This is a genomic window from Herbidospora sakaeratensis (assembly GCF_001570525.1).
Lineage (GTDB): Bacteria > Actinomycetota > Actinomycetes > Streptosporangiales > Streptosporangiaceae > Herbidospora > Herbidospora sakaeratensis.
This window is the reverse complement of sequence record NZ_BBXC01000011.1, coordinates 229,009-340,716: the sequence shown is the minus strand read 5'-3', so window position 1 is coordinate 340,716 and position 111,708 is coordinate 229,009. Positions and strand designations below refer to the sequence as shown.

Below are 111,708 nucleotides of genomic sequence, written 5' to 3'. Positions count from 1 at the left end.
TGGCGCTGGGGGCGCTGCAGGAGGCGGCCCGGCACCGGCTGGCCGTGCCCGAGGCGCTCTCGCTGATCGCCTGGGACGACTCCGCCCTCTGCCAGCTGGCCGAGCCGCCGCTCAGCGCGGTGAGCCATGACGTGCAGGCGCTGGGCGAACTGGTGGGGGAGACGCTCCGGGAGATCCTGGCCGGAGCCCCGGCGAAGGTGATCAGGGCGGTGCCGGCGGCGCTGGTGACTCGCGGTTCGAGCATTTAATAGATTACTAATCTTTCTTATTGACCCCAGGGTGTCCGGTCCTGTTTGCTGTGGTGCAGCACACCCCAGCAGCAAAGGAAGCCCCATGCGTCGCATCGCCTTCGCGGCCGGAGCTCTTGTTCTCGCCCTCACCTCGTGCGGCACGTCCGCGGAGGAGGCCCCCGGCGGCGCCGGCGGCGGCTCGATAGACGTCGTCACCCGCTGGACGGCCGGAAACTCCGCCGCCGCGGCCCAGAAGCGCGTCTTCGACAGGTTCACGGCCGAGACCGGGATCACGATCAACCTGACCGAGGGCCTGGAGGCCATCGACGACCAGGTGGAGACCGCCGTCGCGGCCGGCAAGTCGCCCGACCTCGTGATCGTCAACCTCTTCGACAAGACCGTCGGCTGGCTCGACGCCGGGGTCACCGTCCCGGTCGACCAGTACGTCAAGGACTGGGGCCTCGAAGGGAAGATCAAGCCCGAGGCGCTGAACGAGTGGAAGGCCGCCGGCGGGATCCAGGGCCTGCCCTACTCCGGGTTCGGCTGGCCGCTCTGGTACAACACCGAGCTGCTCGCCAAGGCCGGGGTCGCCGCCCCGCCGAAGACCACCGACGAGCTCAAGGACGCCGCCAAGAAGCTGCGCGCGGCCGGCATCGGCCCCATCACCGTCGGCGGCAACGACTGGACCGGCCAGAAGCTCTTCTACCAGATCGTCCAGTCGTTCACCGACCCCGCGACCATGCAGAAGGTGATGCGGGAGGGCGGCTACTGCGCCACCCCCGCGGTGCTGAAGGGCATCGAGTTGTTCACCGACCTGCGTGACGCCGAGGTCTTCGTCGACAACGTCGCGGGCCTGTCGGCCGACGACATGTACGCGTCCTACTACTCCGGCAAGGCCGCCATCATGTCGGCCGGGTCGTGGGCGTACACGGAGTCGAAGGCGGCCGGCACCGGCATCGAGACCCGCACCACCCTCGGCGGGTTCCCCGTGCCGAGCGGTTCGACCTTCACCAAGCCGACCGCCTACCAGGGCTTCACCGGCGTCGGCTTCATGATCACCAAGCAGGGCGCCTCGCCCGAGAAGATCGACCTGGTCAAGCAGCTCGTCACCCGCTTCTACGAGGACGCCACGGTCGGCGACTTCGTGAAGGACAGCAGCATCCTGCCGCCCACCACCGGCGACTTCGCCTCCTACGCGACCGACCCGCTGCTGAAGGCGTCACTTGGCCTCGACGGGGCCGTCGACTACGCGGTCCTGCCGGACGTCTGGATCGGGTCGGCCTCCGACCCGATCACGACCGTCCTGGCCGGAGCCTATGGCGAGGCCACGCCGCAGGAGATCTGCGCGGGCCTCGACACCGCCACGCAGGGCTGAGCGACCACCCGCCGAGTAGGGGCCGCCGTGCGCCGCGGCGGCCCCACCCCGCTTCAAGGATTCACATGCCCAGGTCCCGCCTGCTGTGGCTGACCGTTCCCTCGCTCCTCTGGTTCGCCGTCTTCTCCGTCGGCCCGCTCGCCGCGATGTTCGTCATCGCCACGCTGAAGTGGAAGGGGCTGCTGTACGAGCCGACGTACATCGGCCTCGACAACGTCACCAAGGTCTTCCAGGACCCGACCTTCCACGCTGCCGTCCGCAACAGCCTCATCCAGGTCGCCGTCGCGATCCCGGTGATGATCCCGCTGGCCTTCATGCTCGGCTACCACCTGAACACCCGGCCGCGCGGCTACCGGCTCCTGTCGGTGCTCTACTTCTCGCCCGGCCTCATCTCGATCTCCACCACCGGCATGATCTTCTACGGCGTGTTGTCGCCCAACGGCGGCGTCAACGGCCTGCTCGGCGCGGTCGGGCTCGACTCGCTGGCCACCGCGTGGCTGGCCGACCCGGCCACCGCGCTCCCGGCCCTCATCGCCGTCGACCTGTGGCGCGGCGTCGGCTGGACCGCCGTGCTGTTCGCGGCCCGGCTGGCCAGCCTCGACGGCGAGGTGCTGGAGGCCGCGCAGATCGACGGCGCGGGCCGCTTCCGCACCATGTGGCGGGTCGCGTTCCCGATGGTGAAGGACTACGTCCGCACGCTGACGATGCTCCAGTTCCTCTGGACGCTGTTCACGTCGGCCGCGCTGATCCTGCTGCTCACCAAGGGCGGGCCGGGCACCTCGTCGACGACGTTGTCCTACCTCGTCTACGCCAAGGCCTTCTCACAGCGCGACCTCGGCTACAGCCAGGTCGTCGGCGTGGTGCTGCTGCTGGTCGGCGTCGCCGGGATGGTGCTGATCAGGGCCCTGTTCCGGACGAAGGAGGAGAGCCGGTGAAGCCCCGCTTCGCGACCGTCCTGTCGTGGCTCTACGCGCTGATCCTGGCGGTGCCGCTCTACTACCTGGCGATCAGCGCGTTCAAGACCAACATCGAGATCTTCACCAAGCCGTTCGCGCTGCCGTCCCGGTGGCTCTGGCAGAACCTGGCAGAAGCGTGGGAGACCGCGCGGCTCGGCCCGGCGCTGCTCAACTCGGTGCTGGTGTCGGGCGTGGCGATCGTGTTGACGCTGGTGCTGGCCGTGCCCGCCGCCTACGCGCTGGCCCGGACCGGCAACCGGCTCGCGAGAGTCGTCACCGGCACGTTCTCGGCCGGGTTCCTCATCCCGCCGTTCGCGGCGCTGATCCCGACCGTGGTGCTGGCCATCGAACTGGGCCTGTACGGCACCCGCGAGTTCCAGATGCTCTTCCTCCCGGCCAGCGCGCTGCCGTTGTCGGTGCTGCTGCTGACGCAGTTCATGCTGACCGTGCCGCCCGCCCTGGCGGAGTCGGCCGCGATGGAGGGCGCCGGCCACTGGACGCTGCTGACCAGGGTCTACGTGCCGATCGCGATGCCCGGGGTGGTCAGCGTGGCCATCCTCCAACTCCTCACCTTCTGGAACGAGTACCTGTTCGCCCTGACGATCACCGGCACCGCGCCGGACGTCCGGACCGTGCAGGTCGCTCTGCCGACTCTGCTCTCCGACGCGACCGACCTCGGCGTGCTCGCCGCGGGCACCGTGCTCACCGTGTCGCCGGTGTACGTCGCGTACGCGCTGCTCAACCGTCGTATGCAGGAAGCACTCACCGCGGGGGCGGTCAAGGGATGACACAGACAACCGAAACGTCGACCGCCGTCCGCCGCGACCTCGGCGGCGTGTGGGAACTGACCTGGGCCGGCGGCCCGGGTCCCGAACGCTCGATCACGATCCCGGCCACCGTGCCGGGCGAGGTGCACACCGCCCTGATGGCGGCCGGGCTGCTCGACGACCCTGCCGTGGGCCTCAACGAACTGGCGCAACACTGGGTCGGCCATTCGCAGTGGGTCTACCGCCGCACCTTCCGGCACGTGAAGGGCGGCCGCACCGACCTGGTGGCCGACGGCCTCGACACCATCGCCGACGTCCACGTGAACGGGCTGAAGGTCGGCAGCGCGCGCGACCAGCACCTCGCCTACCGCTGGCGGGTCGACGACGTGCTCGTCGACGGCGAGAACACGATCGAGATCCGGTTCGCCTCCGCCTGGGAGGCGGCGCTCGCGCACGAACACGAGCACGGCCCGCTGCCCAGCCCCTACGACGAGCCCTACGCCCACGTCCGCAAGGCGGCGGCGAACTTCGGCTGGGACTGGGGTCCCCACTTCGTCACGGCCGGGATCTGGCGGGACATCCGGCTGGAGACGTACCCGGCCCGCATCGACCACGTCCGGCCCCTGGTCACGCTGACGGGCGGGACGGCCCTGGTCGACGTGCGGGTGCGGGTCGACGCGCCGGAGGGCGCCGAGGTCCGGGCCGAGCTGACCGATCCGTCCGGGCGGGTGCGGGCGGCGATCGGCTTCGTCGAGGGCGACGAGGCCCGGCTGCTCGTGGAGGTCGACGACCCCCAGCTCTGGTGGCCCGTCGGGCTGGGCGCCCAGCCGCTCTACCGCCTGGACGTGACGCTCGGCGACGTCGACGCCGTGTCGACCCGCCTCGGGCTGCGCAGCGTCGAGGTCGACGAGAGCCCCGACGAGCTCGGCACCCGCTGGGCGCTGGTCGTGAACGGGACGAAGGTCAAGATCCGGGGCTACAACTGGATCCCCGACGACACCTTCGCCAGCCGGGCCACCCCCGAGCGGACCGCGCGGCGCATCGACCAGGCCGTCGCCGGGAACGCGAACCTGCTGCGGGTCTGGGGCGGGGGTCACTTCGTCTCGGAGGAGTTCCTCGACGCGTGCGACGAGCGTGGCGTCCTGGTGTGGCACGACTTCCTCTTCGCGTGCGCCGCGTACTGCGAGGACGACGAGATGGTCGAGCTGGTCACCGCCGAGGCCGAGCAGGCCGTCGCCCGGATGGCCGCGCACCCCAGCATGGTGATCTGGTGCGGCGGCAACGAGACCGTGCTCGGCTGGCACCACTGGGGCTGGGCCGATCAGGTCGGGGTCAGGGGGTGGGGCGCCCGCTACTACCTCGACCTGCTGCCGAAGGTGCTCGAACGGCTCGACCCGACCCGTCCCTACGTGGCGAACTCGCCCTGGTCGGGCTCGATCGACCGCGACCCCGCCGCCGACACCCACGGCATCAGCCATCTGTGGGACGCCTGGAACGAGCGCGACTACGTCCACTACCGCTACCACGACCCGTCGTTCGTGTCGGAGATGGGCTGGTGCGGCCCGCCCGCCTGGACCACGCTCCAGCGGGTGGTGCCGGGGGAGACCCCGGGTCCCGGCTCGCCGCTGACCAGGCACCACCTGCGCGCCATCGACGGCCTGCACAAGCTGACCCGCGGTCTCCAGCCCCACGTGCCCGCGCCGCGCAGCGACGCCGACTGGCACTTCGCGACGCAGATCGTGCAGGCCCGCGCGGTCGCGGCCGGGGTCGAGTGGTTGCGGTCGCGGGAACGGTGCGCGGGCGCGGTGGTCTGGCAGCTCAACGACTGCTGGCCGGTGATCAGCTGGTCGGCCGTCGACGGCGCGGGCATCGAGAAGCCGCTCTGGTACGCCCTCCGCCACGCCTTCGCCCCCCGGCTGGTGACCGTGCAGCCGGTGAATCCGGGCCCGACCCACGACCCGACCGGGGACGCCGGCCTGGAACTCGTGCTGGTCAACGACACGGCCGCCGACTGGGAGACCGAGGTCGTCGTCAGGCGGGTGCGTCTCGACGGCCGGGAGCTCGCCTCCGTGGCGATCCCCATGAGGTGCCCCGCCGGAGACCTGGTGAAGCACGCCCTCGACCTGACCCCCGACGACCCCGCCGCCGAGATCCTGCTGATCGAGGCCGACGGGACGCGTACCACCTGGGCTTTCCGGCCCGACCGCGAGCAGACCGCTCCGCGGCCCGAACGGACCGTCGGCGTCACCGTCGCCGACGGCGAACTGCACGTCACGGTCACCGCCGTGACCACGCTGCGCGACGTGTGCGTGGCCGCCGACCGGCTCGCCGGTCACCTCGGCCTCGAACCGCACACGCTCCACGTGGACACCGCTCTCGTCACCCTGCTGCCCGGCGAGAGCCACACCTTCAGAGTCACCCGCCGAGACGGTCATGAAATCGGCCATGCCGTTCTCCCTCACCCCCTGCTCGACGCATCGGTCCGGTCCTTCGGAGAGGTCACCGGGCCGCATCGCAAAGGAAACCGATGAAACTCAAGGCCATACTCGGCGGCCTGATAAGCGCCGTCCTGGTCGCGACGACGGTCACGCCGACGCACGCGGCCGCCGCGCGCCAGCTGCACGTGGCGAAGACCGGCGACGACACCAACGCGGGCACCGCCCAGGCGCCCTACCTCACCATCAACAAGGCCGCCCAGGAGGCCCAGCCCGGCGACACCGTCGTCGTGCACGCCGGTCTCTACCGCGAGTGGGTGCGCCCGGCGCGCGGCGGCACCGGCGAGGACGCCCGCATCACGTACACCAGCGCCGGTGACGGCGAGGTGACGATCAAGGGTTCGGAGGAGATCGACACCTGGACGCGGCAGAGCGGCGACGTCTGGAAGGTCACCCTCCCCGACTCCTACTTCGGCGCGTTCAACCCCTACACCGCCAAGCAGTGGCAGGGCGGCGAGGGCGGCTCGTTCCCCGGCTACAGCGCCGGTGACGTCTACCTCAACGAGCAGGCGTACTACCAGAAGCCCTCGCTGAGCGCGGTCACGTCGGCGGGGAACACCTGGTTCGCCGAGGCCGGCGGCGGCAGCACCACGATCTACGCCAACTTCGACGGCGCCGACCCGAACGCCAAGCTGGCCGAGATCAACGTGCGCCGCCAGGTCTTCGCGCCGGAGGCGTGGGGGCTGGGCTACGTCACCGTCCACGGCTTCACGGTCAAGCACGCGGCCGGCACCTACTCCGACTTCCCGAGCAGCCCCGAACGCCGCCAGGCCGGCGCGATCAGCGTCAACGGCGGCCTGCGCTGGATCATCGAGCAGAACAAGGTGATCAACGCCCGCACGATCGCCATCGACATCGGCCTCGGCTGCGACGAGTGGGCCGGCAACCGGCCCGGCACGACCCGCACGAACTTCCGCGACACCGCGAAGTACGGCTCGCACATCGTCCGCAACAACTACATCGGCAAGGCCGGGCAGTCGGGCATCGCGGGCGTGTTCTCGTGGAACTCCGAGCTCCTCTACAACCTGATCGAGGACACCAACTACCGGGGCGAGTTCAGCGGCGCCGAGACGGCCCCGATCAAGGTCCACTACATGAACGAGGGCCTGATCAAGGGGAACTACGTCCGCAACTCCAAGGGCGGCAACTCGGCCGGCATCTGGACCGACTGGGGCAACCAGAACGTCCGGGTCACCGGCAACGTCGTGATGAACGCGCCGTGGGGCTACTACGCCGAGGCGGTGCACGGCCCGATCCTCGTCGACAACAACGTCTTCATCGGCGACAACGACATCCGCATGCTCGACGCGACCGGCGTCGTCTACGCCAACAACCTCTTCCTCGACAGCGGGCGCTTCGCGGTCGACGGCGGCGGCCGGGACAACTACTACTTCCAGCCCGGCACGATGAACGAGACCAGCGCGCCCAACCCGGTCCAGAAGTTCTTCTGGTTCAACAACCTGGTCCAGGGCATGACGCTGCCCGCCGACGCGACGAACAAGACGCACGTGAAGGAGGGCAACGCCACCGGCGCGCTCTCGAACGTCGCGGTCGCGGCGACCAACACCGGCGTCAAGCTCGACTTCACGCTGACCGGCGGCACCGGGGCCACCCCGGCGACCCGCGCCCGGGTCGGCGTCATCCCGCTCGCCAACGAGTCGATCGCGGCCGACGTGACCACCGACTTCTTCGGCAAGCCGTTCAGCGGGGTCGCCGGGCCGTTCGCCGAGGCCAAGCAGGGCGCCAACTCCTTCGTGTTGTGGCCCCCAGCGGGCCAGACCGTGCCGGAGCCGCCCGCGCCGCCGACCGACGTGCCGACGAACCTGTCGCGGGGCGCCGACGCGAAGGCGACCGCCTCCTACGAGGACGGCACGTACGTCGCCAAGAACGCCATCGACGGCAACGGCTCCTCACGCTGGTCGAGCGACCACAGCAACGACCCGAACGCGTGGGTGCAGGTCGACCTCGGCGACGTCTACGACGTCTCGCGCGTGGTGCTCCAGTGGGAGGCGGCCTACGGGAGGTCGTACAAGCTCCAGATCTCGGACGACGGCGAGCACTTCACCGACGCCTTCTCCACCACCACCGGGGCCGGCGGCGTGGAGACGGTCCAGGTGCGCGAGCAGGCGCGGTACGTGCGCATGCAGGGTGTGCTCCCGCAGACCCAGTACGGATATTCGATCTACGAGTTCGAGGTCTACGGCACCCCTGTGCAGCCGGAGGTCCCGGTCAACCTCGCGCTGAACCTGGCGCCCTCGTCCTACACGGCCTCCTCGCAGTCGAACGACGGCAGCGGGCCGGTGAACAGCCAGCCGCAGAACGACCGCTCGGCGTTCCGCGCCTTCGACGGCAACGACGCGACCCGGTGGGGTTCCGACGGCGGCGACACGCAGTGGCTCCAGGTCGACACCGGCACGTCGCAGCTCGTCGACCGGGTGGTCCTGAAGTGGGAGGCGGCTTACGCGTCCCAGTACAAGATCCAGACCTCCGCCGACGGCACGCAGTGGACCGACGTGTCCACGCAGACCGGCGACGGGGGAACCGACGAGATCACCTTCGCCCAGCCGGTCGAGGGCCGCTTCTTCCGGGTCCAGGGCGTCAAGGCCGCCACCCAGTGGGGCCTGTCGCTCTTCGAGTTCGAGGTGTACGGAAAGGCGAAGCCCGCCGACCCCGGCCCTGCCTGGCCCTCCTCGGCGCAGATCTCGATCTCGAACCTGACGGGCACCGCGGGCACCGCCACCTGGCCCGCCGCGTCCGGCACGGTGACGGGTTACGCGGTCTACCTCGGGGCGGCGCTCAAGGCGACGCTGGGCGCGGACGCCCGTTCCGTGGACCTGACGGGACTGTCGCCGGGCCAGACCTACACGATCAAGGTCGTCCCGGTCGGCGGCACCGCCTTGAGCAGGACCTTCACGACCCCGGGCAACCCGGCCACGCGGGCTCTGTCGACGACCTACCCGAAGACCTACGCCGACTGGGAGGAGGGGCTGCTCGCCGGTGACGGCAAGCAGGGGCTCATCGTCTTCGGCGACCCGCGAGACGAGACGACGGTCTTCACCGACCGCGACTTCTTCATGGCCCGGACCGAGGCCCGCCCCCACCGGACCTTCAACACCGTCAGCCAGGGCAACCTGCAGCGTATCCGCGACCTGCTGATCGGCGGCCAGTACCAGCAGGCCAACCAGCTCGCGGCCGACGTCCAGGGTTACCAGGGCGGCGGCGAGGGGTCCAAGCACCCCGGCTTCAAGATGACCCTGCGGACGGCCGGTTCGGGCGAGGTCGCCAACTACGTCCGTTCGACCGACTACTCGGCCGGCGTCGTGTCGGTGAACTGGACCGACGACAAGGGCGACTGGCGGCGCGACGCGTTCGTGTCGCAGACCGACCACGTGGCCGTGCAGTACCTGCCCGCGCCGTCGGGACAGCGGCTCGACGTGCGGCTCGGCCTGTCGATCGACCCCGGGATGAACCTGCTCAACAAGGGCCTGGTGGCGACTCAAAACAGCTCGACCGACTTCCTCAACCTGCGGGTGAAGTACCCGAACGGCAGCTACAACGCCGGATACGAGGGCGTCACGCGCATCGTCACCGACGGCGTGCGGTCGAAGGTCGGCGACGAGGTGCAGGTGAGCGGGGCGACCTACGTCCTGCTGCTCACCCTGACCCAGCGCTACGACGGCACCTACGAAGGCGGCGTGCCCGCCGAGCAGGACTGGAACAAGAACCTGCTCCAGGCCCGACTGGCCGCGCTGCCGGGTGACTACGCGGTGCTGCGCGACCGGCACGTCGCCAAGCACAGCGAGATGTTCGACCGTGTCGCCGTCGACTTCAACGCCTCGGCGGCCGACCGCTCGAAGTCGAACGAGGACCTGCTCGCCGAGCAGAAGACCTCGGTCACGCCCAACCTGGCCCTGTTCGAGCGCATGTTCAACTCGGGCCGCTACCACCTGATCGGATCGAGCAGCGCGACCGCGCCGCCCGACCTGCTCGGCAACTGGACCGGCGACAGCAACGTCGGCTGGGACGGCTACTACCACCTCGACGCCAACCTCAACCTGCAGATCTCCGGCGGCAACATCGGCGACCTGCCCGAGGTCATGCGGGGCTACTGGGCGATCAACAAGGCCTGGCAGAAAGACTTCCGGGTGAACGCTCAGAAGCTGCTCGGCACTCGCGGCATGCTGACGGGCGGCAACACGCCCAACGGCGAGGGCCTGATCTCCAACATCAACTTCGACTACCCGTACCAGTACGTCACGGGCGGCGAGTCGTGGCTGCTCTACCCGTTCTGGGAGTACTACCAGATCAGCGGCGACCGCACCTTCCTGGAGCAGCAGTACTACCCGCTGATCAGGGACATGGGCGACTTCTACGAGGACTTCCTGGTCTCCAAAGATCAAAATGGCAAGTACGTCTTCGCCGGGTCGATCTCCCCCGAGAACCGTCCGGCGGGCGGGGTCCCGCTGAGCGTCAACTCCGTGTACGACATCTCCGGCGCCCGGTTCGCACTGGAAACCCTGATCGCCACCAGCAAGACGCTGGGCAGGGACGCCGACAAGATCCCGGTCTGGCAGGAGAAGCTCGACCACCTTCCGCCCTACCTGGTCAACAACGACGGCGCGCTGGCCGAGTGGGCCTGGCCCGACCTGGCGAACAAGAACGCCTACCAGCACCGCCACTCCAGCGGCCTGATGCCGGTCTGGCCCTACGGCGAGGTCACCCCCGAGAAGAGCAAGCCCCTGTACGACGCGGCCAAGGTCTTCCTGCAGAAGAAGGACGGCGGCACCTACGAGAACGCCGGCCACGGCCTGCTGCACGGCGCCCTGATCGCCGCCAACCTCAACGACGCCGCCTCGGTCAACGCGAAGCTGATGCGCTTCGCGAAGGACGACTACTACTACAGCAGCCTCGCGACCAGCCACTACAACAACAAGGGCGTCTTCGCGACCGACGTGGTCAACTCGGTGCCCACGATCATGATGGAGATGCTGGCGCTCAGCGACCCGGGTTCGCTGGAACTGCTCCCGGCCCTTCCGAAGGGTCTGAAGAAGGGCAGCATCTCGGGCCTGAAGGGCAAGAGCCGCTTCACGATCGACCAGCTCTCCTGGGACCTCGACGCGCATAAGGCGCGCGTGACCATCACCTCCGACGTCGACCAGAACCTCACCCTGATCCAGCGGGCCGGCATCGAGCAGATCACCGGCGCGACCGTGCAGGACTCGCCGCTGGGCGGCATCGCGAGGGTGGTGCCCCTGAAGGCGGGCCAGCCGGTCACGCTCGACCTGACGCTGCGCGACGTCAGCCGGGTGAACCTGGCCCTGAACAAGACGGCCACGGCGTCGTCGCAGTCGAACGCCGACCAGGCCTCCGCCAAGGCGTTCGACGGCGACCCGGTCTCCCGCTGGGCCGCCGGGGAGGACCCGGCCAACTGGGTGCAGGTCGACCTGGGCGGCGTCTACGCCCTCACCGAGGTCGACCTCTTCTGGGAGGCGGCGTACGCGAAGAAGTACAAACTCCAGGTGTCGATGGACGGCCAGGGCTGGACCGACGTGTTCACCCAGAACGCCGGAGCCGGCGGCACCGAGAAGATCCCGGTCAACGCCCAGGCCCGGTACGTCCGGATGCAGGGCGTCGAGAAGGCCACGCAGTGGGGCTACTCGCTCTACGAGTTCGAGGTCTACGGCCAGGAGGCGCCGAACATCGCGCTCGGCAAGACGGCGCTCGCGTCGTCGGCCTCCAACGCCTCGCAGACCGCCGCCGCGGCCTTCGACGGCGACGGCTCCAGCAGGTGGAGCGCCAGCGAGGCGGCCGACAACTGGCTCCAGGTGGACCTCGGGGAGACCTACCGGGTCTACCGCGTGGCCATCGACTGGGAGGACTCCTACGCCAGGGGCTACAAGATCCAGACCTCACCCGACGGCCAGGCGTGGACCGACGCGTTCACCGAGACCGCGAGCAACGGCGGCTCCGACGTCATCGACCTGAACACCGACACCCGGTTCCTCCGGATGCAGGGCGTCACGAAGTCGGGCCAGTGGGGCTACTCGATCTACGAGATGAAGGTGTACGGCTCGATCCCGCAGACCGGCAACACCATCCTCATCTCGGGCGTCGAGGACGGCGCGTCGTACGGCGACAGCCAGGACCTCACCATCGGCTGGGACGTGACCGGAAACGGCGTGAAGACCGTGACCGGCACCCTCGACGGCCGGCCGCTGACCAGTGGCGCGATCCAGCCCCTCTACAAGCTGGGCCTGGGCGAGCACCTGCTGACCGTGCGGGCCGAGACGACGGCGGGCGCGACGTTCGAGCAGTCGCTGACGTTCACGACGGTCACCACGACCGACGAGATCGCGGCCCTGATCGTGCGCTTCAAGACCGAGGGCGCCCTGTCGGCCACCGGCGCGCTGAAGCTGGCGGACGACATCTCCAAGGTCATGGTCTCGGAGGACAAGGGCCGCGAACGCGACCAGAAGAAGATCGTCAAGAAGCTGACCCGCTTCGCCGAGGCGGTCGACGACCCCAAGCTCGTCACCGACCCGGTGGTGAAGGCGACCTTCCTCCGCGACGCCGCCAGCCTGATCGAGGCCAACCGGCCTGACTAGAAGTCCGGCGCGGCGGGCCGCCGCCGCACCGGATGCCGGGTTCCGTCACCGAGACCCGGCGGTCGGCGCGTCCCCGCCGCTGAGCGATCAGCGGCGGGGACGTTTTCTGTCGGTACGGTCTGCTTCGATGATCTTCATGCTCTACCAGCGGCTCATGACCTACGACGACAGTTGGCATCGGGAGGCTTACCTCCGTTTCGACGAGGGGCACCTTCCCGAGGACGAACGCGACTGGCCGCTCTACGGGCACTGGGCGCAGCTCCAGCTGTGCCGTGGATTCGTCGACGAACGGGTGCTGGACCGGGTGCGTTCGGTGGCCGAGCGCGACATCGACTGGAGCCTCGACGATTTTCGCCGACTCGTCCGGCGGGCCGGATGGTTCTGCGACGCGGGCTTGATCCGATACGAGGAGTTCTTCCGCATCCCCTTCGCGGCGGCCGCCCGCTTCGACCACCAGGAGCGCCGCGACGTCTTCGACTGGCTCGACCCGGAGTTCCGCTCGCGGTACAGGCCGCCGTGGGATGCCCATCTGGAGAAGATCCGCGGCGCCATCGGCGACCAGGTCGACGCGCTGATCACCGAACCGGCCGAGCACGGCCCGGCCGGAGTGGTCAGGAACGAGATCTGGGCGAGCGACCCCTTCGCCCGGCTCATGGCGGAGGACTACGGCCACCGCCTGGTCGAGGTGCTGCCGCTGCTGCGCCACTGGAAGACCGCACGCTCGACCAAACCGAGCGCCCGATGGCTGAAGACCGCCGCCTCGATGCTCACCCCCGACGCGACCGCGCTGGTCCGTGACCTGCTGACGCGCCTGGCGGCCCACCGCGAGCGCAACGACGAGGGCGGTTTCCTCAAGGAACGCACGATCATCCCGGTACGCGGCCTCATCTGGACCTGCCAGGTGATCGAGGACCGCTGGGTGAACTCGCTGCTCACGAACGTCGGCCTGACCTGCGCCACCGGCAGCAACGGCATGGGCTCGACCTGCCGCTGCGAACCGCTGGCCAACGCGGTCGTCGGCGTGCTGAGCCGGCGGGGCGGCCTGGGCGTGATCGTGCCGCTGGCCCGGATCCAGTCGAAGGCGCGGTCGAGATCCGTACAGAACAATCTCACCAAGGCGCTCGCCGCGGTGGCCGACGAGACCGGACTGTCGCACGACCAGCTGCTCGACCGCACGGTGCCGACCTTCGGCCTCGACGCCCACGGCCTCCGCGAGGAGCGGATCGACGGCCACCTCGTGCGCCTGAACGTCGACGGCCCCACTTTGAGCTACGTGAACGCCGCCGGAAAGCCGGTGAAGTCGGCCCCGCAGGCGATCAGGAAAGACCCCGTCCTGGCCGACCTGAAGATCGTCCTCAAGGAGATCCGGCAGGCCCAGGCGGCCGAACGGCTCCGACTGGAACAGGCCCTCGTCCACGAACGCGAATGGCCGTGGCACGAGGTCGTCGAACACCTCCTCGACCACCCCCTCACCGGCAACTACGCCCGCACCCTGGTCTGGCAGACGGCGGACGGCGTCACGGGCCTGCCGGTCAGAACGGAGACCGGCTGGGCCCTCACCACCCTTGACGGTGAGCACCATGCGCCGACCGAGCCGGTCAGGTTGTGGCATCCGGTCAACGCGACCGCCGACGAGGTGCGGACCTGGCGCGACCACCTCCTGGAGACCGGCGTGCGCCAGCCGTTCAAGCAGGTCTTCCGCGAGCTCTACCTGCTGACCCCGGCCGAGGAGGCGACCGCCACCTACTCCAACCGGTTCGCCGGCCACGTCCTGCGTTACGGCCAGACCAAGACCCTGCTGCTCGACCGAGGCTGGACCGGCCTGACCCTCGGCCACTTCGGCTCCTCGGGCGACGGCGAGCGGTGCACCGTGACCAGAGACCTGAAGGGCTGGCGGGCAGGGTGGGACATGCACCTGGCGTCGAGCCACCACGACGACGACGGAGGCCAGGCGTCGCTCTGCTCCACCGACCGCATCACCTTCTCGGCCGACGTGCGCGACATCCCGCCGCTGATCTTCTCGGAGCTCCTGCGCGAATGCGACCTGGCCGTAGGGGTGGCCTCGGTCGGCCGTGACGCCCAGGCGATGGGCGGCCACGAGGCCTACTGGCACTCCTACGGCTTCGGCGAACTGACCGAGAGCGCCACGACGAGGCGCGACGTCCTGACCCGCCTCCTGCCGAAACTGCACATCGCCGACCGCGCCGAACTGACCGACCGCTTCCTGCGGGTACGGGGCGACCTGCGGACCTACAAGATCCACCTTGGCTCGGGCAACATCCTGATGGAACCCAACGATGCCTACCTGTGCATCGTCCCTGGCGTCGACCGGAACCAGGTCTTCCTGCCCTTCGAGGAGGACGGCGGCATGTTGTCGGTCATCCTGTCGAAGGCCCTGCTGCTGGCCGCCGACACCGCCATCACCGACCCGACCATCACCCGCCAGATCAACGCCGCCTGAAGGTGCCCACGGTGACTCCCGATCTCTCCGCGCTCGACCGGCTGACCGCGCTGGTCCCCCCACCGGCGACGCCGCGCCACCGCGACGCCCTTTCGTGGGACGAGTTCTTCGCCGTCCTCGGCATCCGTCTCCCGGCCGACTACGTCGCCTTCATGGACCGCTACGGAGAATGCCAGTTCGCCAACTGGCTCGGCATCGCCGACCCGAGACGCGACACGCCTGAGGAGTGCGACTTCCTCGCGAGACGAATGAAGGGGTGATCGTCAATATGCCAGGGCATCGGGCGGCACGAGGCCGTGGTCCGCAAGGGCTTTGAGGGCCTTCTCCAGGCATTCGTCGGACGAGAAGGCGTCGACGCGGACGAACCATTCGCCGTTGGTCGCGTGAAACGTCCACGGGCGGACGCCGCCGCGGTCGGCGTCCACTCTCAACAGGGCGTTGACCTCGTGCTCCAGCAGCCAGTCGAGCAGGGCGATCGCATCCATCACGGCACGGTACAGCACCTCTTGACGATCAGGCCGATACGCGGTCTTCTTGGGGAAGCGTTCTTCACAAGATCTTGACTCGGTGAGTGAGTCGTGTTGTCATCGGAATACCCTCCATTACCTGTCGGTTAGATAGGAAATTCCGCATGCGCATACTCCGCCGAGCGGCGATCACCACGGCACTCCTCTTAGCCACGGCCGGCCTGCACGTCGTCCAGAGCGGTGCGGCGCAAGCCGCGCTTCCGACCGCGGCCGTCGCGCTCGGCGACAGCTTCGTCAGCGGTGAAGGCGCGGGCGACTACCAGCCCGTCGTCGACGCCAACGGCGCCGCGCAGGGCTTCCCCGGCTGGTCGGCGGCCAACAACAACGCCTACTTCTGCCACCGCTCGGCCAACGCCTCGTTGTTCAAGGCCAACCTTCCCGGCATCCAGGACCGCTTCAACCTGGCCTGCTCCGGCGGGCAGCCCCACGACGTCGCCAACGCCTCCAGCGCCCGGCCCAACGGCCGCACCGTGAAGTCGCAGCTCGACCAGTTGCGCGCCGTCGCGCAGACGCACGACATCGACGTCGTCCTCATCGGGCTCGGGTCCAACAACAGCCAGTTCACCTTCGGCGACGTCGCCACGTTGTGCGCCAACCGGTTCATCGCCGACGCCTGGACCGGCTGGTGGGAGTTCTGGGCCTACCTCGGGGGAGACGTCCCGCAGGAGCCGTGCACGGTGTCCGACCTCGGCAGCCCGGCGGAGGTCGTGACGGCCACCAACGAGACCACCGCGGCGCTGCGGCAGATCCTCGACACCCTCGCCCAGGTCGACGCCGACGGCGTGCACCAGGTGGTGCTCCAGACGTACACGAACCCCCTGCCTCTGGACGTCGCCACGCAGTACCGCGACGAAGACGGCCGCACCGACACGCGTGACAAGTTCCGCGACCTGGGCGCGGAACGGTACGCCGCCGGTTGCCCCATCCACCGCGCCAGCCTCGCCCCCGGCCACGTCTTCTCTTCCAACCTCGGCGACCTGGTCAAGAACGCGTACACGACCCTGGCCGCCGAGCGCCCGGCCGCCAACCTGCGTGTGCTCGACGTGCAGCGGGCCTTCGACGGCGCCCGCCTGTGCGAGAACCCGGGCAGCCCGTCGGGCACGCTCGCCACGCCGGTCAGGGTGATGGAGGGGCCGACCGGGAACCACGTCACGAGCCTGTCGGGCTGGGACAAGATCCGCATCCAGCGCGCGGCCAACGCCTGCGTGACCTACTTCCAGACCTGCCAGGAGTCGTGGCACCCGAACGCCGCCGGCCACACCGTCCTCGGTCAGTGCCTCTCGGGCGCGCTGACCGCCGCTACCCGGACGGTCGTGACGTGCGCACGGAACTCCAACGGGAGTCTGACCATCTCCTGACCCCGATGGCGACGGCGAGCAGCACGACGCTCGCCACCAGGTCGAGCACGTAGTGGTTGCCCGTGACGACGACCACCACCGCCATCCCGACGGGAAACGCCCACGCCAGGACCGCCAGGCGTGGGCGTGCGGCCCAGACGGCGCAGGCGGCCCAGAGCGACCAGCCGAAATGGAGGCTGGGAAAGGCGGAATAGAGGTTCGCGCCTCTCGACCCGACGATGTCGACGATTCCCGGCAGGGCGAATCGCGGCGGCGACATCGGGATCGTGAAGAACACGACGAGGGCGGGCGCGGCCATCAGCAACAGGGTGGTGCGGGCTTTGAAGTAGACGTCCCGGTGGCGAACGAAAAGCCAGACCAGAACGCCGGCCAGGACGACGTAGTAGCCGCGGTAATAGACCACGGCCGGCTGGATGAGCGCCGGGTGATGGACGAGCCACTGGTTGGCGGGCGATTCGATGTCCAGCCCGAGGGCGCGTTCCCATGATTGAAGGGTGAGCGCGTTCGCGGTCGCCCGGACGGCGACGCCTCGTCCGGCCGCGGCGTGCAGAAACGAGAAGAGGAGGAACGCGCCGACCAACAAGGCCGGTTCGGCGACGATCCGCAGCGGGCGGGGGAGTCCGCGCATGCGGAGACCCTAAATGCTCGCATCCGTACGTGGGAGGCCGAGTTCTTCGGCGGCCCATTCCATGACCGAACGTGTGTATTCGTCGTCGTGGGGCCCGGCGAGATAACGGCGGACGACGTGTTCCGCCCGCCGGTCGCCCCGTCTGGCCAGGCCGTACGCCGCCTCCGCGGCCACGACCACGCTTGTGTCGTCGAGCCGGGCCACAAGGGCCTCGCGGATGGTGGTGTCATCCGCGTCGAGCCCCGCGAGACCGGTCGTCGCGCAGTCCCGGTTCTCGTCATCGTCCAATTCGCGGCTTATCCGGATCAGCGCCGCGACGGCGTCGGCATCGTCGCCCATCACATTCGGCAGGCTCCACGCGGCGGCGTAGCGAACCCTGGTGTGGTCATGGCCGGCCGCGTTCAGCACCTCGGGAAGAGCGCGCCCGTCCCCGAGGTGCCCCAGGGCGAACAGCACCGAACGGAGCACCAGAGGATCGTGTTCCCGCCGTGCCATGTCCCGCAGGATCGGCAGGCTCCGGTCGAGGAACGGCTTGACGTCGTCTCGGTGCCCGAGCTGGGCCAGTAGGTCGGCGCCGAGTTCACGCTCTCGGGCCAGCTCACCGGTGCACAGCCGGGCCGCCGCCTCGAAGGTCTCGGCGTCGCCGCGCCGGTGCAGTGTCGCGACGATCTGCCACCGTTCGTCGTCGGTGTCCGAGAGGCGGAGGGCTTCTGTTATCAGTTCTCCGGATGACCGCTCGTCCGCGTTCATGCTGGTAAGTGTGAAAAGGGCGCAGGGTCATGTAAAGCCATTTGTGTCCACTGAGGCTAGGGCCGCGCGTCGGCCAGCAACCGGTCGAGGCAACGTTTTCCCAGCTGCGCCATGACCGGATTGCTCCGCACGTAGTACCAGACACACCCGATCGCCTGCACGAACGCCCACGCCTTGCCCCGCTCCCATTCGAGGTCGTCCACCCCGAGCAGTTCGCGGAAGACCTGACGGGGCCCGCTTTCCAGCAGATTCCATCCGCTCAGCAGATCGAGCGCCGGATCGGCCGCCCCGAACCCGCCGACGTCGAGGATCCCCGTCAACCGCCCGCCCGCCACCAGCACGTTCCCGGGCAGCAGATCGCCATGGGTCATCACGTCGCCCGACCGGCGCGGCAGCACCCGGAAGTCGGCCCACATCTTGCGCAACCGCGGCACGTCGAGCAGCGCCTCGCTCTGCCGCAGGCAGGTCTCCACCCATTCCTCGTGTACGTCGATCGCCCCGCCCCGCCCGCCCCCGGAGAAGGTCCGGCCCCGGGTGTCGATCGCCCGCAGGTCGGTGACCAGATCGGCCAGGTCGTGCGCGAACCCGGCCGACTCCCCGGGATGGTCGTCGGTGGCGACGACCCCGGGCAACCACGTCTGCACCGACCACGGCACCGGATAGCCGGCCCCCGGCTCGCCGATCGCGACCGGTTCCGGCGTGGGGAACCGCGTCAGCCCGGCCAGCTCGCCCGCCGCCTCGGCTTCGGCTTCCAGCCAGCGGCGGGTCGGCTCGACCCCGCCGGGCGGTCGCAGGGGGAAGCGGGCGGTGTAGCGGTCGCCGATGCGGAAGATGGCGTTGACGGTGCCATGGGAGACGACACCGGTGACGGGCAGGTCGCGCCACTGGGGGAACTGCTCGTCGACCAACGCCCGCACCATGCGGGGCGACACCGTCAGCTGGTTGGCATGCATCCCCACGACCCTTCCGGCCGCCGGGCCGATCGTGCAACGTGTTTTCCACTACGGTCGCTGGCATGAGGATCCTGGTCGTTGGCGGCACCGGCTTCCTGGGCGCCGAACTCGTGCGGCAGGCGACAACCCATGGCCACCTCGTGGCCGCCACCTGCTTCACCCGTCCGGGAGCGGCCCCCGAAGTCGACTGGCGGGCGCTCGACATCCGTGACCGCGCCGCCGTGGCCCGCCTGGTCGACGACGTCGCCCCCGACGTCGTCGTCAACGCCGCCTACCGCCAGTCCGACTGGACCACCACGGCCGTGGGCGCCGCCAACGTCGCCCTCGCGACAGCGCCGGGAATCCGGCTGGTGCAGGTGTCCAGCGACGCCGTCTTCTCCGGTGCGGCGGTCACCTACGCCGAGGACGCCGTCCCCGACCCCGACAGCCCCTACGGCGCGGCGAAGGCGGCGGCCGAGGTGACCATCCAGGCGACCAACCCCACCGCCGTGATCGCCCGGACCTCCCTGATCATCGGCGACGGCGGCTCGCCCCATGAGGCCCTGGTCCACACCCTGGCCTCGGGCGATCGGCCGGGCATCCTGTTCACCGACGACGTGCGCTGCCCCGTCCACGTCACCGACCTGGCGGCGGCGCTGCTCGAACTCGCCGGCTCCGGCCGCGCGGGCGTCCACCACCTGGCCGGCACCGATGTGCTGAGCCGCTACGAACTCGGCCTGCTGATCGCCGCGCGAGACGGCCTCGACCCGGCCCGGCTGCCGTCCGGCACGCGGGCCGACGTGGGGCTGCCGGGGCGGCGCGACGTGCGGCTCGACTGCGCGCAGACCCAACGTCACCTGAAGACGCGGCTGCGCGGCGCCCGGGAGTTCCTGTCGTGACTCAGGAAGAGTGCGTGTTCTGCGCGATCGTGCGCGGCGAGGCCGAGGCGAGCGTCCCCTACGCCGACGACCAGGTGATGGTCGTCATGGACATCGCGCCCGTCACCCCAGGCCACCTGCTGGTGATCCCGCGCGTGCACGCCGTCGGACTGGAAGACCTCGACGAGGACACCGGCGCGCACGTCTGGCGGATCGGCCACCGCATGGCCCGCGCGCTGCGCCGTTCCGGGCTGCGCTGCGAGGGCGTGAACGTCTTCCTCGCCGACGGCGCCGCCGCCTTCCAGGAGGTCTTCCACCTCCACCTGCACGTCTTCCCCCGCTACGAGGGTGACGGCTTCCGGATCGAGGCCGAGTGGGCCCCGCGGGAGCGCAGCCTGCTCGACCGGGAGGCCGAGGCGATCAGGCGCGCCTAGATCTTCTGCGGGAACGCGTCGAGCTCGGCCGGCAGCTCGGGGCCGTGCTTCGGGTCGTTGAACATCTCGCCCGCGTGCAGCAATCCGGGGTGGACGCGCAGCTCGCTGCCGCCGGTGGCCTCGTACAGGTCCTCGGGCTTCGCGGCCGCGGCCAGCGCGACCGCGCCGCCGACCGAGCCGCCCGCGTACACGATCTTCTGGGCCCCGGGCCCGCCTGAGCTCGGCGGCGACGGCCGTCATCTCCCCGGCCCCGCGTTCGCGCGGGGCGCGAAGCCGTATTCGAAGACGGCGACCCGGAACCCGCCCTTGACCAGATGGTCGGCCCAGACGAGCCAGTCGCAGGGGTACCCCTGCATCGTGTCGGCGATCACCACCCCACTGGCATGCGGCCACTATCCGCCGCCCCTTCGGGACCGTCGACGACGAGCGCTACCGTGACTTCGCATGACCGACACCACCGTCGAGATCACCGCAGACCTGGTCCGCGATCTGCTGCGGGAGCAGCATCCCGACCTCGCGGGCCTGGCCATCCGCGAGGTGCCCGGCGGCTGGGGCAACCAGATGTGGCGTCTCGGGGACGAACTGGTCGTCCGCATGCAGCGTATGGACCCCACCCCCGAGCTTCAGCTCAAGGAGCGGCGGTGGCTCCCCGTGCTGGCCCCGCGCCTGCCGCTTCCGGTGCCGATCCCGGTACGGTCCGGCGCACCGTCCGAGCGCTTCCCCAAGCACTGGACCGTGATGACCTGGGTTCCCGGCGAGCCGCTGGACCACGGCTCGATCACGCGCGGCGTCCACGCGGCCGACACGCTGGCGACCTTTCTCCGGGCCCTCCACGTCGAGGCGCCGATCGCCATGGACCGTGGCGCCCATCCGGGGAACCGCACGGACGGCTTCGAGACCTTCCTCCGGGCCGTCGACCCCGATGACGCCGCCGCCCTCCGGGACGTCTGGGACGACGCGATCGCGGCCCCCGCGTGGGAGGGCCCGCCCGTGTGGGTGCACGGCGATCTTCATCCCGCCAACGTCGTCGTCTCGGACGGCACGCTCGCGGGCGTCGTCGACTTCGGCGACATGTTCGCCGGCGACCCGGCGTGGGACCTCGCCGCCGCATGGGTGCTGCTCCCGGCGGGCACGGCCGCACGGTTCTTCGACGCCTACGCCCACGCCGACGAGGCCGCGATCCGGCGGGCCCGCGGCCTGGCCGCCATGAAGAGCCTGTTCCTGGTGCTCATGGGGCAGAACGGAGACCGGGGCCTGCCCGGCGGGAAGCCGCACTGGGGACCGCTGGGCCGGGCGGCGCTTGATCGCGTCCTCAGCCCGTCGGGTCCTCCATCGCGTTGAGCAGGCGGTCGACCGACCCGGCGCGCGTGTTGCCGATGCCCTCGGCGTAGGCGCGCGCCTGGGTGCCCGCGGCGGCGTCCAGCCAGGCAGCGCGCGACGTCGAGGCTCATGCCACCGCGGTCTCCGGGATCGCCGGGTCACCGCTGGGCGGCGTCCACCTTCGCCTGGACGGCGGCGGCGCCCGTCGGCACCCCCGGCGACTCCCAGAAGTTCTCCGTGTCCCCGGCGTAGAGGCCGCCGTAGGCGGGGGTCCCCGGCTGGTAGCGCCAGCCGTCGGCGAGCGTCCCGGCGTCCACGGCGTCGTAGCCGATGGCGTCGAGGAACGCGGCGACCTGCGCCTTCGCGTCGGCGTCGCCGGCGATGGCGAGCGCGCTGCGGTCTGCCGCGCCCGCCGGGCGCGGCAGCGCGCGCAGGTGCACGTAGAAGATGTTGTTGAAGACCTTCACGACCCTGGACGACGGCAGGTGCTCCTGCAGCAGCTCACTCGACGTGGTCGAGCCGGCCTCCAGCTCCGGGAAGACCCCGTCGCGGTCGGGGTAGTAGTTGTTCGTGTCGAGCACGACCTTGCCGGCGAGCGGCTCCACCGGGACCTTGCGGTAGGCGCCGAGCGGAACGCTGACGATCACGAAGTCACCCGCCGCGGCGGCCTCGGCGGCGGTCGCCGCCCTGGCCTTGGGCCCGAGCTCGTCGACCAGCTCCTGCAGCGTCTCCGGCCCGCGCGAGTTGCTCAGGACGACGTCGTAACCGGCCGCGACCGCGAGCCGGGCGACGGTGCCGCCGATGTGCCCGCTGCCGATGAATGCAACTGTTGTCATACGAGGCGTCAACTTCCGGGTCCCGCCCCGCATTCCACCCCGACTGGTAGTTTCCCGGCGTGTTCACGTTGTCCGAACCACCGGTCTTCACCCGGTTGAAGCAGGCCCGGCGCATTCTGATCGCCGGAGCCGGCGGCGGATTCGACGTCTTCGCCGGGCTCCCGCTCGCCGTGGAACTGTGGGCGGCGGGAAAACAGGTCCATTTGGCCAACCTGTCGTTCAGCCGTCTCCACGGACTGGATCTCGACGTCTGGCTCGACGAGAACGTGGCCGAGGTCGGCCCCGAGACGGTCAGCCGGGACACCTACTTCCCCGAACGTTCCCTGGCCCGCTGCCTGCGGCAGCACGGCCTGCCCTCGACCGTGTACGCCTTCCCCAAGGTCGGCGTCACCCCGCTCCGGGCGGCCTACCAGGTGCTGAGAGACCGCCTCGACCTCGACGCCGTCGTGCTCGTCGACGGCGGCACCGACATCCTGATGCGGGGGGACGAGGCCGGCCTGGGCACCCCCGAGGAGGACATGGCCAGCCTGGCCGCCGTCCACGGGCTCGACGTGGCCGAGAAGATCGTGGTCTGCCTGGGCTTCGGCGTCGACGCCTACCACGGCGTCAACCACGTCCAGGTACTGGAGAACCTGGCGGCGCTCGACCGCGAGGGCGCGTACCTGGGCGCCTTCTCCATCCCGCGGGCCAGCAGAGCGGGGGAGCTCTATCTGGACGCCGTCGCTCGCGCCCAGGCCGACACGCCGGAGCACCCGAGCATCGTCAACGGCTCGATCGCGGCCGCCCTGACCGGCGGCTTCGGCGACGCCCAGTTCACCACGCGCACCAGGGGCAGCGAGCTGTTCGTCAACCCCCTGATGACTCTCTACTGGGCCGTGGACGCCGACGCGCTGGCCCGCCGCTCCCTCTACCTGGACCGCCTGGGGGACACCGTCCTGATGCGCCAGATCAGCTCGATCATCGAGGGCTATCGCCGGCAGGTCACCCCGCGCCCGCCCCGGATGTTCCCGCACTGACGAACGCCGCCGACGCCTCCTCCGACGGATGGCCCCGGCCCGCCGACCCGCCACTCCCGGAGGCAGATCGGCGGCGTCGAACACGATCACCTGGCGCACCCGGGCGACGGCTCAGCAGGTGACGGACAGCACCTTGGCGGTCTCGTTGGAGCTGACCTTCACCCAGCCGCCGTAGGCGAAGTACTGCGACCCCGCGCGCACGGAGTAGGTGGTGCGGCATCCCTGCACGCTGTAGAAGTAGTCGATGTCCCGGCGGGGGCTGTAGGTGTAACCGCCCATCCCGGTTCCGGGGGCGAGGCTCGCGGTCGACCACGGGTCGCTGTCGTTGTTCTTCCAGCGCACCCCGATGTAGGTGGTGGTCTTGTTCTCGACCCGGCCGCACGGGGGAAGTGTGCAGGCACTGGCCGACGCGGGCCCGGCCGTGATGACGCTGAGCCCCGAGGCGATGAGCATCGCGGTCGCTAATCCGGCGGTCCGCCGCTTGACGCGAGATTCCATGCCGATCATCCTTTTCGAGATTGTCGGTACTGGCGAGTAACCACTGTATTCACGTGGGTTACCAGCTCTCCCAATCCCGAACATCTTGGATGATTAATGGCATAAATGGATAAACCATCACGCGCGGGACCGCAGAATCCCCTCGACCCCCTGAAGGAACGTCTCACAGACAGCGGCGGTGTCGGCCAGGCAGCCCGCCGCCATCGCACCGTCGCGCAGCATGACGAGATGCCGCCCCGCGAGCCCCGGCGGCGTCTCGCCGACCTGTGAGAGCAACTCGGTGACGGTGGTCAGAAACCACTCCCGATGCGCCATGACGGCTCTGTGCACGGGATGCTCAGGGTCCGGATACTCCGCCACGGCGTTGAGGAACGCGCACCCGCGAAACCCGGGTGACCCGATGTCGTCGGCGATGGCCCTGGCCACGATCCGGACGATCTCCTCCGCCGGCCTCCCGCTGCCGAGAGCCTCGCCGACACGATCGCGAATGGCCTGGTCGGCCTCCCGCAGGTAGGCGACGACGAGTTCGTCCTTGCCGGTGAAGTGCCGGTACAGCGTCGCCCGGGTCACCTTCGCCTCCGCGACGATGCGATCGACCCCCACGGAGTGCAGCCCTTCCGTGTAGAAGAGCCGGGTGGCGGTCCCGAGCAGCCGCGCCCGCGCCTCGGACACCTGACCTCGCGTGTTCGTCACCCTGGCGAGATTAGCAGACAGAACGTTCGGTCTTGACGAGCGGTCAACGATGGTGCCACCCTTACAGCGATACCGAACGTTCTACCTCATCCCAGAGGATCTCCCATGACCACCGTCACCACCCCCGCCGCAGCGACCAGCCTCCGCCGCCTGTACTTCACCCGATTCGCCTTCGCCCTCATCTGGGCCGCGCTGCTGGCCACCACCGCCTCCACCGTGGGCCCGGTCAGCGTCGCCCTGCTGGTGCTCTACCCCGCCTTCGACGCCGTCGCCGCCGTCATCGACGCCCGCTCGTCGAAGGACAAGGGCCCAACCCTGAGCCTGTACGCCAACATCGCCGTCAGCTCGCTCACCGCCATCGGCCTGGCCGTCGCCGCCTCATCGGGCATCCCGGCGGTGCTGCGCGTCTGGGGCGCCTGGGCCATCGTCTCGGGCCTCACCCAGCTGGCCGTGGGCATCATCCGCCGCCACCTCGACGGCCACTGGCCCATGATCCTGAGCGGCGGCATCTCGACGCTGGCCGGAACGACGTTCATCCTGCAGGCGGCCCAGGAGGGTGCGTCGCTGGTCAACCTCGCCGGCTACGCGACGATCGGCGGCCTGTTCTTCCTCGCCTCCGCCCTCCGCCTCGGCCGGGCCGCCCGGAAGCACTAGCCGACGCGCGGTGATCACCACGTGACCCGGAACTGGGACGCTTCCCCGATGGAGTTCACCGCAGTGAAGCAGCAGGTGATGAGCGCGTCGTTCCCGAGCTCCGGCGATGACCTGGCCGGCATGGCGATCGACTTCGACGCGTACCTGTGGCGATCGCCGCTTCTCGACGAGGTGTCGGTTCGCCGCACCGGCGACCCGGGCAACCTGATCGCCGCCACCTGCCGGTCGGTGCCTGGCTGTTCGATCGCGGATCTCGCAGATGAGCTCAGGCAAATCTGGTCGCGTGACCTCAGATACTCCTACTTCGAGGCCCACGTGATCACCACGGGTGAGCGCACAGTTCGCCTTGATGCCGTGACCCAGATCGCCCCAGACGACTTCTATGTGACGGCCTCCATCGTCGCCCAGGACGGAAATGGCTCCCTTCGATCGTGATGCGCGTATCTCCGATCCGCTGGACTTTCACCTCGCGGAGAATCGCGTGACGCTCTTCTGGCGTCAGAACGTGCTGGAAGAGGCGATCGACTGGCTGCTCGCTCACGGCTACGAGGTTGTCCGGCTGAACGCGTCGAACTGGATGACAGAGGCCGATCTCCACCGTGATTTCGCGCAAGCCCTGAGTTTCCCCGACTACTACGGCGGCAACTTGGCCGCACTGAACGACTGCCTGAGCGACATCGGGACAGGCCCGTCAGACGCGACCGGCCTGGTGCTGGTCCTCATCGGCTATGACGGTTTTGCGACGCGGCACCGTGAGGTCGCTCAGGCGGCCCTCGACATAATCGCCAGGAATGCACTGTCGGCGATGATGTTCGGGCACCGCATGTTCTGCCTGGTCCAGTCCGCTGACCCGAACGTCGAATTCGAGCCGATGGCGGCGATCGACGTCGGCTGGAACCGCGCAGAGTGGCTGACAGATACTCGCGATGGGGCGTGATCGCCGTATGAGCAGGGACGATGCACTGGTTCGCACATTGGCCGAGCTGGTCGTAGACATGACCTGGTTCTTCGATTCGGGTGACGACTCGGTTGTCGACCTCGATGCGGCCGTGAAGCAAATGGAGTGGATGAGCCACAAGCTCAGCACCTTGCCGGCTGAAGATCGGTCCAGGCTGATCGCCCTTGTCGATGAGAGGGCGGAGTCCGAGTCCGACCCCGAGTTCCGAGAGTTCCTGTCGTCCTTCGCCGAGACCAGCGGGCTGCTCGACGAGGACGGCTAAGTGCCGGAGAGCGGCGTGACCTCGCCCGACCTGGAAACGTCGTAACCCCCCAATGAGGAGATCCGCTCGCGCAGCGCCGCCGTCTGCAGTGCGGCGATGAGCTGAGCCGCCGGGCCGAGAGCGTCGCCGGCCAGCGCGATGTCGAATTCCTCCCAGGCCAGCGGGACGAACTCGAGACCCATGTCGACCGCCGCCGAACGAACCCCGAGCCCCGCGTCCACGGTGCCGGTGGCGACCGCCAGAGCTACCTCGAGATGCGACCCGGCCTCCGGCCCGCGAAGACCATCCGGGTCGTGCCCGGCGGCGAGCAGCAGCCGATCCAGCAGCAGCCGAGTGCCGGTGCCAGGACGTCGGACAGAGATCCGCCGCCCCGCGAGATCGGCGATGCCGGTGAGACCCCCAGGATTGCCCGGCCGGACGATCAGCCCCTGCTCCCGCCGCCAGAGATGAACCAGATGCGGCTCCAGCCCCCGCAACATCCCCAGCGCGAACGGCGCGTTGTACACCCCGGTGTGGTGCAGCAGATGAACGGCGGCCCCGTCGGCGCGCCCCTGGCGCACCGCACCGAGCCCGGCCACGCTGCCCTCCCCGGCGACCACTCTCAACGCGCCGTCCAGCGCGTCGACGACCAGACCGAGAGCCGGGTCGTCGCTGCCGGTGAGGGTGAACACCGAGTCGGCGTGCAGGAAGCGCCGGGCCGCGAGCGCCGCGCCGGGGGCCACCCGCGCACGCCGGCGGTCGGCCAGTTCGAGCACCCCCGCGTCGGCCAGCCGGCGCTGCGCCCGGCTGACCGTCGAGGTGGTCGTCCGCCACTGCTGGGCCAGATCACGTACCCCCGGCAGTTCGTCACCTGCCTGCAGGCTCCCCGCACTGATGCGATGCGCCAGGTCCGCGCAGATCTCCCGGTATCGAGTCACGCTTGCATACTGCATACTTAATCTTTGCACTGCTCTGTAGTACTTCAGAAGGGGCCACAGCGATGCGAAGAGCGCTGACCGTCGTTTCCGCGTGGATCGCCGCGATCGTGCTGGCAGGATGCGGAACCGCCGCCACCTCCGGCGGAGCGGCGTCGCAGGCCCCGGCCGAGAAATCCCTGATCCTGGCCACCACGACCAGCACCCAAGACAGCGGCCTCCTCGACGAACTGCTGCCCGCCTTCACCCGCGACAGCGGCTGGCAGGTCAAGACCCTGGCGGTCGGCAGCGGCCAGGCCATCGAACTGGGCCGGCGCGGCGAGGCCGACGCGCTCCTGGTGCATTCCCCGGCCGCCGAGCTGGAGTTCGTCGCCGAGGGCACCACCGGTTCGCGGCGCCTGGTCATGCACAACGACTTCGTCCTGCTGGGCCCCAAGGACGACCCGGCCGACATCAAGGGCGCGAGCGCCACCGAGGCGATGAAGAAGATCGCGACAGCTGAGGCCGTGTTCGTCTCCCGAGGTGACGAATCCGGTACGCATGCCAAGGAGAAAGGCCTGTGGCCCAAGGCCGGCGTGACTCCTGGCGGATCCTGGTACCAGTCGACCGGCCAGGGCATGGGCGAGACCTTGCGCGTCGCCAGCGAGAAGGCCGGCTACACCCTGTCCGACCGGGCCACCTATCTGGCTCAGCGCGGCAGCCTCGCGCTCGACGTGCTCAGCGAGGGCGACCCCGGCCTGCTGAACGTCTACCACGTCATCGAGATGACCAAGAAGGCCGGGCAGCTGGTGCAGCCCGAAGGGGCGAAGGCGTTCGCCGACTGGATCGTCGCCGCGCCGGCGCAGCAGATCATCGGCGAGTTCGGCCGCGCGAAGTTCGGCCAGCCGTTGTTCACCCCCGACGCCGGCAAGGACGAGTCGACCCTGGGCCAGTGACATGGACGTCCTGCTCGACGGCCTCGTCGACGCGGTCAGGCTGCTCCTCACCGGAGACCAGGACAGCTGGTCGATCACCGCGCTGACTCTGCGCGTCTCGTTGACCGCGACCGCGATCGCCCTGCTGCTGGGCCTGCCGCTGGGCGCGACCATCGCCCTGGCGCGCTTCCCCGGCCGCCGGATCGCGTTGGCCGCGGCGAACACCGGCATGGGCATGCCGCCGGTGGTGGTCGGCCTGTTCGTCACCGTGCTGCTGTGGCGCAGCGGCCCGATCGGCGGCCTGGGCCTGCTCTACACCCCGACCGCGATGGTCATCGCCCAGGCCGCCATCGCGACCCCGATCGTGGTCGCCCTGGTCGCCGCCGCCCTGCAGCAGGTCGACCCCGACTTCCGCGTACAGATGCAGGCTCTGGGCGCGACCCCGATCCGGGCCTTCGCGGCGCTGCTGGGCGAAGCCCGGTTGCCGCTGCTGGCCGCGGCGATGGCCGCGTTCGGCGCGGTGGTGAGCGAGGTGGGAGCCGCGCAGATGGTCGGCGGCAACCTGGCCGGCCAGACCCGCGTGCTCACCACGGCGGCCGTCCTGGCCACCAGCAGAGGCCAGTTCTCGCTGGCGATCGCGTTCGGCCTGATCCTGCTGCTGATCGCGTTCTGCGTGAACCTGTCGCTGACCCTGATCCAGCAACGGCAGACAGCGCTGAGATGAGCACCGGAATCGGCTGCCGCAACCTCCGCGTGTACGCCGGCCGCCGGGAACTGCTCAGCGTGCCGGACCTGCACGTGGCCTCCGGACGCACCCTGGCGGTGCTGGGCCCCAACGGCGCCGGCAAATCGACGCTGCTGCGCGCCCTGGGCCACCTCAGCAACCACCGCGTCACCGGAGAAGTCCTCCTCGACGGCCGCCCCGCACCGCGCTCAGTGATGCGCGACGCGGTGGTGGCCGTGCTGCAACGACCGATCATGCGCCGCGGCACGGTGGCCGCCAACGTGATCACCGGCCTGCGATTCCGCGGCATGAACCACCGCGAGGCACGTACCCGCGCATGGCCTTGGATCGAGGCGCTCGGCCTGGAGCCCCTCGTCGACCGGGACGCCCGCAGCCTGTCGATCGGCGAGGCCCAGCGGGTCAGCATCACCCGCGCGCTGGCGGTCGGCCCTCGGGTGCTGCTGCTCGACGAGCCGTTCAGCGGCCTCGACAGCACCACCCGCGCTGACCTGCTCGCCGACCTACGCGCCGCGCTGACCGGCCGGCCGACTGCCACGATCCTGGTCACCCACGACCGCCATGAGGCCCTCGCCCTGGCCGAGGACACCGCGCTCCTGATCGACGGCCAGATCCGCCAGCACGGCCCGACCGCCGAGGTGCTCGACAACCCCGGCGACGTCGACACGGCCCGGTTGCTCGGCTACACCAACCTTCTGTCACCGGCTCTCACCGGCGGAACGCAGACGCTCGTCGCGCGGCCCGAACACACCCACCTCGCCCTGGGCGACGAAAGCGATGACGCGTGGGTGGTGAGCGGAACCCTCCGCCGGACGGTCGCACTCGGCGTCGCCACCCGCATCGACGTGGATACGCCTGCCGGGCCGCTGACCTGCCTGCATCCCGGCGACGTACTCGGAACCGAGCTTCCCCCGATCGGCAGCGACGTCCGAGTCAGGATCTGGCAGGCACGCTCATTGACATGACGATCAGGCATCCCCGTTTCATGGTTCGCCACGCAGGGGAATGGGCGACCTGGAGATCGTCGCTCCGGGTGTCAACCGAGTCCCCTGCGGTGTGGGAGGGGCGAACTCGGCCGGCGCGTCGACGGGTTGGGTGGCGATCAGTCGCTGGCGGAATCCGCGCCCGTCCATCCAGACCTCGACCATCGTGCGCAAGCTCAGCGCTGCGGCCGCGGCCGGCGCCCACCGCTCCCGGTCCAGCAGGGAATCGAAGAAGCCCAACAAGGGCACACCGTGCTCGTCAGTCACGTGGGGTTGATCGTCTACCACGGTGAAGCGCAGGTCGCCGGCGATCTCGACGCTGACGTTCCAGGGTTCCCCGTTGTGAAGGGCGTCCATGACCACGGCACGCAGCACCTCGGTCGGCAGGTCAGGGCTCTGCTGACCGACTCCGAAATACATGGCAGGGCGCTTCCGGACCGCATCTTCGAAGCGCAGCACCGTGATGTGCTCGGCTGAGTACAGCGGCTTCTCCCCTTGCATGGTCGTCTCCACGTCCCATCACGTGCTGTCCTCATGAGGAGTTCCCGCATGACCCGCCCGCCACGAGGCGCGACAGGGTTCCGAGACCACAGGACGGAGCCACCACAGTTGACCGACCCGCGACTCTTCGCCTCAGTCTGCTACGAGGCTGCTCGGCGCGTGCGCGGCAGAGTCCTGGAGATCAGACCACCCGGCGTGACGCCCAACTTTCACACAGCCATCATGACGTGCGGAGATCTGACTGTCGGCGTGCTCGGCCACATGCACCTACCGCTCATTGCGGTCGCCGAGGTGTCGGCAGGTGATGTGGTCTTCATCGACGGCCGTGACGACCTTCGGGAAGCGTTGCAGGCGTCGGGTTCCTTCCGGCTGATGACCAGAAGCGAGCTGGAGACCCCCATCGACTCGACCGACCCATCGGAGCCCGATATCGCATATTGGAAACCCGCGACCCTCGGTGAGTTGCTGTTCAATTACTGGGATTAGGCGGCACCGAGCTGATCGCCAGACTGCTGTCCGACATGGTGGAGAGCAGCCTGGTTGGATAACCGCCATGACGGATTGGTCCCGGCTCGCGCATGCCTACGGCTCCGCGGAGGACATTCCCGATCTACTCGATCAGCTCGTACCGGATCCCGGCGCGGACGTATGGGGCGAGCTGTGGTCGTGCACCTGCCACCAGCTGACGGCGCGAGCTTCGCCGCGCTTCCTCATCTGACGGACATCGCCCGAAGCTGGGCTCCCGCCGACCGCACGATGATCCTCTCCCTCGGCGGCTCGATCGTGGCCGGGGCGACAGCCACACGGAGTCGGCGACGTACGGTCCATGCTCCGGAGATCGAAGAACTGCTGCGCCTGACCAATGAGACCCTGCGCGCCGCCATTGACGAGGATTCGTTCACCTACCTGCTCCCTCTTCGGAGACGCGACCTGCTCCGACTGCAAAACCACATTCCACGTGGCCGACCAAGTCATCAAGGAGTACAGCCACGGCTGGAATTGAGCTTGGGCTGCGAACACTCGACGGCCGGCTGGGTGGAGCAGTGGTCAGGGCCAACCCGCTGGCCCCGGTCTTGTTCCGAGTGGACGTGAACGAGATGATCAGGATCACGCCTCAGCCACCCCGGGATCCTTCTCATGATCAATTCCAAGCACTAAGACGATTCGGGGTATTGCGATGGTGGCGTATCTCCATCAGCCGCCGTTGATCGTGTGGCGCTATTCCTCGCCGGGCGACCATCTTCGGGAGTTGATTCACGACACCGTCTCAAGTGTGCCGAGCTCTGTCGAGTGGCATGTCGACACGTCTGGAAAGAACTGGGTGATATTGCCGTCGAGACTGCACCAGGAGTACGCGCGCCAAAGCAGGGGACTCGTATACCGGGAGTATTAGGCGATCTGAAGCGTTCGGATCAGCTTTTCTGCGTAAACTCAACGACTGAGGCCAAGCTGTCGTGGTGCGGCGTCAGCTCGTGAGTAGGAACACGAGGTATGTGCTTGGGCACAGCGTCCATCCGCACCAGAACGAGAGAGTCTCCGGTGACCGCGTGGTTGTGAATACGACGATGACTCTGACCACGCCGACAACCAGGAACACGAACGGCGTATAGAGCATGAGGATCGGTAGCAGGGCGAGGCTGAACGTCAGCACAGCGACAATGAAGCCAACAGCCACGTAGATACTAAGAGCCGAGACCGCACCGAGCAGGCCCCGTAACAGATACGTCGCCGACCAATCCACGATCGGATCATCCTCAGGGCGAGCGGGTAATGGCAAGAGCATTTGGACGTTGCTTCGTCCTCGGCGGTCGGTCGAGATGCGGGCCCCGCGAAGGCGCCGAGAGCGGGTGAGGGCAATCGAAACCACGTTGTCAGCTGACAGCCCGTTTGGGCGTAAGGCCGATCCTGATCGACCCCTGGTCTTCCGGTCTCAAAGCTCGCTGATCTCAGCTGGTCGAGCCGCCAGTCCACGGTTCGGGCGGCATGAGAGCCAGAGCGTTCCGAGCGACGCCCCTCACCTGCTCCCACGTCGGATGGCTCCGCAACCCTTCAGCACTCCAAGGGGCTGAACCCTCCTCAGTGAGAGCGGTGGTGTGCTGATCAATCGCGTCGAGATACGCGGACAGCTCCTCACTGATCCAGCCGGCCTCCCTCGACAACCACGACGCCTGATACGCGGCGTCGAAATCAAGAGCCAACTCATCCGGGCACATCACCGAGCCAAGCCAGTCGATCTGATCCGAGGCGGACCAACTGAGATGGCCCAATGCCTCGCGCATGAGCTTCCAGTTACCCACGGCCAGCACGCGTTCATCGTGCCGCATGCCGCGCCGCCCGATCACCCCGTCTGCCGTCGATCGGTCCTGGGCTGGTCGGTGTGTCCCGGGTCGATGGGGGTCGAGATGATCAAGCTTCCACCTCCCGCTCCCCACGGGGCTGCGCGTGTGCCTCAGCGATCACCCCGGAGCCGGAACGATGGGGCTGGTCGAGCCAGGTCATGTACCACTCGGAGAAGTCGCGTTCTCGGACTATGCCACCGTCGGCGCAGCGGTCGTCGAACCAGACCTCGCCGTTCAACGCCAGACGATGGAACGCCCCGCAGCCGAACTCGGCTCGCACCATGGAGCCGGTGATCCAGTGACCGTCGCCGTAGTTCTCAGGCTGCGTTTCGAGCGGGGGATTCCAGTCGGCCGTGTGAGGGAACGGGGTCGTATAGAAGTTTAGCGGCCCTTCACGGCTTTCCATCGCGTCCAGGCGGAACGCCTTCTCGACGTCGTACAGCCCGTAAGAGGGTCCTGCTCCACCGTTCCCCACCTCCATGAGGAATGCCCGGAAGGACTCGGGCAACTCAACGCCGATTTTCCTTTCGAACGCAGTGACCTCCCGCGCCGTGAGTCGCGGCCCAAGGCGATGGCGCCTAGCGCCGAAAATCTTGTGCTCCGGATCCCGTTGCTGGATTTCCGCAAGTCGGCGATGGATGCGCTCAACGTTCCACACGGTCTGCTCCAGCTGGGCTGTTGAGGAAGGACAAGAACGTACACTGTCTGACCGCCGCGCGAGCCGCCGGCCCCTGATACCCAATGGTGAATTCGGTCCCAAAAGGTTAGCGACTGGCTTGGGCGCTCCGGCGGTGGTCACGCTCGAAGCCAATTCGATGTCCGCGACAGCCCGGTCAGGGATTTTTGCGCCGTGGGCAGGCTCGCCGCCTCCCGCGCATGTGCTTCGCCAGGATGTCGGCCACCTCGTCGCTGGGGGGCGGCTGTAGAGAAAGTGGCGGATGTCCTCCCGCGTGCCTGGGCCGCCACCCGCTGAACCTGCACACGCCACGGCCCGGAGTCCACGCTGGCTGGTACAAATACGGCATGAGCGGACTCGCGGACCATTCCCCACAGCCGAAGGTGCAACTGGCCCGGCCGGTCTACAGCCGGAGGTACCGCGTGTGGGCCCGCGTGCTCCTGTGGACGCCGATCGCGATCACGGTGGCCGGTGTCATTCTCGGACTGGGGCTGTTCGCAGCCGCTGATGCCGACCCGACGCACGGTTCGTCCGCGCTCGGCTATTTGGGCATCGTCGTGTGGGGCGGTCTCGTGGTTCTGTCGCCGGTCCTGCTCGGGTCGTTCGTCGCCGGGCTGGTCATGCTGATCCGCGCGCGCCACTGAGGTCGCGACGCCGCCGCGTCGGCCGACATACTGACCGGCTCGAAGACCTGATCCGTGAAGGCGGGCAGCTCATCCTGCCCTGAGGTCCGGCCGCGGCCGGCCGTTGTGACGCAGCCGGAGCCGTCGCCGGGGGTGCGAGCGCAGCACCGGATGGAGGTTCCAGCCCTGTTCCGAGGCGACGCGCAGGGCGTAACCGGCGCCGGCGCCGCGGAAGTAGTGCGCACCGAGTTCCAGGTCGCGGTAGTACTCGCGACGGTGTTGGGAGGTCTCCACACGTCGGGTCTGCTTCTCGACACGCCGGTCCACGCGCGCTCGGTAGTACGCCGTGTCGCCCTCCCGCACCAGCGCCACCGGCGTCACGCACCAGAGCGGGACGAACGGCAGCTGACCCAATGTGGCGTCCAGCATTCGTATCGCGCCCTTCTCGGCACGAGGCACCATGTAGACGATCAACTGAACTACCGCCGCCAAGCAGTAGAAGAAGATCGCGAGGACGATCCACACCACCCACCACAGCGGCAGGAACACCAGCGTTAAGGGGAGAAGCAGCAGCCAGCGCAGTGCCGCCGGGCGGATGGGAAGCGGCCCCCAGGTCGGGTCGTCGTAGTCAGGCACGGACGGTGTTTCCTCTCGGGGTCGCCATCGCTCGACAGTGCGCCGGTGAGCCTACGCGGAGAGACGACCGACCCGCACGAAGCAGCGGGCCGAGCCGACCCTGGTACCAGCGAGGGTCCTCTCAACCGACCGGACCCCAAGATCAAAGGCCGGTATGGCAGTGACGCTCCACTGGTTTGAGCAGCCGGACTTCTCCCGCATAGAACGGGGAGAGCCCGTTGTGGCTGTCATCCCAGCGTGCTCACTGGACCGCCGGATACGACGGCACGCCGGTGACTGAGGCGGTGCTTGCTCGGCTTATCCATGCTGATAATCGCGCCACTCCCATTAGCGCTGGCCGCAATGGCACCGTTGAGGCGGCAGAACTGGCTGATCGCATTCCTGCGCCAGAGCACGATCTGGACTGTGCCGGCAGCGGGAAGGGAATCGCTTGCATGGTTGATCCAGCACGCGGCCGGTGAGATTGGAGCGGGTGAGGGGAATCGAACCCGCGCTGTCAGCTTGGGAATAGGTTACTGATCTTGACGTGCTGAGCTGGGAAAACACCGGTACAGGTCAGAGTCGGCCGATTGACCGTGAGTCCTCACGATTCACCGCTGATCGCAGCTCGTTCTGGCCGCACGGATCTGGCAAGCGAACGGTGCTTCTGTGTTGGGGGCTTTGTCGGTCGAAGCTGGCAGCATGCAGCCTTGTGGACGTGGGCAACTTCTGGCTCTTCCTCCAGTGGTCCTCGCATGCGGAGTGCCGATCATGACGGAGGATGAGATCTTCGAAGCTATACGGTCAAACCCTGGGCGTGATGTGTTACCGGTGGCCTCCTCCGAGGCGGTCGCTGAGGCTGAAGAGGCCATCGGTTACCCGCTTCCTTCACTGCTGCGGCGGCTGTATCTGGAGGTGGGGAACGGAGGTTTCGGTCCTCGCGGTGGCATCATCGGTGTACGGGGATATGACTTTTGGAAGAGCGACAGCTTCCCGGACATCACTGACTCTGCTCTGGGATTTCGGGCCGAGTCCGACGGACGATGCGCGGGCATGATCCAGTTGCTGGAGTGGGGGTGCGGACTCGCCTCCCTGCTGGATTGCCGCGATCCCAAGGGCGCACTGTGGGGGTGGGACCCCAATCGGTGCTGCTTGGATCATGCACTTTTCCCTCAGGACATCACCTTCGCGGCATGGCTCGCGGAGTCGATCGGCCGCGATTTCGCTGAACCGTTTTATGACGGTTACTCCGAGGTCTCGGACCAAGACGAGGCAGAGACCGCGGTGAACACCATCGGAGAAGAGGAGGGACCGTGCCTGTGGTCACCGCCCCTGTGGGTGAAGGGCAGGCAGGTCGGCACCTATGAGCGCCGTCACATGTCCGATGACTGACGAGTTGGCTTTTTCGTCAGCGAGTACGGGGCCCGCCGAGGAGTAGCGCATCTACCACGATCGGGGCTGAGGCGATCTCGGTTTCGCGTCCGACCTGGACTACGACGCTGAGAGCGAGTGACGGGAATCGAACCCGCGCTGTTCAACTTGGGATACATCAACTGATCTTGGCTCGCTGACCTGCGGAAACGAACGCCTAGGGGGCAGGAGCAGGCCAGCCGATACGACCTTGCCGGACAGGTGGCCGGAGCCTGTCGGGTGGCCGGCCAGGCGAAGCCGTAACGGAAGAAAGTCCTGACGAGCGAAGCGAGATCAATCCGAGCGAAGCGAGGCCTGTCCAGGGAGCGCGAGGGGCGGAGCCCTTCGCAAGGAGCGCAGCGACCCAGAGCGACAGCGATGTCAGGACGCGACAGCGGCTCGGGGGAGCGTGAGGGGGCGATAGCCCTCTGTCAGCAGAGGTCTGGAGGTCGCCCCCCAGAGTGACTCGTAAGAGCGGGTGACGGGAATCGAACCCGCGCTGTCAGCTCGGGAACCAACTGCTGAAGGCTGATACCTGAGCTGGGTAAATCCAGTCCAACTCAAGTGAAGACGGTTGACCGTGACAACCCGTGAGAGCCTTTGAGCGACCCCGGCGTTCTGGCACGGATCTGGCACGGGGATCATCGAGGGCCTCAACGCAGGGGAAGTGCTCGCACACGGATGCCGTTCGGCGAGAAAGCCGCGACCGCTCCCGACTCGAGATGCTCCTGGAGAACCTCGAGGTTGGCCAGAATGATGTTGACGAGTTCCGGCGGCCGGAGTCCGATCAGCTCTCGTACGAGGATGACAGAAGGTTCGGTAGCGCGGCTGTAGGCCAGAAGCGCCCCAAAGTCAGTGTCCGCGGACACGATCACCCTTCCGCTATGCACAGCGAGCTCCATGATCGTCGCGTCTGGAGCACTTGTCGCGTGGAGATCGCGTACGTGCACCGCATCGTGACCGGCCTTGCTCAACAGCTCGGCGACTCGGGGCGAAAGGTTCTCGTCAATCAGGAAGTTCACGCGGGTTCACGGAGACTGTAGAAGTGGACATTCGTGGCGGCCGCTGCGTATTCAAGCGCCTGCCTGATGTCCTCAAGCTCCAGGTCGGGGTAGTCGGAGAGGATCTCATCGAAGGTCCACCCGCCGGCGACCAGCCTCACCAGCGTCTCGACGGACATGCGCAGGCCCCGGATGGTCGGCTTGCCTTCGAGCCTTCCAGGCTCAACGGTGATCCGATCGAAGTTCATGGTGTCAGCCTCCTCCTCTGATGATGCCAGCTCGGTCGCGGAAAGAAGTCTCGGACTGATGACGCCAACCAACTGGCTCCGGCCGCTGGAGCCACTCTGAAAAAGCGAGTTTCCTGACAGGTGGCCGAAGTCAGTCGGGTGGCCGGCCAGGCGAAGCCGTAACGGAAATGGATCAAGCGAGCGAAGCGAGATCCAGACGAGCGAAGCGAGGCCCTGCCAGGGAGCGCGAGGGGCGGAGCCCTTCGCCAGGAGCGAAGCGACCCAGAGCGATAGCGATGACGGGACCGCGAGAGCGGGCCTGGGGGAGCGTGAGGGGGCGAAGCCCTCTGACATCGGGGGTCTGGGGGTCGCCCCCCAGAATGACAAAAGCCCCGCGAAGGTGGTCCGAAGGCCACCGAGCAGGGCTCGCCCGAGAGCGGGTGACGGGAATCGAACCCGCGCTGTCAGCTTGGGCATCATCAACCGATCTTGCTGCCCTGAGCTGGGAAAACAGGGGTGCAGGTCAGGGCGAGGCGAGTGCCCCTGCTTCCCTGCGAGTGACCGTGGATTCCCGCCTGTTCTGGCACGCATCTGGCACACGAACAAGGTTGTTCTGACCGCTTCCCTACCATGATCATGTCGGGCTCGATCAATGGCTTGTAGTATCTGGAGGCCAAGGCCAGAGCGCACCGCATGATCGAAATCGAAGTTCCTTCTGCCGTGAAGAGAGCATGAGAGCTGCGTCTCATTAGGGGAATGGTGCGACGATCATGACTCTGCGCTGGGGCTCTCCTGCCCGGCCATATCCGGCTGTTGACCCAGGCCGTAAAACCGGAAGACGGTTTCACGTTGTCGCTCGATTGAAGCTATCTCGTGGGGCTGCGCTGGTGCGAACAAGTCGACTTCCTCGGGTGGGTTCCCTGGAGGTTTGGAAGCCAAGACGTATCCAAAGCGGCCGTTGGTGAACTGTCGGAGCAAGCCTGATGGCCAGACATCCGCTCGTGCTCCTTGGCAGCAAAGGTTGAGGCCTTCGGCTTCCAATCGGCAGCGGAGATCGATGAGGCAATCCAGCAAGTCCTCGCCCTCTACATCCATTAGGAGGCTGCGGCACATGAACGTGAGCCGGGCCGGCACAGAGTCATAGAGCGTGAGGGTCGCCACTGTGGTCTTTCCCTCGTGGTCGACAACGTCTAGTTGGATGGCTTCCTCGGGGGATGTCTGCATAGACGATCAGCTTAAGGTTCTTGAGGTACGAGCAGAATCGGCAAGCGTCTCCGCAGACATGACCTTGTCGGCCACAGTGGTCGGGTGGCCGGAGCTGGTCGGGCGGCCGCCCAGGCGAAGCCGTAACGGAAGAAAAGCTTGAACGAGCGAAGCGAGCAGCAGCCCGAGCGAAGCGAGGCCCGTCCAGGGAGCGCGAGGGGCGGAGCCCTTCGCCAGGAGCGAAGCGACCCGGAGCGCAGCGACGAGAGGGACGCGATAGCGGACCAGGGGGAGCGTGAGGGGGCGAAGCCCCCTGACATCGGGGGTCTGGGGGTCGCCCCCCAGAATGACAAAAGCCCCGCGAAGGTGGTCCGAAGGCCACCGAGCAGGGCTCGCCCGAGAGCGGGTGACGGGAATCGAACCCGCGCTGTCAGCTTGGGAATCACATAGATCACGCCTCGTAATGCCGCTGACCTGCGGTTGGCGCTGGTCATGAGTGACCGTGGTTGCTCCCTCATTACCCCCCTTAATGGCACGCTAATGGCACGACGGAGGGCGGCTCTACGGGGATGAACGAGCAGGTGGCAGCCGAGATCGCAGAGGAGTACCTGTCACGGTGGCGTCGTGTCGCTGTCTATGACGAACTCGCGGTCATGGAGGAGAACGGCGATAAGGACTGGGCGAACGTCACCGGAGAGGACGGGAGCGGCGCGGAGGCCCTGGCTGACGTGCTTCCCATGGCGGATCGGGCAGTCCAGTTGGTCATCGCGGTGAACGATCGTGTGCCACGCGCAAACATCGCCCCCGTGACGCGGACTGCGGTCATGCGCCCGGATGGCACCTGTGCGGAGTAGACGGAGAGTGGAGCGCCTGCGCACCTGATGGCAGTGGCGCGCAACCCTGCGGATTGAAGATCGAACTTCTATCTGTGCCGGCTGGTTGAATGCAGCTCAGTGGCCAAAGGCTTGGGAGCACCTTGAACTGCGATTCAAACTGAACCGTCCGCTCAGACCTACTCGATCAGCTCGTACCGGATCCCGGCGCGGAGGTATGGGACGAGCTGTGGTCGTGCATCTGCCACCAGCTGACGGTCTACCCGGCGAGCTTCGCCGCGCTTCCCCATCTGACTGAGATCGCCCGAAGCTGGGCTCCCGCCGACCGCACGATGATCCTCTCCCTTTGTGGCTCGATCGTGGCCGGGGCGAGACAGCCACACGGAGCCGGGGACGTACGCACGATCCATGCTCCGGAGATCGAAGAACTGCTGCGCCTGACCAACGAGACCATGCGCGCCGCCATTGACGAGGACTCATTCACCTACATGCTGCAGGCGGTGCTTGCCTTCGAGAACGTGCCGGTATGGGACGAAATGCTGGAGCAGTTGGTGCAAGGGGAGTTCGAGCTGGAGAACTGTCCCAGTTGCGGTGTCCATCTCTTCGTCGCGATCGGCGCGGACGGCTATTTCGCTACCTCGGGCGACTATGCGATCGAGCACGACCCTCCGAAGAGTGAGTTGACTCCCGTGGTTCCCTCTGGGCTCGACCTTGTGGCACGGCGAATGTACGACATGGCGCAGAGTCTTGGCCGCGAGAACCTCGCGATGAGACTGCTCTACCTCTTCGGAGAGGCGACCTGTCCCGACTGCCGGAAAACGTTCCAAGTGGCCGACCAAGTGATCAAGGAATACAGTTAGGCACGGGTCGGAATCATTCGGCGACCTGGACGTGCTGTCAGCTTGGGAATCATCTGCTGATCTTGGTGCTGTGAGCTGGGGCGACGGGGGTGCAGGCCAGGGAGGTCGACTGTCCGTGTGTCACCGTGACTGACCTCGGTTCGCCGCCCGTTCTGGCACGGATCTGGCACATGGTTGATCGCGATCGAGTTTCCTGGGGCTGGCTCAAGGTGCACGTCACCACCGGCTACAGAGCCAAGACCGACTGGATTACGGCGTCGTAAGCCTGGCACGCCGCCTGAGTGGTCTTGCGATCAGTGCGGAGCGCCGGACCATGGCGTAGGTGATTACCTGGGTGGGTAGAGTTGGATTATCGGAGAATCCGACTGTGTGATGGAGGTGGATCGTGGCAACGCTCGCAGGCAAGGTACAGCCGGAGCCGCGATTGAAGGCTCGCGCAAAAGTTCGGGCGAAGTCGCAGCTCACTCTGCCTGAGGAGGTCCGCCAGGCGCTTCATATCGGTGAGGGGGATGAAGTGGAGTTCGCGGTCCTGGACGACGGGACCATCACTGTGCGGGGTTACATTTCCATCCCCACTGACCAGGCATGGTTCTTCGCTCCGGAGTGGCTGGCAGGAGAGCGAGAGGCCGACGAGGACATCAGGCGTGAGCGAGGGACCAAGCACGCGTCTGCGGAGGACATGTTCGCCCACCTGGACAAGTTGGGGCCGGCGGACGACTGATGCCAACCTTCGAGACCACGCCGCGCTTCGAGCGAGACTGGAAGAAGCTCCCTGAGGCGCGACGGGATCTGTTCCGCAAGGTCGTGATGGAGGCGTTCGTTCCTGATCTGGCGGCTCCAGAGCGTCCCTTCCGCCCAGGGCTGCGAGTGAAGGGCGTCACCGCTCATCCCGGCGTTTTCGAAATGACTTGGGATGGCGACGGGCGAGCCACTTTCAGCTATGGAGAAGAACAGATCCCTGGTGAGCCCCACGTAGTTTGGCGACGGATCGGAACTCATTCGATATTCACACCCCCACCCGGCCCATAGCGTCGCTGCAGGTCAACCTGGATCAATGCTCGGGGACCTAGGCTGCGGCGTTTTGATCTTGATGTGAGGTATTCCGGCAGGCGTCCAGCAGGTGATGGAGCGGGTGACAGAACTCAACCTGCGTTCTCCGCTTGGGCAGTACATGGATCGCAGCCCGTGGACGCCCCCTGACCACGGTGTGGAGGCGCTCCAAAGCCACCCGAAAGTCCCGGGCATCAGCTTCGGCAGTGAACCCTCCAGCCTGCTCATGGATCGGAGCGATAAGCCGTTTCCCGTCCCAGAAATCGGTGTAGCAGGATCTGGCCTCGGCCGTGACGATGTCGTGTCTTTCCTTGAGGTCGTCCTCCAGGAAAGACACTCACTCAACCCAGCAGATCAAGGCCCGTGATCCCGTGCATACAGCCGGGCCGGGAATCACTTGAGACGGATGACCCCGCGGGAGACGGTGATCTGTTTCCGTGGCAAGGGCTTGGTGGCCGGGCCCTGCACTACGGATCCCGTGGAGATCCCGAACTTGCTGCCATGGCAGGGGCAGTTGATCGTGCCGCCGCTGATGCTCGCCACGGTGCACCCCTGGTGGGTGCATTTCGCGCTGAACACCCGGAACACGCCCTTCTTGGGCTGGGTCACGACGTACTTTCCTTTTATGATCTTCCCGCCGCGTACGGGAATGCTCTTGGTCTTGGCGAGGACCACTCCCGCAGTCGCGTCCTCGGCCGCAGTGTCCACGGATGCCTGCGCCGGGCGTATTCCGACCAGGCCGAGCACGGCGGCGAATCCGCCAGTCAGGCTCCTGACGATCACCGTACGACGTGTGGTCCCCGACTCGTCGACCGACATGCCAACCTCCGCTGCTGGGGGAAGGGAGATCTCCTTCCTCCACCATGTACGTCACACGGGCCTGGTTCAACCTGCGGGAGGGCGGGTTGAAAAGACGAGTTGAAAACACGGAATCGGTATGTCCCAGGCCTTTGTGCGGCTTGCCCAGCGGCCAGCCCCTCGCTAAGTCACGTGAAGCGTGAGCATAAGACCTGGTCGACTGGAGGAAGCGGCCCTCGAAGTCGATCAGCCGCAGGCTAGGCGAAGCCGTAATAGAAAATGGTTCTAACGAGCGAAGCGAGATCCAGACGAGCGAAGCGAGGCCCTGCCAGGGAGCGCGAGGGGCGGAGCCCTTCGCAGGGAGCGAAGCGACCCGGAGCGAACGCGACGAAAGGGCGCGATAGCGACCAAGGGGAGCGCGAGGGGAGAATCCCCTCGCAGCGGGGGTCTGGGGGTCGCCCCCCAGAGTAAACAGAGAGCGGGTGACGGGAATCGAACCCGCGCTGTCAGCTTGGGAAGCTGATGTTCTGCCATTGAACTACACCCGCAAGGTGCTCCGCCTACTCTACATGATCCACGCCAAGCCCACGCCCCCATTCCCACTACCCTGTCGTCCGTGCTGCTTTCAGATCGCGACATCAAAGCCGAGGTGGACAGGGGCAGAGTCACCCTCACCCCCTACGACCCCGACATGATCCAACCGTCCAGCATCGACGTCCGGCTCGACCGGATGTTCCGGGTCTTCGAGAACCACCGCTACCCCCACATCGACCCGTCCTGCGAGCAGCCCGACCTGACACGGCTCGTCGAACCGGAAATGGACGAACCGTTCATCCTCCACCCCGGGGAGTTCGTCCTCGCCAGCACCTTCGAGGTCATCAAGCTTCCCGACGACATCGCCAGCCGTCTCGAGGGCAAGTCGAGCCTCGGCAGGCTCGGCCTGCTGACCCATTCCACGGCCGGCTTCATCGACCCCGGTTTCGAGGGGCACGTCACCCTTGAGCTCAGCAACGTCGCCACGTTGCCCATCAAGTTGTGGCCCGGCATGAAGATCGGTCAGTTGTGCCTGTTCCGGCTGAGCAGCCCCGCCGAGCATCCGTACGGCTCGGCCACGTACGGTTCGAGGTACCAGGGTCAGCGTGGGCCGACGCCGTCGCGGTCGTTCCTGAACTTCCACCGCACCAAGATCTAAAAAACGAGCAAAGAACCATATGTGTCAGGGGAAGCCGGTTGGGCAACCATTAGGTGACATCTGCCTTAAGTTCACGTTCTGCCTGGTTGCCTCTACTCTTCTCTGCGGACAGTCCCCGCACATCTGGAGATCCACGTGCGTCTGCGTCTCACGCCCCGTGAGGACAGTTACTACGACTTGTTCGCCGACTCGGCGAACAACCTCGTCACAGCGTCACGGCTGCTGGTCGAGATCATCAGTGACGGTTCCGACCGTGAGGCTCTCGCTGAGAAGATGCGCGCGTGTGAGCACGCGGGCGACGAGCGTACTCACGCCATCCTCAACCGGTTGAACGAGAGCTTCATCACACCGTTCGACCGGGAGGACATCTACAAGCTCGCGTCCAACCTCGATGACGTCATGGACTTCATGGAGGCGGCGGCCGATCTGATCGTGCTCTACCAGATCGACCACCTGCCGAAGGAGGTCGTGCGGCAGGTCGAGGTGCTCGAACGCGCGGCCGAGCTGACCGCCGAGGCGATGCCGCGGTTGCGGTCGCTCAACAACATGAACGAGTACTGGATCGAGATCAACCGTCTCGAGAACCAGGCCGACCAGGTCTACCGGCGGTTGCTGGCCAAGTTGTTCTCCGGCGAGTACGACGCCCTGACCGTCCTCAAGATGAAAGAGGTCATCGACCAGCTCGAGTCCGCCGCTGACGCGTTCGAGCACGTCGCCAACACGGTCGAGTCGATTGCGGTCAAGGAAAGTTAAGTGGAGCTTGCGCTCGTCATCAGTGTGGTCGTCATCGCACTGGTGTTTGACTACACGAACGGCTTCCACGACGCCGCGAACGCGATCGCGACCTCGGTCTCGACGCGGGCGCTGACGCCGCGGGCCGCCCTGCTGATGGCCGCCGTGATGAACTTCATCGGCGCCCACCTGGGGGAGCAGGTCGCCAAGACGGTCGGCAGCGGCATCATCGTGCCGCCTGAGGGCACCCACGGTCTGGTGATCGTGGGGGCGGGGCTGGTCGGCGCAATCACGTGGAACCTGATCACGTGGTACTTCGGGTTGCCCTCGTCGTCCTCCCACGCGCTCATCGGCGGGCTCGTGGGGGCGGCGCTGGCGGCCAGCACGACCGTCCACTGGGATGGGGTGCTGGAGAAGGTCGTCGTGCCGATGATCCTGTCGCCGCTCGTGGGGTTCACCCTGGCGGGTGGCATCATGATCGCGATTCTGTGGATCTTCCGCAAATCGAACCCCCACTCCACGGGCCGGGGCTTCCGCTACGCGCAGACCGTGTCGGCCGCCGCGATGGCCCTCGGCCACGGGCTGCAGGACGCGCAGAAGACCATGGGCGTGATCTTCCTCGCGCTGGTCGTCGGCGGCTACAACCAGCCCGGCGACAACATCCCGCAGTGGGTCATCCTGGCCGCCGCCGCGGCGATCTCGCTGGGCACCTACGCGGGCGGCTGGCGCATCATGCGCACCCTCGGCCGCCGCATCATCGCCCTCAACCCGCCCCAGGGCTTCGCGGCGGAGAGCGCGGCCGCGACGGTCCTCTACGTGGCGGCCATCGGCTTCCAGGCCCCGATCTCCACCACCCACACCATCACCAGCGCGATCATGGGCGTCGGCGCGACCAAGCGCCTGTCGGCCGTCCGCTGGGGCGTCGCGGGCAACATCGTCACCGCCTGGGTCCTGACGATCCCGGCGGCGGGCATCGTCGCGGCCCTCACCTACTGGCTGGCCCACGCGATCATCGAGTAACCCGATCGGCAGAAGAGGCGCGGCGATCACCGCGCCTTTTCTTTTTCCGTTACGGCTCCCGCCCACCCCGGCGCCGCCCGCCGCCCCCGGCCCGGTCCGTCGTCCGGCGCCAGGCCCGCGCTCCAGGGAACTCGCCGCGACGAGCGGAGCTCACCGGGCCGGTGCGTACATCACGTCGACGTCCCACCGGCTGAAGCCCAGGCCCTCGTAGAGCCGGATGGCCGCCCGGTTCTCCTCGTCCACGTACAACATCACCTGAGACAACCCCAGCGACCGCAGGTGCGCCAGCCCCGTCAGGGTCAGCGCCTTCCCCAGGCCCGACCCCTGCTCCGCCGGGTCGACCCCCACGACGTACACCTCGCCGATGGGCTCGTGCCCGTGGCCGCCGTCGCCGTGGACCTTGGTCCAGTGGAAGCCCGTCATGGTCCCGTCGCGGAAGGCCAGGAAGAACCCCGCCGGATCGAACCACGGCTCCTGCTCCCGCCGCCGCACGTCGTCGATGGTCCACGAGCCCTGCTCCGGGTGGTGGGCGAACGCGCGGGCGTTCAGGGCGACCCACTCCTTCTCGTCCCGCCCGGTCTCGAACGTGGTGATGCGCACGCTCTCGGGCACCCGCGCGGCCGGGAACGGCGCGAACAGGCTGCGGCGCATCTGCCAGAGCGAGCGCACCCGCTGGAACCCGGACGAGGCGGCCAGCCGGCCCGCCCCGGGGTGGTCGCCGTGGGCCCACAGGCGCAACCGTCCGCCGGTCTCCATGAGGACCGCGTCGAGCAGCATCCGCCCATAACCCCGGCGGCGGGCGTCGGGGGCGATCACGAGCTCGCCGCTGGGCCCTTCGACCTCGTCGGTCGGGTCCACATGGGCAAATCCTGACAAGACGCCCGAATCATACAAAAGTGCCGACTTGGCGCCGGGGTCGCCCCCGTACCGCAGATGGAGCATGACGTGCTCGTTCAGCGGGCGGACGCCATCGGCGTCGGTCGCGGCCTGGACGAGCCGTCTGACCTCGGCAACCGTGTCGTCATCGAGTCGTTCCCTGATCTCCACGTGCGCGTTCATGGAACGCACTCTACGGACCCCCGACTGGCAAATCCCGCCAGGTGTCACCGAGGGGAATCGTTACCTTTGCGCCATTGGACGGCCAGGTGGTCACTCTAGGCTCATTGACCATGACCCCTGCATCCCTCAAGAGACTCGCCGTGGCCACGGTCGCCACGGCGGGTGTCATCGCTCTCGCCATCGGGCCTGCGGGCGCCAGCGCGAGCGGCTCGGAGAAGAAGAAGGACGACGAGCTGATTCCGATCCGGATTCTCTCGATCAACGACCTTCACGGCAACCTGGAGCCCCCGACGGGGTCCAGCGGCCGGATCGCCGACGAGACGGGCACCATCGTCGACGGCGCCGGTGGCGCGGCCTACCTCGCCACCTACGTCAAGCAGCAGCGCAACCGCGACACCGTCCTGGTCGCGGCCGGCGACCTGATCGGCGCCTCCCCGCTGCTGTCGGCCGCCTTCCACGACGAGCCCACGGTCGCGTTCCTCGACTCGCTGGAGCTGGCCACCTCCAGCGCCGGCAACCACGAGTTCGACGAGGGCTACGCCGAGCTCAAGCGCGTCATGGAGGGCAAGTGCCACCCGGTCGACGGGTGCTCGCCCGCCGGCAAGTGGAAGGGCACCGACTTCGAGTTCATCGCGGCCAACGTGATCGACACGAAGAAGAACAAGCCGGCCCTCGCGCCCTACTACGTGGAACGAATCAACGGCGAGAAGGTCGCCTTCATCGGCCTGGTCACCAAGACCACCCCGTCGATCGTGACCGCCTCCGGCATCGCCGGCCTCGAGTTCACCGACGAGGTCGCCGCCGCCAACGAGACCTCCGAGTACCTCCGCGACGTCAAGGGCATCAAGGCCCAGGTCGTCCTGGTGCACGAGGGCGACCAGGTCACCCCGAACCAGAGCCCCGACGCCTGCCCGATCACGAAGGGCGCCGGCTCGCGCATCGCCGAGGGCATCGACCCCGAGATCGACCTGGTCATCAGCGGTCACTCGCACCAGGCGTACATCTGCAAGGCCACCGACCCGGCCGGCCAGCAGCGCGTCTACACGCAGGGCTCGTCGTTCGGCCGCGTGCTGACCCAGATCGACTTCAAGATCAACAAGGGCACGGGCGACATCGTGCGCTCGTCGGTCGTCGCGGACAACACCGTCGTGCGCCGCACCGTCACCCCCGACCCGGCCACCGTGTCGTTCATCAACGACTGGAAGACCCGCGTCGCGACCGTCGCCAACAAGAAGGTCGGCGACATCACCGCCGACATCACCAACGTCGCCGTGCCCTCGGGCGAGTCGCCGCTGGGCAACCTGATCGCCGACTCGCAGCTCGAGTCGGCCAAGGCCGGCGGCAACGCCCAGATCGCCCTGATGAACCCGGGCGGCATCCGCACCACCCTCACCTACGCCAGCTCGCCCGTCGGCGAGGGCCCCGGTGTCACCACCTACGGCGAGATCTTCGCGGTCCAGCCGTTCAACAACCTCGTGCAGGTCGTCACGCTGACCGGCGCCGAGCTCAAGCTGGTGCTGGAGCAGCAGTGGGTGGGCGGCCCGAACAACCAGGCCTTCACCAAGATCCTGCAGCCGTCGTCGAACTTCACCTACTCCTACAGCAACAGCGCGCCGTGGGGCTCGAAGGTGTCCGACATCAAGATCGACGGCGTCCCGGTGACGGCGGCCCAGTCGATCCGCGTCGCGGCCAACAACTTCCTCGTCGGCGGCGGTGACGCCTTCGCGGCCTTCACCCAGGGCGACGACCTGTGGAGCGGCCCGCTCGACATCGACGCGTTCGAGGCCTACCTGACCGCCAACTCCCCGGTGGCCCCCCCGGTCCCCAACCACATCACCGTTCTGCCGTAATGACAGGAAAGCCCCCGGTCGATGGCGACCGGGGGCTTTTCCATGTCTCAGCGGCGGGCGGACTCCAGTTCCTGGGCCATCTCGTTGCCGCGGTCGGGCACGAAGCGGTAGCCGACGTTGCGGACGGTGCCGATCAGCGCCTCGTACTCGGCGCCCAGCTTGGCGCGCAGGCGGCGCACGTGGACGTCGACCGTCCGGGTGCCGCCGAAGTAGTCGTAGCCCCAGACCTCCTGGAGGAGCTGGGCCCGGGTGAAGACCCGGCCCGGGTGCTGGGCCAGGTACTTGAGCAGCTCGAACTCCTTGAACGTGAGGTCGAGCGCCCGGCCGCGCAGGCGCGCGGTGTAGGTCGCCTCGTCGATCGCCAGATCGCCGCTGCGGATCTCGTCGGGCACCTCTTCGGCGGCGGCCAGCGACAACTTGCCGATCGCCATGCGCAGGCGGGCCTCGACCTCGGCCGGGCCGGCGGTGTCGAGGATCACGTCGTCGGCGCCCCACTCGGCGGTCATCGCCGCGAGGCCGCCCTCGGTCACGATGACCAGGAGCGGGCAGTCGATCCCCGTGGTCCGCAGCAGCCGGCACAGGCTCTTGGCCTGGACGAGCTCACGCCGGGCGTCGACCAGGATCGCGTCGGCGGGTGGCGCGTCGAGCAGGGCGGTCCCCTCGGCGGGGGCCACCCGGACCGAGTGGAGCAGCAGCCCGAGCGCCGGCAGGACTTCGGCGGACGGTTCCAGTGCGTTGGTCAGCAGAAGCAGATTGCTCATGAGGCCTCCTCGCCAAACGGGCGGGCGTGCCGGGAGAGCACCGCGCTGTGCACGATCACAGGCTCGCCTCCTTCGATCCGCGTCAACGGCAGGGCCGTAGAAACACGTAAGGACCCGGGGGCTACGTCGCCCAGGTCCCGTTGCTCGTAGATTAGCCCACAGCAACTTTGCGTCCAATGTGCGTCCACCGTGTGAACAGCACTTCACGTGGAGAATCACCGTATCCAAACGCTCACTGTGAGTGTGCGGATCTGGGGCTGGAGAGGCGTATGGCTACGGGAACAGTGCGCTTTTGGGCCGCGGCGAAGGAGGCGGCCGGAGTCGCCGAGGAGACTTTCGACGCGGAAACCCTTGGAGAGCTTGTTACCAAAATCACAAGGAACGACGTGCTGGCCAGGGTGCTTCCGCGCTGCTCGTTCCTGGTCGACGGGAATCCGGCCGGCACCCGCGACCCCAACACCGTCGAGCTGCCCGAAGGGGCCACGGTTGAGGTTTTGCCGCCGTTTGCCGGCGGATAGGCTGATCCGAAACCCCCCGGCCAACGGAGGATGCGGTGCGCAAGCTGGTGGTGGCGCTGCTCGTGCTCGTCGTGCTGGCCGTGGTTCTCGACCGCGTGGCCGTCGCCGGCGTGCAGCGGGAGATCGCCAAGCAGGTCCAGGCCAGTGCCGATCTCGACGCGCCGCCGACCGTGCAGGTCAAGGGCGTGCCGTTCCTGACCCAGGCGATCGGCGGTCGCTACGAGGAGATCGCCATCGACATCGGCGACATCCAGCGTGAGGGCATCCGGCTCAGCGACGTCCAGGCGACCCTCTACGGGGTCGAGGCGCCGCTGATGGACCTGATCCAGAACGCGTCCGGCACGAAGATCGTCGCCGAGCGGGTCACCGGCACGGTGACCATCTCCGAGGAGACCCTCAACTCCCGCGCCCCGCGCGGCATCAAGATCGAGGGCGGCGGCGGCAACGGCACCGTCCGCGTCTCCGGCGAGGTGACCGCGCTCGGCAACAAGGTGCCGGTGACCGCCGACATGAAGGTCGAGGTCAAAGACGGGGTGCTGCGACTCACCCCCGCCAAGGTGACGATCGCGGGCGGGTTCACCGTGCCCAACGCCGAACGCCTGATCACCTTCACCGTGCCCGTGCAGGGCCTCCCGCTCGATCTGAAGATCGACGAGGTCCGCTCCGCCCCCGGAGGCGGCCTGGCCATCGACGCGACGGCGACAGATGTCCCTCTTTCGCGGTGAACCGAAGCGCCGCCGGTTGCGTTCTGAGGATGTGAGCGCAGCCGGTACGGCCGACGAGGAGCTCGTCAGGGCCCTTTTCGACGACCATGCCGGGCCGCTCTACGGTTACGTACTGCGATTGACCGGTGACCCGGGGAGGGCGGAGGACATCGTGCAGGAGACCATCCTCCGCGCTTGGAAGAACCCGATCGCCGACCGCCCGGTGCGGGCGTGGTTGTTCACCGTGGCCCGCAACCTGGTCGTCGACCAGGCCAGGGCGCGCAAGTCGCGCCCGCAGGAGACCGGCGACGAGGCGCTGGCCGTCCTCCCTGCCGACGACGAGCTCGACAAGGCCGTCGAGTCGTGGGCCATCGCCGACGCGCTGGCCTCGCTGCGGCCCGACCACCGCGAGGTCCTGCTGGCCGTCTACTACGGCGGCCAGTCGGTCAAGGAGGCCGCCGAGTCGCTCGGCATCCCGCCGGGCACCGTCAAGTCGCGCACCTACTACGCGCTGCGCGCGCTCAAGCTGGCGCTGGAGGAGCGGGGGCTCGCGCCGTGAACCACGACGACGTCAAGATCTCTCTGGGCGTGTACGCCCTGGGCGCCCTCGACGCCCGGGAGACCGCCATGGTCGAGGCCCACCTCGACACCTGCGACGAGTGCACCGCCGAACTCGCCGAGTTGGCCGGCCTGCCGCCGATGCTGGCCCGGGTGTCGGCCGCCGACGTCGAGCACGCCGCGGCCCCGCCCCGGGCGGTGCTCGACCGGCTGCTGGCCGACTCGGCCAGGAGCCGCAGGCGCGGCCGGATCACCCGCACCATGCTGGGCCTGGCCGCGAGCGTGGCGATCCTCGGGTGGGGCGGCGCGGTCCTCCTCGACAACACCGGCGAGATGACGGCCTCCACGGCCGCCGGCGGCGCCCCCGAATCGGTCCGCGTCCCCGTCCCCGCCGCCCAGGACCAGGGCGACTACTACGGCGTCCCCGAGCCCCAGCCGCTGCTGACCCAGGAGCCCCAGAGCGACGCCGCGGCGGGCACCGGCCCGGCCGAGACCGGCGTGGCCCCCGCCGAGGAACCGGCGTCGTCGAAGGCGCCCCGCGCCTCCAGGGCCGCGCAGCCCGAGGAGAACGCGGCCCCCGAATCGGGTCAGGCCGACGAACCGGTGACCGCCAAGATGGCCCAGACCGTCACGGTCGAGGGTTCCCGCGGCGACGTCACGCTGCGCCTCGACCTGACCGCGGGCGACGGCGGGACCCAGGTCACGGCGACCATGACCGGTGTGCCCGTCGACACCAAGACCGAGCTGTTCGCCATCCCGCGCCAGGGCCCGGCCACGTCGGTGGCGAGCTGGGAGGTGAAGGGCGGCACGACCTTCCAGGGCTCGACGAGCCTGCCGGTGGCCGAGATCGCCCGCTTCGAGCTGCGCGGCGCCAACGGCGCCCCGCTCATCACCGTTCCCGTCGGCTGACCGGGAATTTCCCGGCGGCCGCCGGTGGTTGCCGATCGTATGGACCTGGGTGCGCCACTGGGTGAGCGGGCGACGCTCGTGCACTTCTCGACGGCCTTCTGCCAGCCGTGCCGGGCCACCCGGCGGGTGCTCGCCGAGGTCGCCGCGATCGTTCCCGGGGTCCGCCACGTCGAGGTCGACGCGGAGTCGCGATTGGACCTCGTACAGGCGCATGAAGTTACGAAAACCCCAACGGTGTTAGTTCTCGACAGTTCTGGAAATGTCGTGAAAAAAGCATCGGGGCAGCCCAGGAAAGCCGACGTCATCGCCGCCCTCGCTCTGGCCGTGGACCGGGTGTCTCACAACGGGTCTCAGCAATCGGACGGCATGTGACAGATGGCGAGACGAAAGGGTACTGTCGTGCCCATGACTCCCACGACAGAGATGCTCACGAAGCGGCGGGCGGTTGACTTCTGCCGCGTCGCGACGGCTCTCTGTCGCATGGCCTGAGGGTGATTTCCGGCGGCGTCTGAAGCCGCATCACGCGAAACCCATCAGGAGCATCAGGCGATGCAGGTCGATCCCCGAGGCCCCCGCTCCGGCGCGGCCGACACCACTCTGGTTCCGCCCCGATCTGTCTCGGGGCCTGGGCATCATTCGCATCGTTCCCGCCTCCGGAATCGTCCCTCTGGCCCTGGGTGCGACAGCAGCGGCACTGCTGGCCGCCTTTCCCGTGCATCACAACCGCTCATCAGCCGTCTACAACCTGGGAGAAATTCATGAGTCGCTCCGCCGCACTGGTCGACGCCGACTGGGTCGAGGCCAACCTCGACACGCCCGGCGTCGTCCTGGTCGAGGTCGACGAAGACGCCAGCGCCTACGACAAGGGTCACATCCGCGGTGCCGTCAAGGTCGACTGGCGCGACGACCTGCAGGACCCGGTCCGCCGTGACTTCGTCGACAAGGCCGGCTTCGAGGCGCTGCTCTCGTCGCGCGGCATCGGCAACGATGACACCGTGGTCCTCTACGGTGGCAACAACAACTGGTTCGCCGCCTACGCCTACTGGTACTTCAAGCTCTACGGCCACGAGAACGTCAAGCTGCTCGACGGCGGCCGCAAGAAGTGGGAGCTCGACTCCCGCGAGCTGGTGAAGGACGTGCCGAACCGCGAGGCCACCACCTACACCGCCACCGAGCAGGACCTGTCGATCCGCGCGTTCCGCGACGAGGCCGTGGCCGCGATCGGCAAGCTCAACCTGGTCGACGTCCGGTCGCCCGACGAGTTCACCGGCAAGCTGCTCGCGCCGGCCCACCTTCCGCAGGAGCAGGCGCAGCGCGCGGGGCACATCCCGACCGCCCGCAACATCCCGTGGTCCAAGGCGGCCAACGACGACGGCACCTTCCGCTCCGACGACGAGCTCAAGACCCTCTACGCGGACGCAGGGGTCGACTTCGGCAAGGACACCATCGCCTACTGCCGCATCGGGGAGCGCTCCGCCCACACCTGGTTCGTGCTGCACGAGCTGCTCGGCCAGGCCAACGTCAAGAACTACGACGGTTCGTGGACCGAATACGGCTCGCTCGTGGGCGTGCCGGTGGAACTGGGAGAGGCCCGATGACGACCATCCAGCAGGGGTGCGCCGCGCCCGAGCAGACCGTGGCACTGCCGGCCAATATCGACTACTCCAAGCAGGCCGTGATCCAGGGCGTCGTCACCGGCGCAGGCACCGCCTACGCCCGCCTCCTCGACCACTCCGGTGAGTTCACCGGTGAGGTCGTCGTCTCCGACGACGGCATCTTCCGCTTCTTCGCCGCCCCCGGCTCCTGGACCGTCCGCATCATCGCGGGCGGCGGCCGGACCAAGGACGTCGCGGTCGAGGCCAAGCTGGGCGAGGTCGCCCAGCTCGCGGTGGCCGTCTAAACCGCATCGGAAAAGCCCGGTCTCCATGGGAGGCCGGGCTTTTTCAGTTCACGCCCGCCAGTTGCTCCAGCACGTCGATGAGCGCGTTGTGCTCCCCGGCGACCTTGAAGAACTCGCGGTCGACGTTCTCCACCACCCCGGCGGCGCGCTCGGCCAGCCGGCGGCCCTCGTCGGTGATCACGAGCACCTTCTTGCGCATGTCGGCGGGGTCCTCTTCGCGGCCGAGCAGGCCCTTGACCTCCAGCACCCTGACCACCTGGCTGGTCATCATCACGTCGACGGTGGCGTGTTCGGCCAGTTCGCGCTGGCTGGGACGGACGCCCTGACTGTCGAACCACCACAGGTCGACGAGGAGGGCGAACTGCACGTGGGTCAACCCCATCGTCTTCAGCGCCGTGGTGATCTCCCGCTGCCATCGAAGGGTCGCCCGCCACAGCAGGAAACCCGGGCTCCGGCCTGGACCGGCGTCCCGTTCCGCGCTCACCTTGCGCCTCCAGTGTGGAAGCCCCGTCGTCCTTCAGGGTTGGGAGGGAACGCGGAACGGTGCCGCACTTTGTTCTCCGTTTTCTGCCGATGGAGTTTGGTAAACTTTTGCTCGTGTCCCGCTACCGCCTTTCGCCGACGCGAACCCAGGAGGCGGCATTGGCGGAGCATTGCGGGCACGCGCGTTTTGTATGGAATCTCGCCGTCGAGCAGCATTCGTTCTGGAAGCCCGGTCGGAAAAGCGCACCGGGATTCGCCGAGCAATGCCGGCAGTTGACTGGGGCGCGAGCCGAATTCGATTGGCTGCGCGCCGGTTCGATTGTGGTTCAGCAGCAGGCGTTGAAAGACTTCGCCCAAGCGATGGCGAACTTCTTCGGCAAAACCCACAAGCGCCCCACCTTCCGCAAACGCGGGCAAGGCGAAGGGTTCCGCGTTGTCGCGGTCAAGCCGGATGATGTGCGCCGCCTGTCCCGCAACGTAGGCGAGGTCAGGATTCCCAAGGTGGGCTGGGTCCGCTTCCGCTGGTCCCGCGCCGTACCCAAGGGCGTGAGGTCCTTCAGGGTGACCCGCGACGTGGCTGGGCGCTGGCATGTGGCGTTCGCGGCACTCCCCGACCCGATCCCCGCGCCGGGAACCGGTGATGTCATCGGTGTTGACCGTGGTGTCGCCGTCAGCGTGGCGTTTTCGAACGGCGGGATGGCCAACGCTCCCACGCCGCGTGAGGAGGTGAAGGCCCGCCTGCTGCTGCTGCTCCGGAAGCTGGCCCGGGCCAGGAAGGGCTCCAACCGTCGTGGCAGGGTCAGGGCGGCCGTTGCGAAGCTGAGGGCACGCGAGACCGATCGCCGCAAGGACTGGATCGAGAAGACCTCGACTGACCTTGCTCGCCGTTTCGACGTGGTGGGCGTCGAAGACCTGAAGATCTCCGGCATGACACGGTCGGCCCGTGGCACGATCGGGGCGCCCGGGAAGAACGTCCGCCAGAAAGCAGGACTCAACCGCGGCATTCTCGCGGCCGGCTGGGGCCGCCTCGTCAAGCGGCTTGAGCAAAAAGCGCCGGGACGAGTGGTGAAGGTGAATCCGCGTTTCACGTCGCAGACCTGTAATGCGTGCGGACATCGCACGCCGGAAAACCGTGAGAGCCAAGCGGAGTTCCGGTGTCGCGCCTGCGGGCAACAGGCCAACGCCGACGTGAACGCGGCCAGAAACATCAGGGATATCGCCGCAGGGCATGCGGTGAATGCGCGTGGAGGCGACCGGGGTGCCGGGCCAGTGAAGCGCGAACCTCAACTTGTCCTCCTTTCCGGGTGAGATGAGTTGGAATCTCCCGCTTTCAAGCGGGGGGAGGATGTCAATGTCTGATTCCCCGATCTACGACTTCAGGGAGTGTCCCACCTCGCCTCCCGCATATCCGTCGTTGACCAGCCCGGACGGCCGATCTTTGACCTTTCCGGCTCCTTGACCGCTAGCATGCGCAAGATGTCCGGAACGTCCACCAAGACCGCGCGCTTACCCCTCGACGCGCTCAGGATCGCCGGGTCGTGCGCGCTGCCGCTGATCATGTGGTTCTCGCTCGGCCGGTTCGTGCGCTGGGGGCTGCTCTACGCCGCCGCGCACCTGTCCCACGGCTCCTGGTACCAGCTCCGGCTCGTGGGGGTGCTGTTCATCTTCACCCTGGTCGTCATGGTGTCGCTGGCGACCGTGGTCGGCATGCTCCACACCGTCCGGGAGGCGCTGGCCGAGACGCGGGCCCGCCGCGCGGGCGACGAGGCGCAGGAGACGATCTTCGGGGCGCTCAACCGCACCGCCCTGGTCTTCGCCGGCCTCTACATGACCTGGGGCCTGGTCGACCAGGACATGCGCGACTTCGAGAACATCGACCGCACCCTCAACCCCGACCAGCAGATCGTCGACCAGCTCCAGGGGGTGCAGAGCACCATCGGCGACGGCCTGACCGGCCTCGACGTGCGGATCTCGGTCGCCGCCATGGTCGTCGCGTACGCGATCAAGTGGTTCGCCGGCCGTCGCCACGAGAACAAGCCGGGGAAGTTCACCGGCATCCTGACCACCTTCGGCGAACTGGCCTTCGTCTTCTACGGCCTGACCGCCACCGTCGCCGCCCTCAAGCTCCGCGAAGACTGGATCGAGCACCGGGCGCTCATCATGGGCGTGAGCGACGCGACCGAGGACGTGCGCGAGTCGCCGTTCTTCGAGTGGCTCGGCGACGTGTGGCCGCTGCTCCTCGACGCGCTGGTGCTCCCGCTGGCCTGGCTGACCGTCGGCATCCTCGTGTACGGCGCCTACGCGGAGGACACCCAGACCACGATCAGGGGCACCCGCCTGGAGGGCGTCGGCGCCCGGGTCGAGCGCAGCCACAACTGGACCCAGGTCACCCTGGCCAAGCTGGCCGGCGGGTTCACCTCCCGCTGGATCCCGCTGCTCAACTCCCTGCGCCTGACCGCCAAGGGCGGCCCTGCCCTCTTCGGCCTGTACGCCCTGCTCTACGTCGGCCTCCATGTCGGCGGCGACTACCTGGGCAGACTGCTCGACTACGCCACCGCCGGCGGTCCCTACCTGTGGATCGTCACCACCGTGCCGACCACGTTCGTCGTCGACCTGGTGGTGACCGTCTTCTCGATGTGCCTGATCGCGGCCGCCTACGACCAGGCCGCGACCCGCAAGCGGCTAACGGAGGAACCGGAGGAGGTCGAGGTCGGCGCTTAGGTCGTCGGTCAGGTCCTCGGTCGGGGTGTCGGTGCGGTAGCTGGAGGGCCGGATGAACAACTCGGCGGTGTCGGCGACGTCGGTCGGCACCACGGCGTAGATCTCGATCGGGAACGCCTTGCCGACCTGGTCGTCCGACGGGTCGAGGGGGGTGGCGTTCTCGAGGATCTCGGTGCGCCACTTGCGCCCGGCGTCGTCGCGGAGGTCCATCTCGGGCACGCCGGTCAGGAACGTGCCGTCGCGGTCGAGGGCGGTGCGGGTGAGCACGATCTTCACCCACTGGCGGCCGGGCTTCTCGGCCGCGCCCGCCGGGTTGGGGATGCGCTCGACCGTCGACCGCCAGGCGACGTGCTCGAAGTCGTAGGTCTCGCCCGCCGGGATGATGTGGACGACGTCGGGCTCGCCGGTGGCGTACACATAGGTCGACCAGTTGGCGGCGGCGGGCGCGCCGACGGCGAGCACCACCGAACCGGCGGCCCCGGCGAAGAACCGGCCCCAGCCCTTCTTCTTCCGCTCGGGCTCCGGCTCCGGGGGAGCGGGGGGCGGTTCAGCCGCGGCGGGAGGCGGGTCGGGGAACGGCGGATAGGGCTCCGGGTCCTGGAACGACGGCCGGGGGCGCGGCAGCGGACGGCCCGCCGCGATGGCCGGGAAGGGCTGGGTCGAGAAGCCCTCGTCGTCCTCCTCCGGCGCCGGGGGAGGCGGGGGCGGCGGCCACACCAGCACGTCGCTGGGCGGCGCCAGCGGCGGGATGTAGGCCGGGATCATCGGCGGGAGCGGTCCCGAATAGGTCGTGTCGTCGATCTCGGTCGGCTGCGACGGCGGCGGGGAAAACCAGTCGCGGGGTGGCTCTTGCTGGTTCACGTGCCCTCCGGGGCCAGCGAGTAGTGCTCGACCGGCGACTCGCCGCCGGTCAGCCCGAGATCGATCTGCACGTCCGGGGCGAGGTTGTCGACGACGAGGGCGTCACTGGCCGAGGTGAGCACCAGCTCGGAGCCCCGAAGCGCCTCCTTGGGCACCTCGAAGACGAGTGGCGCATCGATCCACCAGCCCGCCTGCACCCACTTGCCCAGGAGCGTGGAGTCTTCGGCCACCTTGTCGGTGACCTGGTATTTCTTGTCGGCTTCGGTCAGCAGCCAGGCGGTGTGCGGCCGGAACCGGAAGGGCTCCGCCGGAGAGGTGGCCGAGACGTGCACGACGAGGAAGAGGTTGCCCGTCTCGACGGTCGTGTCGGCCACGTCGACCGAGGTCGCGACGGCCGCCTTGGTCACCTTCACCGAGAACCGGCTGGTGACGACCTCTTCGCCGGAGGACCCCGAGCTGGTGAGGTAGGCGCTCTTCTGTTCCTCGTCGAGGGCGAAGGTCTGCGCGTAGAGGGCCGCGGCGGCGAGACTCAGTCCGAGCGTCAGCGCGCCCAGTCGGCGGAGGAAACCGGCCATCAGGCCTCCTCGGGCCGGATGGGCAGGGTGACCTGGGCGATGACCTTGGGCTCGATGGGGGCCATCTCGTCGCCGGCGCCGGTCGGCAGGTCCTTGTCGGGCTCGATCTGCCAGTACTCGCGGGGGTCGCGGCGGCTGATGGGCTCCTCGACGAAGCCGCCGACGTCGATCGTCACCTTGTCCGGGGGCTTGGCGCCCTCCGGCACGTCGTAGCGGATGACGACGGTGTGGGTGATGCCCGGGTGGAGCTGGGCGCTGCGGACGCCGTGGCTCCACACGCCGATCTCCGGGTAGGTGTCGGGCTTGCCGAGCGGCGGGGTGGTCTTGAGGATCGTGGTGCCGAGGCGTCCGTACCGGCTGACCTTGGGGCCGGTCGCCATCGCGCCGACGCTCTCGGTCGTGTCGCCCTCGTTGGTGACCTTCAGAACTAATTCCACCGCGTGGCGGTCGCCTTCGGCAATGTCGACGGCCTTGACGAACTGGGTCTTGAACAGCTTCTGATCGATCGTCGCGCCGGCCTGATACTGCTTGGGAGGCGAGTCGGGTTCGGTGTCGAGCCCGCCCGTTCCGGCGGTGACCCCGAGCCCGGACACGGACAGCAGCGCCACCACGGGCACGAGCACCGGTCGCCGACTCATGGCAATGGATGGTAGTACGCCCACACGCGACCCATCCGCCGCAATCGTCCCTATCTTTGGTGGGAAAGCCGTCCGAATGCCGAGAACCCTGCCCTGACGGGGTACCTAGCTCCTACGCTTTGACCTTACGACGAATACGGAGGGGCCGGGCGCGACCATGCCGAGGTTGACCGACGCGCACCCCGAGCACGCCGAGCTGCGCGCCGACCGCATCTACCTGGGGTGGCAGTATCTGCTGCTGCACCCCGACCCCGGCCCGCCTCCGAAACGCCCGCCGCGCGCCGACGCCGAGCTGCCGCCCGATCCCGGGCCCGAACTGTTACGCAACGAACGACTACAGGAAGACCTTCTCAACCGTCCGGTCAAGTTGTTCCGCGCCGTGGTGGCCGGGCTCGCCGTGGTGGTCGCCCTCCTCGGGTTCGCCGGGGTGATCGGCTGGCCGTTCGTGGGCATGGGCGTGATCGCCGCCGCCGGGGTCGCCGGGGTCTGCTCGTTCGCGATCCACCAGGGCAACAAGGCGGTCCGGTTCCGCGTACAGGAACGCCTCGCCCAGAGCGAGCGCGACCGCGCCAAGCGCGAACGCGAGCACATCCGGGCCCAGGAGGAGCACGCCGCCCGTTACCGCGACTGGGCCGAGCGCAAGGCGATCTACGACAAGCAGATCAGCTGGTACGCCGTCGCCGTCCCCGACGACATCGATCGCGTCGACGTGGCGGGCGGCACGCTTCCCGGCTGGTCGGCCCTGATCACCCTGATCGGCGCCACCCGCCTCTACAGCGGCGGCCACCTCACCGTGCTCGACCTGTCCGAGGGCGTGATCGCCAAAGACCTGATCCAGCTCGCCAAACGCGGCGGCGACGACCCGCTCGTCTGGGTGCTGCCCTCCGACCTGCCCAAGCTCGACCTCGGGGCGACCCTGAAGCCCGAGGCGTTCGCCGACGTGCTGGCCCACGTGGTCAGCGTCAGCGAGGAGACCAGCCGCGACATCGGGTTCGACAACGCGATCCTCGAACGGGTCCTGGAAGTGCTCGGCGAGACCGCCACGATCAGCCAGGTCACCGCCGCGCTGCGGGCCCTGGCCCAGGTCGGCGACCCCCGTGAAGACCTCAAGTCGGGGCGGCTGACCGCGATCCAGCTCGAACGCATCGGCACCCTCTTCGGCCGGGGCGTGGCCGACCGCGTCGTCATCGAACGCGCCTGGGCGCTGGAGTCGCAGCTGCGCAAGCTGGAGACCCTCGGCTCCGACGCCGTGCGGCTGCCGCCGGCGCGCTTACGCGTGGTCAGCATGGACCGCCAGGCCGGGGTGTTCGGCAACCGGGTGCTCGGCACCTACGTGGCGACCGCGCTGACCCACATCCTGCGGCAGTCGCCGGCCGGCGAACGGCCCTGGTATCACACGATCATCGTGGCCGGGGCCGACAAGTTACGCGGCGACGTCCTCGACCGGCTCATGGACGCCTGCGAGACGTCGCGCACCGGCCTGGTCCTCACCTACCGTTCCCTCACCCCGACCGTCAGGGAGCGGCTCGGCCGGGGCCACGCCGCCGTCGCGTTCATGCGCCTGGGCAACGCCGAAGACGCCCGGGTCGCCAGCGAGCACGTCGGCACCGAGCACCGGCTCGAACTGGCCCAGCTGACCGAGTCGGTCAGTTCCGTGGTGAACGGGGCCGGCGGCAGCTACACGTCGACCGTGGGCGAGGGCCGCGGCGAGATGGAGGCCCGCGCCGAAGGCGACCTGAAAGAGGGCATCACCGAGTCGACCGAATGGGGCCGCAGCGCCGGAAAGGTCCACGAGGGGGTCATGCAGCGGTCGCGGGAGTTCCTGGTCGAGCCCCACCAGCTGCAGCAGCTCCCGACCACCTCGGTGATCGTCACCCACGCCACCGCCGACGGCCGCGAGGTGCGCCTCGCCGACGCCAACCCGGCCATCCTGACCTTCCCGAAGACCACGCTGGAGGAGGTCAGGTCGCTCTCGGCGACCCCGCCCGTGGTGCCGCCGGAAACGGACGAGAAGGCGCCCCCGCCGAACCTCGGCCCGCCGCCGCCCCGTCTCGACTGGCGCAAACCCTGACGCTCAGCAGGGTAAGAGGTTCGTCAACGGGGATGTGTGAGCATGATCGGCAAAGGACCGTGAAAGCCTGGCAGAGAGGGGTCTCATGCAACCGTTCCCCCTGAGCGGGCCGTGGTATCGGATCCAGGCGATCACCGCTCCGTCCCGCACGTCGTCGGCCGAGTGGGACTTCGTGAACGTGCTGCCCGCCGTGTTGTCGGCCGCGCAGCGTGACCGGCCCTTCGTCATCGGCTGGTTGTCCCGGGGTTCCGGGGCGCCGCTCGAACTGATCACCAACGCGGGCCCGCTGACCCCGCCGCGCGCCCCGCGCCGGGCGGCCGTCGCGGCGATCGAGGTGGTGCCGACCGGGCCGCAGCCGCTGCTGTTCCCCGGCGGCGCGCGGGGCGTCGAGATCGGCGACGACTGGCTCGCCGACCTCGCCGATCTGGTGTGGACACCGTGCCCGGGCCGCCAGGCCCCGCCGCTGAACGGGCGGCGCGAGCCGGAGCCCGACGAGCCGAAGCAGCCGACCCTGTTCGAGTCGACGTTGACGACGCTGATGTCGCGCCCGTTCGGCTGGGTCGTCGTCGCCGAGCCGACCGACCTGCTCGACCAGGAGGTCAGCCACCTCCGCACCCAGCTCAACGTGCTGCGCCAGTACGGCGACGCCTCCGAGCGCTCCCGCTACGACGCCGAACGCGCCGAGCGTCGCATGCAGGAGCTCGACGCCTTCCGCGAGGCGGGCCTGTGGAACGTCCGGGTCCTGGCGGGCGCGGCGGGCCCCGAGGAACTGCGCCAGATCGCGCCCGTCCTGGTGGGCTCGGTGGAGATGAGCCACCACCCCTACCGGCTGCGCAGCGCCATGGCGGGCCCGGCCCGGCCGAGCGCCCAGGAGCCCGTCTACAGCTTCACCGAGGCACTGAACGTCAACTTCCAGGATCCGACCGACAGCGCCGCCGCCCCCTTCGCCGCCACCGCCGGCGCGCTCGCGGCCCTGGCCGGGCTCCCGAGGCGCGAGGTCCCGGGTGTACGCGTCCTCGACACCGGCTTCTTCGACGTCACCAGCGAGGCCGACTCGACCGGCGGCGACATGCTCGACCTGGGCGCCATCGTCGACGGACAGGATCGGGCGGTCGGCACGTTCCGCGTCCCGCTGGCGACCCTGAACCGGCACGCCTTCGTCACCGGCGCGACCGGCTCGGGCAAGTCCCAGACCGTCCGCCACCTGCTCGAACAGCTCACCAGGGCGGGCATCCCGTGGCTGGCCATCGAACCGGCCAAGTCCGAGTACGCCGCCATGGCCGGCCGGCTCGAAGGCCAGGCCCCGCTGACCGTGATCAACCCGTCGGCGCCCGACGCGGTGCCGTTCAGCGTCAACCCGCTGGCCCCCGAGCCCGGCTACCCCGTCCAGGCCCACATCGACATGGTCCGGGCCCTGTTCATGGCCGCCTTCGACGCCGAGGAGCCGTTCCCGCAGATCATGTCCCTGGCCCTCCAGCGGGTCTACGAGGCCAACGGCTGGGACGTCGTCACCGGCGGCGGCATCCCCGGCGCGGCGGTCCAGCCCCAGGTGCCGACCCTCGAACAACTCCAGCAGCACGCCCTGGAGGTCATCGAGGAGATCGGTTACGGCAACGAGGTGCAGGCCGACGTCGAGGGCTTCATCTCGTTGCGTCTGCGGTCGCTCCGGGTCGGCTCGGCCGGGCGGTTCTTCGAGGGCGGCCACCCCGCCGACATCGGCGGCCTGCTCCAGCGCAACGTGGTGCTCGCGATCGAGGACGTCGCCAACGACGAGGACAAGGCGTTCCTCATGGGCACCCTGATCATCCGCATCGTCGAGCACCTGCGCATGCGGGCCCGCCAGCAGAAGTCGCCCGGGCTCCAGCACGTCATCGTGATCGAGGAGGCCCACCGGCTGCTGCGCGACCGGGGCGCCCAGCGGGCCTCCACCCACGCGGTCGAGCTGCTCGCGGGCATGCTGGCCGAGATCCGCGCCTACGGCGAGGGCATCGTGGTGGCCGAGCAGATCCCCACCAAGCTGGTCTCCGACGTCGTCAAGAACACCGCGCTCAAGGTGGTGCACCGGCTGCCGGCCGAAGACGACCGGTTCCTGGTCGGGGCGGCGATGAACCTGTCGGAGGAGCAGTCGCGTCAGGTGGTCTCGCTCCAGCCCGGGTTCGCGGCGGTCTTCGCCGACGGCATGGACCGGCCGCTGCGGATCCAGGTGCCGCTGGGGGAGGACCGCGAGCACGTGCTCCAGTCACCGGCCCCGCCTATCAAGGGGCGCCGGTCGGCCGCCTGCGGGCGCGAGTGCCGTACCGGAAAAGCCTGCACGCTCTTCGAGGTCCGCGAAGCGGACCTGCTCGCCGTCGCGCCCGAGTGGGCGTGGCTGCGGATCTGGACCGACACGGTCATCCTGTCGTTCGTCGCCAACCGGTCGCTGCCGGGGGTGCCGCGCATCCTGGCCGACATCTGGGCCGAGCTGCCGCCGCGCCGCCGCGAGTGCCTGCTGGCCACGCTCGTGGAGCGCAGCGTCGCCCGCCGCGCCTGGTCGCTGCGCACCTGGTTCGACCCGACCCTGCTGACCGAGAAGGCCGCCGAGATCGCGGCCGGGCTGCTGGCCGGCTCGCCCGCCGGCGACAAGCCCGGCCCGGCCTGGGTGATCCCGCAGATCCGCTGGCTGCACGAGGTCGACCGGCTGTTCCCCTACGGCCACCCCGCGCCCAACCTGCGCAGCCCGGCCCCGGCGATGGAATACGCCCTGTTCGGCACGGACCCCTCCGGCCGCCCCTACCTGCACGCCGGCGTCAACGGCGGCGGCGTCGCCGTCGAGACCCGGACCGAACTGCTGGGCCACCGGGCCAAGGCGCTGCGCCACCATCCGCTGTCGATGGAGGTCGACCGCAACCGCCCGCTGGCCTGGCGGGTGATCCTGGGCGACGACGAGCACGAGGGCATCCAGCGCGACATCGCCACCGTCGCGGTGGGCGTCGAACCTCGTGAACGTATCCGGCATGTCGCCCACACCATGGGGGCGGCCTGGTTGGAGACGGTGCTCTCCTGGCCGCGCCGGTTCGTTCTCCCGTTCGACGGCGACGCCCCTGCCGAGCTGTCCTTCACCGACCCTTAGGATCACTGCATGAGTCAGTTGCCGTTGCGCGCCCAGCTCGCCAGCGCGCTCGGACGAACCGCCGCGACACTCTCCCGGGCGACCGGGCGCGGCGACGGGTCCGTGATCGGCGGGCGGGTGGGCCTGCTGCTGGAGCCCGACCTCCTGCGCAAACTCGCCCACGAGAAGAAGCTCGCACTGGTCAGCGCCACCAACGGCAAGACCACCACCACCCGCCTGATCGCCTCGGCGCTCCAGGAGCTCGGAGAGGTGGCCACCAACGCGTTCGGCGCCAACATGCCCGCCGGCCACGTCTCGGCCCTCTCGTCCAACAAGGCCGCCCCCTACGGCGTGCTCGAGGTCGACGAGAAATACCTCCCCGAGGTGCTGGGCACCACCGAGGCCGGGGTGGTCGTGCTGATGAACCTCAGCCGCGACCAGATGGACCGGGCGGCCGAGATCTGGCTGCTGGCCCAGAAGTGGCGGCGCGCGCTGGCCGGCAAGCCCGCCCACGTGATCGCCAACTGCGACGACCCGCTGGTCACCTGGGGCGCCTCTACGGCCGCCCGGGTGACCTGGGTGGCCGGCGGCCAGCGCTGGCACGAGGACTCGTGGTGCTGCCCCGAGTGCGGCGGCCCGCTCGACCGCGCCGAGGGCATCGTCAACGCCGACTGGGCCTGCCGCGAGTGCACCTTCAGCCGTCCCGAGCCCGACTGGATCCTCGACGGCGAAGACGCGGTCGACCCCCACGGCCGGCGCTGGCGGCTCGACCTCCAGCTCCCCGGCACCGCCAACCGCTCCAACGCCGTCATCGCGCTGGCCACCGCCGCCGCGTTCGGCCTCGACCCGCAACGTGCGCTGCCGAGGCTGCGCGAGGTCAAGTCGGTCGCCGGCCGCTACACCACGGTCGAGCGCGACGGCCGCGTGATGAAGCTGCTGCTGGCCAAGAACCCGGCCGGCTGGCTCGAAGCCTTCGACGTCACCCGCCCCGACCGCCCGATCGTGTTGTCGGTCAACGCGCAGGGCCCCGACGGCCGCGACACCTCGTGGTTGTGGGACGTCGACTACCGCATCCTGACGGGCCGCCACGTCTACGTGACCGGCGAGCGCCGCCTCGACCTGGCCCTGCGGCTCGACGTCGCCGGCGTCGGCTTCACCCTGGTCGACACCTTCGGCCAGGCGGTGACCGCGCTCCCGCCGGGCGACATCGACGTCATCGCCAACTACACCGCGTTCCAGTCGATCCGGACGGAGTTCGGCCGTGCAGTCTAGCCTCCGCATCGTCTGGATCTACCCCGACCTGCTGTCGACCTACGGCGACCAGGGCAACGTGCTCGTGCTCGAACAGCGCGCCCGCCGCCGGGGCATCCCGGTCGAGGTCGTTCATGTACGTTCCTCCGACCCGGTCCCCGAGCAGGGCGACATCTACCTGATCGGCGGCGGCGAAGACCGGCCCCAGATCCTCGGGGCCGAGCGCCTGCGGCGTGACGGCGGCCTCCACCGGGCCATCCAGCGGGGCGCGTCGCTGCTGGCGGTGTGCGCCGGCTACCAGATCATGGGCTCGGTCTTCGGCGGTGAGGAGGGCCAGCCGGTGCCCGGCATCGGCCTGCTCGACATCTCCTCGGGCCGCGGCGAGCGCCGCTCCGTGGGCGAACTGGCCGCCGAGGTCGACCCGTCGCTGGGCCTGCCGACGCTGACCGGCTTCGAGAACCACATGGGCGTGACCCGGCTCGGCCCGGGGGTCACCCCGCTGTCGCGCACCCTCGTCGGCACCGGCAACGGCGACGGCACCGAGGGCTGCTTCGCCGGCAAGATCATCGGCACCTACCTCCACGGCCCCGCCCTCGCCCGCAACCCGGCCCTGGCCGACCTGCTGCTCCGCTGGGCCGCCGGCCCGCTGCCCGCGATCGACGACAGCTGGTACGAACGCCTCCGGAACGAACGCCTGGGCGCGGTGCTCAAGCCGTAGGGCCGAGGTCGAACTTCCAGACGTAGCCGTCCCAGGTCCCGGCGAACAGGTAGGTCCGGCCCTGATGGGTCGCGACCTCGAAGCCCTCGGGGCCTGAGGTCGGGCCCTCGGCCGGGGGGCCGACCTGCTTCGAGGTGGTCAGGTCCCATTCGCGCAGCGTGCCGTCGTCGGCGCCGGAGAACCCGATCGTGGTGCCCTCGACGACGGCCAGCGCGACGCACTTGACCGGGTTCGGCAGCCGGTCGCCGAGCAGGTGGCCGATGGGCTGCCGCTCCGAGAGGTCCCAGAGCCGCGAGGTGCCGTCTTCGCTCGCCGACAGGGCGACGGCCCGGTTGTCGGCGTGGCCCATGGTGAGGTTCCAGATCGTGCCGTCATGGCCGCCGATCGGCACGCCCGTCGGGTCGGGCTCGGTCAGATCCCACCTGCGGACCAGCCGGTCGTCGCCGCCCGACAGGGCGGTGAGCTTCCCGTCGACCTCGCCCACGGCGATGGCCTTGGGCGACATGGCCAGCGGTTGCCCGACCACCTCGCCGGCGGGGTTCGCCGCGGCGAGGTCCCAGCGGCGGACGGTCAGGTCGTCGCCCGCCGTGAACGCGCAGGGCCGGCCGTCGAGCGTCGCGACGGCCAGCGCGTTGATGCCGCCCGACTCCTTCCCGGTGTTCAGCACCCGGCCCTGCCCCGAAGCGAGATCCCACATCCGGACGGTCCCGTCGGCGGCCCCGGTCACCCCGGTGGCCCGGCCCTCCACGTTGGTGATCTTCGCCGCGAACACGGCCCGGTCGTGCCCGGTGAGCACCCCGCCGATCCGCTCGCCGCTGCCGAAGTCCCGCAGGTGCACCGTTCCGTTCTGACAGCCGTAGAGGATGACCGGCCGCCCGCCGAGCAGTCCGTGCGCGACCGACCAGACGGCGCCGTTCCCGCCGGACAGCGGCCCGCCGAACATCACGCCGGTCCTGGGCCCGGGTTCGCCGCTCAGCAGACGAGGGGCCACCACGGCGGCGGCGGCCACGACGGCGACCGAGGAGAGCGAGATGAGCACGGCCCGCCGGGACCGCAGAACACCCCCGAGCCGCTTCCGCGCGGGCCCAGGCTCGTCCGCGACCACGCCGGAGATGCCCGTGTCCGGGTGACTCGATCGTTCGCCGAGCGGCGTGGGGCCGCCCATGCCCGGGTGGCCCGGTCGTTCACCTGCGGTCGGCGCGAGGCCGCCCGAGTCCGGATGGCCCGATCGGCCTTCCTCGGCTGGTGCGGGGATGCCCATGCCGGAAATTTCGTGATCCGGGCGGCCTGGAGGAGTGGTCGTGGCGGCGTCGGCGGTGAGCCACAGGCGGTGGAATTCCGCGGTGTCGCCGTTCAACGACTCCACGATCAGTTCCAGGGCGCCCCAGCGGGGGAGGCGTTCGCACAGAATGACCGTGCGGGCCGACGTGTGGCTCATTCCCGTCTGTTTGGCGAGTTCGCGGTAGCTCGGTCTGCCCGCCACGCGATATCGCTCCTGGAGGCGTAACCGCAATTCGGCCAGTGGGTCGCCGGATGTCATTATTCGTCCCGTCCCAAAATAAGGGGACCTGCCGCACTCAGGCCGAAGCCTAATGACACCCGTGCCGCGTTAGTAGACCAGCGCCTGAACGCCTTCCTGGGTGATCTCCTCGACGAAAGTCGGCGCCCCGGCGATGCGGATTCCGTCGATCACGTCGTCGAGGGTGATGCCGCGCCGGGCCGCGCACTGGGTGCACAACGTCACCCGGCCGCCGGCCAGCACGGCGGCCAGCAGGTCTTCGAGGGGGGCCGCCTCGGCCAGCTTGAACTCCTCGGCCCGGCCGGGCAGGGCGAACCACGACGACTCGCCGGTCAGCCACAGCGACACCCCGACCCCGCTGACGATCGCCGCCCCGGCGACGTTGAAGGCCTGGTTGCACCGCTCGGGGGCGTCGCTGCCCGCGGTCACTTTGATCACCAGTTGGCGTGCCATGCCCGCAGCCTAAACCCGCACTAGCCTTGTCGGCATGGACGTACATCCCGATCTCGAGCCGATCGCCTTCCTGCTGGGCCACTGGGAGGGCGCCGGGGTCATCGGCTACCCGACGATGGAGAGCGCCAACTTCGGCCAGGAGATCATCTTCGAGCACAACGGCAAGCCGTTCCTCAGCTACCGCAGCCGCACCTGGCTGCTCGACCAGCAGGGCGAGAAGGTGCGCCCCCTCGCCAGCGAGTCGGGTTACTGGCGGGTCCAGCCCGAGCGCCAGATCGAGGTCATGCTGGCCCACCCGACGGGCATCATCGAGATCTACGTCGGCGAGGTCGTCTTCCACAAGATCGAGCTGATCACCGACGTCGTGGCCCGCACCGTCACCTCGAAGGACTACTCGGCCGGCAAGCGCCTCTACGGCCTGGTCAACGGCAATCTCATGTACGCCTACGAGATGGCCGCCGTGGGCCTCCCGCTGCAGGACCACGCCTCGGCCGAGCTCAAGAAGGTCGCCGACTAGGATCGGGCGCCATGAGCACCCCGCTGACCGAAGAAGCGGTCGAAGCGATCAAGAAGCACATGAACGACGACCACGCGGCCGACGCGCTGCTGATCGTGCGGGCCCTCGGCGGCAAGCCCGACGCCACGTCGGCCCGCACGACCGGGGTCGACGCCGAGGCCATCCACTTCGAGGCCGACGGCGAGCCGGTCACGGTGAAGTGGGCCGCGCCCATCGTGGAGCGAGCGCAGGTGCGCAAAGAGGTCGTCGTGCTCTATCGGCAGGCGTGCGAGATCCTGGGCGTGGAAGCACGCGGGCATTGAGAAACCCCGGGCGCGTTCCGCTCGGTTGAGCGGGCCGGCTGGACCAATGGGAGAAGGCTTGCGCCCTGCACCCGCCGGCTGCCCGGGGTTCCGGTGTCTGCCTGGATCTGCGCTCTGACGCGCCGACCCGGAGCTGGTCCGGATCGGGTTGTCCTAGCGGACAGCCACCTCGCTAGCCCAATCATGACTAATCATTATTCGGACCACCTCCTTTCTGCGTGCTTCGTACGCTAGGCGCTCTTCTCCGGGGCGGGCAAGTCAATATCGGGCCGTAGGATTTCGTCATGACCGACACCTGGCACGACGAGCTCCGGGCCCGCGGCTACCGGGTCACTCCGCAGCGCCAGCTCGTCCTCGAGGCGGTCAGCGAGCTCACCCACGCCACTCCTGAGGAGATCTGCGCCAAGGTCCAGGAGACCGCGCGCGGGGTGAACATCTCGACCGTCTACCGCACCCTCGAACTGCTCGAAGAGCTCGGCCTGGTCACCCACACCCATCTCGGCCACGGCGCCCCGACCTACCATCTGGCCGCCGACGCCGACCACGTCCACCTGGTCTGCCGGGGCTGCGGGCAGATCATCGAGGCGCCTCCCGAGCTGGTCGGCGACATGGTGGCCCGGCTCGACGGCGACCTGGGCTTCCAGACCGACGTCCACCATCTGACGATCTTCGGGCGGTGCCGCGACTGCCGCTGAGCGGGCATAGCCTGAGAGGTATGCGCAGCCCTTTGCTCGACGTGCCCGGAGCCGTTCCAGGCGCGTCGCCCGACGACACCGTCGCGGCCCACTACGGCGACCCCTACGCCGAACAGCGCGCCCTGGCGGCCGGCCGGGCCGTGGTCGACCGGAGCAACCGTCCCGTGATCACCGTCTCGGGGCCCGACCGGTTGAGCTGGCTCAACAGCCTGAGCTCCCAGAAACTCGACGACCTGGCCCCCGGGGTGTGGACGCAGACGCTGTTCCTCGACCCGCAGGGGCGGCTCGAACACCACCTCCACCTGCGCGACGACGGCGAGACCACCTGGATCCACGTCGAACCGGGCACGGCCGAAGGGCTGGTGACCTGGCTCGAGAAGATGCGCTTCATGCTCCGCGTCGAGATCGCCGACGTGTCGGCCGACTGGGCGGTGGTCTCGGGCCTCCCCGGAGACGACCGGCTGATCCCACGCTCCGAGCTCGCCGGGCAGGGGCCGCTGGCGGGCCTCTGGGCCTATGAGGCGCTGCGCATCGAGGCCCACATCCCCCGCTACGGCTTCGACACCGACCACAAGTCGATCCCTCATGAGCTGGGGCTGATCGACACGGCCGTCCACCTGAAGAAGGGCTGCTACCGGGGTCAGGAGACGGTCGCCCGCGTCCACAACCTGGGCCACCCGCCCCGCAGGCTGGTCTTCCTCCACCTCGACGGCAGCGTCGACGAGCTGCCGCCCCACGGCACCCCGGTGACGCTCGGCGTGAGCACCCCGCTGGAGGCCGACCCCGAGGCGGCCGTCGAGGGCTCGGCGACCCCGGGCCAGATCGGCTTCGTGGGCTCCTCGGCCCGCCACCACGAGCTCGGCCCGATCGCCCTCGCGGTGGTCAAGCGCACCGTCCCGGTCGACATCGACCTGGTGGCCGGCCACGTGGCGGCCACGCAGGAGGTGATCGTCCCGCAGGACGCCGGCCGCAACGTCCAGGTCGACCCCGAACTGCGCAAGCAGGCCGCGATGATGGCCCGTGACCGGAAGCGCCCCAATCTGATGTAGGCACTAGCCTGCTCGCGTGGGACGCGCGCTGGTGTCGATCGTGATGTTGTGCGGCCTGGTGGGCGTGGCGGCCGCGCAGCTCACCGGGTTCGTCGTGCTGTTACGGGCGATCCCCCCGGGAGGGGTCTCGCCCGTCGGCTTCGTGACGCTCGTCCTGGTCATGTTCGGCTGGGCCGGCTGCCTGGTGTGGGCGCTGGGGCGCGGGTCGTGGCGGGCACTGCGGTGGCGGGAAGACCGGTCGACCGGCCCGGCCCTCGACGCCGATCAGGCTCCGGGCCTGTGGGAGCTGGTGCGGGAGGTGGCCGCGGAGGCCGGCACCCGCCCGCCCCACGAGATCCGGCTCATGCCGGAGATCAATTTCCGGTACGCCCACACCTTCCTGCGGGGTCACCGCGTCCTGTACGTCGGTCTGCCGCTGCTCCAGACGATGACGGTCGGCCAGGCCCGGTTCGGGCTGGCTCACTTCATGGCGCACTTCGCCGCCGGGCACACCCGGTGGGCGGGGTTCGCCATCCGATCCAGCACGGCCGTCGTCACCACCGCCGAGGCCCTCCGCCCCACCAACCCGGCCGCGTGGGCGTTCCGCGGGTACAGATGGTTGTGCTGGCTGATCGACAACGCCGTCTGCCGCCGCTGGGAGTTCCGCGCCGACGCCGTCGCCGTGCGGGTGGCCGGGTCGGCCGACGCGGTCGGCGCGATGCACGAGATCTGGGCGGTCATCCACGCCTGGGAGTTCTTCTACGACTTCCATGTGCTGCCGGGCGTGGAGGCGGGGTATCTGCCCGACGACGTGTACGGCGGCTTCGCCGAATTCGTGGCCGCGCGCAAGGACGAGCTCGACGCCCTGCGGGCCAAGCCGCTCCCGGCCAACAAGTCACGCTGGGATCCCTATCCGTCGTCGGCCACCCGCGCCGCGCGCTTTCCCGAGTCCTTCGCCGTGTCGGACGGACGGCCCGCCACGTCGCTGATCCTCGACTTGGCCGCCGCCCAGGCGGCGTTGCGAGCCACCGAACTGGAGGGCACCCGGGCGGCATTGCGGGCCCTCGGCAGGGAGCTCGAAGAGGGCACGGTCCTGGACTGGCCCGAGTTCACCCACGCGGCCACCACCGCGCAGCTCCAGCGCGAGACCGATGGCATGCTGCACACCATGGGGATCACCGGGCCGGGGTTGCCCCAGGTGCTGCGGATGCTGGAAGACGGCCGCCTCGACGAGGTCGCGCGGCCGCTGTTCCCGGAGGCCGCCCCCGAGGACCTGCCGGAACTCTTCCTGACCCCGCTGGAGATGCTGATGAACCTGGCCGCCGTCCGCGCGGGCCAGGCCACGTTCCGGCATTCGTGGAGCGAACCGGCCGAACTGGTCACCTCTGACGGCAGCCCCCTCGACCTGACCAAGGTTGCCGAACAAGCGATCACCGATCCGCGCGGGGCGACCGCCGAACTGGCCGCGCTCGGCATCGGGATCTGGCGGGCCTGACCAGGTCAGACGTCGATGACCAGGGTGATCGGGCCATCGTTGATCAGGGCGACCTTCATGTCGGCCCCGAAGCGGCCCGTCTCCACCCGGGCGCCCAGCTTGCGGAGCTCCTCCTGCACCGCGATGACCAGCGGCTCGGCCACCGGGCCCGGGGCCGCGGCCTGCCAGGTCGGGCGGCGGCCCTTCTTCGTGTCGGCGTAGAGGGTGAACTGGCTGATCACCAGGAGCGGCGCCCCGATGTCGGAGCAGGACTTCTCGCCGTCGAGGATGCGCAGACCCCACAGTTTCGCGGCCAGTTTGGCGGCCTCGGCCGGGCCGTCGGTGTGGGTCACCCCCACCAGGACCATCAGGCCGGGCTCGTCGATCGCCCCGACCACGGTCCCGTCGACCGTCACCGAGGCCTGGCTCACTCGTTGCACCACCGCGCGCATGGCGGGATTCTGCCATGCCCTACAGTCGACGGCATGTCCGAATTGCTGGTCGAGGTGGTTCGCTCCGGGTTCGTGGAGTCGGTCCACCGCGCCCGGGTCGTCGCCGTCGACGCCGAGGGTTCCCCCGTCCTGGTCCATGGCGACGTACAGGCGCCCGCCTCGCCCCGATCCTCGATGAAGCCGCTGCAGGCGGCCGGCATGCTGCACGCCGGGCTCGACCTCGACGGCGAGCTGCTGGCGCTGGCCTGCGGGAGCCACGCGGGGGAGCCGATCCACGTCGAGGGCGCGCGCCGGATCCTGCGGGAGGCGGGGGTCGACGAGAGCGCCCTGCGGTGCCCGGAGGACTACCCCGACGACCGGTCGTCGCTCGACTTCGGCCGTGTCTACATGAACTGCTCCGGCAAGCACTCGGCGATGCTGGCCACCTGCGCGGTCAACGACTGGCCGACCGAGGGCTACCTCGACCCGACCCACCCGCTGCAGAAGTCGATCCGCACCACCGTCGAGGAGCTCACCTCCGAGCGCATCGCCGCCACCGGCGTCGACGGGTGCGGCGCGCCACTGTTCTACGTGTCGATGGTCGGGGTCGTACGCGCCTTCCGGCGGATCGTCACCGCCCCCGAGGGCTCCAAGGAGCGCCGGATCGCCGACGCCATGCGCGCCCACCCCGAATACACCAGCGGCGCCACGCGGCCCGAGGCGGTGCTGATGAGGAGCGTCCCGGGGCTGATGCTGAAGGCGGGCGCGGAGGCGTTCGACGCGTTCGCGCTGGCCGACGGGCGGGCCGCCGCCGTCAAGATCGTCGACGGCGGCCAGCGGGCCAGGGTCGCGGTCACCGCGTACGCCCTGAAGGCGCTGGGCGAGGACGTGCCCGGCGACCTGGTGCCGCCGATCAAGGGCGGCGGCCGGCCCGTGGGCGAGCTGCGGGTCAGAACGATCTGAACTGGCGGGCCGCCGAGATCGCGCCCGACGTGGTCATCACGAACGTGCGCATCGAGTCGGCGAACTTCGACAGGTCCCACTCGGCCGGCCCGTGGTACCAGTACAGGTTGTCGCCGTCGGTCGTGATCGTCGACACCGTCCTGGCCCACCGGTCGACGCTGTCGAAGATCACGGCGTACGGCAGGTAGCGGGAGAACAGCTCGATCCGCTGCGACTCCGGCACGCCGTTCACGTCGCCCGAGATGAGGAACTGGCGGAAGCCCAGCGTGTGGGCGAGCGCCGCGGCGCCCTTGGCGGTCTTGGCCGGCATGTACTGCCCGCCGACCGTCAGGGCCGCCCCCGCGATGATCACCGCCAGCCCGGCCAGGCCGAAGGTGGTCTGCCAGGCCAGCACGACCGTCCCGGCCAGCCCCGCGACGGTCAGCAGCACGCCGAGGACGGTCCAGCGCGACCGCACCGAGTCGGGCCGCCGGGCGAACCAGCCCTGCTTGACGACGTCGCGGTAGAGGGCGTCGCGGACCCGGGCCAGGCCGGCCGAGAAGCCGCCGTGGAGCTGCGACAGCAGGATGTCGTCGCGGAGGTCGAACATGGCGTCGTACAGGGCGCGTTCGTAGGGGAGCAGGGCCTGCACGGGGGCCTTGGGCAGCTTCACCAGGAGCCAGTCGGGGGCGTCGTACGCCCCGCGCGGTTGTTCGTCGATGCGCAGGTAGCCGCGGACCGCCAGGTCGACGATGGTCGCCGTCACGTCGATCACGTCGGCCTGTTCGTCGATCAGGGTGCCGATCTGGCCGGGACGCACCCCGTCGGGCGGGGCGAAGCGGCCGTCTTCGAGGGGGGCGTACAGGCCCGATTCCGACTCGACCACCCGGGCGTCGCGGCCGCGTGAGCGGTAGAGGCCGTAGAGGCCGCCGAGCAGCAGCACCAGCAGGACGACCAGCGAGCCGCCGGTCCACACGTCGACGGTGAAGGCGGCGGCCAGGTCGAAGCGGCGCTCCAGGATCGGCTGGGCGCCGGTCGACCCGGCGGGGTAGGCGACCACGACGGTGAGCTGCTCGCCCTCGGCCAGGCCGGTCTGCTCGAAGGCGGCGTTCTCGGCCGACTCGTCCATGCTCGCGGCGGTGCAGCCGAGCGCCGAGGCGGCCGGTCCGGCGAAGCAGGCGAGGCTCTGGATCTGGCCGGGGCCGCGCACCGACACCGTCACGGCGTCGAGCGGCCCGCCGGCCGGGAACCAGCGCAGCTCCTCGGTCCCGTCGGGCAGCGGGGTGACCGCGCCGGCGACGTCGTACTCGACGGTCCCGGCGGCCGGGACGGTCAGCGTCTCGCCGTCGAGGGTCGCGCCCTTGACGTTGGTGATGCGGTAGACCCGGTCGGAGCCGTCGTCATAACGGGTCCGGGTGGTCACGGTACGGCTCAGCGGCCCGTCGGCCCTCTCGACCACGTGCAGCACCCCGTCGGGACGCAGCTGCATGGTCACCTCGCTCGTCCCGGCGGCGTGGGCCGGAGCGGCGAACAGGACGAGCAACACGAGGGCCAGCCCTAACGGGCGTGCCAGAGATGTCATGACCCGTCACGATAGTGCCATCGGAGTACGCTGAGCCGATGGCGCGCACCCGGCTCTACCGCAAGGGGAAGCTCGAATCCGAGGGCTTCCCCATCGCCGACGTCTCCGACCACCTGGGCGAGCCCGACGCGGTGGTCTGGTTCGACCTGTGCACGCCGACCCGCGCCGACCTCGACGCGATCAGCGAGGAGCTGGGCCTCCACCCGCTGGCCATCGAAGACGCCCTGCACGCCAGCCAGCGCCCCAAGCTCGACGTCTACGACACCCACATGTTCCTGAACGTCTACGCCACCCACTTCGACGGCGACACCGGCCGCCTGGAGTCGGTCGAGGCGTCGGCGTTCGTCACCGAGCGGGCCCTGGTCACCGTGCGGACCAGCGAGTCGTTCTCGATCGACCAGGTGCAGCGCCGGTGGGACGCCGGCGGCGCGCCCTCCGAACACGGGGTGGCGTTCCTGCTCCACGGCCTGCTCGACTACGTCGTCGACACCCACTTCGAGGTCGTCGAGGCCATGGACGACCAGATCGAGAAGCTGGAGGAGGGTCTGTTCAACGAGACCCTGCCGGGCCCCGACGAGCAGCGCCGCACCTTCGAGCTGCGCAAGAGCCTGGTCAACCTGCGGCGGGTGGTCGCCCCGATGCGGGAACTCGTCAACACCCTGTTCCGCCGCAACGACATCATCCGCGACAGCTCGCTGGCGCCCTACTTCCAGGACGTCTACGACCACGCCGTACGCGCCGCCGAATGGACCGACTCCCTGCGCGACCTGGTGGGCAACATCCGCGAGGCCCACATGACGATGGCCAACAACAAGATGAACCTGATCATGAAGCGGGTGACCAGCTGGGCCGCGATCATCGCCGTGCCCACCATGATCACCGGCTTCTACGGCCAGAACGTGCCCTATCCGGGCTCGGGCCAGCCGTGGGGGTTCTGGACGTCGACGGGGTTGTGGGTGGTCGCCGCCGTCATCCTCTACACGCAGTTCAAGAAACGCGACTGGCTCTGATCACGGGATCACCAGGGGCCGTAGGGGCCCTGGTTGCCGCTGCCGCCCTTGTACTGGCTGACGGCCGGCTTCACGTCGGCCAGGTAGATGCCGGAGGCGATCACCGAGGCGATGGTGAAGATGTTCAGCATGTTCAGCCCGCCGCCCATGTAGCCGGCGGCGGAGGCGAGGGTGAAGATCGTGGCGAGGCCGGTGAAGAGCATCCACAGGTTCTTGTTGAGCTTGCCGGCGGCCTGGAAGGCGCGGGCGGGGGTGCGGATCGCGTGGATCAGGGCCCACACCGACATCCCGAACGCCGCGATGGCGAGGCCCAGGAAGATGAGGTCCAGGACGGGGTAGAGCATCTCGTCACTCCCGCGGGGTCAAGGTCGGAATGTCCACCAGCCTAGTGTCTGGTTTCGCTGGTGTGCAGGGCGAGAACGCCGCGGCCCCGGCGGGAGTCACCCACCGGGGCCGCGGACCGGGGCGTCGTTACGCCTTCGAGGCGGTGGTCCGGCGGGCGGCCGGGCGCTTCGCCGGGGTGGTCGCCTTGGCGGCGACGGCGGGCTCGGCGGCCTCGGAGACCTCGGTGAGCTCCAGCGCGGCCTCGCCGCTGGCCTGGCTGACGACCTTGCGGCCGCGCTTGGCCATCTCCTCGTAGAGGCTGTTCAGGCGGTCGGCGACGGTGTTCGCGTAGTCTTCGGCCTTGCCCTGCACCTTGCCGGCGTAGGCGAACGCCTCTTCGCGGCGGGCCTGCAGCTGGACGAACCGGTCGGGGAGCTCGCGCAGCTTCTCCACCGCGTAGTCGCCGGCGCCGGTCAGCGCGTAGAACGGCTTGGACTCAGTGATCTTCTTGACCTCGGTGGCGAGGGTCATGGCAGGTTGTACCCTTCTGACGTGGCGTGACCGTTTAGTGAGGCCGCATCCAGGGGCTCGGCCGGTTGCGTCGGCTGGGCCCCTTCGTTCTCCGCGGCCTTGTTCTCCTTGCGGAACGACTCGTATATGTCGACCAGAACCTGGCGCTGCCGTCCGGTGATCGTGACGTCGGCCCTGATGGCGGCCAATACGTCGCTGTCGGGCTCGCGCTCGTCGATCAGACCGGCCTGCACATAGAGCGCCTGGGACGAGATCCGCAGCCCTTTGGCGATCTGGTTGAGGATCTCGGCACTCGGCTTGCGCACTCCCCGCTCGACCTGGCTGAGGTAAGGAAAGGACACCCCGGCCTGGGCCGCGAGCTGACGCAGCGAGATCTTCGCCTGCGTGCGCTGCTCGCGGATGTATTCACCGATCGAGCCGACCTTCGGGAGTTCCATGTCTCCCAGACTGCCAGAGCGTGTATGCATTTGCAAACGCACTGGTTAACGATTGCTAACTCACTGGGGCAAGAACCACAAAAGGGGCGCTGACGTCGTCAGCAGGGCGGCCCCGGCGACGATGCCGTAGCGGTACCGCCGACGCATGGCCGGACCGGGCTTGACCAGCCGGTTCACCCGCGCCATCACGTTCTCGGCGCCCACGCCCAGCGCGCCGTGGGGGGTGGCGAACGCGCCGGCCGTGCCGAACCGCAGCAGCGCCGTGGCCAGCCGCTTCGGCGGCACCCGCAGCCGGGCGTGGTCGTCGGCGGCCATCTCGACCAGCAGCGCGACCGACGCGTTGGCGTCGCGCACCACCTTCGACCACGGCAGCACCCAGCGCAGCGCGGCGAACGGCAGCAGCACCAGGTCGTGGCGCTCGCGCGCGTGGGCGTCTTCGTGGGCGAGCACCGCGGCGAGCTCGTCGCGCGAGAGCAGGCTCAGGGTGCCCTCGCTGATCACGACCTGCGACTTCAGCCCCGGCACGCAGTAGGCCGCGGCCCCGGGGTGGTCGACCACGCGGACACCCGGAACCGCGGGTTCGTCGCGGGCCACCAGCGACAGCAGCAGGCGGTGGCGGCGGCGGGCCTGGAGGGTCTGCGCCATGGCCACCACGACCACGGCCAGCAGCACGGTCAGCAGCGCCAGCCCGGCGGCCAGCGCGCCCACGCGCTGGAGCCCCGAGGGCTCACGCCAGTGGGTGACCAGGTAGACCAGCCCGTGGATCACCCCGCGCCCCCACGGTTCGAGGGCGTACGCCAGCAACGCGCCGACGGAGGCCAGCCCCCACGTCAGGCCGAGGGCCTGCCACAGGGCGATCGCGGCCCGGGGGGCACGCCAGGTCCAGCGGACGAACGTCATCCGCCACGCGGACAGTGCGCAGACGGCGGCGAGCGCGGCGAGCGCGACGGCCGCGATCACTCCTCCTCCAGCTCCGTGAGAGCTTTTCGGAGCACGTCGGCCTCGGTGCCGGACACGGCCTGCGCGAACCTGGTCAGCGCGGCGGAACGGTCTCCCGTCATCTCGAGGGCCTCCAGCATCAGCTCGGCGATGTAGGCGTCACGGCTCGCGGCCGGTTCGTAGCGCCACGCACGGCCGTCGCGGACCCGCGTCAGGAAGCCCTTCCGGGTGAGCCGGTCGAGCACGGTCATGACGGTCGTCGGCGCCAGATCGCGATCGGCGATCAGCCGCCCCACCTCGCGGGCGGTCAACGGACCGCCCTCCGCCCACAGAACGTCCATGATGCTGCGCTCAAGCTCGCCAAGACCCTTCACGACATTCAGCCTACCCGGCGTAGTACTACGTCTCGTAGAGGAGGGTGGGGCACACCTCAGCTTACAAGCGCCGACCAGGGAAGGGACAGCTCGCCGAGGCGCCACCGAGCCGTTCCCCCGTAGGGAGCGGAGGTGTACAGGGGCCATGAGTCCGCCAGCAGAAGCGCTGACCGGATCCAGCGTTGCCGCGTCCCGTACGCCCCGAAAGGGGCGGACATCGCCCAGGCGCGGTCCCAGTCGGTGAGGAAGGCGTGCACCCGCTCGCCGGGCACGTTCCGGTGGATCAGCGTCTTCGGCAGCCGTTCGGCCAGGTCGGAGGGCCGCTCGACGCCGCCGAAACGGGCCGCGAAGGTCAGCGTGCGGGGGCCGCTCCGGTCGAGGCCCACCCAGACGGCCCGGTGGCCGATCTCCGAGCAGGTGCCCTCGACGATCACCCCGTCGGGCTGCAGCCGGGAGGCCATCAGTTCCCAGTGCCGCCAGGCGTCGGCCTCGGGATACTGCCGCAGCACGTTGAAGGCCCGGATCACCAGCGGCGGCCGTCCCGGGATCTCGAAGCCGCCCCGCCGGAACTCCAGGCCGGGTCTCGTGTACGCCGACGCCGCCGCGACCCGCTCGGGGTCGATCTCGATCCCCGCCACCTCCAGGTCGCGCCGGACCGCCCGGAGCCGGGCGAACAACTCCAGCGTGGTGACGGGGGAGGCGCCGTACCCGAGGTCGACCACCAGCGGGTCGGCCGCCGACCGCAGCAGCCCTTCGTGGACGGCGGCCAGCCACCGGTCGGCCCGCCGGAGCCGGTTGTGGCCCGTGGTGCCCCTCGTGATGGCCCCGACCGGTCTCACACGCGGTGGACCTTGTGCTGGGCGGCCTGGGCGCGCGGCCGGATCACCAGGCGGTCGATGTTGACGTGGGCCGGACGGGTCACCGCGAACGCGATCACGTCGGCCACGTCGTCGGCGGTCAGGGGGTCGGGCACGCCTTCGTACACCTTCGCGGCCCGCTCGGCGTCGCCGCGGAAGCGGTTGAGCGAGAACTCCTCGGTCTCCACCATGCCGGGCGCGATCTCGACGATCCTGACCGGCTCGCCGACCAGTTCCAGGCGCAGCGTCTCGGTCATGGAGGTCTGGCCGTGCTTGGCCGCGCAGTAACCGCCGCCGCCCTCGTAGGAGACCAGCCCGGCCACCGAGGTCAGCATGACCAGCACGCCGTCGCCGCTGGAGACCAGCTTCGGCAGCAGCGCCTGGGTCATCCGGAGCGTGCCCAGGACGTTGACCTCGTACATCTCGCGCCAGTCGTCGAGCAGGCCGTAGGCGACCGGTTCGAGGCCGACCGCGCCGCCCGCGTTGTTGACCAGCACGTCGACCGTCGGCACGGCCGCGTTGAAGGCGTCGACGGAGTCCTGCGAGGTGACGTCGAGGGTCATCGGGACGATCGCGGGGTGTTCGGCGGCCAGGTCGTCGAGCCGGTCGCGGCGGCGGGCGGCCGCCACAACCTGGAACCCCTCTTTCGCCAGCCGGCGGGCCGTCGCGGCACCGATTCCGCTGCTGGCCCCCGTGACCACCGCTGTTTTCGTCATGGTCGCAATCCTAGTGAGACCGGGAATCTTGGGCTGAGTGTCATGGTTAGTCGTTGTTTGGAGGTGGTTGCGGGTGCGACGGGTGAACCGGGTCGCGACGATCAGCATGCACACGTCACCGCTCGATCAGCCGGGGACCGGCGACGCGGGCGGGATGAACGTCTACATCGTGGAGACCGCCAAACGGCTGGCCGACCTCGGCGTCGAGGTCGAGATCTTCACCAGGCAGACGTCACGCGACCTGCCCCCGATCGTGCAACTCGCGCCGGGTGTCTCGGTACGCCACGTCACCGCCGGCCCCTACGAGGAGCTCTACCGCTCCGACCTGCCCGGCCAGATGTGCGCGTTCGTGTCGGGCGTGCTGCGCACCGAGGCGGTCTACGAGCCCGGCCGCTACGACGTCATCCACTCGCACTACTGGTTGTCGGGCCAGGTCGGCCGGCTGGCCAAGGAGCGCTGGGGCGTGCCGCTCGTGCACACCATGCACACCATGGCCAAGGTCAAGAACCTGCTGCTGGCCGAGGGCGACTGCCCCGAACCCCCGGCCCGCGTCTTCGGCGAGGAACAGGTCGTCGACGCGGCCGACCGCCTGGTCGCCAACACCGCCGCCGAGGCCGAAGAGCTCGTCTCCCTGTACGCCGCCCCGCCCGCCCGCGTCAGCGTGGTGAACCCGGGGGTCAACCTCCAGGTGTTCCAGCCCGCCTCCAAGGGCGCCGCCCGCCACCGGCTGGGCCTGGCGCAGGACGCCCACGTGCTGCTGTTCGTCGGCCGCATCCAGCCGCTGAAGGCCCCCGACGTGCTGCTCCGGGCGGCGGCCAAGATGATCGCCGACAACCCGGCGTTAAGGGACCGCCTGGTGGTGGCCTGCGTCGGCGGCCCGAGCGGCAACGGGCTGGCCCGGCCGTCCCTCCTCACCGACGTCGCGGCCGAGCTCGGCATCACCGACCTGGTCCACCTCGCGCCGCCGAGCCCGCAGCACGAGCTGGCCGACTGGTACCGGGCCGCCGACGTCACGGTCGTGCCCTCCCACAACGAGTCCTTCGGCCTGGTCGCGCTGGAGTCCCAGGCGTGCGGCACCCCGGTCGTGGCCGCGTCGGTGGGCGGCCTGCGCACCGCCGTCAAGGACGGCGGCTCGGGCCTGCTGATCGACGGTCACGACCCCGCCGCCTGGGCGACCGCCCTGGCCGCGCTGCTCGACCGGCCCGCCTGGCGCGACTACCTCGCCGAGGGCGCCATCCGCCACGCCGCCGCCTTCGGCTGGCAGGCCACGGCCGGGCGGCTCGTGGAGGTGTATACCGGAGCCATGAGCCAGCCCCAGCCCGTGGCGGCCGCCCGATGAGCGTCGCAGCGGTCATCGAATCGGCCCTGACGTCGATGGAACTGACCTACGAGAGCCCGCGCACCGGCTCCTACCTGGTCAAACTCCCCGGCACCCACAAACTCCAGACGATGACCTGGCTGGTCGTCGACGAGCAGGCCCTCAACATCGAGGCGTTCTTCTGCCGCGGCCCCGACGAGAACCACCAGGAGTTCTACCGCTGGCTGCTGTCCAAGAACGGCTCGATGTACGGCGTCCACTTCGCCCTCGACCACCGGGGCGACGTCCACCTCGTCGGCCGCATCCCCCACGAGGGCGTCACCGAGGCCGAGGTCGACCGGCTGCTCGGCTGCGTGCTCACCTACGCCGACGAACTGTTCGACCCGGCCCTGGAGATCGGCTTCGCCACCTCCATAAGGCGTGAGTGGGAGTGGCGGCTCGAACGCGGCGAGTCGACGGCCAACTTGCAGGCTTTCGCCCGTTTCGCCGACCCGGAGCGTTAACCGTCCACCACTAAGATGCCGGTCATGGCGACTTTGGTACTGCTCCGGCACGGCGAGAGCGAATGGAACGTCAAGGGCCTGTTCACGGGCTGGGTCGACGTCAACCTCTCGGCTGCCGGTGAGGAGGAGGCCGCGCGCGGCGGCCGGCTGCTGCTCGAGGCGGGCGTACGCCCCGACGTGGTGCACACGTCCCTGCTGTCCCGCGCGATCCGGACCGCCAACCTCGCGCTGGAGGCGGCCGACCTGCTCTGGCTCCCCGTCGAGCGGTCGTGGCGGCTCAACGAGCGCCACTACGGCGCCCTGCAGGGCAAGGACAAGGCGCAGACCCGCGCTGAGTTCGGCGACGAGCAGTTCATGTTGTGGCGGCGCTCCTACGACACCCCGCCGCCCCCCATCGCCGACGACGACGAGTTCTCCCAGTTCGCCGACGCCCGCTACGCCGGCCTGCCGAAGGAACTCCGCCCCAAGACGGAGTGCCTCAAAGACGTCGTCGACCGCATGCTCCCCTACTGGTACGACTCGATCGTCCCCCAGCTGGCCGCCGGCAAGACCGTCCTGGTCGTCGCCCACGGCAACTCCCTGCGCGCCCTGGTCAAGCACCTCGACAAGATCAGCGACGCCGACATCGCCGGCCTCAACATCCCCACCGGCATCCCCCTGCGCTACGAACTCGACGCCGACTACAAGCCGGTCAGCTCGGGCTACCTCGACCCGGAGGCCGCGGCAGCGGCCATCGAAGCAGTGGCGAACCAGGGCAAATAGCCGTCTGGTCCAGTTATGACTTTCTAGCCACGTCTGCTCGTGAAGTGGCCGAGCGCGCCGGCGTCTGGACTGAGGAGCGCAGGGGAGCGAAGCGACCCGGAGCGACGAGGGAAGGCGCCGGCTGAAAGCGCTCGGGCCCGCACATGCGAAGCAGGTGCAAAGGAAAGAGCCCCGGCCCCCCGAGGGCCGGGGCTCTTGCTTTGGGGTTATTCCTCGCCGTCGCGGGAGCCGGTGACCAGGTAGACGACGTCACGGGCCACGCGGACGGCGTGGTCGGCGTAGCGCTCGTAGTAGCGGCCCGCCAGGGTGATGTCGATCGCGGCCTCGATGCCGTGGTTCCAGTTCGGCGACAGCAGGACGCGGAACAGGCGGCGGTGCAGCCGGTCCATCGCGTCGTCGTCCGCCTCGAGCTCCTTGGAGAGCTCGACGTCGCGGGTCGCGATGCACGTGCCGGTCTTGGTGATCAGACGCTCGGCGATCTGGTCCATCTCGACGATGGTGTCGCGGAGCTCGGCCGGGATGGCCGACTCGGGGTGGCGCATCCGGGCGATCTTGGCGATGTGCTCGGCCAGGTCGCCCATCCGCTCAAGGTCGGCGGCCATGCGCAGCGCGGTGATGACCGTACGCAGGTCGACCGCGACGGGCTGCTGGGTGGCCATCAGCTCGTAGATGGAGGTCTCCACCTCGGCGTAGAGCCGGTTGACCTCCTCGTCCTGAGAGATCACACTCTCGGAGAGGTGAAGATCGGCGTCAAGCAGGGCCGTGGTGGCCCGGGACATGGCCGAGCGAACCAGGCGGGTCATCTCGACCAGCTTGATGGTGAGGTTGTCCAGCTCGTCATGATAGGCGTCGCGCATGCCCGTCACGGTAATCGGCGCTTCGTGAACGATCTCCGACCGGAAAGTGAACTCTTTCGGAAAGGCCATGGTCAGTCGGCATCCGGCCGTCAGGAACAGGGGTATTCCCACCTAGCATCGAAGCGTGAATGAGTTGCTGGCGAGTCTTGCCGCGATGGGTGGGTTCCTGGTGGGCACCCTCGTCATGCTGGCGATCCGGCGGCAGTCCGAACCGTCTTCGGCGCCTGATGCCCCGCCGGAGGACACCCTGTCTCCGGGCGTGGCCTCGCTGCTGGCGGTGCTTCCGTCCTCGGCGGTCGTGCTCGACCGGGAAGACCGGGTCCTGCGGGCCAGTTCGGCGGCCCGCGCCTACGGCCTGGTCCGCGGCGACAACCTCATCTCGGCCGAGCTGCTCGCGCTGGCCCGCAAGGTCCGCCGCGACGGCGAGATCCGCGAGGGCGAGATCGAGACGTCCGGCCGGAAGTTCGGCCAGGAGTCGACGTCGTTCGCGGTCCGCGTCGCCCCGCTGGGCTCCAACGGCCAGGTGCTGGTGCTGGCCGAAGACCAGACCGACCGGCTCCGCGTCGAGGCGGTCCGCCGCGACTTCGTCGCCAATGTCAGCCACGAGCTCAAGACCCCGGTCGGCGCGCTCAGCCTGCTCGCCGAGACGATCCAGGACGCCGCCGACGACCCCGAGGCGGTCACCCGCTTCGCCGGCCGCATGCAGCACGAGGCGGCCCGGCTCACCTATCTCATCCAGGACCTGATCACCCTGTCCCGCATCCAGGGCGCGGAGGAGATCCCGACCCCCGAGCCGGTCCCGGTCGACGAGGCCGTGCACGAGGCGATCGACCGGTGCAGCACCAAGGCCGCGTCGAAGGACATCACCCTGGTCGCCGGCGGCACCGGCGGCCTCAACATCTGGGGCGACGACGAACTGCTCGTCACCGCCCTGCGCAACCTGATCGACAACGCGGTCGCCTACAGCCCCGAGCACACCCGCGTCGTGGTCAGCGCCCGCCCGGCCGGCGACTCGGTCGAGATCAGCGTCAGCGACCAGGGCATCGGCATCCCCGAGAACGCCCAGGAACGCATCTTCGAGCGCTTCTTCCGGGTCGACGCGGCCCGGTCACGCTCGACCGGCGGCACCGGCCTCGGCCTGGCCATCGTCAAACACGTCGCCGTCGCCCACGGCGGCGAGGTGTCGGTCTGGAGCAAGGAAGGCTCCGGCTCGACCTTCACTCTCCGCCTCCCCGCGTTCGGCGGGGTCGCGGTCGCCACACCCCGCACAACGTCAACTCCCCTGGAGGCGGCCACATGACCCGGGTACTCGTCGTGGAAGACGAGGAGTCGTTCTCCGACGCCCTTTCCTACATGCTGCGCAAAGAGGGCTTCGAGGTCGCGGTCGCGGCCACCGGCCCCGAGGCGCTGGAGACCTTCGACCGCAACGGCGCCGACCTCGTGCTGCTCGACCTGATGCTCCCGGGCCTGCCGGGCACCGAGGTCTGCCGTTCCCTCCGCCAGCGGTCCAAGGTCCCCGTGATCATGCTCACCGCCAAGGACAGCGAGATCGACAAGGTCGTCGGCCTGGAACTCGGCGCCGACGACTACGTCACCAAGCCCTTCAGCTCCCGCGAACTGGTCGCCCGCATCCGCGCGGTCCTCCGCCGCCAGGGCGACGTCGAAGAGGTCGAGTCGGCCGTCCTGGCCGCAGGCCCGGTCCGCATGGACGTCGACCGCCACATCGTCGCCGTCCGCGGCCGCCAGGTGCAGCTCCCGCTGAAGGAGTTCGAACTCCTGGAGGTCCTCCTCCGCAACGCCGGCCGGGTCCTCACCCGAGGCCAGCTCATCGACCGCGTCTGGGGCGCCGACTACGTGGGCGACACCAAGACCCTCGACGTCCACGTGAAGCGCCTCCGCGCCAAGGTCGAGTCCGACCCGGCCAACCCGCGCTGCATCCTGACGGTCCGCGGGCTGGGCTACAAGTTCGACCCGGTGATCGAAGACTAGACACCCGTCGGCCCCCGCCGGCCCGTGCAAAGACGCACGGGTCGGCCAGATGCCCAAAATCTTGCTCCGTTACGGCTCCGCCTACCCTGACCCCGCCCACCGCCGGTAGCACCCGCCGCGAAACCGGCGCCAACCGGCCGCTGAGGCAACCGCCGCAACGCGTAAGCGGCTGAGCAAATACCGAAATTTCCGGCGCAGAGCGCCGGATGCGCGGACGCCTACCCCAAACCGAGCGGGCCACCCGACGCCTCACAGTCATCGACGTGGGCGAAGCCTGATGCGTGGGCCTGCTGGGTGTATGGCGATATTTCCGGCGCAGAGCGCCGGATGGGCGGACGCCTATCCCATAACCAAGCGGGCCACCCGACACCTCACAGTCATCGACGTGGGCGAAGCCTGATGCGTGGGCCTGCTGGGTGTATGGCGATATTTCCGGCGCAGAGCGCCGGATGGCCGGGCGCATATGCCCGAACCAAGCCTGCCACCCGACACCTCACAGCCATCGACGCGGATGAAGCATGGCGCGGTGGCCTGCTGGCCTTGTCGTGATATTTCCGGCGCGAAGCGCCGGATGGGCGGGCTCTCGATTCGATAGAGCGGTGCGGCTGGTGACCTGACCCTCCCGGCCGTCAAGCAGCTTCGCACCGTGTGACGGCCTCCCGTTGAATCCTCATGCTTCCGGCGCGACACGGTGGGTGGTGGTGGCGCGTGGGAGGGAGTGGTCCGCTTTGCTGTGACATCGGCGTTGCTGCCACCGGGATGCTCGTATGCCGAAATATCCGGCGCGGAGCGCCGGATGGAGGTGGTGCGTTCCCGGCTTGGGTGGAAGCCAGTGGTTCCCGTCGCTGCCGAGATCAGGGGCGGTATCGCGCAGATGGAACACCGTGTGCCGGAAATTTGCCGATATGGCTCTCTGGGCGTTTGGCGGCGAAGTCGGCGCTTCGGTGGCCCTCGTCTTGTGCTGACCGGGGTGCGTTATGGCGGGCTGCCTCTGTGGCTGAGGGGCGCCGGTTGGGTGGTCGGCCATCCGGCGCTCTGCGCCGGAAATTTCGGTATTTGCTCAGCCGCTCACACGTTGCGGCGGTTGCCTCAGCGGCCGAGGAGCGCCGGTCGGGGGCGGAAACCATCGGCGGTGGGCGGTGCCGGGGTGGGCGGAGCCGTAACTGAGCAGAGAAAAGCGAAACCGACCGGCCGTGTGAGACGGCCGGTCGGTGCGATGGCTCAGTGGCCGGAGGATTCGCCGGCTGCCGTGGCCGTGGGGGACGGCTTGGGCGGGGCCGGGATGGCGCCGGGGACCGGGGGGAGGGTCGCGTATTCGCGGTTGCGGGTGATGACCGGGACGACCATGGTCACTTCGCCCGCGTTCTGGAACTTGAGCGTCAGCGGGATGCTCTCGCCGCCGCGCAGGGCCGCCTTGACGCCCTGGATCTGGATCTGGGGGTTCGGGCCCGTGCCGGTGTGGACGAGGGTGCCCACGGGGAGCTGCACGCCGCCGCCCTGGGCCGCCGTGGCGGCGTTGGGGTCGGGGGTGACGCCGGTCAGGACGTCGGGCGCGGTGCCGTCGTTGGTGAGCGACAGGTAGAGGGGCACGGTGCCGCCGGCGGGGATCTGGCCGCCCGGGTCGGGGCCGAGCATGTAAGCCTGGCTGACCTTCATGCCGTTCACGCCGTACTGGCCGTCGCGGATGAGAACCTGGGACTCGGTCGGCGCGTAGGGCTTGTTGGTGTTCGCGTCGACTCCGGCGCCACACGCGGCCAGCGCGGGGGCGGCGGCCAGAAACGCGGCGATGGCGATCACCCTGCGGCTGGTCGTGGTCACGGTCGAGAATCTCCTTGTAACGCGCGCGATCGTATGCGGGGATCACCATATCGGCGTGGCAGGCCCGTCCGATAACCGCCCCGGGAACACTCGCGGCGCAGGTCATCCCGCCTGTCGAACGGCCCGATTCACACAGTAGAGCTCTTGTCAAGTCCCAAAATGAGGCTTTGACCTGCAGTTATGGTGATTTCACTGTTCCGGGAGAGTGTTGGCGCGTGGTACCCTGGAGTACAGCGGAAGGGGTACTTGTCACATGACTTTCCAGGTCGGCGACACGGTCGTCTACCCCCATCACGGGGCTGCTCGGATCGAAGCCATCACCACTCGGACGATTAAGGGTGAGGAAAAGACCTACCTGGTACTGAAGGTCGACAAGGGCGACCTCACCGTCCAGGTGCCTGCGGAGAACGCGGAGCTCGTCGGCGTGCGCGATGTGGTCGGTCAGGAGGGCCTCGAGAGGGTCTTCGACGTCCTGCGCATGCCTCACACCGAAGAGCCCACCAACTGGTCGCGCCGTTACAAGGCGAACCTTGAGAAGCTCGCGTCGGGTGACGTCAACAAGGTGGCCGAAGTGGTTCGGGACCTCTGGCGCCGCGACCGCGAGCGTGGACTCTCCGCAGGTGAGAAGCGGATGCTCGCGAAGGCTCGGCAGATTCTGGTCAGCGAACTCGCCCTGGCTGAGAAGACCAACGAAGACAAAGCGGAAGCCTTGCTCGACGAGGTGCTGAACTCCTGAGCGCGAAACTTCCCAGGGTGGGCGTCGGTGTCGACGTCCACCCTTTCGCTTCTGGGCGTGACCTTCATCTCGCGGGGCTGTTCTGGCCGGGCGAGACCGGGCTGGCCGGTCACTCCGACGGCGACGCGGCGGCGCACGCGTGTTGCGACGCGCTGTTGTCGGCCGCCGGGCTCGGTGACCTGGGCAAGGTCTTCGGCACATCCGATCCGCGCTGGTCGGGGGCGTCCGGTGTGACGTTGCTGACCGAGACGGCGCGGCTGGTGCGCGAGGCCGGCTTCGAGATCGGCAACGTCGCGGTGCAGATCATCGGGAACCGGCCCAAGTTGTCGCCGCGTCGTGGTGAGGCCGAGAAGGCGCTGGGCGCGGCGGTGGGGGCTGACGTGAGCGTCAGCGCCACCACGACCGACGGGCTGGGGCTGACCGGGCGTGGCGAAGGCATCGCGGCCATCGCCAACGCCTTGATCGTCGCTCGCTGACCTCGGCCGTCACATCCGGCACGTGGGTCACCAGCTCAGATAACGCTTTGGTGCGGTCCAAAGTGGATGGCAACCGGGGTCCGGGATGCGGCGTCTCATATGCGGTTGGGGCGGCGATCCCGTAACCAGGCGCGGTGCGTGGATCGCCGTCCCTTTTTGGGTACTTCATCCCCTAGAGGTGCAGATGTCACCTCGTCGGGGGGAATGTCATGATCGCTTCGATTCTTGGCGCCATCATCATCGGTGTGGTGATCGGGGCGCTGGCGCGCCTGATCCTGCCGGGGCGGCAGAACATCAGCATCGGCATGACGATCCTGGTCGGTATCGTCGCCGCGCTCATCGGGTCGCTCATCGCGGCGCTGTTCGGGTTCGCCAACACCCGGGGCTTCGACTGGTGGGAGCACATCCTCCAGCTCGTGCTGGCCGTGATCGGCGTCGGCTTCGTGGCCGGCCGGGGCATCACCACAGGTCGTGGACGTGGACACGGCGGAGCCACCGGCCGTCCGGGGCACAGTGGGATCTAAAAAATTCCGGCGTCAGGCATATTTTGCCGTTAGAGGGTATTCGACCGCTTGAGCGTGAAGGTGTCACCCTCAAGGGGAGGTCGAATAATGACCATCGAGACCATTCTCGGCGCCATCGTGATCGGCGCTGTCATCGGTGCGCTGGGCCGACTTGTTCTGCCCGGCCGTCAGCCGATCGGTTGGATCCTGACCATCGTCGTCGGCATCGTCGCCGCCCTCATCGGCACGGCGATCGCCCAGGCGATGGGCGTCGCGACGACCGACGGGATCGACTGGATCGAACTGGTCATGCAGGTCGTCCTGGCCGTCATCGGAGTCGGCGCCGTCGCCGCGCTGCGAGGGCGAACCAGGGTCTGACCCGCACATAGAAGGTTGATGCCCGACGGCCGAACCGGCCGCCGGGCACCGGCCTTTTCCGGGGCCTTCCCACGGTCGGTCAGGAGTCGCTCGGCGGGGTCGGGGTGCTGCGGAGGTGGCCCGAGGGAGGGGCGGGCATCTCGTCGTCGTAGGGCTCGCGGGCGGCGGCCTCGAACTCCTCCGGGTCGGCGGCTTCCGGGCCGTGCTCCGGGTCGGGGTCGGCCGGGAGGCTGCGCATCGGCTGGGTGTCGACGTCGGCCTCGTCGCGGCGGCTCAGCTTCTCGGCGGCCTGGGCGGCGGCCTCGCCGTACTTCTTGTCGGTCTCGTCGTCGGGCTCGGGGAGCGGGTGGACGAGGACGTCGCCGACGTTGGGCCGGATCAGGTCGCCCCAGCGGGCGGGTCGCGGCGGCGGCGAGGGGGTGAGCGGGGGCGCCAGCTCCGGAGGAGCGACCGTTTCGGTCACCGGGCTCACCGGCGTCGGCGGCGTGTAGTCGGGGGGCACGGTCACGTGGGCGGTGCGGACGAACGGCACCACGTCGTCGCCGGGTTCGTCGTCGAGGTCGGCGTTCTTCGTCTGGGCGTGCCGGACGATCAGCAGCAGCAACCACAGGCCCACGACCAGCATGATCCACGGGACCAGGGCCACCACGACGGCCGCGGGCTGCGCCGCGATGACCGCCCCCGAGGCGACGGCGACGTCGGCCGTGGCGGCCGCGATCAGCAGCAGGATCAGGATCAGGGCGGCCTGTAAGCGGATGACCAGCCGTCCGGGGCGCACCACCGGCACCGTCAGGAGGGCCACCACCAGCAGGGCGTCGAAGCCGGCCGGGTAGAGGTAGGCGAACTCGGGGTCGGCTCGGCCCTGGAGCGCTAGGGCCCGCAGGTCGTCGAAGGAGAGCACGCAGGCGGCCCCGGCGAGCACCGCGACCGCGAGGCTGGCGACGATCACGGCCACGCGGCTCAGCAGGCGGGATCCGGAGGAAGACGGACGGGAGGCCGGGCCTGCCGTCGCGGGGGGATTCGCGTCCATGGCGTGTCGAGCCTAGCGACTCGGGTGGCCCCGACCGTTTTAGGACACGTACGAAATGGCATGATCGCTCCTATGGGAGAGCAGACCTTGCCTGACGGCGTTCGTTCCTTGTTCGACGGGGCGAATTTCGCCACCGTCTCCAGCGTCAACCCCGACGGGAGCCCCCAGGCCTCGGTGGTGTGGGTGCGCACCGACGGCGACGCGATTCTCTTCTCGACCGTCAAGGGACGCCGAAAGCACCGCAACATGGAACGCGACCCGCGCGTCTCCATTCTGATCGTCGACCCGGCCGACCCCTACGTGTACGCCGAGGTCAGAGGCTCCGTGACGCTATTCGACGACCCCCACGGCGATCTCATCCAAGAGCTTTCGCACAAATACGCCGGGAAACCGTTCGTGGAGGGCAGTCCCGACAACGAGCGCGTGATCGTGCGGATCGCCGCGGAGAAGGTGTATCTCCGAGGCTGACGCTCACGGTTTCTTAACTCGGCCTGTGCTGCCCGTGAAGGCGTTAGCCTTGCCTTTGTGAGCCTGAGACTCTATGACACCAGCACCCGAACGGTCCGTGAATTCGCCCCGGTTGAGCCCGGCCGGGTCACGATGTACCTGTGTGGTGCGACCGTCCAGGCTCCGCCCCACATCGGTCACATCCGTTCCGGCGTCAACTTCGACGTGCTGCGCCGCTGGCTGACCCATTCGGGGTACGACGTCACGTTCTGCCGCAACGTGACCGACCTCGACGACAAGATCATCCGCGTCGCGGCGAGCGAGGGCGTGCCCTGGTTCGTGGTCGCCGAACGCAACCAGCGGGCCTTCACGTGGGCGTACGACCAGCTCGGCTGCCTGCCCCCCACGGTCGAGCCGAGGGCGATGGGCCACGTGCCCGAGATGATCGAGCTGATGCACCGCCTGATCGACAAGGGCCACGCCTACGCCTCGGCCGGCGACGTCTACTTCGACGTGGTCTCCTACGCCGACAGGTACGGAAAACTGTCGAACCAGAAGCTCGAGAACATGCGGGCCGCCGGCGACACCGACACCGACTCCCTCAAGCGCGACCCGCGCGACTTCGCGTTGTGGAAGGGCGCCAAGGAGGGCGAGCCGACCTGGCCCACCCCGTGGGGCCGCGGCCGTCCCGGCTGGCACCTCGAGTGCTCGGCGATGGCGACCAAATACCTCGGCGGCACCTTCGACATCCACGGCGGCGGCGTCGACCTGATCTTCCCCCACCACGAGAACGAGATCGCCCAGTCGCAGGCGGCCGGCGACGGCTTCGCCCGCTTCTGGCTGCACAACGGCATGCTGCAGCTCGGCGGGACCAAGATGAGCAAGTCCCTCGGGAACTCGCTGCTGATCCCCGAGATGCTGACCAAGGTCCGGGCCGTGGAGCTGCGCTACTACCTGGTCTCGGCCCACTACGGGTCGGCGATCGACTACTCCGAAGAGGCGCTGCAGGAGTCGGCCGCGGGCTACCGGCGTCTTGAGGGCTTCGTCTCGCGGGCGGCCGAGGTGATCCACGACGTCGACGCCACCGCGCCGCTGCCGCAGGCCTTCGTGGACGCGCTCAACGACGACCTGAACGTGTCGCAGGCGCTGGCCGTCGTCCACGAGGTGGTGCGCGAGGGCAACGTGGCGCTGTCTCAGGGGAACAAGGAAGCCGTGGCCAGGCTGCTCGCGGAGACGCAGACCATGCTGGGGGTGCTGGGGCTCGACCCTCGCTCTCCGCAGTGGCGCTCTTCCGGGGAGTCGGGGCTGCACGAGGTCGTCGACGCCCTGGTGGCGGTGGCGCTGGAGCAGCGGCAGGCGGCCCGGGCCCGGAAGGACTACGCGGCAGCCGACGCGATTCGGGAGTCCCTGGCGGCGGCCGGGGTCGTCGTCGAGGACACCCCGCAGGGCCCGCGCTGGGAACTGGCCCGCTGATTTCACGGATAGGCTTTTGAGTTATGGCAGCGGGACGTAAAAGGCAGGGTGCCACTCGGGGGACCGGGGGCAAGGTTCGGCGATCTCTTGAGGGCAGGGGCCCGACGCCGCCCGCTGAGGCTCGGCACTGGTACAAGGACAAGGCCCGGGCTGAGCGTGTCGCCCGGGAGGAGCGCGGGGGCGCCTCGCCTCGGAAGGCTCCTGTACGGGCTCGGAAGTCCGAGGACGCGCCTGAGTACATCGGGGGGCGTAACCCGGTTGTCGAGGCGCTGCGGGCTGGGGTGCCTGCTTCTGCTCTCTATGTCGCGGCGCGGATCGAGAACGACGACCGGGTTCGGGAGTCGATCAAGATCGCCGCTGACAAGGGGATCGCGCTGCTCGAAGTCGATCGGGGGAAGCTTGACCGGTTGACCGAGGGTGGCGTGCACCAGGGGGTCGCGCTGCAGATTCCCGCTTACGAGTATGCGCATCCGATCGACCTGGTGCGGTTCGCTCAAGACGCGGCTGAGGTGCCGCTGATCGTGGCGCTCGACTCGGTGACCGATCCTCGTAACCTCGGCGCTATCGCCCGGTCCGCGGCTGCGTTCGGGGCTCATGGGCTACTGGTGCCGGGGCGGCGGTCCGCAGGGGTCACGGCTGGGGCCTGGAAGACGTCTGCCGGGACGTTGGCCACGCTTCCGGTGGCTCGGGGGGCGAACCTTACGCAGGCGCTTCAGGGGTATCGCGAAGAGGGGCTCTTCGTCGTTGGGCTCGATGGGGAGTCTCGGACGGACATCGGGGACATGACTCTCGCCGGGGAGCCACTGGTTGTGGTTGTCGGGTCTGAGGGGAAGGGGCTGTCCCGGTTGGTGCGGGAGGCTTGTGACCAGGTGGTTCGCATTCCGATGGGGGCTGCGGCGGAGTCGCTGAACGCCGGGGTTGCGGCTGGGATCGCGCTCTACGAGGTGTCTCGGCTGCGTAGAGGCTAGACTGGCTTGGTTCGTTCGCCGCCTTAGCTCAATCGGCAGAGCATCTGTCTTGTAAACAGAAGGTCTGGGGTTCGATTCCCCAAGGCGGCTCTATATGTCTTGGCCCTACTCCATCAGGAAGGGTCTTTCATTTCTTTCTCAACCAGTTGATTGAGCACCTCTGCCAAAGGTAGAGGTAAGAGCGGGTTTCTGGCTGTAAAGGCTGACCCGGCGAGCCGTTCGCATATCCCAGAGTCGCCTGCCTCCTTTGCCGCGAGCGCGGCGTACAAAAGCACCGGGCTCTGTTCTGGAGAAGTCGCGAGTGCGGCTGTGATTTCTCTTTGCGCCAGATGATGTTTTCCTTTCTTGGCCAGGGCATAGGCATGAGCCGCTTGGGCCCAAGGTTCTCTTATCGGCATGATCTGAGCAAAATCGCGAAGGGCCTCGTCCTGCAGACCGAGGTGGAGAAGGATCTCAGCTCGGGCGCGGAGGGCCGGCCACGACAGGGGATCTCCGTCGAGGACACCATCGAGCGTCTCGCGGGCGGAGTTCACGTGGCCCCTATACCAGTAGGTGAGGGCCAGCTCGATTCGGACGCCCTGATCGTGGGGGACCCGATCGATTGCCGATCTCAGGTGGTTGATCGCCTGTTGCGTCTCGCCGAGCGCACGGCGAGACCTGCTTATGGCGGCAAGCATGCGGCCCACGGTCTCCTTCCGCCCATGCACCTCAAAGAGCCCAGCTGCTTCCTGGTAATGATCAATGGCTGTGGCGTATCGGGCGTCGGCGAAGGCCACATCGCCGAGGAACGACTCGGTTTCGGCTCTCAGCCGAGAGGAGTCCGTCCGGTCGAGCGCGAGTCTGGCGTTCCTGCGAGCGCGGGCGAAGTCGCCCGCGCGTAGGGCGTGCTGCGCGAGGCAAAGGAGTTGCTGGGGAGTCCGTCGGTCGACGGTGACGTCGCCGGCGTCAGCCCGGATGAGGCGGGCCAGGCCCTCGTGCCCAAGTTCGTACCACTGGGCGGTGTCTCCGGTGACGTCTGAGCGTGGGGTCAGGATGTGGTGGGTGACCAGAGCGGCGACCACCTCGTTTGGCAGTCCTGCGGTAAGGGTTTCGCCGCGGTAGACGGGGATCCTGCGGGAGTCGGCGACGAAGTTGTCGCGTAGCCAGTCGCGCAAGTGGGATGTCTCCCCGTCGAAGTGTTCGAGTGCCACCTCGGCGATCGTGCGGTCGACGTACGTCTCCAGAGATCGGCGCACGTCGGCGTACCGCACGACATGGTCCGTGGTTATGTGGGTGACGTCCTGGGGCAGTGATCTCCACAGCGCCGTGCAGACCACCTGGAGCTGGAGCGGCTCGATCGCCTTCGACTCCGGTTCGGTGCTGCGACCCCCGCTTAGGTCGTCGACCAGACGCTGCGCGGCGGCGTCGGCGAAGGAGTAGGCGGTGCCTGTCAGAGGACCCACGACGGCCCGCGTCGCGGCGGAGGGCTCCAGAGCGCCCAGCGCGAAGCGGCCCTTGGTCATGACCTCCCGCAGGCGGTGGTCGCGCAGGATCGCGCCGACCTGGTCGTCTCTGATTGAGATCAGCACGCGCAGGTCGAGGTCCGCGCCGAGGGCGTCGGCGAGTTGGTCGACGAACCAATCGTGGTACGGCGTCCGGTCCCTGCCTTCCAGGAAGAGCTCCTCGGCTTGATCGATCGCCGCCAAACGCAGCACCGGATCGCCGTAGGGGTCCTGACGGGGCGGCCGGCGATTGAAGAACCGCTTCAGGGTGAGTCCGGCCAGCATCGACGGGGTCTCTCCCGGCGACCAGGAGGACAGCAAGGCGTAGGTGTGCGGGTTGTGCTCGGGCAGCGCTGTAGACGGCGTGGTGGAGGTATGTGCGACCCGTCCGACCGGCAGGACGTCGTTCTGTGACGGGTCGAGCAGCGGCAGGACGCCTGCGTTGATCAGCGAGGTCTTGCCCGCGCCAGAAGGGCCGTAGAGGACTGTGAGCTGGTTCGACCGCCACAGGTCGCAAACCTCATGGGCTTCGCGTTCTCGGCCGAAGTACTTGCCGCTGTCCTGGCGGAGAAACGCACGCGGGCCGACGTAGGGCTCGGGGGTCGGGACTTGTTCGGTCACGGCATGGCCCCTATTCGGTCGCGCAATTCAGTGCAGAAATCTTCGATACCGCCCCAGAACACCGATATCTGCCATTCGCGGTAGTACCACTGCAACTGGCGTTCCAGGGCGTCGACCGTCCAGCCCGAGGCTTCGCCGGGGGCCAGCTGCACACTCACGTGGCGACGTCTGCTGATCGCGGGGATCGACCGGCCGAGTTCCTGGAACAGCGCCCGAAACGTCCAGTCCTGGAGGCTGTATCCGATGAACAACAACGGTCGTGTGGTCAGCGCTGCGAGAATCGACGGCGGGAGTATGCGGTTGCCCCCGTTGTTGCGCTCGATGGCGAGATTGCGCAGGAACATCATGTAGTCGTCCTCGGCCAGGACGAAGGAGGCCGGATCGCGCATCGCGCCGTGTAGGTGGTAGACGAGCGGGGTCGAGGGGCTTGGGTTCCACCCCTCGTCGCCCTCGAACAGCGGGTCAGGCGCGATCAAGTCGTTCCATGGGCAGATGGCGGCCCGGGCCTTCTTCCTGCGGGTCGCCAGCGCCTGTACGATGAAATCGTCGTAATTGGTGGTCAGATAGACCGGCAAGGGAAAATCCGCCAGCACAGCGTGTGGCTCATTCTGGTCGCCGAAGTCTGGAGTCTGGTCTCCTTTGATGAGTTCGTCGCGGACGAGATATTTCACGTGACTGAGATCGCCGTATTCGAAGCTGGCGTACTGCACCACACGAGGCAGTTCCCTGGCGTCGGGGCCGGAGTAATCGACTTTGGCTGCGAGGGTCTCGCTGAGTTGGCGACCAGACGGAAGAACGCTCATTGAGGTGCCGGAGCCCACGAAGGGGGTGCAGTGGCCGGTCCTCAACTGGTAAATGAGCCGCTCCCAATCTTTTTCGCTCATCCCACCCATGCCTGGCCCCCTGCTCAGCCTGATATCAGGTTTCGACTGTAAGGCTAGGCCTGCTGGGGGCCGGATGACTTTTGGTGGCGGCCGTTAAGGGCATAACGGTTGGTCGCCGTTCGCCGTCTGGGCTAGTGAGCAGCACTGCTGATTGGATGGTCATTTGGCAAGAATTCGCGTCGATGCGTTGGAGGTCCTATGGTCGGCGAATCAGCTTTGCCCGCCCCGCAATCCCTCGGAGACAAGCGACCGGAGATTTTCAAGCGGGTTCCGCCCAGGAACCGCAGTTTCACGGGGCGGGAGAGCCTGCTGCACCAGCTGCGTGAGGGCACCCGGTCAGTGACCGCCGTCATCCCGTTGCCACAGGCTCTGCAAGGCTACGGCGGCGTCGGGAAGACCCACCTGGCGATCGAGTACGCCCACCGCTATCGCTCCCACTATGACTTGGTCTGGTGGATTCCGGCAGACCAGTACTATCTGGTGCCTTCGGCGCTGGCCGCATTGGCGCCTCATCTCAATTTGACTCCTGCCTCTGTCGTGGGTGTGGAGGAGGCGGCTGAGTCGGTGCGGGAGTCGCTGGAGAACGGGGCGCCGTACGACAACTGGCTGTTGATTTTCGACAACGCGGAAGACTCTCGCATCGAGAGGTTCATTCCGCGCGGCCCCGGTCACGTGATCATCACATCACGCGACCCGAATTGGGACGATCAATTTCGATCCCTCCAGGTGGACGTGTTCACCCGAGACGAGAGCATCGAGTTCCTGACGAAAAGGCTAGGCAGGCGGATCACCGAACACGAGGCGTTCCGGCTGGCCGACAAATTGGGTGATCTGCCGTTGGCCCTCGAACAGGTCGGCGCGTTGCAGCGGCGCGGCACCATGACTGTTGACGACTACATCGAACTGCTCGACAAACAGACGGCCCGCCTGCTGGGCGCGGAAAGAGCCAGGGACTATCCACTGACGATGACCGCCGCCTGGCGAGTCTCGGTCTCGTTGCTGGAAGAACGGCTGGCGATCGCGCTCAACCTGCTGCGCTGTTGTGCTTTCTTCGGTCCCGACCCCATTCCACTCGATGTTTTCCGGTGTGGAAACAAGGCCAATGCGCCGAGCCTGGAGAACCTGCTGTCCGACCCGATCATGTTCGACAAGTCCGTGAAAGAGCTCAGCCGATACGCTCTCATCCGGAGCGACCCCGACAACCGGACGATCCAGGTGCACCGGCTGATTCAGGCGCTCTTGCGGGATGTCCTCGACGAAGCCCGTCAGGACCAGCAACGCGAAGAAGTGCATCGCCTTCTCGCCGGCAGCGCGCCGCAACTTCCGGACGACAACTCCAAGTGGCCGGACTTCGCCGACCTGGTGCCCCACGTCCGCCCTTCGCGGCTTCTCGAATCCAGCGAGCCCAGCGTCCGCGAATTCGCTCTCAACGTCGTGCGCTACCTCTATTCTTCGGGCAACTACCGTTCGGCGCTGGAACTGGTCACCGCCTCCATCGACGAGTGGGGGCGAGCGCGGGAGAACCACCCCGACGTGCTCCGGGCCCGCCGCCACCAGGGGAACACGCTGCGCCGCATGGGTGAGTACGCCCAGGTGTACGACCTCGACCGCACCACTCTGGCGGATGTCATCACCGTATTCGGCCCGGAACACCCGGAAACGCTGATTGCCAGAAATGGTCTCGGCGGTAGCATGCGGGCCCACGGTGACTTCCGGGAGGCGCTCGAACTCGACGAGGAGTCGGTCAGACAACATGAGCGGCTGCTTGGTGACGACCATGTCCTCACCCTGCGGGCCAAGAACAGCCTCGCCCTCGACTTCGGCCTCAACAGTGAGTACGAACTGGCCAGACGGCTGCACACGGAGGTCTACCTGGCCCAGAGCGAGGCGGCCAACCCGGCCAGCTCGGAAATCGTACTGCTGTCGTGGAACAGCATGGCCAGGGCCGTACGGCTCACAAGCGGTTTCGAGGAGGCCTGCGACACCGGCGAGGCCGCGCTGGCGTTCGGGGTTCAGAAACTGGGCCGCGACCACTGGGCGACTCTGATCACTGCCAAGGACCTGTCGATCGCCCAGCGGCGCGCGGGCGCGCTGGAGGATTCCATCACGATCGCAAGAGACACTCATGCCCGGCTAGTGCGGCTGTTCGGCTCTCGCCACCCCGACACGATCGCGGCGGCGGTGAACGTCTCCAACGCCCTGCGGGTGCGTGGCGATCTCGCGGAGGCCTACGAACTGGCGGAGGAGATGACCCGCACCTACCCGCACGTCTACGGCGACGACCACCCATTCACCCTCGCCTGCCCGACAAACCTGGCCATCCTTCACCGTCTGCTCGGCGACCCTGGGAAGGCCCGCGAGCTCAACGAGGCAGCCAGACAGAGCCTGACCGCCCGGCTGGGCCCAGGCCACCACTATGCGTTGTTGTGCGCGGTGAACCTGGCGAGTGACATGGCCGCCCTTGGTGACCGTGAGCGGGCCAGAGACCTCGGTGAGGGAGCGCTCCGCTTGCTCACCCAGCGGTTCGGGAGGAACCATTTCCTGTCCATGTCCTGCGCCGCCAACCTGACCTTAGACCGGACTGCCGTCGGAGCGCCCGACGCGGAGCGGATGAAGGCCGAGGTGGCGGATCTCTATCAGGAACGGGCAGAACTGGGGCAGCCTGATGCGGTCACCGCGGAGTCGGGCATCCGGATCGACTGCGACTTCGATCCCCTGCCGATATGAACTCAGTCAAGAAGTCCGAGAGCGATCTCCCGGAGATGCGGCGGCAGCGCGGGCGACTTCGCCCTTTGCGCCTCGCGTGCCAGCCTGGCGGCCTCGGCGTGATCGCCGACGAGCTGCTCGATTCTCGCCACTCTCAAGAGTGCGGGTCCGTGTCCGTCGGCGTGCTCCTTGATAGGGCGAACTTCGGATTTCGCCTCCTCGACATTGCCGGCCAACGCCAACGCCAACGCGTAGGCGGCCTGAGCAGGCGGCCGCCGTAAGGGCAGCACCTTCTCGAAGTCGCGTAGCGAGTCTCCTGGTCTGTTGAGATCCGCGAGAATCTGAGCCCGTGCGAGGAGGGCTGCGGAGAGGTCTTCCTCTTTGCGGAGAATCTCATTCAGCGTGCTCTCCGCGTCCTGCGGATGCCCTCCGTACCACAGGGCCCAGGCCAGGTCTGTCCTTATCAGGGAGTCGGTGGGCACACGTTCAAGGGCCGCCCGGAACTCAGCGGCGGCCAGTGGTGCGTGACCTTGCGCCCGCCGCGATCTGCCGATTGCGGCGAGCAGTCGGCCGATGACCGGCGCGACGGCGAAGAGTTCGAAGAGAGTCGCTGCCTTCTGATAGTGCTCAATCGCAGCGTCGTAGAGTTCTTGGCTGAAGGCGACGTTGCCGAGGAAGGTCTCGATTTCCCCCTTCTCTGTGACGTCTCGGGTCTGCGCCAAGGCCAGCTCGGCCTGTATCGTGGCGAGTTGGAAGTTTCCGTCTCGGAACGCCGTTCCGGCTGCTGTGAGATAACTTTTCGGCGGGCTCTGTTCGGGTGAGCCGTTCGTCAGGACTCTCTCCACCAGGCCGACCATGATTCCGTTGGATATCGTATGCCACTGATTACCGTTGTGATCGCTGTGGGTGGCCAGAATGCCGGCTTCTACCAGCGTGTCGATCACTTCGTTGGGCATGTTCGCCGTGATGGTTTCCCCTCGATAGACAGAGGCGAAGTTCCGGCCACTGAAGAAGTTCTCATAGAGCCAGCTGCGGAGCAACCTCGCGTCGGTCCCGAAATGAGCGGCAGCCACATTGGAGAGCACCTGCTCTACAACGTCCATGGGTGTGATGTCCAGTGCGCCACATTCCGATACATGCTGCGCACTGACGATTGATTCGGTGGGCTGGAGTGATGTCCATAAGCTCGTGCAAGCCAATTGCAGCCGCACCACATCGACAGGCTCATCACCGGGTCGTGTTTGGAGGGTCTTCACCAGCATTTCCGCCGCCCCGGGGGCGAATGCGACACCGGCGTTCTCCAGCGGCTTCGTGACAGCGCGTAAAGCGGCCGAGGTGGACATCTTTCCCAGCCGAACCAAGCCTTTGGGCAGGCGGTTGATTCGGGGATCGTCAAGGAGGATGGGGGATCGATCATCCGTGATGGAGACGAGGAGGTGCAGGTAAGGGTTCGTCTCCAGGACTTCGATGAGTTGATCAATCAATCTTTCGCGGCCGCCGGTCGGCCCCTCGAAAATCTGTTCGAAGTTATCGATGGCGGCAAGCGTGTATATTTTCTCGCCGAACCGGTCGGAGCGCGCAAATTCCTTCTTGAAAAGAGTCGCTAAAGAAAGGTCGGCTATCCGCTTGGCGGGAATGTGTGGAGCCCACGCGGAGAGCAGGGCGAAAGTGTGATCACCCATCGGCTTTGCGGAGTCGACCGGGTCGGCGCTGGTCGTCAGGTGCGCGATCGGAAGGATGTCGTTCGACGATCTGTCGATCAGTGGGATGACGCCTGCGTTCAGCAGAGACGTCTTGCCTGCTCCGTGTGGACCAATGAGTACGGTCAGTGGGCAGGATTGCCACAAATTGGCAGCGTCATGTGCTTCTCTTTCGCGGCCGAAGAACTTGCCGCTCTCCGCGCCCGAAAATGGACGAAGCCCCACATAAGGTGACGTCCGGCTCACTTGTCGGCTCCCATTCTGGAGCGGAGTTCGGCGCAGAAGGCCGCCACGCCACCCCAGAAGACGGCGATCGTCCATCCTCGGTAATACCAGTCCAGCTGCAGTTCCAGATTTTTCTTCTCTTCTTTCTCCGCGTCTGTCTTCGGTTTTTCGAGCTGAATACTGACGTGCTTTCTCCGGCTGATTCCTGGAATCGATGTGTTCAAATCCTGGAATAGCATGCGAAAGGACAGATCCTGCAGGCTGTACCCCACGAAGAGGAGTGGCTGCCTTGCCAGGGCTTTGAGGACCGCAGGCGGAATCATCTTTCGCTGGCCCGTAGCGGATTCCATGGCCAAGTTGCGGACGAATTCATGATAGTCGTCCTGGGCGACGACTAGGGTGGCGGGATCGGACAGGGCGCCATGCAGGTGATACACCAGCGGAGTGTCAGGTTCTGGTTTCCATACTGACTCGCTGGCCAGTAGCTTCTCGTCCGCCGGGATGTCCGAGTTCCAGGGGCATATCACGCTGGTCGGTGTTTTCCCGGCCGCCACCAGTGATCGGGCGATGAAGTCATCGAAGTTCGTCGTCACGAACACTGGAAAGGGAAAGCCGGCGAGCAGGCCGTGTGGCTCGTGTGGGTCGGCGAAATCAGGAACCCGCCCAAGAGTGAGCTCATCGCGGACGATTTCCTTCACATGACCCAACTCGCCCTGTTTCATACCCCCGAACTGGGCGACGTGGGGAAGATCATATGAGTTCTTTCCCCTGTAGCCGAGGCGTTTCGCGAGTTTGCGGCTCAGCGCCCGGCCTGACGGCAGGACGCTGAGTGATGCGCCGGCTCCGACGAAGGGAGTGCAAAGCCCTCGCTTCAACTGGTAGATCAACTGATTCCAGTCGTGCTGCTCCATCTCACGCATGCGCACCTGCCTCAGCGACCCTGACTCGACGACAACTTTAGGGCCAGAAGGGGCGATGCGGATGTAGGAGTTTGTGGTGGCTTCGATCAGCCGGTGGTTTTGGGTTCGACTCCCGGCTTTACAGGTGGATCGGTCTCACATGAAGTTCTGGAATCCGGAGGAGATGGTGCCCGGAGCCTCGGTGAACGCCTCGATTAGACCTCGTAGGGACGCGTATGGAATCTCGTTTACTTCATTGAGGACCGAAGCCGCCTGAGTCTCAGACGAGAAATTGGTGTCCGAAATCATGGACCACTCCGCTTCTGGCTGACCGTTTGTCCGGTTCTTCTTTGCCCGGAAACCTTGGAAGGTGTTCCACAGTAGGTATAGCTGGTTTCATGAGCTTTGAACATGGTGCGGGGGCAAGTTTTGAGTACTGCTTGTTCGGAGGTTTGGCTTGGCCGAAACGTCCCACTCTCTGAGCGGTGCGGAGCCCGAGGTCTTCGAAAGGGTGCCGCCGCGGAATGCCAACTTCACCGGCCGCGAGAGCCTGTTGCAGGAACTGCGTGAGGGGGCGAAGTCGGTCGTCGCGCTGGTCCCGCGGCCGCAGGCGCTCCAGGGTTACGGTGGCGTGGGCAAAACACACTTGGCCATCGAATACGCCCATCGTTACCGCAGTCACTACCGCCTCGTGTGGTGGATCCCGGCCGACCAGTACTACCTGGTGCCTTCGGCTTTGGCCGCGATGGCCCCCCATCTTCGGCTGCCGCCGGCATCGGTCGTCGGAGTGGAGGAAGCAGCCGACTCTGTGCGAAAGGCATTGGAGGACGGGAGACCGTACAAGAACTGGCTGTTGATCTTCGACAACGCTGAAGATGACCGGATCGAGCAGTACATCCCACAGAAGACCGGTCATGTGATCGTCACATCGCGAAACCCGGCTTGGGGCGATCAGTATCGGATGCTCGGTGTGGACGTCTTCCCGCGCAAGGAGAGCGTGGACTTCCTGCGCCTGAGGCTGGGAGATCGGATCACCCCTGATGAAGCCGATCGGCTGGCGGACAAACTCGGAGATCTGCCGCTGGCACTGGAGCAGGTAGGCGCGCTTCAGAGAAGCAGCACGATGACAGTAGACGAATACATCGAGCTGCTTGACCTGCAGGCCGGGCAACTGCTCGGCATCGAGCGCGCCTCCGACTACCCCCTTACGATGACGGCCGCCTGGCGTGTGTCGGTTTCCCTGCTCGAGGAGAGGCTGGCGGTCGCGAAGAACCTCCTGCGCTGCTGCGCCTTCTTCGGTGCCGAGCCCATCCCGTTCGACGTCTTCCGCCGGGGGAACAAAGCCGATGCCCACAGCCTTGAGCCGATACTGGGCAACCCGGTCATGCTCGACAAGGCCGTGAAGGAGCTCAGCAGGCACGCGCTCATCCGATGGGACACCGAGGCCCGAACGCTCCAGGTCCACCGGCTCATCCAGGCCCTGCTTCGAGACGACATGAAAGGAGCTGAACGGGAATCGGTCCGCCACGAGGTCCATCTGCTGCTCGCCGGATCCGCGCCGGAGCATCCCGACGACGACGCCAGGTGGCCTGACTTCCGCGATCTGGTACCACACGTCGGGCCGTCGGACCTGGTCACTTGTGAAGATGGCGGGGTCCGGGAGTTCGCCCTCAACGTCGTCCGCTATCTGTACGCCTCGGGCAACTACAAGTCCTCGTTGGAACTGGTGAACAGGTTCATCGAGGCGTGGAGCTCTACCGGGAGCCACAATCATCCCGATGTGCTGAAGGCGCGGCGTCACCAGACCAATATCCTGCGCCGCATGGGCATCTGGGATCAGGCCTTCGAGCTCGATCGAGTGACCCTGGAACAGGTTCGTGCCAGGTTCGGTCCCGAGCACAAGGAAACCCTGATCGCAAGCAACGGCCTCGGTGGAAGTCTGCGGGCCCGCGGCGACTTCAAAGAGGCTCTTGAGCATGACAAGCAATCCGTGGCGCTTCATGAGAGAGTGCTGGGCCCGCACGACGAGCTCACACTGCGAGCGAAGAACAGTCTGGCGCTCGACTATGCCTTGAACAGCGACTACGCCCAGGCCAGGGCGTTACATACCGAGGTCTACCTTGCGCAGAGTGAGGCCAACAACCCGTCGGGACTGGAAATCGTGCTCCTCTCGTGGAACAGCATGGCCCGGCTCGTCCGGCTGACGAGTGACTTCGAGGAGGCGTGCGACACCGGGGAGAGCGCGCTGGCTTTCGGGGTGCAGAAGCTCGGCAAAGATCATTGGGCCACCCTCATCACAGAGAAAGATCTGGCCATCGCGCAGCGCCGCGCGGGCGCCCTCGAACTCTCTCTCAACAACGCCCGCGACACCCATGCCAGGCTCACTCGGCTGTTCGGTGCCCGCCATCCCGACACCATCGCAGCGGCGCTGAGCGTCTCCAGTACTCTGCGCGTTCAGAAAAAGCTGCAAGAGGCGTTCGAAATCGCCGCCGAGATGACATACACCTATCCACTGGTCCTCGGGACCGACCATCCGTTCGCCATCGCCTGCCAGACCAATCTCGCGGTGCTGTACAGGCTCAAGGGCGAACCCGACACCGCCCGGGCCTTGAACGAGACCTGCCGGCTCCGGCTGACCGAGCGGTTGGGCGAACAGCACCATTACGTCCTGTCGTGTGCGGTCAACCTGCAGAGTGACCTGGCCGCACTGGGCGATCACGGCAAGGCGCGCATCCTCGGAGAAGAGACTTTCGCCAACCTGCGCGCCACGCTCGGACGTGACCATTTCCTGACCATGTCGTGTGGGGCGAACTTGGCGCTGGACCGGACGGCGGTGGGCGCGCCCGACGCGGACGAACTGCGGCGGGAGACTGTAGACCTCTACCGAGAGCGTTTCAATCAAGGGCAGCCCGACGCGGACTCGGCGACGAAAGGCGTGCGCATCGACTGTGACTTCGATCCCCTGCCGATCTGATCACATATTCCGGGCCAGCCAGGTGCCGCGGTGCACCGCCGCGGCCTCCTGGGCAGCTGTCAGGGCGCGGTCGTCGATCGTCGTGGCGATGGCGTCGGCCAGAGTGGTCCGCATCCCGTCGACGAAATCCTTCCCGCTGTCGGTCAGCAGATTTTCCTTCATCAGGGTGTCGAGGACCTCTTCAACCCCTGCTCGCCAGCGGGCGAACTCGACCCTGCCCAGATGGCCCTCGATCGGGTGTTCGCGCCGCCAGAACTCCACTACTCCGAGGTAGGCGTAGGCGCCTTGGAGGAGCCCGTGGGCAGGGCGAGGGTCGGGACGCCAGGGCGCATAGAACAGATCGGCCCGCTCGTAGCGGATGAGCGGGATCAGTTGCATGAGTGCGTCGAGTTTCGCGTGCTGGATCTCATGGGCGAACGTCTCTGCCAGCCAGGCAGGTCTGCCGCTCGGTGTGGACATGGCGATGGTGCCGAAGGACTGACGTGACGACGCACTGGCGACCCCGGAACCGTGACTGTGAATGGGCGTGATCGTCGAAATGATGGTCGCGACCTCTTCCGCGACGGTGGGGTGCCGCAGGAGGAGGATCTTCCAAGCCTCCTCGAGCTTGGTTTCCCATGATGCTCGGGCCTGCGGCGTCAGGCGTGGGGCGACCTGATCGGATTCGGACCACCTGTAAGGGTCGAGGTCGTCGACGACCACCTCGAAATCCTCGGCGAGGCGGACACGGTGGAGCACGCTCCAACCGTGACCATCGGCCGAAAGGTCGAGGTCCGCCGACCAGTCCGCGGCGCTTAGCCCGTTGCCTTCGACGTCGATCTCGGTCGAAATTCCTGTGGGTGCCAGCAGCCCGAGCGAAGGCAGCATGAGCGTTCCATCGTCCTCCAAGACCACGTTGATGTGGCGGGCCGCGCCGGCCGCTACCGTTGCGGCCAATGCGACCGCGCCCAGTCGTCCGGGCCGGACGGGCTTGTGGGATCGCAGTGACGTGAAGGCGCTCCAGGCCCACGACGCCACCGCTGGATGGCGGAGGACGCGGGAGACCGCTTCGGGGTGTTCTTTTCCCAGCTCCGAAAGGGTCATATAGGCGGCAGACGCGATCGACGCCTCCGGATGGGCTGACAGCCTCGCCTCCTCCGCCACCCCGCGCAGGAGCGCGAGGCGCCGTATGAGCTGCAGGTCGTACAGCTCCGCGGCGGCCTTGGCGCCACCGGATCCCGCCGCGAGGGAACGGAAGGTCGTGGCGGAGACGATGCTCATATGCGTCCCTTCAGACGGGCGGTGTCGAGGTCGTAGCGATCTCTGATGTGGGTGATGAGTTTGTAGAGGTCGGCGCAGTAGACCGACGGGTTTCGGAATCCATTCGTGGGAGCGTGGCGGTGGGCGTACAGGCCACTCCCGCAGACGTCTCTGATATCGCACCTGTGACAGGTGTCGGAAAGGGCTGCCACGCCGATTTGCCTGGCGACGATTCCCGGCAGCAGGAGTGCCCGATCGAATGGATCTCGGAATATATGCAGACCGGTGTGTGCGGCGCCTTCTGATACGGATTTCAGGATGTCCGACTGCTCGATGGTCCCGTCGGTCTCGACGACCAGCATCGATGAGGGTGAAAGGCCGATGGATTCGCTTCGCGAGGGCGACCCGGATAGCAGCCGGAGAATCTCCCGGAAAAGGCGGATCTCGGTTTCGAGAGCGGGTGCATCGTGCCAATGGTCGAAAATGGGCAACAGCCAGTCGGCATAAGGGGTGAGTGTGGGGTCGTCATCCTTGCCGGGTGGAGGGCTTGCCCAGTTCCCGTGTGGCAGCAGGAAGTCGATAGCAGGTGGGTCGAACTCCAGCAGCGCCCTGTATGTCTTCAGAGGATCGTTCCTCAGGTCGATCGTGCAGAGTAGGCCGGCGAAGAGATGGTGGAAGGGGCCAGTTGCGAGCAGTTCGAGGGATTTCGCCACCGTGTCGAAACTACCTCTGCCGTCCGCGAACCGGCGCATCCGATCGTTGGCCTCCCGGTCGCCGTCGAGGCTTACTCCGATTCGGATGTCGAGTTCCTCGAAGAGTGCGAGTGCGGCCTCGTCGAGGCGGACGGCGTTGGTCTGCATGCTGGCTCGGACCCGCGTACCCACGGCGGCGCATGCGTACCTGATCTTGCGCACGATGGTGGCGAGTTCTTGCGCGCCCGCGAGCAGGGGTTCTCCGCCGTGGAGAATGATGTCGACTGTCTGGAGACTATGGGCGCGGGCGTGCTCCGCTATTCGAGAGGCCACCTTTTCGATGACGGCGGGGCTCATTTTCCGGGGCTGTGACCGCCAACTTTGATCGGCCATTTTGTATACGTAACATGACGGGCAGGCCAGGTCGCAGCGACTGTGTACTTTCAGGATGAATTGCCGGAAGGCGACCGGCCGCCAGCCTGTGGCCGCCAGTTCCGTCAGATCGAGACTCTCCGGAAAGGACTGTGTAGAAAAGAGGGACTTGGCATCTTGCTTATTGGGCAACGCATTCCGCCGTAGATCTTCTGGTGACGTGGCTCGATCAACAGTGTCCCTCCCCGGCCCTGCGGCCGCAGCACGAACAAGAAAAGGGGTAGCACAAATTAGGATTAACGGACCGCCGATTTCGGGGTCGCATCTGTTTTGGCCGGAGGCGACCATCAGGCGGAGTGCGGCCCGCCGTCCGGCATAGCAGGTGCTCGCAGTATGGAAGCGGTATTGCACAGGAAAGTTTCCTAATAAATACTCCGCATGACGACACCCCCCCGGAGGTCCCATGCTCCGCCGCGCCCTGACCCTCCTGGCCGCCGCCACCCTCACCGCCACGACGGTCCTCACCGCCCCAGCTCAAGCCGTCATCGTCAACCTCAACTTCGGCCCGCTGAGCATCGGCGAATATTGCGCCGCCAAAGTCCACTCGGCTTCCTGGTTGGGCCTCTACGAGTCGAGCGGCCTCAGGTGCTACACCCCTCAGGGCAGCGGGTTGATCTTCAGAGGCACCGGCGACCCCTACCTGGCCTGCAAACACCTCACGACAGACGTCATAGCAAGCGCGACGAGGATCGCCGGTGACGGTCTCAGCTGCCAGGCCGTCCGCTAACCGACCGGCGTGATCTGGAAGACCGCCGCCCGCCAGACCCCGGCCGAATCCAGGGTCAGCGTCGTAGTGGCGTAAACGACCATCGTCCCCCGAGCCGAGTCGATCTCCACCCGCGCCGTGTGGACCACCGAGGTGGCACTCAGGTGAACCACCCGATGCTCCGACTGCTCAGTCCGCGTGTACGGGTTCTCGTTCTCCGCGAACGTCCGCAGAATGGCCGCCCGGTCGGTCTCCACCCCCCACGGCGAGATCGCCACCGGCTCGTCCGTCAGGTAGGCGTCGTAGAAGGCGGCGTCCCCCTCGCGGTTGGCCTGCCATGCCCGTTCGCTGAGTTCGATGAAGTCCATGTCACATCCCTGTGCCCTGTCTCGTCCTACTTAGCGTGGAACCGTATGTGGCAATCCGGCCAAGACTCGTCCGCTTGGCCTACGGCCTGCTGGGCGATCTGGCCGAGTCCGAGGACATCGTCCAGGACGCCTGGCTGCGCCTGAACAGAACGGAAGAGCAACCCGACGACGTGGAGGGCTGGCTGGTCGTCACCGTCTCCAGGCTGGCCCTCGACGTCCTCAAATCGGCCAGGAAGAGGCGGGAGGAGTACGTCGGCCCCTGGCTTCCCGAGCCGGTCGTCGACGCCGACCCGGCCGATCGGGTCACCCTCGACGAGTCGCTCAGCCTGGCCATGTTCGTGGTGCTGGAAAGCCTCAGCCCGGCCGAGCGCACCGCCTTCGTCCTGCACGACGTCTTCGGCGTGCCCTTCGACGAGGTGGCCAGGGCGGTGGGGCGCACCCCGGCCGCCTGCCGGCAGCTCGCCGCCCGGGCCCGCAGGCACGTCCAGGAGAAGGCCCCGCGGTTCGACGTCGACGTCGACGACCACAAACGGGTGGTCGACGCGTTCGCGGCGGCCTGCGCGGGGAGGGACATCGAGGGGCTGCTCGCGGTGCTCGATCCCGACGTGGTCCTGCGCAGTGACGGGGGAGGGCTGGTCAAGGCCGCGTTGCGGCCGATCCAGGGGGCCGGGAAGGTCGCGCGGTTCCTGCTCGCCACCTCGAAACCGGGGCTCCGGCCGGCCGTGGTCAACGGCGCGCCGGGGCTGGTCCGGGACGATCCGCCGGCCGTCTACGGGCTGGCGGTCCGAGAGGGACGAGTCGTCGCGGTCGACATCGTCCGCAATCCAGAGAAGCTGAGGAGTCTGCAATGAGGATGGACATCGGCGCGCTGGCGCCCGAGGCGTACCAGGCGATGCTGGGCGTGGAGCGCTTCCTGCACTCCAGCGCCCTGCCGTCGCAGGTGCTGGAGCTGGTCAAGCTGCGGGCCAGCCAGATCAACGGGTGCGCCTACTGCGTGCACATGCACAGCTCCGACATGAAGAAGGCCGGGGAGCCCGACGAACGCATCTGGGGCGTGGCGGCCTGGCGGGAGACGCCGTCGTTCACGCCGGCCGAGCGGGCGGCCCTGGCGCTGACCGAGGAGGCGACCCGGCTCGCCGACTCCACCGGCGTCAGCGACGAGGCGTGGGGCGAGGCGGCCAAGTACTTCGACGACGCGCAGCTCGCGGCGCTCGTGGTCGCCATCGCGGCGATCAACGCCTGGAACCGCATCGCGGTCACGACCCACAAGGAACCAGGGGCCTGATCACCCACGTGGTGTGGCCCGGGACTAGACCTCGGGCCATATCCCCACGTCCGCGCCCGGGAAACCATGCTGCGCTCACATAATGTCCAGCGATGAACGCGCAACGTCACCACCCATTTGACGTCAGCGTCGTCGTCTCGGCCGCCGGGTCCGTGCACCTGGACAGGTGGCTGACGCACGCGCTGGCACTGCGGGCCTCCAAAGAGATCCTCGTGGCCGACTCGCGGCTCGCCCGGCTCTACGCGGGCCTCCACCGCCACGTCCGCATCGTCGACCGTCCCGAGAACGCCCCCACGCGGGGCCGTTACACCTATTTCGCCGGCGACCATCCCCTGCCGCCGCTCGACCTCATGATCGAGACGGCCGACCGGACCGGCGCCGACCTGGTCGCCATCGCGTCCGAGGCCAGCGACGACGCGCTGCTCGGCGACATCTACGACGACCTGTCGCTGGCCAAGCTGTTCCGGACCGGGTTCCGCGACCGCCTCCCCTTCACCGACGCGGCCGACTTCGTCGTCCACGCCTACTGTCACGCCGAGCGGATCGCGACCGTGCGGGGGCGGCAGCAGAAGCGGCGGCACCATCCCGACCGGCTGGTGCGCCGGGTGCAGAGCCACCTGCCCAGCGGGGTGCTGCGCGATCACCTGATCGCCCGGCACATCACCCGCGACGTGCTGCCCGATCTGGCCGAGCCCTTCCTGGGGGCCGACGCCGAGGCGAGAGACGCGATCGTCAGGTCGGTCGCGCACCGGTGCGCCGCCTGGGTGACGCCGGGGGTGCGGGCCCAGCTCGACGCCGCCGACCAGGCCCGGCTCGCCTCGTTGCAGGACCATCACCGGCTCGAACGGCTCGCGCGCATCTCCGAGGCGCCGCTGCACCGGGCGCTCACGAACGTCGCCTGGGAGGGCGACCGGCTCCGCATCGAGTTCACCGCGGCGCTCGAAGGGTTCCCCGAGGCCGAGATCGGGCTGCTGCTGAAGGACGGCGACCCGCAGGACGTTTGGGACGTCTACGTCACCGCCGAGTGCGACGGCATCGTGCGGCAGGCGCGGCTCGAAGGCGACCGCGACATCGCGCTGCCGGCCCGGTTCACCGACGACCTCGTGGCGCTGCCCTACCTGACCCAAATGGGCACGCTCAGCCTGCGGAAAGAGCGTCGCCTGATCCACACCTCCTCTTAATGCGAATGACTCGCAACTGCTCTACTGTTGTGGAAAATTCGTACAAAAGTGGAGGAACGCCGTGCACGTTCCAGATGGCTTCTTCACCGCCCCGGTCGCCGTCGGCGCCGGTGTCGTGGCGGTGGCCGGAGTCGCCGTGGCCCTCCGGAAGGCCAAGACCGAACTCGACGACCGCACCGCCCCGATGGCGGGCCTGGTCGCGGCGTTCATCTTCGCGGTCCAGATGCTCAACTTCCCGATCGCGGCGGGCACGTCCGGGCACCTCCTGGGAGGCGCGCTCGCGGCGATACTCGTCGGGCCCTACACGGCGGTCCTCTGCGTGTCGGTCGTGCTGCTCGTGCAGGGCTTCTTCTTCGCCGACGGCGGGCTGACCGCGCTCGGGATCAACATCGTGCTGATGGCGATCATCCCGGCGGCGGTCGGCTGGGGCATCTTCCAACTGGTCACGCGGGTGGCCAGGAACCGGGCCGCGGTCGTCGCCGGGTCGTTCGTGGCGGCGCTGATCTCGGTGCCGATCGCCGCGCTGACCTTCGCCGTCCTCTTCACCCTCGGCGGCACCGCGCCGATCGAGACCGGCGCCGTGTTCGCCGCCATGGGCGGCGTCCACGTGCTCGTGGGCATCGGCGAGGGGCTGATCACCGCGGTCACCGTCAGCAGCGTGCTGGCGGTCCGTCCCGATCTCGTGTACGGCGCCCGTTTCCTCACCAAGCCGCTGGTCCTGAAGACCGCCACGGGTGATCGGGTCGTCGAGCCGGCCCGGCCCGAGAGCACGCCCAAGCCGGTCCGGCCGTTCCTCGTCGGCGGCGGCATCGTGGCCCTGCTCCTCGCGGGCGTCGTCAGCTTCTTCGCCTCCTCCTCGCCCGACGGCCTGGAGCGGGTCGCCGAGGACGAGGGTTTCATCGGCGCGGCTGCCGACCACTCGTTCGGCGGCTTCTTCCTGGCCGACTACGGCGACGTCGGCGGCATCCCCGTCGGGGTCGCCGGGGTCATCGGCG

114 protein-coding genes, 2 tRNA genes and 1 pseudogene (2 of these 117 cut by a window edge) are annotated in these 111,708 nt (G+C 68.2%); 71 read left to right on the top strand and 46 right to left on the bottom strand.

Annotation, left to right across the window (positions count from 1 at the left end):
• The 8 genes from AW271_RS17640 to AW271_RS17605 all read left to right on the top strand — a co-directional run.
• Nucleotides 1–248, top strand: the final stretch of a protein-coding gene (locus tag AW271_RS17640; RefSeq protein WP_062338076.1) for a LacI family DNA-binding transcriptional regulator. The gene continues 595 nt to the left of window position 1, outside the view; 248 of the gene's 843 nt are visible here — the last part of the coding sequence; its start codon lies off the left edge, out of view; its stop codon occupies nt 246–248.
• An 85-nt stretch (nt 249–333) separates the two neighbouring features.
• Nucleotides 334–1,605, top strand: a complete 1,272-nt coding sequence (locus AW271_RS17635) for an ABC transporter substrate-binding protein (protein WP_062338074.1) — start codon at nt 334–336, stop codon at nt 1,603–1,605.
• A 65-nt stretch (nt 1,606–1,670) separates the two neighbouring features.
• Entirely contained in the window at nt 1,671–2,540 is an 870-nt protein-coding gene (locus AW271_RS17630; protein WP_083976779.1) for a carbohydrate ABC transporter permease, read from the top strand.
• A complete protein-coding gene (locus AW271_RS17625; protein WP_062338072.1) occupies nt 2,537–3,349 on the top strand; it encodes a carbohydrate ABC transporter permease in 813 nt (270 codons plus the stop codon). The genes AW271_RS17630 and AW271_RS17625 overlap by 4 nt, the downstream gene beginning before the upstream one ends.
• Complete coding sequence (locus AW271_RS17620) at nt 3,346–5,859, top strand: glycoside hydrolase family 2 protein (RefSeq protein WP_218008080.1); 2,514 nt, start codon at nt 3,346–3,348, stop codon at nt 5,857–5,859. The genes AW271_RS17625 and AW271_RS17620 overlap by 4 nt, the downstream gene beginning before the upstream one ends.
• A complete protein-coding gene (locus AW271_RS38560) occupies nt 5,856–12,428 on the top strand; it encodes a discoidin domain-containing protein (RefSeq protein ID WP_083976777.1) in 6,573 nt (2,190 codons plus the stop codon). Before AW271_RS17620 ends, AW271_RS38560 begins: the two co-directional genes overlap by 4 nt.
• Nucleotides 12,429–12,555: 127 nt before the next feature.
• Complete coding sequence (locus tag AW271_RS17610) at nt 12,556–14,889, top strand: DUF4132 domain-containing protein (protein WP_062338070.1); 2,334 nt, start codon at nt 12,556–12,558, stop codon at nt 14,887–14,889.
• 11 nt (nt 14,890–14,900) lie between these two features.
• Nucleotides 14,901–15,149, top strand: a complete 249-nt coding sequence (locus tag AW271_RS17605; protein ID WP_157554287.1) for a hypothetical protein — start codon at nt 14,901–14,903, stop codon at nt 15,147–15,149.
• A 3-nt stretch (nt 15,150–15,152) separates the two neighbouring features.
• Here AW271_RS17605 and AW271_RS17600 read toward each other — a convergent pair whose 3' ends face one another.
• Nucleotides 15,153–15,374 carry a hypothetical protein gene (locus tag AW271_RS17600; RefSeq protein ID WP_063818024.1) on the bottom strand — a complete coding sequence of 74 codons (222 nt, stop codon included), beginning with the start codon at nt 15,372–15,374 and terminating at the stop codon, nt 15,153–15,155.
• A 146-nt stretch (nt 15,375–15,520) separates the two neighbouring features.
• Between AW271_RS17600 and AW271_RS17595 the strand changes: the two genes are divergently transcribed.
• Nucleotides 15,521–16,774 carry an SGNH/GDSL hydrolase family protein gene (locus AW271_RS17595; protein ID WP_062338064.1) on the top strand — a complete coding sequence of 418 codons (1,254 nt, stop codon included), beginning with the start codon at nt 15,521–15,523 and terminating at the stop codon, nt 16,772–16,774.
• Here the strand turns inward: AW271_RS17595 and AW271_RS17590 are convergent.
• From AW271_RS17590 to AW271_RS17580, 3 genes are read right to left on the bottom strand one after another with little or no spacing between them, the layout of a single operon-like run.
• Entirely contained in the window at nt 16,716–17,402 is a 687-nt protein-coding gene (locus AW271_RS17590) for a phosphatase PAP2 family protein (RefSeq protein WP_063818013.1), read from the bottom strand. The two genes, AW271_RS17595 and AW271_RS17590, sit on opposite strands and share 59 nt — an antisense overlap.
• 9 nt (nt 17,403–17,411) lie before the next feature.
• Complete coding sequence (locus tag AW271_RS17585; protein WP_063818012.1) at nt 17,412–18,152, bottom strand: HEAT repeat domain-containing protein; 741 nt, start codon at nt 18,150–18,152, stop codon at nt 17,412–17,414.
• Nucleotides 18,153–18,208: 56 nt separating this feature from the next.
• The gene (locus AW271_RS17580) at nt 18,209–19,105 is read right to left on the bottom strand and encodes an aminoglycoside phosphotransferase family protein (protein WP_062338062.1); all 897 of its coding nucleotides are present in this window, start codon (nt 19,103–19,105) and stop codon (nt 18,209–18,211) included.
• A gap of 62 nt (nt 19,106–19,167) precedes the next feature.
• On the opposite strand from AW271_RS17580, the gene AW271_RS17575 reads away from it, so the two are divergent.
• Both AW271_RS17575 and AW271_RS17570 read left to right on the top strand, forming a co-directional pair.
• On the top strand, nt 19,168–19,983 hold the full coding sequence (locus tag AW271_RS17575) for an SDR family oxidoreductase (protein ID WP_062338061.1): 816 nt from the start codon (nt 19,168–19,170) through the stop codon (nt 19,981–19,983).
• Nucleotides 19,980–20,396, top strand: coding sequence for an HIT family protein (locus AW271_RS17570; RefSeq protein ID WP_062338058.1), 417 nt, complete (start codon nt 19,980–19,982; stop codon nt 20,394–20,396). Before AW271_RS17575 ends, AW271_RS17570 begins: the two co-directional genes overlap by 4 nt.
• Here the strand turns inward: AW271_RS17570 and AW271_RS17565 are convergent.
• A complete protein-coding gene (locus AW271_RS17565; RefSeq protein WP_062338055.1) occupies nt 20,393–20,587 on the bottom strand; it encodes a hypothetical protein in 195 nt (64 codons plus the stop codon). The two genes, AW271_RS17570 and AW271_RS17565, sit on opposite strands and share 4 nt — an antisense overlap.
• Nucleotides 20,588–20,632: 45 nt before the next feature.
• A complete protein-coding gene (locus tag AW271_RS39760; RefSeq protein WP_157554285.1) occupies nt 20,633–20,770 on the bottom strand; it encodes a hypothetical protein in 138 nt (45 codons plus the stop codon).
• A 70-nt stretch (nt 20,771–20,840) separates the two neighbouring features.
• On the opposite strand from AW271_RS39760, the gene AW271_RS17560 reads away from it, so the two are divergent.
• Nucleotides 20,841–21,737, top strand: coding sequence for an aminoglycoside phosphotransferase family protein (locus tag AW271_RS17560; RefSeq protein WP_062338053.1), 897 nt, complete (start codon nt 20,841–20,843; stop codon nt 21,735–21,737).
• Between the two features lie 137 nt (nt 21,738–21,874).
• Here AW271_RS17560 and AW271_RS17555 read toward each other — a convergent pair whose 3' ends face one another.
• Complete coding sequence (locus tag AW271_RS17555; protein ID WP_439648987.1) at nt 21,875–22,585, bottom strand: NADPH-dependent F420 reductase; 711 nt, start codon at nt 22,583–22,585, stop codon at nt 21,875–21,877.
• A 26-nt stretch (nt 22,586–22,611) separates the two neighbouring features.
• Between AW271_RS17555 and AW271_RS17550 the strand changes: the two genes are divergently transcribed.
• Nucleotides 22,612–23,568, top strand: a complete 957-nt coding sequence (locus AW271_RS17550) for a DUF1152 domain-containing protein (RefSeq protein ID WP_062338049.1) — start codon at nt 22,612–22,614, stop codon at nt 23,566–23,568.
• Nucleotides 23,569–23,679: 111 nt separating this feature from the next.
• Here the strand turns inward: AW271_RS17550 and AW271_RS17545 are convergent, their stop codons facing one another.
• Both AW271_RS17545 and AW271_RS17540 read right to left on the bottom strand, forming a co-directional pair.
• Complete coding sequence (locus AW271_RS17545) at nt 23,680–24,066, bottom strand: hypothetical protein (protein ID WP_157554283.1); 387 nt, start codon at nt 24,064–24,066, stop codon at nt 23,680–23,682.
• Between the two features lie 117 nt (nt 24,067–24,183).
• Entirely contained in the window at nt 24,184–24,738 is a 555-nt protein-coding gene (locus tag AW271_RS17540) for a TetR/AcrR family transcriptional regulator (RefSeq protein ID WP_083976775.1), read from the bottom strand.
• A 126-nt stretch (nt 24,739–24,864) separates the two neighbouring features.
• Here AW271_RS17540 and AW271_RS17535 point away from each other — a divergent pair, with 126 nt between their 5' ends.
• From AW271_RS17535 to AW271_RS17520, 4 genes are read left to right on the top strand one after another with little or no spacing between them, the layout of a single operon-like run.
• The gene (locus AW271_RS17535; RefSeq protein ID WP_062338043.1) at nt 24,865–25,413 is read left to right on the top strand and encodes a hypothetical protein; all 549 of its coding nucleotides are present in this window, start codon (nt 24,865–24,867) and stop codon (nt 25,411–25,413) included.
• 48 nt (nt 25,414–25,461) lie between these two features.
• Nucleotides 25,462–25,848: a hypothetical protein gene (locus tag AW271_RS17530; RefSeq protein WP_062338042.1), complete on the top strand. Its 387-nt coding sequence runs from the start codon at nt 25,462–25,464 to the stop codon at nt 25,846–25,848.
• A complete protein-coding gene (locus AW271_RS17525) occupies nt 25,829–26,350 on the top strand; it encodes a barstar family protein (RefSeq protein WP_062338040.1) in 522 nt (173 codons plus the stop codon). The genes AW271_RS17530 and AW271_RS17525 overlap by 20 nt, the downstream gene beginning before the upstream one ends.
• Before the next feature lie 7 nt (nt 26,351–26,357).
• The gene (locus AW271_RS17520; RefSeq protein ID WP_062338038.1) at nt 26,358–26,633 is read left to right on the top strand and encodes a hypothetical protein; all 276 of its coding nucleotides are present in this window, start codon (nt 26,358–26,360) and stop codon (nt 26,631–26,633) included.
• On the opposite strand, the gene AW271_RS17515 is transcribed toward AW271_RS17520, so the two are convergent.
• Entirely contained in the window at nt 26,630–27,550 is a 921-nt protein-coding gene (locus AW271_RS17515) for a GntR family transcriptional regulator (RefSeq protein ID WP_062338582.1), read from the bottom strand. The genes AW271_RS17520 and AW271_RS17515 overlap by 4 nt on opposite strands.
• Nucleotides 27,551–27,612: 62 nt before the next feature.
• On the opposite strand from AW271_RS17515, the gene AW271_RS17510 reads away from it, so the two are divergent.
• The 3 genes and pseudogenes from AW271_RS17510 to AW271_RS17500 all read left to right on the top strand — a co-directional run.
• A complete protein-coding gene (locus tag AW271_RS17510) occupies nt 27,613–28,482 on the top strand; it encodes an ABC transporter substrate-binding protein (RefSeq protein ID WP_062338036.1) in 870 nt (289 codons plus the stop codon).
• A gap of 1 nt (nt 28,483) precedes the next feature.
• Nucleotides 28,484–29,185: an ABC transporter permease gene (locus tag AW271_RS17505; protein WP_062338034.1), complete on the top strand. Its 702-nt coding sequence runs from the start codon at nt 28,484–28,486 to the stop codon at nt 29,183–29,185.
• A gap of 35 nt (nt 29,186–29,220) precedes the next feature.
• Nucleotides 29,221–30,168 (top strand): annotated as a pseudogene (locus AW271_RS17500) (ABC transporter ATP-binding protein); the annotation flags it as partial.
• An 18-nt stretch (nt 30,169–30,186) separates the two neighbouring features.
• Here the strand turns inward: AW271_RS17500 and AW271_RS17495 are convergent.
• Nucleotides 30,187–30,687, bottom strand: coding sequence for a hypothetical protein (locus AW271_RS17495; protein ID WP_157554281.1), 501 nt, complete (start codon nt 30,685–30,687; stop codon nt 30,187–30,189).
• A gap of 195 nt (nt 30,688–30,882) precedes the next feature.
• On the opposite strand from AW271_RS17495, the gene AW271_RS17490 reads away from it, so the two are divergent.
• A complete protein-coding gene (locus AW271_RS17490) occupies nt 30,883–31,173 on the top strand; it encodes a hypothetical protein (protein ID WP_062338028.1) in 291 nt (96 codons plus the stop codon).
• Between the two features lie 979 nt (nt 31,174–32,152).
• Here AW271_RS17490 and AW271_RS17485 read toward each other — a convergent pair.
• The 3 genes from AW271_RS17485 to AW271_RS17475 form a co-directional block, all read right to left on the bottom strand.
• Nucleotides 32,153–32,428 (bottom strand): hypothetical protein, encoded by a 276-nt coding sequence (locus tag AW271_RS17485; protein ID WP_062338026.1) that lies wholly within the window; start codon nt 32,426–32,428, stop codon nt 32,153–32,155.
• 205 nt (nt 32,429–32,633) lie between these two features.
• A complete protein-coding gene (locus AW271_RS17480; protein ID WP_157554277.1) occupies nt 32,634–32,993 on the bottom strand; it encodes a hypothetical protein in 360 nt (119 codons plus the stop codon).
• A 100-nt stretch (nt 32,994–33,093) separates the two neighbouring features.
• On the bottom strand, nt 33,094–33,684 hold the full coding sequence (locus tag AW271_RS17475; RefSeq protein ID WP_083976773.1) for an SMI1/KNR4 family protein: 591 nt from the start codon (nt 33,682–33,684) through the stop codon (nt 33,094–33,096).
• Nucleotides 33,685–34,049: 365 nt separating this feature from the next.
• Here AW271_RS17475 and AW271_RS17470 point away from each other — a divergent pair, with 365 nt between their 5' ends.
• The gene (locus tag AW271_RS17470; RefSeq protein WP_157554275.1) at nt 34,050–34,346 is read left to right on the top strand and encodes a hypothetical protein; all 297 of its coding nucleotides are present in this window, start codon (nt 34,050–34,052) and stop codon (nt 34,344–34,346) included.
• Nucleotides 34,347–34,415: 69 nt separating this feature from the next.
• Here the strand turns inward: AW271_RS17470 and AW271_RS17465 are convergent, their stop codons facing one another.
• Nucleotides 34,416–34,961 carry a hypothetical protein gene (locus AW271_RS17465; RefSeq protein ID WP_062338018.1) on the bottom strand — a complete coding sequence of 182 codons (546 nt, stop codon included), beginning with the start codon at nt 34,959–34,961 and terminating at the stop codon, nt 34,416–34,418.
• A gap of 750 nt (nt 34,962–35,711) precedes the next feature.
• Here AW271_RS17465 and AW271_RS39755 point away from each other — a divergent pair.
• Nucleotides 35,712–36,332, top strand: a complete 621-nt coding sequence (locus AW271_RS39755) for an SMI1/KNR4 family protein (RefSeq protein WP_157554273.1) — start codon at nt 35,712–35,714, stop codon at nt 36,330–36,332.
• A gap of 671 nt (nt 36,333–37,003) precedes the next feature.
• Here AW271_RS39755 and AW271_RS17455 read toward each other — a convergent pair.
• On the bottom strand, nt 37,004–37,372 hold the full coding sequence (locus AW271_RS17455; protein ID WP_062338014.1) for a DUF5615 family PIN-like protein: 369 nt from the start codon (nt 37,370–37,372) through the stop codon (nt 37,004–37,006).
• Nucleotides 37,369–37,671, bottom strand: a complete 303-nt coding sequence (locus AW271_RS17450) for a DUF433 domain-containing protein (protein WP_218008079.1) — start codon at nt 37,669–37,671, stop codon at nt 37,369–37,371. Before AW271_RS17450 ends, AW271_RS17455 begins: the two co-directional genes overlap by 4 nt.
• Nucleotides 37,672–39,350: 1,679 nt before the next feature.
• Here AW271_RS17450 and AW271_RS17445 point away from each other — a divergent pair.
• From AW271_RS17445 to AW271_RS17435, 3 genes are all read left to right on the top strand, one after another.
• Nucleotides 39,351–39,635, top strand: coding sequence for a hypothetical protein (locus AW271_RS17445; protein WP_062338010.1), 285 nt, complete (start codon nt 39,351–39,353; stop codon nt 39,633–39,635).
• A 311-nt stretch (nt 39,636–39,946) separates the two neighbouring features.
• On the top strand, nt 39,947–40,474 hold the full coding sequence (locus tag AW271_RS17440) for a hypothetical protein (RefSeq protein ID WP_062338008.1): 528 nt from the start codon (nt 39,947–39,949) through the stop codon (nt 40,472–40,474).
• Between the two features lie 385 nt (nt 40,475–40,859).
• The gene (locus AW271_RS17435) at nt 40,860–41,195 is read left to right on the top strand and encodes an AbrB/MazE/SpoVT family DNA-binding domain-containing protein (RefSeq protein ID WP_245653083.1); all 336 of its coding nucleotides are present in this window, start codon (nt 40,860–40,862) and stop codon (nt 41,193–41,195) included.
• A 722-nt stretch (nt 41,196–41,917) separates the two neighbouring features.
• Here the strand turns inward: AW271_RS17435 and AW271_RS17430 are convergent.
• Both AW271_RS17430 and AW271_RS17425 read right to left on the bottom strand, forming a co-directional pair.
• Complete coding sequence (locus AW271_RS17430) at nt 41,918–42,343, bottom strand: Rieske (2Fe-2S) protein (protein WP_062338006.1); 426 nt, start codon at nt 42,341–42,343, stop codon at nt 41,918–41,920.
• A gap of 456 nt (nt 42,344–42,799) precedes the next feature.
• Nucleotides 42,800–42,870, bottom strand: a tRNA-Gly gene (locus AW271_RS17425).
• Between the two features lie 68 nt (nt 42,871–42,938).
• Between AW271_RS17425 and dcd the strand changes: the two genes are divergently transcribed.
• From dcd to AW271_RS17410, 3 genes are all read left to right on the top strand, one after another.
• Nucleotides 42,939–43,514 (top strand): dCTP deaminase, encoded by a 576-nt coding sequence (gene dcd, locus AW271_RS17420; protein WP_062338004.1) that lies wholly within the window; start codon nt 42,939–42,941, stop codon nt 43,512–43,514.
• Between the two features lie 135 nt (nt 43,515–43,649).
• The gene (locus AW271_RS17415; protein ID WP_030451631.1) at nt 43,650–44,267 is read left to right on the top strand and encodes a DUF47 domain-containing protein; all 618 of its coding nucleotides are present in this window, start codon (nt 43,650–43,652) and stop codon (nt 44,265–44,267) included.
• Nucleotides 44,268–45,266 carry an inorganic phosphate transporter gene (locus AW271_RS17410; RefSeq protein ID WP_062338002.1) on the top strand — a complete coding sequence of 333 codons (999 nt, stop codon included), beginning with the start codon at nt 44,268–44,270 and terminating at the stop codon, nt 45,264–45,266.
• Between the two features lie 150 nt (nt 45,267–45,416).
• Here AW271_RS17410 and mshD read toward each other — a convergent pair whose 3' ends face one another.
• Nucleotides 45,417–46,325 (bottom strand): mycothiol synthase, encoded by a 909-nt coding sequence (gene mshD / locus AW271_RS17405; RefSeq protein WP_062338000.1) that lies wholly within the window; start codon nt 46,323–46,325, stop codon nt 45,417–45,419.
• A gap of 110 nt (nt 46,326–46,435) precedes the next feature.
• Between mshD and AW271_RS17400 the strand changes: the two genes are divergently transcribed.
• On the top strand, nt 46,436–48,175 hold the full coding sequence (locus AW271_RS17400) for a bifunctional metallophosphatase/5'-nucleotidase (protein ID WP_062337998.1): 1,740 nt from the start codon (nt 46,436–46,438) through the stop codon (nt 48,173–48,175).
• Nucleotides 48,176–48,222: 47 nt separating this feature from the next.
• On the opposite strand, the gene AW271_RS17395 is transcribed toward AW271_RS17400, so the two are convergent.
• Nucleotides 48,223–48,936, bottom strand: coding sequence for a response regulator transcription factor (locus AW271_RS17395; RefSeq protein ID WP_062337996.1), 714 nt, complete (start codon nt 48,934–48,936; stop codon nt 48,223–48,225).
• A 269-nt stretch (nt 48,937–49,205) separates the two neighbouring features.
• On the opposite strand from AW271_RS17395, the gene AW271_RS17390 reads away from it, so the two are divergent.
• From AW271_RS17390 to AW271_RS17360, 8 genes are all read left to right on the top strand, one after another.
• The gene (locus tag AW271_RS17390) at nt 49,206–49,454 is read left to right on the top strand and encodes a MoaD/ThiS family protein (RefSeq protein ID WP_062337994.1); all 249 of its coding nucleotides are present in this window, start codon (nt 49,206–49,208) and stop codon (nt 49,452–49,454) included.
• Between the two features lie 35 nt (nt 49,455–49,489).
• Nucleotides 49,490–50,179 carry an LmeA family phospholipid-binding protein gene (locus AW271_RS17385; RefSeq protein WP_062337992.1) on the top strand — a complete coding sequence of 230 codons (690 nt, stop codon included), beginning with the start codon at nt 49,490–49,492 and terminating at the stop codon, nt 50,177–50,179.
• A gap of 31 nt (nt 50,180–50,210) precedes the next feature.
• Nucleotides 50,211–50,717, top strand: coding sequence for a sigma-70 family RNA polymerase sigma factor (locus AW271_RS17380; protein WP_062337990.1), 507 nt, complete (start codon nt 50,211–50,213; stop codon nt 50,715–50,717).
• Nucleotides 50,714–51,625 carry an anti-sigma factor family protein gene (locus AW271_RS17375; RefSeq protein WP_062337988.1) on the top strand — a complete coding sequence of 304 codons (912 nt, stop codon included), beginning with the start codon at nt 50,714–50,716 and terminating at the stop codon, nt 51,623–51,625. The genes AW271_RS17380 and AW271_RS17375 overlap by 4 nt, the downstream gene beginning before the upstream one ends.
• Nucleotides 51,626–51,664: 39 nt before the next feature.
• Nucleotides 51,665–51,997 carry a thioredoxin family protein gene (locus AW271_RS17370; RefSeq protein ID WP_062337986.1) on the top strand — a complete coding sequence of 111 codons (333 nt, stop codon included), beginning with the start codon at nt 51,665–51,667 and terminating at the stop codon, nt 51,995–51,997.
• Nucleotides 51,998–52,000: 3 nt separating this feature from the next.
• A complete protein-coding gene (locus AW271_RS43140) occupies nt 52,001–52,114 on the top strand; it encodes a putative leader peptide (RefSeq protein WP_353051402.1) in 114 nt (37 codons plus the stop codon).
• 269 nt (nt 52,115–52,383) lie between these two features.
• Nucleotides 52,384–53,223: a sulfurtransferase gene (locus tag AW271_RS17365; protein ID WP_062337984.1), complete on the top strand. Its 840-nt coding sequence runs from the start codon at nt 52,384–52,386 to the stop codon at nt 53,221–53,223.
• Nucleotides 53,220–53,525, top strand: coding sequence for a DUF1416 domain-containing protein (locus AW271_RS17360; protein ID WP_218008078.1), 306 nt, complete (start codon nt 53,220–53,222; stop codon nt 53,523–53,525). Before AW271_RS17365 ends, AW271_RS17360 begins: the two co-directional genes overlap by 4 nt.
• A 43-nt stretch (nt 53,526–53,568) precedes the next feature.
• Here AW271_RS17360 and AW271_RS17355 read toward each other — a convergent pair whose 3' ends face one another.
• Entirely contained in the window at nt 53,569–54,009 is a 441-nt protein-coding gene (locus tag AW271_RS17355; RefSeq protein ID WP_062337982.1) for a MarR family winged helix-turn-helix transcriptional regulator, read from the bottom strand.
• Nucleotides 54,010–54,122: 113 nt separating this feature from the next.
• On the opposite strand from AW271_RS17355, the gene AW271_RS38550 reads away from it, so the two are divergent.
• Nucleotides 54,123–55,316, top strand: coding sequence for an RNA-guided endonuclease InsQ/TnpB family protein (locus tag AW271_RS38550; protein WP_157554271.1), 1,194 nt, complete (start codon nt 54,123–54,125; stop codon nt 55,314–55,316).
• Between the two features lie 168 nt (nt 55,317–55,484).
• Nucleotides 55,485–56,729 (top strand): hypothetical protein, encoded by a 1,245-nt coding sequence (locus tag AW271_RS17350; protein ID WP_157554269.1) that lies wholly within the window; start codon nt 55,485–55,487, stop codon nt 56,727–56,729.
• Here the strand turns inward: AW271_RS17350 and AW271_RS17345 are convergent.
• From AW271_RS17345 to AW271_RS17335, 3 genes are read right to left on the bottom strand one after another with little or no spacing between them, the layout of a single operon-like run.
• Nucleotides 56,691–57,590 (bottom strand): hypothetical protein, encoded by a 900-nt coding sequence (locus AW271_RS17345; RefSeq protein ID WP_062337978.1) that lies wholly within the window; start codon nt 57,588–57,590, stop codon nt 56,691–56,693. The two genes, AW271_RS17350 and AW271_RS17345, sit on opposite strands and share 39 nt — an antisense overlap.
• Complete coding sequence (locus tag AW271_RS17340; protein ID WP_062337975.1) at nt 57,587–58,165, bottom strand: DUF4352 domain-containing protein; 579 nt, start codon at nt 58,163–58,165, stop codon at nt 57,587–57,589. The genes AW271_RS17345 and AW271_RS17340 overlap by 4 nt, the downstream gene beginning before the upstream one ends.
• Nucleotides 58,165–58,803: a hypothetical protein gene (locus tag AW271_RS17335; RefSeq protein ID WP_157554267.1), complete on the bottom strand. Its 639-nt coding sequence runs from the start codon at nt 58,801–58,803 to the stop codon at nt 58,165–58,167. Before AW271_RS17335 ends, AW271_RS17340 begins: the two co-directional genes overlap by 1 nt.
• A 166-nt stretch (nt 58,804–58,969) precedes the next feature.
• On the opposite strand from AW271_RS17335, the gene AW271_RS17330 reads away from it, so the two are divergent.
• From AW271_RS17330 to AW271_RS17315, 4 genes are all read left to right on the top strand, one after another.
• The gene (locus AW271_RS17330; protein WP_062337971.1) at nt 58,970–60,874 is read left to right on the top strand and encodes a hypothetical protein; all 1,905 of its coding nucleotides are present in this window, start codon (nt 58,970–58,972) and stop codon (nt 60,872–60,874) included.
• A gap of 85 nt (nt 60,875–60,959) precedes the next feature.
• Nucleotides 60,960–63,983 (top strand): ATP-binding protein, encoded by a 3,024-nt coding sequence (locus AW271_RS17325; protein WP_062337969.1) that lies wholly within the window; start codon nt 60,960–60,962, stop codon nt 63,981–63,983.
• Between the two features lie 9 nt (nt 63,984–63,992).
• Nucleotides 63,993–65,234, top strand: coding sequence for a MurT ligase domain-containing protein (locus tag AW271_RS17320; RefSeq protein ID WP_062337967.1), 1,242 nt, complete (start codon nt 63,993–63,995; stop codon nt 65,232–65,234).
• On the top strand, nt 65,224–65,931 hold the full coding sequence (locus tag AW271_RS17315; RefSeq protein WP_062337965.1) for a type 1 glutamine amidotransferase: 708 nt from the start codon (nt 65,224–65,226) through the stop codon (nt 65,929–65,931). The genes AW271_RS17320 and AW271_RS17315 overlap by 11 nt, the downstream gene beginning before the upstream one ends.
• On the opposite strand, the gene AW271_RS17310 is transcribed toward AW271_RS17315, so the two are convergent.
• Entirely contained in the window at nt 65,921–67,414 is a 1,494-nt protein-coding gene (locus AW271_RS17310) for a WD40 repeat domain-containing protein (protein ID WP_157554265.1), read from the bottom strand. The genes AW271_RS17315 and AW271_RS17310 overlap by 11 nt on opposite strands.
• A gap of 126 nt (nt 67,415–67,540) precedes the next feature.
• On the bottom strand, nt 67,541–67,903 hold the full coding sequence (locus AW271_RS17305) for a DsrE family protein (protein WP_030451609.1): 363 nt from the start codon (nt 67,901–67,903) through the stop codon (nt 67,541–67,543).
• 34 nt (nt 67,904–67,937) lie between these two features.
• Here AW271_RS17305 and AW271_RS17300 point away from each other — a divergent pair, with 34 nt between their 5' ends.
• The 5 genes from AW271_RS17300 to AW271_RS17280 all read left to right on the top strand — a co-directional run bounded on the left by AW271_RS17300 (nt 67,938) and on the right by AW271_RS17280 (nt 71,940).
• Nucleotides 67,938–68,420: a heme-binding beta-barrel domain-containing protein gene (locus AW271_RS17300; protein ID WP_062337961.1), complete on the top strand. Its 483-nt coding sequence runs from the start codon at nt 67,938–67,940 to the stop codon at nt 68,418–68,420.
• A gap of 11 nt (nt 68,421–68,431) precedes the next feature.
• Entirely contained in the window at nt 68,432–68,722 is a 291-nt protein-coding gene (locus AW271_RS17295; RefSeq protein WP_062337959.1) for a DUF2470 domain-containing protein, read from the top strand.
• Nucleotides 68,723–69,006: 284 nt separating this feature from the next.
• Nucleotides 69,007–69,417, top strand: coding sequence for a Fur family transcriptional regulator (locus AW271_RS17290; protein ID WP_062337957.1), 411 nt, complete (start codon nt 69,007–69,009; stop codon nt 69,415–69,417).
• Between the two features lie 20 nt (nt 69,418–69,437).
• A complete protein-coding gene (gene ygfZ / locus AW271_RS17285) occupies nt 69,438–70,466 on the top strand; it encodes a CAF17-like 4Fe-4S cluster assembly/insertion protein YgfZ (RefSeq protein ID WP_062337955.1) in 1,029 nt (342 codons plus the stop codon).
• Nucleotides 70,467–70,482: 16 nt separating this feature from the next.
• Nucleotides 70,483–71,940, top strand: coding sequence for a M48 family metallopeptidase (locus AW271_RS17280; protein WP_157554263.1), 1,458 nt, complete (start codon nt 70,483–70,485; stop codon nt 71,938–71,940).
• Nucleotides 71,941–71,945: 5 nt separating this feature from the next.
• Here the strand turns inward: AW271_RS17280 and dtd are convergent, their stop codons facing one another.
• Nucleotides 71,946–72,371 carry a D-aminoacyl-tRNA deacylase gene (gene dtd, locus AW271_RS17275; RefSeq protein ID WP_062337950.1) on the bottom strand — a complete coding sequence of 142 codons (426 nt, stop codon included), beginning with the start codon at nt 72,369–72,371 and terminating at the stop codon, nt 71,946–71,948.
• A 33-nt stretch (nt 72,372–72,404) separates the two neighbouring features.
• On the opposite strand from dtd, the gene AW271_RS17270 reads away from it, so the two are divergent.
• The gene (locus tag AW271_RS17270; protein WP_062337948.1) at nt 72,405–73,313 is read left to right on the top strand and encodes an asparaginase; all 909 of its coding nucleotides are present in this window, start codon (nt 72,405–72,407) and stop codon (nt 73,311–73,313) included.
• On the opposite strand, the gene AW271_RS17265 is transcribed toward AW271_RS17270, so the two are convergent.
• Nucleotides 73,300–74,874, bottom strand: a complete 1,575-nt coding sequence (locus tag AW271_RS17265; protein WP_083976766.1) for a DUF2207 domain-containing protein — start codon at nt 74,872–74,874, stop codon at nt 73,300–73,302. The two genes, AW271_RS17270 and AW271_RS17265, sit on opposite strands and share 14 nt — an antisense overlap.
• 38 nt (nt 74,875–74,912) lie before the next feature.
• On the opposite strand from AW271_RS17265, the gene AW271_RS17260 reads away from it, so the two are divergent.
• Complete coding sequence (locus AW271_RS17260) at nt 74,913–75,884, top strand: magnesium transporter CorA family protein (protein WP_062337946.1); 972 nt, start codon at nt 74,913–74,915, stop codon at nt 75,882–75,884.
• Between the two features lie 8 nt (nt 75,885–75,892).
• Here the strand turns inward: AW271_RS17260 and AW271_RS17255 are convergent, their stop codons facing one another.
• The 7 genes from AW271_RS17255 to AW271_RS17225 form a co-directional block, all read right to left on the bottom strand.
• Nucleotides 75,893–76,228, bottom strand: a complete 336-nt coding sequence (locus AW271_RS17255) for a DUF2516 family protein (RefSeq protein ID WP_062337944.1) — start codon at nt 76,226–76,228, stop codon at nt 75,893–75,895.
• Between the two features lie 127 nt (nt 76,229–76,355).
• Nucleotides 76,356–76,739: a hypothetical protein gene (locus tag AW271_RS17250; RefSeq protein ID WP_062337942.1), complete on the bottom strand. Its 384-nt coding sequence runs from the start codon at nt 76,737–76,739 to the stop codon at nt 76,356–76,358.
• Nucleotides 76,736–77,176, bottom strand: a complete 441-nt coding sequence (locus tag AW271_RS17245) for a helix-turn-helix domain-containing protein (protein ID WP_062337940.1) — start codon at nt 77,174–77,176, stop codon at nt 76,736–76,738. The genes AW271_RS17250 and AW271_RS17245 overlap by 4 nt, the downstream gene beginning before the upstream one ends.
• Nucleotides 77,177–77,236: 60 nt before the next feature.
• Nucleotides 77,237–78,136: a M56 family metallopeptidase gene (locus AW271_RS17240; protein ID WP_062337938.1), complete on the bottom strand. Its 900-nt coding sequence runs from the start codon at nt 78,134–78,136 to the stop codon at nt 77,237–77,239.
• Nucleotides 78,133–78,489, bottom strand: a complete 357-nt coding sequence (locus tag AW271_RS42380; RefSeq protein WP_137245622.1) for a BlaI/MecI/CopY family transcriptional regulator — start codon at nt 78,487–78,489, stop codon at nt 78,133–78,135. Before AW271_RS42380 ends, AW271_RS17240 begins: the two co-directional genes overlap by 4 nt.
• Before the next feature lie 56 nt (nt 78,490–78,545).
• Nucleotides 78,546–79,328, bottom strand: a complete 783-nt coding sequence (locus tag AW271_RS17230) for an O-methyltransferase (protein WP_245653082.1) — start codon at nt 79,326–79,328, stop codon at nt 78,546–78,548.
• Nucleotides 79,325–80,062, bottom strand: coding sequence for an SDR family NAD(P)-dependent oxidoreductase (locus tag AW271_RS17225; RefSeq protein ID WP_062337934.1), 738 nt, complete (start codon nt 80,060–80,062; stop codon nt 79,325–79,327). The genes AW271_RS17230 and AW271_RS17225 overlap by 4 nt, the downstream gene beginning before the upstream one ends.
• Before the next feature lie 106 nt (nt 80,063–80,168).
• On the opposite strand from AW271_RS17225, the gene mshA reads away from it, so the two are divergent.
• The 3 genes from mshA to AW271_RS17210 are packed head-to-tail and all read left to right on the top strand — an operon-like array spanning nt 80,169 to nt 82,645.
• Nucleotides 80,169–81,401 (top strand): D-inositol-3-phosphate glycosyltransferase, encoded by a 1,233-nt coding sequence (mshA, locus tag AW271_RS17220; RefSeq protein ID WP_062338574.1) that lies wholly within the window; start codon nt 80,169–80,171, stop codon nt 81,399–81,401.
• Entirely contained in the window at nt 81,398–81,883 is a 486-nt protein-coding gene (locus AW271_RS17215; protein ID WP_062337932.1) for a YbjN domain-containing protein, read from the top strand. Before mshA ends, AW271_RS17215 begins: the two co-directional genes overlap by 4 nt.
• 24 nt (nt 81,884–81,907) lie before the next feature.
• Nucleotides 81,908–82,645, top strand: coding sequence for a phosphoglyceromutase (locus tag AW271_RS17210; protein ID WP_062337930.1), 738 nt, complete (start codon nt 81,908–81,910; stop codon nt 82,643–82,645).
• Nucleotides 82,646–82,851: 206 nt separating this feature from the next.
• Here AW271_RS17210 and phoU read toward each other — a convergent pair whose 3' ends face one another.
• The gene (gene phoU / locus AW271_RS17205) at nt 82,852–83,502 is read right to left on the bottom strand and encodes a phosphate signaling complex protein PhoU (RefSeq protein ID WP_062337929.1); all 651 of its coding nucleotides are present in this window, start codon (nt 83,500–83,502) and stop codon (nt 82,852–82,854) included.
• A 154-nt stretch (nt 83,503–83,656) separates the two neighbouring features.
• Between phoU and AW271_RS17200 the strand changes: the two genes are divergently transcribed.
• Complete coding sequence (locus AW271_RS17200; RefSeq protein ID WP_062337927.1) at nt 83,657–84,802, top strand: sensor histidine kinase; 1,146 nt, start codon at nt 83,657–83,659, stop codon at nt 84,800–84,802.
• Nucleotides 84,799–85,491: a response regulator gene (locus AW271_RS17195; protein ID WP_030451587.1), complete on the top strand. Its 693-nt coding sequence runs from the start codon at nt 84,799–84,801 to the stop codon at nt 85,489–85,491. The genes AW271_RS17200 and AW271_RS17195 overlap by 4 nt, the downstream gene beginning before the upstream one ends.
• A 1,221-nt stretch (nt 85,492–86,712) precedes the next feature.
• Here AW271_RS17195 and AW271_RS17190 read toward each other — a convergent pair.
• Nucleotides 86,713–87,309 carry a copper chaperone PCu(A)C domain-containing protein gene (locus AW271_RS17190; protein ID WP_062337925.1) on the bottom strand — a complete coding sequence of 199 codons (597 nt, stop codon included), beginning with the start codon at nt 87,307–87,309 and terminating at the stop codon, nt 86,713–86,715.
• Nucleotides 87,310–87,562: 253 nt separating this feature from the next.
• Here AW271_RS17190 and AW271_RS17185 point away from each other — a divergent pair, with 253 nt between their 5' ends.
• From AW271_RS17185 to AW271_RS17170, 4 genes are all read left to right on the top strand, one after another.
• Nucleotides 87,563–88,045, top strand: a complete 483-nt coding sequence (locus AW271_RS17185) for a CarD family transcriptional regulator (RefSeq protein ID WP_030451583.1) — start codon at nt 87,563–87,565, stop codon at nt 88,043–88,045.
• Nucleotides 88,046–88,062: 17 nt separating this feature from the next.
• A complete protein-coding gene (ispF, locus tag AW271_RS17180; protein WP_062337924.1) occupies nt 88,063–88,521 on the top strand; it encodes a 2-C-methyl-D-erythritol 2,4-cyclodiphosphate synthase in 459 nt (152 codons plus the stop codon).
• Between the two features lie 209 nt (nt 88,522–88,730).
• Nucleotides 88,731–89,045, top strand: coding sequence for a GlsB/YeaQ/YmgE family stress response membrane protein (locus tag AW271_RS17175; protein WP_062337923.1), 315 nt, complete (start codon nt 88,731–88,733; stop codon nt 89,043–89,045).
• An 87-nt stretch (nt 89,046–89,132) separates the two neighbouring features.
• Entirely contained in the window at nt 89,133–89,402 is a 270-nt protein-coding gene (locus AW271_RS17170; RefSeq protein WP_062337921.1) for a GlsB/YeaQ/YmgE family stress response membrane protein, read from the top strand.
• Nucleotides 89,403–89,481: 79 nt separating this feature from the next.
• Here AW271_RS17170 and AW271_RS17165 read toward each other — a convergent pair whose 3' ends face one another.
• Nucleotides 89,482–90,357, bottom strand: a complete 876-nt coding sequence (locus AW271_RS17165) for a DUF2637 domain-containing protein (RefSeq protein WP_169806358.1) — start codon at nt 90,355–90,357, stop codon at nt 89,482–89,484.
• A 147-nt stretch (nt 90,358–90,504) separates the two neighbouring features.
• Here AW271_RS17165 and AW271_RS17160 point away from each other — a divergent pair, with 147 nt between their 5' ends.
• From AW271_RS17160 to AW271_RS17145, 4 genes are all read left to right on the top strand, one after another.
• Nucleotides 90,505–90,900: a PPOX class F420-dependent oxidoreductase gene (locus AW271_RS17160; RefSeq protein ID WP_062337917.1), complete on the top strand. Its 396-nt coding sequence runs from the start codon at nt 90,505–90,507 to the stop codon at nt 90,898–90,900.
• A gap of 57 nt (nt 90,901–90,957) precedes the next feature.
• On the top strand, nt 90,958–92,352 hold the full coding sequence (gene cysS, locus AW271_RS17155) for a cysteine--tRNA ligase (RefSeq protein ID WP_062337914.1): 1,395 nt from the start codon (nt 90,958–90,960) through the stop codon (nt 92,350–92,352).
• A 23-nt stretch (nt 92,353–92,375) separates the two neighbouring features.
• Nucleotides 92,376–93,320 carry a 23S rRNA (guanosine(2251)-2'-O)-methyltransferase RlmB gene (rlmB, locus tag AW271_RS17150; RefSeq protein ID WP_062337912.1) on the top strand — a complete coding sequence of 315 codons (945 nt, stop codon included), beginning with the start codon at nt 92,376–92,378 and terminating at the stop codon, nt 93,318–93,320.
• A 17-nt stretch (nt 93,321–93,337) separates the two neighbouring features.
• A tRNA-Thr gene (locus AW271_RS17145) sits at nt 93,338–93,410 on the top strand.
• 23 nt (nt 93,411–93,433) lie between these two features.
• On the opposite strand, the gene AW271_RS17140 is transcribed toward AW271_RS17145, so the two are convergent.
• Both AW271_RS17140 and AW271_RS17135 read right to left on the bottom strand, forming a co-directional pair.
• Nucleotides 93,434–95,422, bottom strand: coding sequence for a tetratricopeptide repeat protein (locus AW271_RS17140; protein ID WP_062337911.1), 1,989 nt, complete (start codon nt 95,420–95,422; stop codon nt 93,434–93,436).
• Complete coding sequence (locus AW271_RS17135) at nt 95,419–96,306, bottom strand: SIR2 family NAD-dependent protein deacylase (RefSeq protein WP_169806357.1); 888 nt, start codon at nt 96,304–96,306, stop codon at nt 95,419–95,421. The genes AW271_RS17140 and AW271_RS17135 overlap by 4 nt, the downstream gene beginning before the upstream one ends.
• 198 nt (nt 96,307–96,504) lie before the next feature.
• Between AW271_RS17135 and fxsT (AW271_RS17130) the strand changes: the two genes are divergently transcribed.
• The gene (gene fxsT, locus AW271_RS17130) at nt 96,505–99,033 is read left to right on the top strand and encodes an FxSxx-COOH system tetratricopeptide repeat protein (protein ID WP_062337907.1); all 2,529 of its coding nucleotides are present in this window, start codon (nt 96,505–96,507) and stop codon (nt 99,031–99,033) included.
• Nucleotides 99,034–99,035: 2 nt separating this feature from the next.
• Here fxsT (AW271_RS17130) and AW271_RS17125 read toward each other — a convergent pair whose 3' ends face one another.
• Together AW271_RS17125 and AW271_RS17120 are read right to left on the bottom strand one after the other, a co-directional pair.
• A complete protein-coding gene (locus tag AW271_RS17125) occupies nt 99,036–100,958 on the bottom strand; it encodes a tetratricopeptide repeat protein (RefSeq protein WP_157554261.1) in 1,923 nt (640 codons plus the stop codon).
• On the bottom strand, nt 100,955–101,857 hold the full coding sequence (locus tag AW271_RS17120; protein WP_062337903.1) for an SIR2 family NAD-dependent protein deacylase: 903 nt from the start codon (nt 101,855–101,857) through the stop codon (nt 100,955–100,957). Before AW271_RS17120 ends, AW271_RS17125 begins: the two co-directional genes overlap by 4 nt.
• Nucleotides 101,858–102,293: 436 nt before the next feature.
• Here AW271_RS17120 and fxsT (AW271_RS17115) point away from each other — a divergent pair, with 436 nt between their 5' ends.
• Nucleotides 102,294–104,810, top strand: a complete 2,517-nt coding sequence (fxsT, locus tag AW271_RS17115) for an FxSxx-COOH system tetratricopeptide repeat protein (RefSeq protein ID WP_062337902.1) — start codon at nt 102,294–102,296, stop codon at nt 104,808–104,810.
• On the opposite strand, the gene AW271_RS17110 is transcribed toward fxsT (AW271_RS17115), so the two are convergent.
• Nucleotides 104,811–106,070, bottom strand: a complete 1,260-nt coding sequence (locus AW271_RS17110) for an aKG-HExxH-type peptide beta-hydroxylase (protein WP_062337900.1) — start codon at nt 106,068–106,070, stop codon at nt 104,811–104,813.
• Nucleotides 106,067–107,305: an FxsB family cyclophane-forming radical SAM/SPASM peptide maturase gene (locus AW271_RS17105; protein WP_245653081.1), complete on the bottom strand. Its 1,239-nt coding sequence runs from the start codon at nt 107,303–107,305 to the stop codon at nt 106,067–106,069. The genes AW271_RS17110 and AW271_RS17105 overlap by 4 nt, the downstream gene beginning before the upstream one ends.
• Before the next feature lie 271 nt (nt 107,306–107,576).
• Between AW271_RS17105 and AW271_RS17100 the strand changes: the two genes are divergently transcribed.
• Nucleotides 107,577–107,900, top strand: a complete 324-nt coding sequence (locus AW271_RS17100; protein WP_062337898.1) for a hypothetical protein — start codon at nt 107,577–107,579, stop codon at nt 107,898–107,900.
• On the opposite strand, the gene AW271_RS17095 is transcribed toward AW271_RS17100, so the two are convergent.
• Nucleotides 107,897–108,247, bottom strand: coding sequence for a nuclear transport factor 2 family protein (locus AW271_RS17095; protein ID WP_062337896.1), 351 nt, complete (start codon nt 108,245–108,247; stop codon nt 107,897–107,899). The two genes, AW271_RS17100 and AW271_RS17095, sit on opposite strands and share 4 nt — an antisense overlap.
• Before the next feature lie 11 nt (nt 108,248–108,258).
• Between AW271_RS17095 and sigJ the strand changes: the two genes are divergently transcribed.
• The 4 genes from sigJ to AW271_RS17075 all read left to right on the top strand — a co-directional run.
• A complete protein-coding gene (gene sigJ, locus AW271_RS17090) occupies nt 108,259–109,098 on the top strand; it encodes an RNA polymerase sigma factor SigJ (protein ID WP_062337894.1) in 840 nt (279 codons plus the stop codon).
• Nucleotides 109,095–109,532 carry a carboxymuconolactone decarboxylase family protein gene (locus AW271_RS17085; protein ID WP_062337892.1) on the top strand — a complete coding sequence of 146 codons (438 nt, stop codon included), beginning with the start codon at nt 109,095–109,097 and terminating at the stop codon, nt 109,530–109,532. Before sigJ ends, AW271_RS17085 begins: the two co-directional genes overlap by 4 nt.
• 92 nt (nt 109,533–109,624) lie before the next feature.
• Nucleotides 109,625–110,713, top strand: a complete 1,089-nt coding sequence (locus tag AW271_RS17080) for a hypothetical protein (RefSeq protein WP_157554259.1) — start codon at nt 109,625–109,627, stop codon at nt 110,711–110,713.
• A gap of 61 nt (nt 110,714–110,774) precedes the next feature.
• Nucleotides 110,775–111,708, top strand: the 5' portion of a protein-coding gene (locus tag AW271_RS17075; protein ID WP_062337888.1) for an energy-coupling factor ABC transporter permease. Its footprint extends 65 nt past the window's final position; only the first 934 of its 999 coding nucleotides appear in the window; it begins with the start codon at nt 110,775–110,777; its stop codon lies beyond the right edge, outside the window.

Excerpts from the sequence above, each read along its gene's own strand:
- AW271_RS17290 (WP_062337957.1), top strand. The coding sequence starts at position 69,007 with ATGACCGACACCTGGCACGACGAGCTCCGGGCCCGCGGCTACCGGGTC.
- AW271_RS17260 (WP_062337946.1), top strand. The coding sequence starts at position 74,913 with ATGGCGCGCACCCGGCTCTACCGCAAGGGGAAGCTCGAATCCGAGGGC.
- AW271_RS38560 (WP_083976777.1), top strand. The coding sequence starts at position 5,856 with ATGAAACTCAAGGCCATACTCGGCGGCCTGATAAGCGCCGTCCTGGTC.
- AW271_RS17370 (WP_062337986.1), top strand. The coding sequence starts at position 51,665 with ATGGACCTGGGTGCGCCACTGGGTGAGCGGGCGACGCTCGTGCACTTC.
- AW271_RS17555 (WP_439648987.1), bottom strand. The coding sequence starts at position 22,585 with ATGCGGGGCGGGACCCGGAAGTTGACGCCTCGTATGACAACAGTTGCA.
- AW271_RS17635 (WP_062338074.1), top strand. The coding sequence starts at position 334 with ATGCGTCGCATCGCCTTCGCGGCCGGAGCTCTTGTTCTCGCCCTCACC.
- AW271_RS17525 (WP_062338040.1), top strand. The coding sequence starts at position 25,829 with ATGGCTCCCTTCGATCGTGATGCGCGTATCTCCGATCCGCTGGACTTT.
- AW271_RS17580 (WP_062338062.1), bottom strand. The coding sequence starts at position 19,105 with ATGCATGCCAACCAGCTGACGGTGTCGCCCCGCATGGTGCGGGCGTTG.
- AW271_RS17440 (WP_062338008.1), top strand. The coding sequence starts at position 39,947 with ATGATCCTCTCCCTTTGTGGCTCGATCGTGGCCGGGGCGAGACAGCCA.
- phoU (WP_062337929.1), bottom strand. The coding sequence starts at position 83,502 with ATGCGCGACGCCTATCATGACGAGCTGGACAACCTCACCATCAAGCTG.
- AW271_RS17185 (WP_030451583.1), top strand. The coding sequence starts at position 87,563 with ATGACTTTCCAGGTCGGCGACACGGTCGTCTACCCCCATCACGGGGCT.
- AW271_RS17630 (WP_083976779.1), top strand. The coding sequence starts at position 1,671 with ATGCCCAGGTCCCGCCTGCTGTGGCTGACCGTTCCCTCGCTCCTCTGG.
- AW271_RS17265 (WP_083976766.1), bottom strand. The coding sequence starts at position 74,874 with ATGACATCTCTGGCACGCCCGTTAGGGCTGGCCCTCGTGTTGCTCGTC.
- AW271_RS17610 (WP_062338070.1), top strand. The coding sequence starts at position 12,556 with ATGATCTTCATGCTCTACCAGCGGCTCATGACCTACGACGACAGTTGG.
- AW271_RS17560 (WP_062338053.1), top strand. The coding sequence starts at position 20,841 with ATGACCGACACCACCGTCGAGATCACCGCAGACCTGGTCCGCGATCTG.
- AW271_RS17340 (WP_062337975.1), bottom strand. The coding sequence starts at position 58,165 with ATGGCCGGTTTCCTCCGCCGACTGGGCGCGCTGACGCTCGGACTGAGT.
- rlmB (WP_062337912.1), top strand. The coding sequence starts at position 92,376 with ATGGCAGCGGGACGTAAAAGGCAGGGTGCCACTCGGGGGACCGGGGGC.
- AW271_RS17215 (WP_062337932.1), top strand. The coding sequence starts at position 81,398 with ATGAGCGTCGCAGCGGTCATCGAATCGGCCCTGACGTCGATGGAACTG.
- AW271_RS43140 (WP_353051402.1), top strand. The coding sequence starts at position 52,001 with ATGGCGAGACGAAAGGGTACTGTCGTGCCCATGACTCCCACGACAGAG.
- ygfZ (WP_062337955.1), top strand. The coding sequence starts at position 69,438 with ATGCGCAGCCCTTTGCTCGACGTGCCCGGAGCCGTTCCAGGCGCGTCG.
- AW271_RS17400 (WP_062337998.1), top strand. The coding sequence starts at position 46,436 with ATGACCCCTGCATCCCTCAAGAGACTCGCCGTGGCCACGGTCGCCACG.
- AW271_RS17430 (WP_062338006.1), bottom strand. The coding sequence starts at position 42,343 with ATGTCGGTCGACGAGTCGGGGACCACACGTCGTACGGTGATCGTCAGG.
- AW271_RS17510 (WP_062338036.1), top strand. The coding sequence starts at position 27,613 with ATGCGAAGAGCGCTGACCGTCGTTTCCGCGTGGATCGCCGCGATCGTG.
- AW271_RS17470 (WP_157554275.1), top strand. The coding sequence starts at position 34,050 with ATGAGCGGACTCGCGGACCATTCCCCACAGCCGAAGGTGCAACTGGCC.
- AW271_RS17350 (WP_157554269.1), top strand. The coding sequence starts at position 55,485 with ATGTCCGGAACGTCCACCAAGACCGCGCGCTTACCCCTCGACGCGCTC.
- dtd (WP_062337950.1), bottom strand. The coding sequence starts at position 72,371 with ATGCGCGCGGTGGTGCAACGAGTGAGCCAGGCCTCGGTGACGGTCGAC.
- AW271_RS17590 (WP_063818013.1), bottom strand. The coding sequence starts at position 17,402 with ATGCGCGGACTCCCCCGCCCGCTGCGGATCGTCGCCGAACCGGCCTTG.
- AW271_RS17395 (WP_062337996.1), bottom strand. The coding sequence starts at position 48,936 with ATGAGCAATCTGCTTCTGCTGACCAACGCACTGGAACCGTCCGCCGAA.
- AW271_RS17320 (WP_062337967.1), top strand. The coding sequence starts at position 63,993 with ATGAGTCAGTTGCCGTTGCGCGCCCAGCTCGCCAGCGCGCTCGGACGA.
- AW271_RS17595 (WP_062338064.1), top strand. The coding sequence starts at position 15,521 with ATGCGCATACTCCGCCGAGCGGCGATCACCACGGCACTCCTCTTAGCC.
- AW271_RS17135 (WP_169806357.1), bottom strand. The coding sequence starts at position 96,306 with ATGAGCGAAAAAGATTGGGAGCGGCTCATTTACCAGTTGAGGACCGGC.
- AW271_RS17545 (WP_157554283.1), bottom strand. The coding sequence starts at position 24,066 with ATGGAATCTCGCGTCAAGCGGCGGACCGCCGGATTAGCGACCGCGATG.
- AW271_RS17295 (WP_062337959.1), top strand. The coding sequence starts at position 68,432 with ATGAGCACCCCGCTGACCGAAGAAGCGGTCGAAGCGATCAAGAAGCAC.
- AW271_RS17100 (WP_062337898.1), top strand. The coding sequence starts at position 107,577 with ATGCTCCGCCGCGCCCTGACCCTCCTGGCCGCCGCCACCCTCACCGCC.
- AW271_RS17325 (WP_062337969.1), top strand. The coding sequence starts at position 60,960 with ATGCAACCGTTCCCCCTGAGCGGGCCGTGGTATCGGATCCAGGCGATC.
- AW271_RS17120 (WP_062337903.1), bottom strand. The coding sequence starts at position 101,857 with ATGCGTGAGATGGAGCAGCACGACTGGAATCAGTTGATCTACCAGTTG.
- AW271_RS17575 (WP_062338061.1), top strand. The coding sequence starts at position 19,168 with ATGAGGATCCTGGTCGTTGGCGGCACCGGCTTCCTGGGCGCCGAACTC.
- AW271_RS17245 (WP_062337940.1), bottom strand. The coding sequence starts at position 77,176 with ATGGAACTCCCGAAGGTCGGCTCGATCGGTGAATACATCCGCGAGCAG.
- AW271_RS17505 (WP_062338034.1), top strand. The coding sequence starts at position 28,484 with ATGGACGTCCTGCTCGACGGCCTCGTCGACGCGGTCAGGCTGCTCCTC.
- AW271_RS39755 (WP_157554273.1), top strand. The coding sequence starts at position 35,712 with ATGACGGAGGATGAGATCTTCGAAGCTATACGGTCAAACCCTGGGCGT.
- AW271_RS17210 (WP_062337930.1), top strand. The coding sequence starts at position 81,908 with ATGGCGACTTTGGTACTGCTCCGGCACGGCGAGAGCGAATGGAACGTC.
- AW271_RS17160 (WP_062337917.1), top strand. The coding sequence starts at position 90,505 with ATGGGAGAGCAGACCTTGCCTGACGGCGTTCGTTCCTTGTTCGACGGG.
- AW271_RS17620 (WP_218008080.1), top strand. The coding sequence starts at position 3,346 with ATGACACAGACAACCGAAACGTCGACCGCCGTCCGCCGCGACCTCGGC.
- AW271_RS17110 (WP_062337900.1), bottom strand. The coding sequence starts at position 106,070 with ATGAGCATCGTCTCCGCCACGACCTTCCGTTCCCTCGCGGCGGGATCC.
- AW271_RS17200 (WP_062337927.1), top strand. The coding sequence starts at position 83,657 with ATGGGTGGGTTCCTGGTGGGCACCCTCGTCATGCTGGCGATCCGGCGG.
- AW271_RS17390 (WP_062337994.1), top strand. The coding sequence starts at position 49,206 with ATGGCTACGGGAACAGTGCGCTTTTGGGCCGCGGCGAAGGAGGCGGCC.
- AW271_RS17365 (WP_062337984.1), top strand. The coding sequence starts at position 52,384 with ATGAGTCGCTCCGCCGCACTGGTCGACGCCGACTGGGTCGAGGCCAAC.
- AW271_RS17530 (WP_062338042.1), top strand. The coding sequence starts at position 25,462 with ATGGAGTTCACCGCAGTGAAGCAGCAGGTGATGAGCGCGTCGTTCCCG.
- AW271_RS17080 (WP_157554259.1), top strand. The coding sequence starts at position 109,625 with ATGAACGCGCAACGTCACCACCCATTTGACGTCAGCGTCGTCGTCTCG.
- fxsT (WP_062337907.1), top strand. The coding sequence starts at position 96,505 with ATGGTCGGCGAATCAGCTTTGCCCGCCCCGCAATCCCTCGGAGACAAG.
- AW271_RS17305 (WP_030451609.1), bottom strand. The coding sequence starts at position 67,903 with ATGGCACGCCAACTGGTGATCAAAGTGACCGCGGGCAGCGACGCCCCC.
- AW271_RS17495 (WP_157554281.1), bottom strand. The coding sequence starts at position 30,687 with ATGCAAGGGGAGAAGCCGCTGTACTCAGCCGAGCACATCACGGTGCTG.
- AW271_RS17585 (WP_063818012.1), bottom strand. The coding sequence starts at position 18,152 with ATGAACGCGGACGAGCGGTCATCCGGAGAACTGATAACAGAAGCCCTC.
- AW271_RS17195 (WP_030451587.1), top strand. The coding sequence starts at position 84,799 with ATGACCCGGGTACTCGTCGTGGAAGACGAGGAGTCGTTCTCCGACGCC.
- mshD (WP_062338000.1), bottom strand. The coding sequence starts at position 46,325 with ATGAACGCGCACGTGGAGATCAGGGAACGACTCGATGACGACACGGTT.
- AW271_RS17225 (WP_062337934.1), bottom strand. The coding sequence starts at position 80,062 with ATGACGAAAACAGCGGTGGTCACGGGGGCCAGCAGCGGAATCGGTGCC.
- AW271_RS17520 (WP_062338038.1), top strand. The coding sequence starts at position 26,358 with ATGAGCAGGGACGATGCACTGGTTCGCACATTGGCCGAGCTGGTCGTA.
- AW271_RS17335 (WP_157554267.1), bottom strand. The coding sequence starts at position 58,803 with ATGAGTCGGCGACCGGTGCTCGTGCCCGTGGTGGCGCTGCTGTCCGTG.
- AW271_RS17300 (WP_062337961.1), top strand. The coding sequence starts at position 67,938 with ATGGACGTACATCCCGATCTCGAGCCGATCGCCTTCCTGCTGGGCCAC.
- AW271_RS17600 (WP_063818024.1), bottom strand. The coding sequence starts at position 15,374 with ATGGATGCGATCGCCCTGCTCGACTGGCTGCTGGAGCACGAGGTCAAC.
- AW271_RS17175 (WP_062337923.1), top strand. The coding sequence starts at position 88,731 with ATGATCGCTTCGATTCTTGGCGCCATCATCATCGGTGTGGTGATCGGG.
- AW271_RS17255 (WP_062337944.1), bottom strand. The coding sequence starts at position 76,228 with ATGCTCTACCCCGTCCTGGACCTCATCTTCCTGGGCCTCGCCATCGCG.
- AW271_RS17095 (WP_062337896.1), bottom strand. The coding sequence starts at position 108,247 with ATGGACTTCATCGAACTCAGCGAACGGGCATGGCAGGCCAACCGCGAG.
- AW271_RS17445 (WP_062338010.1), top strand. The coding sequence starts at position 39,351 with ATGAACGAGCAGGTGGCAGCCGAGATCGCAGAGGAGTACCTGTCACGG.
- AW271_RS17085 (WP_062337892.1), top strand. The coding sequence starts at position 109,095 with ATGAGGATGGACATCGGCGCGCTGGCGCCCGAGGCGTACCAGGCGATG.
- AW271_RS17250 (WP_062337942.1), bottom strand. The coding sequence starts at position 76,739 with ATGACCCTCGCCACCGAGGTCAAGAAGATCACTGAGTCCAAGCCGTTC.
- mshA (WP_062338574.1), top strand. The coding sequence starts at position 80,169 with ATGCACACGTCACCGCTCGATCAGCCGGGGACCGGCGACGCGGGCGGG.
- AW271_RS17535 (WP_062338043.1), top strand. The coding sequence starts at position 24,865 with ATGACCACCGTCACCACCCCCGCCGCAGCGACCAGCCTCCGCCGCCTG.
- AW271_RS17170 (WP_062337921.1), top strand. The coding sequence starts at position 89,133 with ATGACCATCGAGACCATTCTCGGCGCCATCGTGATCGGCGCTGTCATC.
- AW271_RS17270 (WP_062337948.1), top strand. The coding sequence starts at position 72,405 with ATGTCCGAATTGCTGGTCGAGGTGGTTCGCTCCGGGTTCGTGGAGTCG.
- AW271_RS17360 (WP_218008078.1), top strand. The coding sequence starts at position 53,220 with ATGACGACCATCCAGCAGGGGTGCGCCGCGCCCGAGCAGACCGTGGCA.